Origin of the sequence: Breoghania sp. L-A4 (assembly GCF_003432385.1) — a bacterium.
Taxonomy (GTDB): Bacteria; Pseudomonadota; Alphaproteobacteria; order Rhizobiales; family Stappiaceae; genus Breoghania.
Genome location: NZ_CP031841.1, coordinates 1,541,448 through 1,652,387, shown reverse-complemented (window position 1 = coordinate 1,652,387; position 110,940 = coordinate 1,541,448). Strand labels below are relative to the sequence as shown.

The 110,940-nt window shown below is 65.1% G+C and carries 116 protein-coding genes and 5 pseudogenes (2 of these 121 running past the window's edge); 45 read left to right on the top strand and 76 right to left on the bottom strand.

Annotated features, from left to right (window positions below; genetic code table 11):
• Nucleotides 1-472, bottom strand: the 5' portion of a protein-coding gene (locus D1F64_RS07720) for a DUF2163 domain-containing protein (protein ID WP_117411964.1). Its footprint begins 425 nt before the window's first position; 472 of the gene's 897 nt are visible here — the first part of the coding sequence; the start codon lies at nt 470-472; its stop codon lies off the left edge, out of view.
• A 284-nt stretch (nt 473-756) separates the two neighbouring features.
• On the bottom strand, nt 757-1,398 hold the full coding sequence (locus D1F64_RS07715) for a DUF2460 domain-containing protein (protein WP_117411963.1): 642 nt from the start codon (nt 1,396-1,398) through the stop codon (nt 757-759).
• Nucleotides 1,399-1,591: 193 nt separating this feature from the next.
• On the opposite strand from D1F64_RS07715, the gene D1F64_RS07710 reads away from it, so the two are divergent.
• Nucleotides 1,592-1,846 (top strand): DUF465 domain-containing protein, encoded by a 255-nt coding sequence (locus D1F64_RS07710; protein ID WP_117411962.1) that lies wholly within the window; start codon nt 1,592-1,594, stop codon nt 1,844-1,846.
• A gap of 22 nt (nt 1,847-1,868) precedes the next feature.
• Here D1F64_RS07710 and D1F64_RS23745 read toward each other — a convergent pair whose 3' ends face one another.
• The 12 genes from D1F64_RS23745 to D1F64_RS07655 form a co-directional block, all read right to left on the bottom strand.
• Nucleotides 1,869-2,162, bottom strand: a complete 294-nt coding sequence (locus D1F64_RS23745; RefSeq protein WP_205470695.1) for a phage tail tape measure protein — start codon at nt 2,160-2,162, stop codon at nt 1,869-1,871.
• Nucleotides 2,159-2,446, bottom strand: a complete 288-nt coding sequence (locus tag D1F64_RS23740; protein WP_205470694.1) for a hypothetical protein — start codon at nt 2,444-2,446, stop codon at nt 2,159-2,161. Before D1F64_RS23740 ends, D1F64_RS23745 begins: the two co-directional genes overlap by 4 nt.
• Nucleotides 2,439-2,636: a phage tail assembly chaperone gene (locus tag D1F64_RS07700; RefSeq protein ID WP_248304657.1), complete on the bottom strand. Its 198-nt coding sequence runs from the start codon at nt 2,634-2,636 to the stop codon at nt 2,439-2,441. The genes D1F64_RS23740 and D1F64_RS07700 overlap by 8 nt, the downstream gene beginning before the upstream one ends.
• Before the next feature lie 13 nt (nt 2,637-2,649).
• On the bottom strand, nt 2,650-2,997 hold the full coding sequence (locus D1F64_RS07695) for a gene transfer agent family protein (RefSeq protein WP_117414492.1): 348 nt from the start codon (nt 2,995-2,997) through the stop codon (nt 2,650-2,652).
• Nucleotides 2,998-3,152: 155 nt separating this feature from the next.
• Nucleotides 3,153-3,566, bottom strand: coding sequence for a phage major tail protein, TP901-1 family (locus D1F64_RS07690; protein WP_117411960.1), 414 nt, complete (start codon nt 3,564-3,566; stop codon nt 3,153-3,155).
• 25 nt (nt 3,567-3,591) lie between these two features.
• Nucleotides 3,592-4,002: a DUF3168 domain-containing protein gene (locus tag D1F64_RS07685; protein WP_117411959.1), complete on the bottom strand. Its 411-nt coding sequence runs from the start codon at nt 4,000-4,002 to the stop codon at nt 3,592-3,594.
• A complete protein-coding gene (locus D1F64_RS07680; protein ID WP_117411958.1) occupies nt 3,999-4,337 on the bottom strand; it encodes a phage head closure protein in 339 nt (112 codons plus the stop codon). The genes D1F64_RS07685 and D1F64_RS07680 overlap by 4 nt, the downstream gene beginning before the upstream one ends.
• Nucleotides 4,334-4,888 carry a head-tail connector protein gene (locus D1F64_RS07675; protein WP_117411957.1) on the bottom strand — a complete coding sequence of 185 codons (555 nt, stop codon included), beginning with the start codon at nt 4,886-4,888 and terminating at the stop codon, nt 4,334-4,336. Before D1F64_RS07675 ends, D1F64_RS07680 begins: the two co-directional genes overlap by 4 nt.
• Before the next feature lie 373 nt (nt 4,889-5,261).
• Nucleotides 5,262-6,566 (bottom strand): phage major capsid protein, encoded by a 1,305-nt coding sequence (locus D1F64_RS07670; RefSeq protein ID WP_117411956.1) that lies wholly within the window; start codon nt 6,564-6,566, stop codon nt 5,262-5,264.
• A 90-nt stretch (nt 6,567-6,656) separates the two neighbouring features.
• Nucleotides 6,657-7,139, bottom strand: a complete 483-nt coding sequence (locus D1F64_RS07665) for an HK97 family phage prohead protease (protein WP_248304656.1) — start codon at nt 7,137-7,139, stop codon at nt 6,657-6,659.
• Between the two features lie 574 nt (nt 7,140-7,713).
• Entirely contained in the window at nt 7,714-7,899 is a 186-nt protein-coding gene (locus D1F64_RS07660) for a hypothetical protein (protein WP_117411954.1), read from the bottom strand.
• Between the two features lie 16 nt (nt 7,900-7,915).
• Nucleotides 7,916-9,100 carry a phage portal protein gene (locus tag D1F64_RS07655; RefSeq protein WP_117411953.1) on the bottom strand — a complete coding sequence of 395 codons (1,185 nt, stop codon included), beginning with the start codon at nt 9,098-9,100 and terminating at the stop codon, nt 7,916-7,918.
• Nucleotides 9,101-9,368: 268 nt separating this feature from the next.
• Here D1F64_RS07655 and D1F64_RS07650 point away from each other — a divergent pair, with 268 nt between their 5' ends.
• Both D1F64_RS07650 and D1F64_RS07645 read left to right on the top strand, forming a co-directional pair.
• The gene (locus D1F64_RS07650; protein WP_117411952.1) at nt 9,369-9,683 is read left to right on the top strand and encodes a tyrosyl-tRNA synthetase; all 315 of its coding nucleotides are present in this window, start codon (nt 9,369-9,371) and stop codon (nt 9,681-9,683) included.
• 632 nt (nt 9,684-10,315) lie between these two features.
• Nucleotides 10,316-10,537: a hypothetical protein gene (locus tag D1F64_RS07645; RefSeq protein WP_117411951.1), complete on the top strand. Its 222-nt coding sequence runs from the start codon at nt 10,316-10,318 to the stop codon at nt 10,535-10,537.
• A gap of 309 nt (nt 10,538-10,846) precedes the next feature.
• Here the strand turns inward: D1F64_RS07645 and D1F64_RS07640 are convergent, their stop codons facing one another.
• The 5 genes from D1F64_RS07640 to D1F64_RS07625 all read right to left on the bottom strand — a co-directional run bounded on the left by D1F64_RS07640 (nt 10,847) and on the right by D1F64_RS07625 (nt 14,694).
• Nucleotides 10,847-12,193, bottom strand: coding sequence for a terminase family protein (locus tag D1F64_RS07640; protein WP_117411950.1), 1,347 nt, complete (start codon nt 12,191-12,193; stop codon nt 10,847-10,849).
• The gene (locus D1F64_RS07635; protein ID WP_117411949.1) at nt 12,081-12,581 is read right to left on the bottom strand and encodes a hypothetical protein; all 501 of its coding nucleotides are present in this window, start codon (nt 12,579-12,581) and stop codon (nt 12,081-12,083) included. Before D1F64_RS07635 ends, D1F64_RS07640 begins: the two co-directional genes overlap by 113 nt.
• Nucleotides 12,582-13,392: 811 nt before the next feature.
• Nucleotides 13,393-13,701, bottom strand: coding sequence for a GIY-YIG nuclease family protein (locus D1F64_RS07630; RefSeq protein WP_117411948.1), 309 nt, complete (start codon nt 13,699-13,701; stop codon nt 13,393-13,395).
• An 87-nt stretch (nt 13,702-13,788) separates the two neighbouring features.
• Nucleotides 13,789-13,953 carry a hypothetical protein gene (locus D1F64_RS23205; RefSeq protein ID WP_162901400.1) on the bottom strand — a complete coding sequence of 55 codons (165 nt, stop codon included), beginning with the start codon at nt 13,951-13,953 and terminating at the stop codon, nt 13,789-13,791.
• A 276-nt stretch (nt 13,954-14,229) separates the two neighbouring features.
• Nucleotides 14,230-14,694, bottom strand: coding sequence for a YcgN family cysteine cluster protein (locus tag D1F64_RS07625; RefSeq protein WP_117414491.1), 465 nt, complete (start codon nt 14,692-14,694; stop codon nt 14,230-14,232).
• Between the two features lie 408 nt (nt 14,695-15,102).
• On the opposite strand from D1F64_RS07625, the gene D1F64_RS07620 reads away from it, so the two are divergent.
• The 4 genes from D1F64_RS07620 to D1F64_RS07605 all read left to right on the top strand — a co-directional run bounded on the left by D1F64_RS07620 (nt 15,103) and on the right by D1F64_RS07605 (nt 19,483).
• Nucleotides 15,103-17,283 (top strand): PBP1A family penicillin-binding protein, encoded by a 2,181-nt coding sequence (locus D1F64_RS07620; protein ID WP_117411947.1) that lies wholly within the window; start codon nt 15,103-15,105, stop codon nt 17,281-17,283.
• A gap of 2 nt (nt 17,284-17,285) precedes the next feature.
• Nucleotides 17,286-18,014 (top strand): DUF1214 domain-containing protein, encoded by a 729-nt coding sequence (locus D1F64_RS07615; protein ID WP_117411946.1) that lies wholly within the window; start codon nt 17,286-17,288, stop codon nt 18,012-18,014.
• Complete coding sequence (locus D1F64_RS07610) at nt 18,011-18,592, top strand: DUF1254 domain-containing protein (RefSeq protein WP_117411945.1); 582 nt, start codon at nt 18,011-18,013, stop codon at nt 18,590-18,592. Before D1F64_RS07615 ends, D1F64_RS07610 begins: the two co-directional genes overlap by 4 nt.
• A gap of 147 nt (nt 18,593-18,739) precedes the next feature.
• Nucleotides 18,740-19,483 carry a DUF1194 domain-containing protein gene (locus tag D1F64_RS07605; protein ID WP_117414490.1) on the top strand — a complete coding sequence of 248 codons (744 nt, stop codon included), beginning with the start codon at nt 18,740-18,742 and terminating at the stop codon, nt 19,481-19,483.
• 327 nt (nt 19,484-19,810) lie between these two features.
• Here the strand turns inward: D1F64_RS07605 and D1F64_RS07600 are convergent, their stop codons facing one another.
• The gene (locus D1F64_RS07600) at nt 19,811-20,401 is read right to left on the bottom strand and encodes a DUF1194 domain-containing protein (protein WP_205470693.1); all 591 of its coding nucleotides are present in this window, start codon (nt 20,399-20,401) and stop codon (nt 19,811-19,813) included.
• Between D1F64_RS07600 and D1F64_RS23735 the strand changes: the two genes are divergently transcribed.
• Nucleotides 20,400-20,582, top strand: a complete 183-nt coding sequence (locus D1F64_RS23735; protein WP_205470692.1) for a hypothetical protein — start codon at nt 20,400-20,402, stop codon at nt 20,580-20,582. The genes D1F64_RS07600 and D1F64_RS23735 overlap by 2 nt on opposite strands.
• A gap of 503 nt (nt 20,583-21,085) precedes the next feature.
• On the opposite strand, the gene D1F64_RS07595 is transcribed toward D1F64_RS23735, so the two are convergent.
• From D1F64_RS07595 to D1F64_RS07580, 4 genes are read right to left on the bottom strand one after another with little or no spacing between them, the layout of a single operon-like run.
• Nucleotides 21,086-21,490, bottom strand: coding sequence for an ectoine synthase (locus D1F64_RS07595; protein WP_162901399.1), 405 nt, complete (start codon nt 21,488-21,490; stop codon nt 21,086-21,088).
• Nucleotides 21,491-21,500: 10 nt separating this feature from the next.
• On the bottom strand, nt 21,501-22,718 hold the full coding sequence (locus D1F64_RS07590) for an argininosuccinate synthase (RefSeq protein WP_117411942.1): 1,218 nt from the start codon (nt 22,716-22,718) through the stop codon (nt 21,501-21,503).
• A 29-nt stretch (nt 22,719-22,747) separates the two neighbouring features.
• Nucleotides 22,748-23,335 carry a formyltransferase family protein gene (locus D1F64_RS07585; RefSeq protein WP_117411941.1) on the bottom strand — a complete coding sequence of 196 codons (588 nt, stop codon included), beginning with the start codon at nt 23,333-23,335 and terminating at the stop codon, nt 22,748-22,750.
• 52 nt (nt 23,336-23,387) lie between these two features.
• Nucleotides 23,388-25,025: a 2OG-Fe dioxygenase family protein gene (locus D1F64_RS07580; protein WP_117411940.1), complete on the bottom strand. Its 1,638-nt coding sequence runs from the start codon at nt 25,023-25,025 to the stop codon at nt 23,388-23,390.
• Nucleotides 25,026-25,221: 196 nt separating this feature from the next.
• Between D1F64_RS07580 and D1F64_RS07575 the strand changes: the two genes are divergently transcribed.
• Nucleotides 25,222-25,671: an Lrp/AsnC ligand binding domain-containing protein gene (locus D1F64_RS07575; protein ID WP_162901398.1), complete on the top strand. Its 450-nt coding sequence runs from the start codon at nt 25,222-25,224 to the stop codon at nt 25,669-25,671.
• A 317-nt stretch (nt 25,672-25,988) separates the two neighbouring features.
• Here the strand turns inward: D1F64_RS07575 and D1F64_RS07570 are convergent, their stop codons facing one another.
• Together D1F64_RS07570 and D1F64_RS07565 are read right to left on the bottom strand one after the other, a co-directional pair.
• Complete coding sequence (locus tag D1F64_RS07570) at nt 25,989-26,813, bottom strand: hypothetical protein (RefSeq protein ID WP_117411938.1); 825 nt, start codon at nt 26,811-26,813, stop codon at nt 25,989-25,991.
• Between the two features lie 209 nt (nt 26,814-27,022).
• Nucleotides 27,023-27,211, bottom strand: a complete 189-nt coding sequence (locus D1F64_RS07565; RefSeq protein WP_117411937.1) for a hypothetical protein — start codon at nt 27,209-27,211, stop codon at nt 27,023-27,025.
• Between the two features lie 185 nt (nt 27,212-27,396).
• Here D1F64_RS07565 and D1F64_RS07560 point away from each other — a divergent pair, with 185 nt between their 5' ends.
• Nucleotides 27,397-28,890, top strand: a complete 1,494-nt coding sequence (locus D1F64_RS07560) for a hypothetical protein (RefSeq protein WP_117411936.1) — start codon at nt 27,397-27,399, stop codon at nt 28,888-28,890.
• 228 nt (nt 28,891-29,118) lie between these two features.
• Here the strand turns inward: D1F64_RS07560 and D1F64_RS07555 are convergent, their stop codons facing one another.
• The 6 genes from D1F64_RS07555 to D1F64_RS07525 all read right to left on the bottom strand — a co-directional run bounded on the left by D1F64_RS07555 (nt 29,119) and on the right by D1F64_RS07525 (nt 37,229).
• Nucleotides 29,119-32,481 (bottom strand): carboxypeptidase-like regulatory domain-containing protein, encoded by a 3,363-nt coding sequence (locus D1F64_RS07555; protein WP_162901397.1) that lies wholly within the window; start codon nt 32,479-32,481, stop codon nt 29,119-29,121.
• Between the two features lie 343 nt (nt 32,482-32,824).
• Nucleotides 32,825-33,166: a DUF1491 family protein gene (locus tag D1F64_RS07550; RefSeq protein WP_117411934.1), complete on the bottom strand. Its 342-nt coding sequence runs from the start codon at nt 33,164-33,166 to the stop codon at nt 32,825-32,827.
• 73 nt (nt 33,167-33,239) lie between these two features.
• Nucleotides 33,240-33,509 (bottom strand): hypothetical protein, encoded by a 270-nt coding sequence (locus D1F64_RS07545; protein ID WP_117411933.1) that lies wholly within the window; start codon nt 33,507-33,509, stop codon nt 33,240-33,242.
• A 53-nt stretch (nt 33,510-33,562) separates the two neighbouring features.
• Nucleotides 33,563-34,285: a hypothetical protein gene (locus D1F64_RS07540; RefSeq protein WP_162901396.1), complete on the bottom strand. Its 723-nt coding sequence runs from the start codon at nt 34,283-34,285 to the stop codon at nt 33,563-33,565.
• A 192-nt stretch (nt 34,286-34,477) separates the two neighbouring features.
• Nucleotides 34,478-35,299 (bottom strand): peptidoglycan-binding domain-containing protein, encoded by an 822-nt coding sequence (locus D1F64_RS07535; RefSeq protein ID WP_117411931.1) that lies wholly within the window; start codon nt 35,297-35,299, stop codon nt 34,478-34,480.
• Nucleotides 35,300-35,507: 208 nt separating this feature from the next.
• Nucleotides 35,508-37,229 carry an ATP-binding protein gene (locus D1F64_RS07525; protein WP_162901395.1) on the bottom strand — a complete coding sequence of 574 codons (1,722 nt, stop codon included), beginning with the start codon at nt 37,227-37,229 and terminating at the stop codon, nt 35,508-35,510.
• Between D1F64_RS07525 and D1F64_RS23200 the strand changes: the two genes are divergently transcribed.
• From D1F64_RS23200 to D1F64_RS07515, 3 genes are all read left to right on the top strand, one after another.
• Nucleotides 37,200-37,703, top strand: a complete 504-nt coding sequence (locus D1F64_RS23200; RefSeq protein WP_162901394.1) for a hypothetical protein — start codon at nt 37,200-37,202, stop codon at nt 37,701-37,703. The genes D1F64_RS07525 and D1F64_RS23200 overlap by 30 nt on opposite strands.
• Before the next feature lie 53 nt (nt 37,704-37,756).
• Entirely contained in the window at nt 37,757-38,272 is a 516-nt protein-coding gene (locus D1F64_RS07520; protein ID WP_162901393.1) for a DUF5330 domain-containing protein, read from the top strand.
• 402 nt (nt 38,273-38,674) lie between these two features.
• Nucleotides 38,675-39,103, top strand: a complete 429-nt coding sequence (locus D1F64_RS07515) for a SufE family protein (RefSeq protein WP_117411927.1) — start codon at nt 38,675-38,677, stop codon at nt 39,101-39,103.
• Here D1F64_RS07515 and D1F64_RS07510 read toward each other — a convergent pair.
• Nucleotides 39,058-39,981 carry a DUF6456 domain-containing protein gene (locus D1F64_RS07510; RefSeq protein ID WP_162901392.1) on the bottom strand — a complete coding sequence of 308 codons (924 nt, stop codon included), beginning with the start codon at nt 39,979-39,981 and terminating at the stop codon, nt 39,058-39,060. The two genes, D1F64_RS07515 and D1F64_RS07510, sit on opposite strands and share 46 nt — an antisense overlap.
• Nucleotides 39,978-40,379: a helix-turn-helix domain-containing protein gene (locus tag D1F64_RS07505; RefSeq protein ID WP_117411925.1), complete on the bottom strand. Its 402-nt coding sequence runs from the start codon at nt 40,377-40,379 to the stop codon at nt 39,978-39,980. Before D1F64_RS07505 ends, D1F64_RS07510 begins: the two co-directional genes overlap by 4 nt.
• 305 nt (nt 40,380-40,684) lie before the next feature.
• Here D1F64_RS07505 and D1F64_RS07500 point away from each other — a divergent pair, with 305 nt between their 5' ends.
• Entirely contained in the window at nt 40,685-40,957 is a 273-nt protein-coding gene (locus D1F64_RS07500) for a hypothetical protein (protein ID WP_117411924.1), read from the top strand.
• An 88-nt stretch (nt 40,958-41,045) separates the two neighbouring features.
• Here the strand turns inward: D1F64_RS07500 and D1F64_RS07495 are convergent, their stop codons facing one another.
• The 8 genes and pseudogenes from D1F64_RS07495 to D1F64_RS07460 form a co-directional block, all read right to left on the bottom strand.
• Nucleotides 41,046-41,462 (bottom strand): MucR family transcriptional regulator, encoded by a 417-nt coding sequence (locus D1F64_RS07495; RefSeq protein ID WP_117411923.1) that lies wholly within the window; start codon nt 41,460-41,462, stop codon nt 41,046-41,048.
• 474 nt (nt 41,463-41,936) lie between these two features.
• Nucleotides 41,937-42,287, bottom strand: coding sequence for a monovalent cation/H(+) antiporter subunit G (gene mnhG / locus D1F64_RS07490; RefSeq protein WP_117411922.1), 351 nt, complete (start codon nt 42,285-42,287; stop codon nt 41,937-41,939).
• Nucleotides 42,284-42,682, bottom strand: coding sequence for a cation:proton antiporter (locus tag D1F64_RS07485; RefSeq protein WP_117411921.1), 399 nt, complete (start codon nt 42,680-42,682; stop codon nt 42,284-42,286). The genes mnhG and D1F64_RS07485 overlap by 4 nt, the downstream gene beginning before the upstream one ends.
• Nucleotides 42,679-43,158 carry a Na+/H+ antiporter subunit E gene (locus D1F64_RS07480; protein WP_117411920.1) on the bottom strand — a complete coding sequence of 160 codons (480 nt, stop codon included), beginning with the start codon at nt 43,156-43,158 and terminating at the stop codon, nt 42,679-42,681. The genes D1F64_RS07485 and D1F64_RS07480 overlap by 4 nt, the downstream gene beginning before the upstream one ends.
• Nucleotides 43,158-44,738, bottom strand: coding sequence for a Na+/H+ antiporter subunit D (locus D1F64_RS07475; protein WP_117411919.1), 1,581 nt, complete (start codon nt 44,736-44,738; stop codon nt 43,158-43,160). Before D1F64_RS07475 ends, D1F64_RS07480 begins: the two co-directional genes overlap by 1 nt.
• Before the next feature lie 2 nt (nt 44,739-44,740).
• Nucleotides 44,741-45,118 carry a Na+/H+ antiporter subunit C gene (locus D1F64_RS07470; RefSeq protein ID WP_117411918.1) on the bottom strand — a complete coding sequence of 126 codons (378 nt, stop codon included), beginning with the start codon at nt 45,116-45,118 and terminating at the stop codon, nt 44,741-44,743.
• Nucleotides 45,118-45,537 (bottom strand): Na+/H+ antiporter subunit B, encoded by a 420-nt coding sequence (locus D1F64_RS07465; RefSeq protein WP_117411917.1) that lies wholly within the window; start codon nt 45,535-45,537, stop codon nt 45,118-45,120. Before D1F64_RS07465 ends, D1F64_RS07470 begins: the two co-directional genes overlap by 1 nt.
• Nucleotides 45,534-47,931 (bottom strand): annotated as a pseudogene (locus tag D1F64_RS07460) (putative monovalent cation/H+ antiporter subunit A). Before D1F64_RS07460 ends, D1F64_RS07465 begins: the two are co-directional and overlap by 4 nt.
• Before the next feature lie 427 nt (nt 47,932-48,358).
• Here D1F64_RS07460 and msrB point away from each other — a divergent pair.
• Nucleotides 48,359-48,789, top strand: a pseudogene (gene msrB / locus D1F64_RS07455) (peptide-methionine (R)-S-oxide reductase MsrB).
• A 543-nt stretch (nt 48,790-49,332) separates the two neighbouring features.
• Here the strand turns inward: msrB and D1F64_RS07450 are convergent.
• The 3 genes from D1F64_RS07450 to D1F64_RS07440 all read right to left on the bottom strand — a co-directional run bounded on the left by D1F64_RS07450 (nt 49,333) and on the right by D1F64_RS07440 (nt 54,352).
• Nucleotides 49,333-51,051, bottom strand: coding sequence for a hypothetical protein (locus tag D1F64_RS07450; RefSeq protein WP_117411916.1), 1,719 nt, complete (start codon nt 51,049-51,051; stop codon nt 49,333-49,335).
• Between the two features lie 1,114 nt (nt 51,052-52,165).
• Nucleotides 52,166-52,378 (bottom strand): hypothetical protein, encoded by a 213-nt coding sequence (locus D1F64_RS07445; protein ID WP_117411915.1) that lies wholly within the window; start codon nt 52,376-52,378, stop codon nt 52,166-52,168.
• Nucleotides 52,379-52,609: 231 nt separating this feature from the next.
• Entirely contained in the window at nt 52,610-54,352 is a 1,743-nt protein-coding gene (locus D1F64_RS07440; RefSeq protein WP_162901391.1) for a GGDEF domain-containing protein, read from the bottom strand.
• 246 nt (nt 54,353-54,598) lie between these two features.
• Here D1F64_RS07440 and D1F64_RS07435 point away from each other — a divergent pair.
• Nucleotides 54,599-56,664 (top strand): annotated as a pseudogene (locus D1F64_RS07435) (S9 family peptidase).
• A gap of 44 nt (nt 56,665-56,708) precedes the next feature.
• On the opposite strand, the gene parA reads toward D1F64_RS07435, so the two are convergent.
• Nucleotides 56,709-57,350 carry a ParA family partition ATPase gene (gene parA / locus D1F64_RS07430; RefSeq protein WP_117411913.1) on the bottom strand — a complete coding sequence of 214 codons (642 nt, stop codon included), beginning with the start codon at nt 57,348-57,350 and terminating at the stop codon, nt 56,709-56,711.
• Nucleotides 57,351-57,687: 337 nt separating this feature from the next.
• On the opposite strand from parA, the gene D1F64_RS07425 reads away from it, so the two are divergent.
• Nucleotides 57,688-58,125 (top strand): hypothetical protein, encoded by a 438-nt coding sequence (locus D1F64_RS07425; RefSeq protein ID WP_117411912.1) that lies wholly within the window; start codon nt 57,688-57,690, stop codon nt 58,123-58,125.
• 31 nt (nt 58,126-58,156) lie between these two features.
• On the opposite strand, the gene D1F64_RS07420 is transcribed toward D1F64_RS07425, so the two are convergent.
• Nucleotides 58,157-58,882, bottom strand: coding sequence for a winged helix-turn-helix domain-containing protein (locus D1F64_RS07420; RefSeq protein ID WP_117411911.1), 726 nt, complete (start codon nt 58,880-58,882; stop codon nt 58,157-58,159).
• Nucleotides 58,883-59,003: 121 nt separating this feature from the next.
• On the opposite strand from D1F64_RS07420, the gene D1F64_RS07415 reads away from it, so the two are divergent.
• Both D1F64_RS07415 and D1F64_RS07410 read left to right on the top strand, forming a co-directional pair.
• Nucleotides 59,004-59,333, top strand: a complete 330-nt coding sequence (locus D1F64_RS07415) for an NIPSNAP family protein (protein WP_117411910.1) — start codon at nt 59,004-59,006, stop codon at nt 59,331-59,333.
• Nucleotides 59,330-59,674: an antibiotic biosynthesis monooxygenase gene (locus D1F64_RS07410; protein WP_117411909.1), complete on the top strand. Its 345-nt coding sequence runs from the start codon at nt 59,330-59,332 to the stop codon at nt 59,672-59,674. The genes D1F64_RS07415 and D1F64_RS07410 overlap by 4 nt, the downstream gene beginning before the upstream one ends.
• Nucleotides 59,675-59,681: 7 nt before the next feature.
• Here D1F64_RS07410 and D1F64_RS07405 read toward each other — a convergent pair whose 3' ends face one another.
• Together D1F64_RS07405 and D1F64_RS07400 are read right to left on the bottom strand one after the other, a co-directional pair.
• Nucleotides 59,682-60,323: a response regulator gene (locus D1F64_RS07405; protein WP_162901390.1), complete on the bottom strand. Its 642-nt coding sequence runs from the start codon at nt 60,321-60,323 to the stop codon at nt 59,682-59,684.
• A gap of 125 nt (nt 60,324-60,448) precedes the next feature.
• Nucleotides 60,449-60,646: a DUF2892 domain-containing protein gene (locus D1F64_RS07400; protein ID WP_346432307.1), complete on the bottom strand. Its 198-nt coding sequence runs from the start codon at nt 60,644-60,646 to the stop codon at nt 60,449-60,451.
• Between the two features lie 218 nt (nt 60,647-60,864).
• Between D1F64_RS07400 and D1F64_RS07395 the strand changes: the two genes are divergently transcribed.
• Nucleotides 60,865-61,218, top strand: a complete 354-nt coding sequence (locus D1F64_RS07395) for a hypothetical protein (RefSeq protein WP_162901389.1) — start codon at nt 60,865-60,867, stop codon at nt 61,216-61,218.
• 448 nt (nt 61,219-61,666) lie between these two features.
• On the opposite strand, the gene D1F64_RS07390 is transcribed toward D1F64_RS07395, so the two are convergent.
• The gene (locus tag D1F64_RS07390; RefSeq protein WP_117411906.1) at nt 61,667-62,269 is read right to left on the bottom strand and encodes a superoxide dismutase; all 603 of its coding nucleotides are present in this window, start codon (nt 62,267-62,269) and stop codon (nt 61,667-61,669) included.
• Nucleotides 62,270-62,578: 309 nt separating this feature from the next.
• Complete coding sequence (locus tag D1F64_RS07385; RefSeq protein WP_205470691.1) at nt 62,579-63,436, bottom strand: DUF6159 family protein; 858 nt, start codon at nt 63,434-63,436, stop codon at nt 62,579-62,581.
• A 216-nt stretch (nt 63,437-63,652) separates the two neighbouring features.
• Here D1F64_RS07385 and D1F64_RS07380 point away from each other — a divergent pair, with 216 nt between their 5' ends.
• The gene (locus D1F64_RS07380; RefSeq protein WP_117411904.1) at nt 63,653-64,843 is read left to right on the top strand and encodes a YbfB/YjiJ family MFS transporter; all 1,191 of its coding nucleotides are present in this window, start codon (nt 63,653-63,655) and stop codon (nt 64,841-64,843) included.
• A gap of 56 nt (nt 64,844-64,899) precedes the next feature.
• Here the strand turns inward: D1F64_RS07380 and D1F64_RS07375 are convergent, their stop codons facing one another.
• The 4 genes from D1F64_RS07375 to D1F64_RS07360 all read right to left on the bottom strand — a co-directional run bounded on the left by D1F64_RS07375 (nt 64,900) and on the right by D1F64_RS07360 (nt 68,168).
• Complete coding sequence (locus tag D1F64_RS07375; protein WP_117411903.1) at nt 64,900-65,247, bottom strand: response regulator; 348 nt, start codon at nt 65,245-65,247, stop codon at nt 64,900-64,902.
• Between the two features lie 373 nt (nt 65,248-65,620).
• Nucleotides 65,621-66,355, bottom strand: coding sequence for a Crp/Fnr family transcriptional regulator (locus tag D1F64_RS07370; RefSeq protein ID WP_162901388.1), 735 nt, complete (start codon nt 66,353-66,355; stop codon nt 65,621-65,623).
• 234 nt (nt 66,356-66,589) lie between these two features.
• Entirely contained in the window at nt 66,590-67,120 is a 531-nt protein-coding gene (locus D1F64_RS07365) for a GNAT family N-acetyltransferase (protein WP_117411901.1), read from the bottom strand.
• A 190-nt stretch (nt 67,121-67,310) separates the two neighbouring features.
• Entirely contained in the window at nt 67,311-68,168 is an 858-nt protein-coding gene (locus D1F64_RS07360; protein ID WP_117411900.1) for a branched-chain amino acid aminotransferase, read from the bottom strand.
• A 185-nt stretch (nt 68,169-68,353) separates the two neighbouring features.
• Here D1F64_RS07360 and D1F64_RS07355 point away from each other — a divergent pair, with 185 nt between their 5' ends.
• The 4 genes from D1F64_RS07355 (at nt 68,354) to D1F64_RS07340 (ending at nt 70,456) form a co-directional block, all read left to right on the top strand.
• A complete protein-coding gene (locus tag D1F64_RS07355; protein WP_117411899.1) occupies nt 68,354-68,791 on the top strand; it encodes a VOC family protein in 438 nt (145 codons plus the stop codon).
• Between the two features lie 95 nt (nt 68,792-68,886).
• Nucleotides 68,887-69,351: an SRPBCC family protein gene (locus tag D1F64_RS07350; protein WP_117414488.1), complete on the top strand. Its 465-nt coding sequence runs from the start codon at nt 68,887-68,889 to the stop codon at nt 69,349-69,351.
• The gene (locus D1F64_RS07345) at nt 69,344-69,697 is read left to right on the top strand and encodes a helix-turn-helix domain-containing protein (RefSeq protein WP_248304654.1); all 354 of its coding nucleotides are present in this window, start codon (nt 69,344-69,346) and stop codon (nt 69,695-69,697) included. Before D1F64_RS07350 ends, D1F64_RS07345 begins: the two co-directional genes overlap by 8 nt.
• Before the next feature lie 96 nt (nt 69,698-69,793).
• On the top strand, nt 69,794-70,456 hold the full coding sequence (locus tag D1F64_RS07340) for a haloacid dehalogenase type II (protein WP_117411897.1): 663 nt from the start codon (nt 69,794-69,796) through the stop codon (nt 70,454-70,456).
• Between the two features lie 18 nt (nt 70,457-70,474).
• Here D1F64_RS07340 and D1F64_RS07335 read toward each other — a convergent pair whose 3' ends face one another.
• Nucleotides 70,475-71,056, bottom strand: coding sequence for a TIGR00730 family Rossman fold protein (locus D1F64_RS07335; protein ID WP_117411896.1), 582 nt, complete (start codon nt 71,054-71,056; stop codon nt 70,475-70,477).
• 32 nt (nt 71,057-71,088) lie between these two features.
• Nucleotides 71,089-72,470 (bottom strand): annotated as a pseudogene (locus D1F64_RS07330) (M20/M25/M40 family metallo-hydrolase).
• Between the two features lie 392 nt (nt 72,471-72,862).
• On the opposite strand from D1F64_RS07330, the gene D1F64_RS07325 reads away from it, so the two are divergent.
• The 3 genes from D1F64_RS07325 to D1F64_RS07315 all read left to right on the top strand — a co-directional run bounded on the left by D1F64_RS07325 (nt 72,863) and on the right by D1F64_RS07315 (nt 76,260).
• Complete coding sequence (locus D1F64_RS07325) at nt 72,863-73,699, top strand: hypothetical protein (RefSeq protein WP_117411895.1); 837 nt, start codon at nt 72,863-72,865, stop codon at nt 73,697-73,699.
• 64 nt (nt 73,700-73,763) lie between these two features.
• Nucleotides 73,764-75,149 carry a hypothetical protein gene (locus tag D1F64_RS07320; protein WP_162901387.1) on the top strand — a complete coding sequence of 462 codons (1,386 nt, stop codon included), beginning with the start codon at nt 73,764-73,766 and terminating at the stop codon, nt 75,147-75,149.
• 79 nt (nt 75,150-75,228) lie between these two features.
• Complete coding sequence (locus D1F64_RS07315) at nt 75,229-76,260, top strand: phytanoyl-CoA dioxygenase family protein (RefSeq protein ID WP_117411893.1); 1,032 nt, start codon at nt 75,229-75,231, stop codon at nt 76,258-76,260.
• A gap of 44 nt (nt 76,261-76,304) precedes the next feature.
• On the opposite strand, the gene D1F64_RS07310 is transcribed toward D1F64_RS07315, so the two are convergent.
• The 7 genes from D1F64_RS07310 to D1F64_RS23730 all read right to left on the bottom strand — a co-directional run bounded on the left by D1F64_RS07310 (nt 76,305) and on the right by D1F64_RS23730 (nt 82,931).
• The gene (locus D1F64_RS07310; protein WP_205470690.1) at nt 76,305-76,598 is read right to left on the bottom strand and encodes a helix-turn-helix transcriptional regulator; all 294 of its coding nucleotides are present in this window, start codon (nt 76,596-76,598) and stop codon (nt 76,305-76,307) included.
• The gene (locus tag D1F64_RS07305; protein ID WP_346432321.1) at nt 76,595-76,972 is read right to left on the bottom strand and encodes a type II toxin-antitoxin system RelE/ParE family toxin; all 378 of its coding nucleotides are present in this window, start codon (nt 76,970-76,972) and stop codon (nt 76,595-76,597) included. The genes D1F64_RS07310 and D1F64_RS07305 overlap by 4 nt, the downstream gene beginning before the upstream one ends.
• 157 nt (nt 76,973-77,129) lie before the next feature.
• Entirely contained in the window at nt 77,130-78,539 is a 1,410-nt protein-coding gene (locus D1F64_RS07300; protein WP_117411891.1) for an outer membrane beta-barrel protein, read from the bottom strand.
• 209 nt (nt 78,540-78,748) lie between these two features.
• Nucleotides 78,749-80,911, bottom strand: coding sequence for a methylmalonyl-CoA mutase (scpA, locus tag D1F64_RS07295; RefSeq protein ID WP_117411890.1), 2,163 nt, complete (start codon nt 80,909-80,911; stop codon nt 78,749-78,751).
• A gap of 48 nt (nt 80,912-80,959) precedes the next feature.
• Entirely contained in the window at nt 80,960-81,091 is a 132-nt protein-coding gene (locus tag D1F64_RS25040; RefSeq protein WP_256372890.1) for a hypothetical protein, read from the bottom strand.
• Between the two features lie 20 nt (nt 81,092-81,111).
• Entirely contained in the window at nt 81,112-82,638 is a 1,527-nt protein-coding gene (locus D1F64_RS07290; RefSeq protein WP_205470689.1) for a methylmalonyl-CoA mutase family protein, read from the bottom strand.
• A gap of 2 nt (nt 82,639-82,640) precedes the next feature.
• Nucleotides 82,641-82,931 (bottom strand): hypothetical protein, encoded by a 291-nt coding sequence (locus D1F64_RS23730; RefSeq protein WP_205470688.1) that lies wholly within the window; start codon nt 82,929-82,931, stop codon nt 82,641-82,643.
• A gap of 699 nt (nt 82,932-83,630) precedes the next feature.
• Here D1F64_RS23730 and D1F64_RS07285 point away from each other — a divergent pair.
• A complete protein-coding gene (locus D1F64_RS07285) occupies nt 83,631-84,350 on the top strand; it encodes a helix-turn-helix domain-containing protein (RefSeq protein WP_117414486.1) in 720 nt (239 codons plus the stop codon).
• A 147-nt stretch (nt 84,351-84,497) separates the two neighbouring features.
• Here the strand turns inward: D1F64_RS07285 and D1F64_RS07280 are convergent, their stop codons facing one another.
• Both D1F64_RS07280 and D1F64_RS07275 read right to left on the bottom strand, forming a co-directional pair.
• Nucleotides 84,498-84,908, bottom strand: coding sequence for a DUF4332 domain-containing protein (locus D1F64_RS07280; protein ID WP_117411889.1), 411 nt, complete (start codon nt 84,906-84,908; stop codon nt 84,498-84,500).
• Between the two features lie 77 nt (nt 84,909-84,985).
• A complete protein-coding gene (locus tag D1F64_RS07275; protein WP_117411888.1) occupies nt 84,986-85,372 on the bottom strand; it encodes a DUF2267 domain-containing protein in 387 nt (128 codons plus the stop codon).
• Nucleotides 85,373-85,656: 284 nt separating this feature from the next.
• Here D1F64_RS07275 and D1F64_RS07270 point away from each other — a divergent pair, with 284 nt between their 5' ends.
• Nucleotides 85,657-87,216: a helicase HerA-like C-terminal domain-containing protein gene (locus tag D1F64_RS07270; protein ID WP_117411887.1), complete on the top strand. Its 1,560-nt coding sequence runs from the start codon at nt 85,657-85,659 to the stop codon at nt 87,214-87,216.
• A gap of 59 nt (nt 87,217-87,275) precedes the next feature.
• Here the strand turns inward: D1F64_RS07270 and D1F64_RS07265 are convergent, their stop codons facing one another.
• Nucleotides 87,276-87,653, bottom strand: a complete 378-nt coding sequence (locus tag D1F64_RS07265; protein ID WP_117411886.1) for a hypothetical protein — start codon at nt 87,651-87,653, stop codon at nt 87,276-87,278.
• A gap of 276 nt (nt 87,654-87,929) precedes the next feature.
• Between D1F64_RS07265 and D1F64_RS07260 the strand changes: the two genes are divergently transcribed.
• Nucleotides 87,930-88,520 carry a DUF1131 family protein gene (locus tag D1F64_RS07260; RefSeq protein WP_205470687.1) on the top strand — a complete coding sequence of 197 codons (591 nt, stop codon included), beginning with the start codon at nt 87,930-87,932 and terminating at the stop codon, nt 88,518-88,520.
• Between the two features lie 272 nt (nt 88,521-88,792).
• Here the strand turns inward: D1F64_RS07260 and D1F64_RS07255 are convergent.
• A protein-coding gene (locus D1F64_RS07255) for an IS5 family transposase (protein WP_117411885.1) occupies nt 88,793-89,555 on the bottom strand; the annotation gives its coding sequence in 2 pieces (ribosomal slippage) (nt 88,793-89,225 and nt 89,224-89,555; 765 coding nt in all).
• 169 nt (nt 89,556-89,724) lie between these two features.
• Between D1F64_RS07255 and D1F64_RS07250 the strand changes: the two genes are divergently transcribed.
• Together D1F64_RS07250 and D1F64_RS23195 are read left to right on the top strand one after the other, a co-directional pair.
• Nucleotides 89,725-90,681, top strand: coding sequence for an IS481 family transposase (locus D1F64_RS07250; RefSeq protein ID WP_117411175.1), 957 nt, complete (start codon nt 89,725-89,727; stop codon nt 90,679-90,681).
• Nucleotides 90,682-90,785: 104 nt separating this feature from the next.
• A complete protein-coding gene (locus tag D1F64_RS23195; protein WP_162901386.1) occupies nt 90,786-90,950 on the top strand; it encodes a hypothetical protein in 165 nt (54 codons plus the stop codon).
• Between the two features lie 47 nt (nt 90,951-90,997).
• Here the strand turns inward: D1F64_RS23195 and D1F64_RS07245 are convergent, their stop codons facing one another.
• Nucleotides 90,998-91,690 carry an EF-hand domain-containing protein gene (locus D1F64_RS07245; RefSeq protein WP_205470686.1) on the bottom strand — a complete coding sequence of 231 codons (693 nt, stop codon included), beginning with the start codon at nt 91,688-91,690 and terminating at the stop codon, nt 90,998-91,000.
• A 216-nt stretch (nt 91,691-91,906) separates the two neighbouring features.
• On the opposite strand from D1F64_RS07245, the gene meaB reads away from it, so the two are divergent.
• Together meaB and D1F64_RS07235 are read left to right on the top strand one after the other, a co-directional pair.
• The gene (gene meaB / locus D1F64_RS07240) at nt 91,907-92,899 is read left to right on the top strand and encodes a methylmalonyl Co-A mutase-associated GTPase MeaB (protein WP_117411883.1); all 993 of its coding nucleotides are present in this window, start codon (nt 91,907-91,909) and stop codon (nt 92,897-92,899) included.
• 1 nt (nt 92,900) lies between these two features.
• Nucleotides 92,901-93,512 carry a peptidase C15 gene (locus D1F64_RS07235; RefSeq protein ID WP_117411882.1) on the top strand — a complete coding sequence of 204 codons (612 nt, stop codon included), beginning with the start codon at nt 92,901-92,903 and terminating at the stop codon, nt 93,510-93,512.
• A 4-nt stretch (nt 93,513-93,516) separates the two neighbouring features.
• Here the strand turns inward: D1F64_RS07235 and D1F64_RS07230 are convergent, their stop codons facing one another.
• Complete coding sequence (locus D1F64_RS07230) at nt 93,517-93,786, bottom strand: hypothetical protein (RefSeq protein ID WP_117411881.1); 270 nt, start codon at nt 93,784-93,786, stop codon at nt 93,517-93,519.
• A gap of 157 nt (nt 93,787-93,943) precedes the next feature.
• Here D1F64_RS07230 and D1F64_RS07225 point away from each other — a divergent pair, with 157 nt between their 5' ends.
• Nucleotides 93,944-95,281, top strand: coding sequence for a TIGR03808 family TAT-translocated repetitive protein (locus tag D1F64_RS07225; protein WP_117411880.1), 1,338 nt, complete (start codon nt 93,944-93,946; stop codon nt 95,279-95,281).
• Between the two features lie 18 nt (nt 95,282-95,299).
• Here D1F64_RS07225 and D1F64_RS07220 read toward each other — a convergent pair.
• Nucleotides 95,300-96,480: pseudogene (locus D1F64_RS07220) on the bottom strand (aminotransferase).
• A gap of 509 nt (nt 96,481-96,989) precedes the next feature.
• Between D1F64_RS07220 and D1F64_RS07215 the strand changes: the two are divergent.
• The 6 genes from D1F64_RS07215 (at nt 96,990) to D1F64_RS07190 (ending at nt 102,926) form a co-directional block, all read left to right on the top strand.
• Nucleotides 96,990-97,871: a glycosyltransferase family 2 protein gene (locus D1F64_RS07215; RefSeq protein WP_162901385.1), complete on the top strand. Its 882-nt coding sequence runs from the start codon at nt 96,990-96,992 to the stop codon at nt 97,869-97,871.
• Nucleotides 97,872-97,974: 103 nt separating this feature from the next.
• The gene (locus tag D1F64_RS07210; protein ID WP_117411878.1) at nt 97,975-98,838 is read left to right on the top strand and encodes an FkbM family methyltransferase; all 864 of its coding nucleotides are present in this window, start codon (nt 97,975-97,977) and stop codon (nt 98,836-98,838) included.
• A 67-nt stretch (nt 98,839-98,905) separates the two neighbouring features.
• Nucleotides 98,906-99,712, top strand: coding sequence for a sulfotransferase (locus D1F64_RS07205; RefSeq protein WP_117411877.1), 807 nt, complete (start codon nt 98,906-98,908; stop codon nt 99,710-99,712).
• Nucleotides 99,713-99,791: 79 nt separating this feature from the next.
• Complete coding sequence (locus D1F64_RS07200) at nt 99,792-100,748, top strand: glycosyltransferase family 2 protein (protein WP_117411876.1); 957 nt, start codon at nt 99,792-99,794, stop codon at nt 100,746-100,748.
• A 57-nt stretch (nt 100,749-100,805) separates the two neighbouring features.
• Nucleotides 100,806-101,432 (top strand): class I SAM-dependent methyltransferase, encoded by a 627-nt coding sequence (locus D1F64_RS07195; RefSeq protein ID WP_117411875.1) that lies wholly within the window; start codon nt 100,806-100,808, stop codon nt 101,430-101,432.
• 468 nt (nt 101,433-101,900) lie between these two features.
• A complete protein-coding gene (locus D1F64_RS07190; RefSeq protein ID WP_117411874.1) occupies nt 101,901-102,926 on the top strand; it encodes a hypothetical protein in 1,026 nt (341 codons plus the stop codon).
• 21 nt (nt 102,927-102,947) lie between these two features.
• Here the strand turns inward: D1F64_RS07190 and rfbD are convergent, their stop codons facing one another.
• From rfbD to rfbA, 4 genes are all read right to left on the bottom strand, one after another.
• A complete protein-coding gene (gene rfbD / locus D1F64_RS07185; RefSeq protein WP_346432306.1) occupies nt 102,948-103,871 on the bottom strand; it encodes a dTDP-4-dehydrorhamnose reductase in 924 nt (307 codons plus the stop codon).
• 15 nt (nt 103,872-103,886) lie between these two features.
• Nucleotides 103,887-104,939 (bottom strand): dTDP-glucose 4,6-dehydratase, encoded by a 1,053-nt coding sequence (rfbB, locus tag D1F64_RS07180; protein WP_117411873.1) that lies wholly within the window; start codon nt 104,937-104,939, stop codon nt 103,887-103,889.
• 43 nt (nt 104,940-104,982) lie between these two features.
• Entirely contained in the window at nt 104,983-105,552 is a 570-nt protein-coding gene (gene rfbC, locus D1F64_RS07175; protein WP_248304652.1) for a dTDP-4-dehydrorhamnose 3,5-epimerase, read from the bottom strand.
• A 79-nt stretch (nt 105,553-105,631) separates the two neighbouring features.
• The gene (rfbA, locus tag D1F64_RS07170; RefSeq protein WP_117411872.1) at nt 105,632-106,522 is read right to left on the bottom strand and encodes a glucose-1-phosphate thymidylyltransferase RfbA; all 891 of its coding nucleotides are present in this window, start codon (nt 106,520-106,522) and stop codon (nt 105,632-105,634) included.
• A 316-nt stretch (nt 106,523-106,838) separates the two neighbouring features.
• Here rfbA and D1F64_RS07165 point away from each other — a divergent pair, with 316 nt between their 5' ends.
• From D1F64_RS07165 to D1F64_RS07155, 3 genes are read left to right on the top strand one after another with little or no spacing between them, the layout of a single operon-like run.
• Nucleotides 106,839-107,768, top strand: a complete 930-nt coding sequence (locus D1F64_RS07165) for a histidine kinase (RefSeq protein ID WP_162901384.1) — start codon at nt 106,839-106,841, stop codon at nt 107,766-107,768.
• 48 nt (nt 107,769-107,816) lie between these two features.
• On the top strand, nt 107,817-108,782 hold the full coding sequence (locus tag D1F64_RS07160; protein WP_117411870.1) for a UDP-glucuronic acid decarboxylase family protein: 966 nt from the start codon (nt 107,817-107,819) through the stop codon (nt 108,780-108,782).
• 1 nt (nt 108,783) lies between these two features.
• Complete coding sequence (locus D1F64_RS07155; RefSeq protein WP_162901383.1) at nt 108,784-110,241, top strand: glycosyltransferase family 61 protein; 1,458 nt, start codon at nt 108,784-108,786, stop codon at nt 110,239-110,241.
• A gap of 132 nt (nt 110,242-110,373) precedes the next feature.
• On the opposite strand, the gene D1F64_RS07150 is transcribed toward D1F64_RS07155, so the two are convergent.
• Nucleotides 110,374-110,940, bottom strand: partial view of a glycosyltransferase gene (locus tag D1F64_RS07150; protein ID WP_162901382.1) — the 3' end only. Its footprint extends 1,932 nt past the window's final position; only the last 567 of its 2,499 coding nucleotides appear in the window; the start codon falls outside the window, past its right edge; the stop codon is at nt 110,374-110,376.

Here is a 110,940-nt window from a genome sequence, read left to right as displayed (position 1 = left end):
CATCCCCGAGATCCGCGTCGCAGAGATGGCTGAACACCCGCCCGCGCACCTCCTCCAGCGCCTGGGCGAGCGAGCGCACCTCGGCGCGGAACGCGCGATCGGCACGCGTCACCTCGCCGATCTCGCCCACCCGCAGCAGCACGCGCTCGGAGGGCGCGCGCCAGTTCACCCGCCACACCTCGATGCGCGCCCGGTCCCACAGTCCCGCCTCCAGATCCGCCGCGCTCAGCGCCTCGGAGGAGAACGCGCCGAAGATCTCCTCGCCGCCCACCGCCAGTCCCGGCCCGGCCGTCGCCTCGCTCGCCTGCGGCCCGCTGTCGGCGGCAAACAGCGTGCCGTCAAACGCGATGTCGCGGTCGTGGTCGGTGAAGCCCAGCGTCACGCCGTCGCCGCGCGTCGCCTTCCAGCAGGTGCACAGGCTGGTTGCGCCGCCCGAGACATGCTCGGCCAGACCGGGATCGAGAGTTTTCATGAGATGCTCCGGTTGCGCCCGTTCGGACTATCGGGGAGGTCGGGTCCACCACCCTGGCCGCCGTCATGCCCCGGCGAAGTCCGGGGCATCCACTCTGCGCGCCGCAGCGACAAGGCGATCGCGGAAGCGCACCGGTCACGTCCCCTCCTGCCGAACGCTGGATTGGATTGCCCGGACTGGCGCCGTGCAATGACGTCTTCGTGGGAATGCCCGCGCCGGTTTCACAAAGAGCTAGGCGGCGGGATCGTCCCCGAAATGTCATTCCAGCCTGCGCGCGCTCCCCCTCACACGCGGATCTCGATGATCGGCACGGAGGGGATGTCGCCGGCCTGGAAATGGCTCAGGCTGATGTCCAGACGATCGGTGTCGAAGCGCACCGGCACGTCGAATGCGAACCCGGCCGTGACGACGGCGCCGGGCGCGGGGATGGCCGAGGGCGAAAAGCTCACCAGCCCGGTGGTCTCATCCACCGTCACATCGCCGGCCGGCGCGCCGTCCACCGCAACCACCACGGAGCCCGCCACCGGCTTGACGATGGGACGGCTGTGCGCCGTCGCGCCGGCGCCGTAAGGCTTTGTGAGCGCGAAATCGGCGGTGACGCCATCGCCGGTGCCGATCTCCACATCCGTGGCGGCGGGTTCTTCGGAAGGCAGGCAGGATTTCCAGTCCAGCGGATCGCGAAACCGGAAGCCGAACAGCCGGCCCTGGCGTTCCTCGAAGAAGGCGGCCACCTGATGCAGATCGTCCAGCGTGCGGATGCCGGTGCCCGCGTCATAGCGGCGGCGCGAGCGCGCCCAGCGGCTGTTGCGCGCCTCCGCGCCCGAGCCCAGCGCGACAATGTCGGTGCGCCATTGCGGCCCTCCGCTCGCGCCGAAGCCGACGCCTGCGGGAAAGCGAATCTCATGAAAGGCGGCCAGAAGTGTCATGGCTGTCGATTCTCCCGCAGGCGGCCCGGAAAAGCGGATCCCGGTTTTCCATCGAGATTTGTTCCAGGAAAATGAGGCTGGAGGGCCGTTTGGTGGCAATTGGACCGGACATTCTCGAGCCGGATTGATCTGCCTCAAGGAGGCCGGCGGGCGAACAGCAGAAGGTCATCCCAATAAGATAAGGAAAGCGCCCATGACCCACGTTCCTCACGAGTTGCACGAAGAGTTCCCCAACGCCGCGGAAGCGCTGCATGCGCTGAAGATGGCCAACGCCCATTTCAAGACGCTGGCCGAGCGCTACGAGGCGATCAATCACCAGGTGTTTCGAATCGAATCGGAACTCGACGCCGCTTCCGACGATGTGCTTGAGAAGCTGAAGAAGGAACGTCTTCAGTTGAAGGACGACATCGCGGGCATGATCCGCGAGCACGGGCACACCGACGCCTGAGCCCCTCCTCGAGGTATCGGTGTCAGAGCCCGCGTCGCCCCCGTCCGGCGGCGCGGGCGACCATTCTTGTCAGTTGCACCTCGGACCGTCGAAATCCGTCCACGTCGGGCGTCGTCACGTTGATCGTGACCTGTGTTGACTGCCGCCCTGCGGCCGAACGCACGCCGAGCCGTCCGTCCGTCCCGCGCGCCAGCGGCAGGATAGCCTCCGCGCCCGCCTCCCCCATCAGCCCGAGGCCGCCGCGCGGCATCGCGAAATAGCTCGGCTGGGCGATGACCCCGCCGGACGCGAAGGGCGTGACCGGCTGCGCGATCACACCGCCCTTGGCAAACCCCGTGGCGCCCCGAACAACCCCGTCAGCGAGCGCGTCAGCACGCCTTCCAGACCGTTCAGCGAGCGCGTCAGAATCCGGCTCGACAGGCTCAACGCCAGACGGCGGAAGATTGCGTCGAGATCGCGCCCGCCAGCCACCGCCAGCTTCAGTCCGGTGCTCAGCGCGCGCGAGAAATCATCCGCCGTGTCCTTGATCGCACGCATCTCGCGGCCGAAGCGTTCCAGGTCAATCAGCGCCACATCGAGATCGGGCACGTCGTCAGGCATCGTCGTCTCCTGTGCGTCTTGCGCGCGCATCGGGATAGCGCGCCAGCAGCGTCTCCAGCGTCGCGCGCGCCAGGGCAGGCGCATCGCCGCGGCCCAGCGCCATCGCCACCTCGCGCGGCGTCGCGCGCCAGAAGGCCTCCGGCGTCCAGCCAAGGCCGCCCGCGGCCGGGCTCGACAAGCACACGCGCATCACCGCGTCCCAGTCAAACGCGGGTCTCGCCGGTGTCGTCCGCATCCGCCTCGTCCCCGCCGAAGGTCACGCGCAGCAGCTCCGCGACGATTCCCGCATAACCCGCCGCCCCACCGCGCGCGGTCATCGCCGCCACCTCGTGATCGGAGACCGGTTCGCCCGCGCCGCGCAGACCCGCGCCCAGCACCTTCAGCGCGTCGCGTGCCGCCAGCCGGCCCTCGCCGAAGCGCCGCGCCAGCGCGCCCAGGTCCTCCGCGCCGAACGCGTCCTCCAGCTCCGCCAGCGCCCCGAGCGTCAGGCACAGCGTGCGGCGTTCGCCGCCCAGTTCCGCCTCGATCTCACCGCGCCTGCGATTGGCCATGATCTGCTCCTGCGGTTGGGGGCCGACACCGGCCACACCCAGCGCCGTCATCACCCGGGGGCGGCTCACTCCCCATTGTCATCCCGGCTGCAGCGAAGCGGAAAGCCGGGATGACATTGCGAGGGGGCGGCACCAGCGCCGATGCCACGCAGCCCCTACTCCGCCATGAAACTCAGTTCACCGGCGGATTCCAGCGCCAGCTCGAAGGTCACCTCGCCGGCGTGCTCGCCGGCGTATTCGAGACCCGTGAGCTGGAAGGCGCCCTGGATGGTTCCGAAGTCGGGGATCACCACCTGCCAGTCGCGGATCGTGCCGTCGAAGAACACTTGCCGCACGGCGGCATCCGACGCGGCGTCGCGGAAGATGCCCGAGCCCGACAGGCTGGCCGAGCGCACGCCCGCGCCCGCCAGCAGTTCCCGCCATCGTCCGGCGGACTCGCTGTCGGTCACGTCGACCGCGGTCGCGTTGAAACTCAGCCTGCGGGCGCGCAGTCCGGCGACGCTCCCAAAAGCCCCCAGCCCGTCGGTGTCCAGCTTCAGCAAAAGATCCCTGCCGGCTTGCGCGCCCATCGGCTCACTCCTTGAGTCTTTTGAATCAGTTATGCGGCTCGGTTAGAGCGCGGAATACAACAACGCCGCGCCACGAGCGGCCATCGCGCCAGCGGCTCACGCGGTCGGCCAGGCGCACCAGATTGACCAGCCGGAAGGCCCCGATATCGGCGGAAATACCCTCCGCGATAACACCGACGCGTTCCATAATCCGGAGCGCTTCAGACCGCCCGCCCGCCCGCGACCACACGAGGATCTCAAAGCGGTGATCGCGCCCAGCCCAGCCTTGCGCGCCCACGTCCCGGTCATCCCACGTCCCGATCTCGACATAGGGAAAGCGCGCGCCGCGCGCCGCGCCGTCGCGCACGCCGTCGGGCGACAGCATGGCGATGAGCGTGTCGTCCGCCCGCAGCGCGGCCACCAGCACGCCCTGCAGTTCCAGCGCCGGATGGCTCATCGCCTCTCCTCCTCGCAGCGGCAGAGCAGACGCCGCGCGCGGCCGTCCAGGTCATGGGTCGCCAGCACCCGGAAGATCTGCTCGCCCGAGACGATCCGCCAGCCGCCGCGCACGTCGTCGCGATAGCGCAGGATCACCGCGTGGGTCACGACGCCATCGAGATGGCCGGAGACGGCCTGCTCGCGGGCGGACTGCGGTTCGACGAATGCCCAGACCGTGGCGACGTCCGCCCAGGCCACCGTCACGCCGCCCGACCCGTCGTCGCTTTCCTGCGGCGCCTGCAGCGCCACCCGCGCGCGCAGATCGGCGATGCCCGCCTTGTGTCCGGCGCTCACAGCGACACGATCCTGTAGGGCGCCAGAAGCGCCGCGACGTTCGGCGGAATGCTGCCCTCGGTCTCGCGCCGCTCATACCAGTGCGCCACCAGCCGCCGCACCGCCAGGCGCAGCGGCTGCGGCACGTCCGCCGCGCTCGCGCCATACCCGGCCGTGATGTCGATCGCGACGCCATTCACCGAGAGCCCCGGTTCGGGCGCCTCGTCGGAGACCACCAGACGCGCCGGCGCCGTGGCCCCGTCGGCGGAATACAGCGCCGCATCCAGCAGTTCCGCCGCACCGTCGGCGTCATACACCGTGACCGCATCGACGCTCGCCAGCGGCGCCCTCGGCAGCCGCACGATGCGGCGCGACGGCCAGCCATCACGAAACACCCGCCAGCCCTGATGGATCAGCGCCCGGCCGGTCGCCGCCTCCACATGCCCGCGCGCGGCGGCGATCAGCGCGCTCACCAGCGCATCCTCGTCGCTGCTGTCGAGCCGCAGAAACAGCTTCGCCTCCTCCAGCGTCAGCGGTTCCGCCGCCGGCGGAGAGATCAGGATCGATGCCATGGAAAATCCTGTGGTTGGGGGGCGGCAGGCGGTGTGACGCGCTGGCGGGTCGCCGTTGTCGGCCTTCCAGACCGCGCCCCATAATCGATGTCATCCCGGCCCCGAGCCCGGACCCACTCTGTCATCCGCTTGTTGAGGCGGTGCCTGCGGCCGTTGACTGTGCCGCGCGTCAAAAACCCTTCCGAGCAAGCGGACGGGCGCAGTGGGCCCCCAATCACGTCGGGAGTGACATTGCTGGGGGCCGGCGTGCTGCGCCCTCCCGATGGTCAAGCCCCCCAAAACCGGCGGCCCGCCCTCGCGTGAAGGCGGGACCGCCAGGTGCCGGCGGCGTGGGGGGAGCCGCCGCCGGTACGGGAGGCGATGGTTTGGAGGCTTAGCTGGCGGCGAATTTCAGCAGCTTGATGGCGTCGAAATCCTGCACCCCGCCGCCGACGCGCTTGGTGGTGTAGAACAGCACATACGGCTTGGCGGAATAGGGATCGCGCAGCACCCGCACGCCGAGACGATCGACCACCAGATAGCCGCGCCTGAAGTCGCCAAAGGCGACCGGCGTGGCGTCGGCGGAAATGTCCGGCATGTCCTCCGCTTCGGTGATCGCGAAATTCATCAGGCTCGCCTGCCCGCCCGCAGCGGCCGGCGGCTGCCAGAGGTAGTTGCCGTCGGCATCCTTGAGCTTGCGGATCTCGGCCTGCGTGCGCCGGTTCATCACCCAATGGGCGTTCTGGCGGTGACCGCTCTTGAGCGCATAGATCAGATCGACAAGCACGTCGGAGGCGTCCGACGCGGGGAAGGCCCCGGCGACGCCGGTGGGCACCGTGCCGAGCTTGCCCCACACCCAGGCGCTCTCGTCCACCGTGTCGTAGTCGAGGAACCCGCGCGGCTTGTTCACCCCGTCGCCGGAGACGAAGGCCGCGCCTTCCTGCTCGGCAAAGGCGGTCTCGACTTCCGCCGCGATCCATTCATCCACATTGACCGCGGCATCCTCCAGCAGCGTCGCGGTGGCCGCCGGCATGGCGTAGAGCTCCATCGCGGGGAACGTGAGTTCAGCCAGCGTCGGCGAGGCGGTCTGCGGCCGCGCGTCCGTCTCGCCCACCCAGCCGACGGCGGGGCCGGAGATCGCGTAGGGCTTCTTGAACACCGAGCCCGAGACCTGGCGGTTGCCGGCGATCGCCCGGATCGGCGAGATCTCGGCCAGCCGCGAGAGCACCATGCGCTCGGTCTCGTCGGGCACCAGATAGCCGCCGTCGGGATCCGAGCCGACCGACAGCGCCTTTGCCTCCAGCCTGCGCAGATTGTCCTCGCGGCCCGAGCGCATGTAGCCCTCGAACGCCGCGCGGTGCTCGATCGCCTGGGTCGGCGTGAACCGCCCGCCGCCCGGATGGGTCCCCTCCGACAGACCCGGACGCCGCGCCTTGAGCATCAGTTCATCCAGCGTCGCGCCGATGCGCGTCAGCTTGTCCTCGGTCACAACGTCACGCGTCCGGGTCTCCAGTTGCGTCAGCCGCGTATTGTTGGTCTGCTTGAACTCCTCGAACGCCTGCATCAGATCGTCCAGCGCCGCGCCGACGCCCTCGCCGTCACCGGGTGTCCGTCCGGTCTCCGGGCCTGTCACCTTGGTCTCCGGCGCGCGCAGCGGGTCCGCCGCCGTCTTGATCTCCAGTGCCATTGCCTTGCTCATTGCGTCACCTTTGTCGTGGTTGCGTGTTTCCAAATCCGCCGCGCAGGACGCGCGCCGCGCGGCCCAGACGGAACGTGAGCGCGCGGGTGCTCATGCCCCCATCGTCCCGGCGGGCGCGATAGGCGCGACCCGCGCCGCCTCCTGCATGGGAAAGGTCACCAGCGAGATTTCCCAAAGATCGAGCTCGAACAGCCGCCGCAGGCCCGTGACCGCGTCGCGCCGGCCGCGCAGGGTGCGAAAGCCGATGGACAATCCGTCCAGGACGCCTGCGCGCATCAGGGCGTGCACCTCGCGGGCACGGGCCAGATCCAGCATCAACCGGCCGGTGACGCGCAGTCCGCGCGAATCCTCGGCGATTGTCAGCCACTGGCCGATGGGCTCGGCCGGATCGTGCTGATAGAGCATCTTGACGCCGTGCGGCCCGCGCCGCCCAAGCGACTGCGCAAACGCCCCGGGCTGGATCACGTCGCCGCCCATGTCGGCCACATTGAACAGGCTGGCGTAGCCGGAAAACACGCCTTGCGCGTCCACCGCCTCCGCAAGCGGCGCGTCCTCGAGCTGCCGCGCGCTCACCGCCCGGCTCCGGCGCCAGTCCGGCGCACGCGGGGGCGCTGCGCCGCGCATCCCGCTCCAGCATCCTTTGCAGCGTGTCGGCGAACGCCGCGAACACGCCGCGATGGTCCGGCCGCCGCCGCAGGTTTTGAAAAAACCGCTGCATGAGTGTCGCCCCAAGTTTTGTGCGGTGAGGAAGCGCCCCGTAAGCGTGCCGCCGGAGCGGGTGGCTGGTTCGGCGCGAACGGCCCATCCTTCGAGACGCGCGCTATGCGCGCTCCTCAGGACGAGGTCCGTGGGGGTGGCCGAGCTGAAACCGAAGAACAAGACCATCAACACGATGACCTCATCCTGAGGAGCCGTCGAAGACGGCGTCTCGAAGGATCGGCGGCTTGCCTCCTCGGAACCCCGTGGAGCGGGCCGGGTGCCTGCACGCAGCCTGCCTTCCGTGGCATCCCGGCCTCCGAGCCGGGATCCAATAACCACAGGCCTCAAAGGCTGTGCGCCACGGCCGGCAACACGGGATACCGGATTCCCGGAAAGGCCTGCGGCCCTGCCGAGGATGACGCCGCCGAGGGCCCAGCGCCGCCCGCCCTCATTCCCCGCCGAACCGCCGGTTCAGCCGGGCGATCTCGCGCACGAAGTCGTTGAAGCGGCGGTTGGAGGCCGCCAGTTCGCGCAGGGCCCACACCAGCAGGCCGCTGGCGCCCGAGGCCCAGAGGAACAGCGCCAGATGCGCCAGGTCGCCGCGCGCGATGACCGATTGCGTCACCGAGTCCATGGCGGCCACGCGTCGCCTACGCGGCGGGATCAGCCGCCGGACCGCCCTCGGCCGCGTAGCCCACCGCCTCGCGCTTTTCGCCCTGCGTGAGAAAATCGGCGCGGCCGAGCCGCCGCCACAGCGCCTCGCGCTCCACCGACAGCGCCTCGATGGCGTCCACGTCGTAGCCCAGCCGCAGGCCCGGACCGAACGCCGGGACCAGCCAGTTGCCCAGCGCGCTGGCGGTGCGCGCCACCAGCGGCAACACGGTCTGGCGCCAGAAGGCGCGGTTGGCCTCGAGATAGTTGGAATAGGTGTTGTCGCCGGGAATGCCGATCAGCATCGGCGGCACGCCGAAGGCCAGCGCGATCTCCCGCGCCGCCTGGTTCTTGGCATTGATGAAATCCATGTCCCGGGGCGTCAGCCCCATGGGCTTCCAGTCGAGCCCGCCCTCCAGCAGCAGCGGCCGGCCGGCGTTGCGCGCGCCCTGGTAGCCGTCCTCCAGCTCGCCCTTGAGCCGCTCGAACTGCTCGTCGGTGAGATTGCCGCCGTCGCCCGCGGCATAGATCAGCGCGCCGGAGGGCCGCGCCGCATTGTCCAGAAGCGCCTTGTTCCAGCCGCCGGCGGCGTTGTGAATGTCGAGCGACACCTGCGCCGCCTCGATGGGCGCGAAGCCGTAGTGGTCGTTGAGCGGATGGAACAGGGTCAGATGCAGCACCGGCGGCGCGCCGTGCTCCGCCTTCAGCCGCAGGGTGCGCCCGCCCACGGTGTAGTCGTATCCCTTCGGCCAGCCGTCCTCGCCCGGCACCACCTTCATGCGGTCGGGACGCAGCGCATGCAGCTCGCGAATAATCCCGTCCAGCCCGACGGCCTCCAGATAGGCGTTGCCGGACACCAGCAGATGGCCATAGAGGCATTCGAAAATCTCGCTGCCCGCCTGGCGCGGATTGGGCTTTTCCAGAAGATCCAGCAGCGGATGCGCGTCCAGCTCGCGCGCTCCCTCATACAGCAGCCAGGGCACCGACGCCGCGCCTTCGGAAATCATCCGCACGCAGCGGTAGACCACCGGGTTGCGCGCGAACCCCTCGCGCGCCAGCGCCGCGTAGTCGCGCGGCGTCCAGATAGGGCGCCCGGCGCTCTGCAGCGTCACCATGGAAGCGGTGCGCGAGGCCTTGGCCTCGGTGGGCTTGGCCGCACGGCGAAACAGATCGGCGAATGTCATGACACTGATCCCATTGCTGCGCGCACGGTCCGAAGACTTGCGCGCCAAAGACCCTCCGGCGGACGCATAAACGGCTGAAACTGTGGGTTTTCTCACCCGAAACCCGGCGCATTCGGCCTGAAAACCCGCAAAGCGTGACGCCGGTCACATCGCGCTTGCGGGCAATCCCCTAGGGTCAACTCATCGGCGGAGAGACAAGCCGCCTCCCAAGACCGAACCAGACACAGCAACAGGGGCCGCGAGGCCGTCAAGCAGAGGGAAGACCGAGATGTTTCGCAAGACCGCAATCACCATTCTGACCGTCGCCGTCGTCGCCGCCTCGGCGGTCTCCGTGACCACCACCACCGCATCGGCCAAGAACGGCCGCAACGGCGCCGCCGCCGCCGGCGCGATCTTCGGCCTGGCCGCCGGCGCCATGCTGGGCGCCGCCGCCAGCGACCGCTACTACTACGACGACCGCTACGAAGACCGCCGCTACTACCGTCAGCGTCCGCGCCGCACCTGCTGGGAAAAGCCGGTTCGCCGCTGGGACCCCTACTACGGCGAACGCGTGATCGTCGGCTACCGCACCGTCTGCCGCTGACCCAGAACCTGCCTCCAAATGCAAAAGCCCCCGGACTCCCCGCCCGGGGGTTTTTGCCGTCTGGGGAGAGGTGTGTTGGGCCGGCTCCGGCCCCCAACCGCGATTGTCATCCCGGGCGCGATGCGATGCGAAGTATCGCCTCGCAGACCCGGAACCCACTCTGGTCTCCGCTTGTTGAGGCTCTCGCGACTGTGCGGCGCGGTTTGGCGACGCGCCCCAGGTGTCAGCTTTTGCCGATCGGCATAGTGGGCCCCGGCTCTGCGGCCGGGGTGACAATCGAAGCTGTGGCGCGCTCGAAATGCTAAGATCCCCCGGACCTCATGCCTCAAGGCGCCCGCGCACGCGGGCCTCGAAGGATGGGCGGCACGCTCCGGCTGGCCACACCCTCCGACCTCATCCTGAGGAGGCGCGACAGCGCCGTCTCGAAGGACAGGCCACACCCCTGCAGCGCCCCACAGCCAACCGGCCCGGATCGCCTCACAGCCGGCCAGCACCCCCCTCGTCAAAACCGCCGATCCGTGATCCCCGTCACAACTCTCTCCCGCAAAACCCGTATTGTTGGATTGTCAAAGGAGGAGGCCACCTCCGTGCACCGCAGACGGCCGGCAAGCGGCCGAAATGGGAGTAGCAACATGTCTCGCAATTCTGCCATCGCCACTGCCGTCTGCGCTGCTGTCCTCGCGCTCGCGACCGCCACGGCCGCCGTGTCAACCGTTGCCCTGGCGGGCGCGGGCGTTGAGAAAGTCGCGGCCCGCGTTCCGGCCGCATCGCGCGATTGCACCGTCACCTCCGTGCCGGCCACCGATCCGGTCACCGGCACCGCCGCGTCCGCCCTCGTCCTGCGCTGTTCCTGAGCCTCATCGACCCGGCGGTTCCCCGGCCGCCGGCATGTCCTGCCCCAATGACCTGCCCCAATGACCTGCCCTGACGCAAAGCCCCCGGATCCCCGCCGGGGGTTTTGCTGTTTTGGGGCTGTGTTCAGCGCAATCCGCCCATCCTTCGAGACGCCTGCTCGCGCAGGCTCCTCAGGATGAGGTCATCGTGTTGATAATCTGAATATTTCCAGTTGCGAGGCCCGCCACAAACTCCGACCTCATCCTGATGAGGCGCGACAGCGCCGTCTCGAAGGATGGGCCACAATCACGAACCGCGCCGCAGCCCCCTCACATCCGCCGCACCTTCGGCTCGCCGCTCCTGCCCAGGCACAGCGCCGTGAGCGCCCAGACCAGCGCATCCAGCCGGTCCGGCGAGCGGCCGGAGGACAAGCCGTCGAGGCCGAAGTCGCACAGCTCATCTTCCAATGCGGGGAACGCGCCCACATGGTGCACCTGGCCCTGCTCGTAGAGTGCGGCGACCGGTTCGGCGCGCAGCCATTTGCCACGGGTGGCGCGCACGGATCTGACCGGCACCGAGGAATCCGCCTCCGCCAGAACGCTGGCCACCATCTCGCCGCCCTGGTTGACCTCGGCGACCAGACAGTCGGCCTGGTGCCGGTGATACAGCGCGATCGCCGCGCGCGCCCAGCGCAGCGGCTGCACCTCATTGAGCGTCGCATCCTCCAGCACATAGGCGTGCCCGTCGGCGGCGATCCCGGCGGCGACCAGCCCGCAGGCGTCCGCCCCGCGTCTTGAGGAAGCAGGCGGATCGACGGCGACGACGATGCGCACCAGTTCCGGCGCCGCCTCCACCCGGGCCCGCTCGATCAGATCGCGCCGCCACAGGGCGTCGACCCGGTCCTCGATCAGCTCGCCCTCGAGTTCCTGCCGCCCCAGCCGCGTGCCGGCGTAGCGGCCGACGATGGTTTCCAGAAACCCCGGCGCCAGGTTGCCGACGTTGGCCCGTGTGGCGGCGCGCGAGACCCTCGTGCGCGCGTCCTTCAGAAGCCGTTTCATCAGCGGGATCGGCCGCGGCGTGGTGGTCACCACCTGGCGCGGCGCGTCGCCCAGCCTCAATCCGAATTGCAGCATGTCCCATGTCTCCTCGGCGTTGCGCCACTTGGCCAGTTCGTCGGCCCAGGCGGCGGCGAATTGCGGCCCGCGCAGCCCTTCCGGGTCCTCGGCGGAAAACGCCTGGGCGATCGCGCCGTTGGGCCATTCCAGTCTTCGGCGCGAGGGCAGCCAGACGGGCCGTTCGCGGGCGCGGTGCACGGCCAGCAGCCCCGAGACGCCCTCGATCATCACCTCGCGCACCTCGCCTTGCGTCTCGCCGAGCAGCGCGATGCGCCCGATCGGCTTTCGGGCATAGGGCGGCTCGCCCAGCGCCATGCCGCGCACCCACTCCGCGCCGGTGCGCGTCTTGCCCGCGCCGCGTCCGCCCATCACCAGCCAGGTAGACCAGGCGCCTTCGGGCGGCAGCTGGTCGGGCCGGGCGAAGATGGAGAAATCGCGCGAGAACCGTTCAGTCTCCGCCCGGCTCAGGCTCGCCAGCAGGGCCTCGATGGCTCGCGCTTCGGATTGCTTCAAGGCGTCGCGCAAGATCGCGGCGGAACGCGTCGATGTCGGGCTCGTCATCCGGGGCCTCGCCGTCGTCGGGCGCGTTGATGCTTGCATCCAGGCCGACCAGCCGGTCCAGCGTCTGCGCCAGCGTCGCCAGCGTGCGCGCGTCGCGGTCGTCCGCCTCGCGCCCGTCGAGTCCCGCCAGCCGCGCCTCCATGTCACGCACCTGCCGCTCAAACGCCGCGAACAGCCGCGCCGTCATCCGCCGCCGCCGCGCGGTGCCAACACCGGTGAGAGGCCTCTTCCCCCGGTAGTTCAGCGGCCGTGACCACTGCTCCTGCCGGGCGCGGCCGTAGACGGTCGTGGGATGCACATCCAGCATTTCCGCGATCACCGCCACGTCCTGCCCCTCCACCTCGAAAAGCCTGCGCGCTTCCGCCCAGAGTTCGGATGGATATTCCATGTCGCCCCTTTCGCAAGGAACCGGATGGACGGAAGGGAACAGCCGCGCGGGCCATCGGCAAAGCCGGACGCGAGACGTCGCCCGCGCGCCACATGCGGCGACAGGACGGCACCTCGCAACAGCGCCTGCTGGACAGGCACAGTCATCGCCGGAGGAAACCTTCCCGCCCGGCGCGCTTCGTTGCGCAACTGTCTGATGATGGCAAAACCATGCCAGAACAACGTCGCGCTGTCAATGGTTTATTTTTCATTTTGCGAGTATTTTAAAGTAATTCACGCAGGTATGAGCGATAAATACTGAGTTTCCGCGATTTTCTCGAAGAGCCCCGCGAGGATATCCCCGCCATCCGCGCGAATGCGCCCCACAGTGTATTGCCCGCCGCCGCGCTTCAACCCTTCTGTGTCATTCCGGACCGTGTGCACCGAAGGTGCATCGCGAGATCCGGAACCCAGGAGGGACTCGCCGAAGGCGCCTTGCGCGCGCGTCAGCGCGCCACGTGCCCGTCGCGGACAAGAGCCCCGGACGGCGCAAGCGCCGCCTGATGTGCTGGATCCCGGATCTGGCCATGCGGCTTCGCCGCAGGCCGTCCGGGATGACGTCGTGAGAGGAAGCCTGACAGAGGCATCGATACCGAAGAGACGTCGCTGCACGCGCCACCGCCCACCGCCGTGCTTCAACCCTCCACGTCCTTCCGGACCGAGCGCGCCGCAGGCGCGTCGAGAGAGCCGGAAGCCAGGAGGGACTCGCCGAAGGCGCCTTTCGCACGCGCCAGCCTCCCACGCGAACAAGCGCGTTGGACGGCGCGCGCCCCTCACTGCGCCAGCAGCACATCGGCGGCGAGGTCCGTCCAGTCGGGGTTGCGATCCTCAATCAGCTTGTCCGTCCAGCTGCGGTCCCACGATTTGAGCAGCGCGACGCGCTGGGCGGCGGCGTCCCTGGTGTCGTGAAACTCGTAGTAGACGAGGCGGCGCGCCGGGAGACGCCGGCCGAAGCCGGTGCGCGCCCGGTGCCGGTACTGGGTGATGCGGTCGGAAAGATTACCGGTGAGCGCGATGGTGAGGTTGCCGCCCGTCCGGTCGGCCAGAATATAAACGCAATGCTCGTCCCGGGACGCACTCACCGCAGACCGTCAAACCACCTTTTGCAAAACCCGACCACTCACGGGAATATCTGACGCAACGTCATTTAATTCTGTAAAGAAAATTATTCAACCGCTTCCGCCCCGCCCGGGCGCTTTTGAATGTTCATTCAACCCGAATGCCGCCGCATCAACAAGATCCGCAACATTCGCCGCGCAATGGCGATCGCGCGACAACCCTAGGCTTTCAAGAACGTTGCCGTAAAGAAAAATACGGGAAAATTCTTCACGCACCGGATTTATTTTCTGATTTTACTTGAAAATTGTTCGGACAATTGCCGCCGGCGCACGCGGCCCGAAACAAATCGTTTCGCGGGCGGAAAGGCACGGGCGGCGGTCGGGCCGGACCTGCCCGCGCGCCGAGGGCTGTCCGGTGTCCTGCCCCGCGCGTCTTGCGCGCCGCACCGCGTCCCGGGCTTGGCGCATATCCCACCGCCGGGACGGGAACGCGCAAGGGGACGGACCCGACTCCGCGGACCACCGCAGGTGGTCCCACCGGTTGGATCGCCCCTATCCCGGCGTCTCATCGACCCAGTCGACGATGAAATTCTCGTAGTCTTCCACGTCCATGCCGGCCTCGGAGACCGTGCGGTGCCGCACAGAAATGCCGGCGTCGTGCACGGTCTCGGCGGAGCCTGAGATCAGCGGATGCCACCAGTATAGGTCGCGGCCCTCGGAGACCAGCCGGTAGCCGCAGGTGGGCGGCAGCCAGCTCAGCGTGCGCACCTCTTTCGGCGTGAGCTGCACGCAGTCGGGGATGATGGCGGCGCGGTTGTCGTAGTCGCGGCAGCGGCAGCTTGAATCGTCGAGCAGCTCGCAGGCGACGCTGGTCCACAGGATCTCGCCGGTGTCCCAGTCCTCCAGCTTGTTCAGGCAGCAGCGCGCGCAGCCGTCGCACAGCGACTCCCACTCCGCCGTGCTCATCTCGTCGAGCGTCTTTTGCTGCCAGAACGGCGCATCGGGAGCGGTGCCCATGGGGGTCTCGGTCGCCATTGTCATCGGGATCGCCTGTCTGTCGCCGCATGGCGCCGCGGCGGTGAAAGCCGGCCGCCGGCGCGGAATGTCCCTGTGTCGGGCAAATCCGGTTTGTTTTCCAGTGCGACTATACTAAAAAACGTCCGCGGCACCGGCGTGGAGCCGCGCGGTTTACGCCATAATCCCGCCAGTGTCCCCCTCGGTGCACCGGAATGTGATGAAAATCATGGCTCGATAAACCGTTTGGCAATCTGTTAACGATAGTGCGGAGTGGTCCGCAAGCCCGTGTGGACGCCACGCGGCTTCGACTGAAAATCGCCAGAAACAGGCCCGACAGTGTCCCCCGAACGGGCATCGCGCGGGCCGAAAGGGGCCGGCCGGCCCGATGACACGCCCAGGTGAGCCCAGGTGAGCAACGAAACGCCCCATTCGCCCCGTGACGACGCGCAGCCCAGACCCAAACGGCGCCGGCAGCGGATTTCCAACCGCCTGCTCGCCGCCGACGCCTGGATCGACAGCTCCGTCTTCCGCTTCGGCTTCGTCCTGCGCCGGGCCATCGAGGCGTTTTCCACCTGGATGCGGCGCTTCCGGGTGCGCGGCTTCAAACGGCTGATGGCCGAACTCGCGTCGGACGCCTTCACCTTCGGGCTGGGCGGCATCATCATCATGCTGGCCTTCGCCCTGCCGGCGTTCCAGGAGACCCGCAAGGACGACTGGCGCACCACCGACGATTTCTCCGTCACCTTCCTCGACCGCTACGGCAACGAGATCGGCAAGCGCGGCATCCTGCTCAACGACACGGTGCCGCTGGAGGAACTGCCCGACTACCTGGTCAAGGCGGCGCTGGCCACCGAGGACCGGCGCTTCTTCGAGCATTTCGGCATCGACGTCATCGGCACGGCGCGCGCCATGATGGAAAACCTGCGCGCCCGCTCGGTGGTGCAGGGCGGCTCGTCGATCACCCAGCAGCTGGCCAAGAACCTGTTTCTGTCCAACGAGCGCACGCTGGAGCGCAAGATCAAGGAGGCCTTCCTGTCGCTGTGGCTGGAGGCCAATCTCACCAAGCGCGAGATCCTGAAGCTGTACCTCGACCGCGCCTATATGGGCGGCGGCGCCTTCGGCGTGGGCGCGGCGTCGGAATTCTACTTCGGCAAGTCGGTGCGCAACCTGACGCTGGCGGAATCCGCCATGCTGGCCGGACTGTTCAAGGCGCCGACCAAATTCGCGCCGCATGTGAACCTGCCCGCCGCCCGCCTGCGCGCCAACGAGGTGCTCACCAACATGGTGCAGGCCGACTTCATGACCGAGGGCCAGGTGATCGGCGCGCGGCGCAATCCCGCCACCGCCATCGACCGCTCCAAGGGCCAGGTGCCGGACCATTTCCTCGACTGGGCGTTCGAGGAGGTGAAGAAGATCGCGCCGGGCAACGACCGCATCCTCACCGTGCGCACCTCGCTCGACCCCGGCCTGCAGCGCCAGGCGGAGGACGCGGTGCAATCCACCCTGCGTCAGCATGGCGAGGCCTACCGCGTGAAGCAGGCGGCCATGGTCTCCGTGCTGCCCGACGGCGCCGTGCGCGCCATGGTCGGCGGCATGGACTATGGCGCCAGCCAGTTCAACCGCGCCACCAACGCGCTTCGCCAGCCCGGTTCGTCGTTCAAACCGTTCGTCTACATCACCGCCTTCATGAACGGCTTCAGTCCCGACAGCATCGTGCCGGACAGGCCGCTGTGTATCGGCAACTGGTGCCCGCGCAACTACGGCCGGTCCTATCGCGGCCCCGTCTCGCTGAAGCTGGCGCTGACCAAATCCATCAACACGATCCCGGTGCGCCTGGCCCAGGCGATCGGGCGCAAGAAGATCATCGCCACCGCCTCCGCCATGGGCCTGACCCATCAACTGGAGGACGTGGTCACCCTGCCGATCGGCACCTCCGAGGTCACCGTTCTCGACATGGCCGGGGCCTATTCCGTCTTTTCCAACGGCGGCATGAAGGCGACGCCCTACGCGGTGCTGGAAATCAAGAACTCGGCCGGCACCACCATCTGGAGCCACGCCCGCGACGTGCCGCCGCCCGAGCGCGTCCTGCCGCTGGACAAGGTGGAGCAGATGAACGACGTGCTGCACAACGTGGTGGTGGCCGGCACCGGCCGGCGCGCCATCATCGACGGCCTCACCTCGGCGGGCAAGACGGGCACCACCCAGGCCTACCGCGACGCCTGGTTCATCGGCTACACCGGCAACTACACCACCGCCGTCTGGTTCGGAAACGACGACTACACGCCGACGGGACGCGTGACCGGCGGCTCGCTGCCGGCGATGACCTGGAAAACCTACATGGAATACGCCCACACCGGCATCGATCTTCTGCCGCTGCCCGGCGTGGGCCTTGAAGGCGACGCAAAGCGCATTGCCAGCACCACGAAGCCGGACGCGGACGGCCAGTCCTATGGCGACCGGCCGCGGCTCTTGTCCCAGCAGTCGGCCGAGGTGATCCGGGGCATCGGCGCGCTGCTGCGCAACGCCACGCCCCTGCCGCCCGCGCCGTCGGGTCAGGCAGCGCTCGCCGCCCCGGCCAAGGATTCCTGACAATGGCTCTTGCCGACGCCGCGCCGCGCCGCTTTTCTCCGCTCGCCTGGCTGCCCGCGAAGCGCAAGCGTCCGCCCGCGCGTCCCCGCCCGCGCGAGGACGTCGCGCAGGAGGCGCTCGCCCGTCTCTCCGGACAGGGTCCGGCGGAAGGCCCCTTCGCGCTGGTGGCGAAACTCTTCATCACCGTCACCATCGCGCTCGTCGCCGGCATCGGCTCGGCCTATCTGGCGGTGGACCGCGGGCGGCTGTTCAACGCCGTCCAGCTCGGCCAATGGACCGCCTATCCTTCTGCCGGAACGCCCGACGCCGACCCCTATTCGGCCGCCACACTGGCGCGCACGGGCCAGGTGCCGCTGGGCGCGGGCGAGGGTCTTGCGTTTTTCGCCGAGCACGACAGCGAGGGCAACGCGCTGACCGGCGCCTGCGACTACCGGATTGCCGGCGACACGCCGCCCGCGCGCCTCTGGACGCTGACCGCCACCGACACCGCCGGGCGGCTGATCGAAAACTCCGCCGGACGCCAGTCGCTCGACAGCAAGGCGCTGCTGCGCAACACCGACGGCAGCTTCTCGGTCTCCGTCTCGCGCTACGCGCGGCCGGGCAACTGGCTGCCGCTGGGCGAGGCCCGCCGCGTCGTCTTCGTGCTGCGGCTGTACGACACGCCGCTGACCACCGGCACCGGACTGGCCGATCTGGAGATGCCGGAGATCAATCGCGGGGACTGCCGATGATCCGCCAGTGGTTCTCCTCCCTTTGGATCTGGGTGCTCGGCGGCATCATGCTGGCGGCGGTGATCCACCTGCTGGCGGTGATGAACGTCCCCGACTTCACCACCGACGACGCCTTCACGCGCGCCGCCCGCTTCGGCCCCGACGCCCGCTTCAACGTGCTGCCGGCCGTCAAGCCGGGCGCCGAGCCGCTGCCGATGCTGGACCCGCACATGGCGCACGCCGCCTGCCGCTTCTCGCTGGAGCGCGGCCCGGTGCGCATGGACGCCGACGTGCCCGACACCTTCTGGTCGTTCTCGCTGTTCGACCAGCGCGGCGAGACCACCTATTCCTTCAACAACCGCACCTCGGGCGACGGCAAGCTGGCCATGCTGGTGCTCACCCCCGCCCAATTGTCGATCCTGCGCGAGAATCCGCCCGATGATCTGGAGCGGCTGATCGTCATCGAGACCCCGCACGAGCGCACCGTCGCCCTGCTGCGCGCCTTCGTCCCCGACGCTAAGCACGCCAAGCCCATCCGCGACGCGCTTGCCAACGCCAAGTGCATGCAGAACCCGCTCGGCGCGGACGCCGGGATCTAGCTGGCCTCAACAGACGCATGTACGCACCATTCTAGCCCGAGCGTTGCTTGCGCTGCGCGTCATTGCCGGCCGCTGATCACGCCCGGAAATGTGTAACAGCGCGCGCCGCAGTTGCTGGTACGCTTGTTCATGTTGAAGGAGTCCATCATGCCTTTTTCTTACCCACGCGCCACTCTCGTTGCCGCGCTTTTTCTGCTTTTTGCCACCGCCGCCCGGGCAGAAGAACTCGACCTTGAGCTCGTGCTGCTGGCCGACGCAACCGGATCGATCGACGATGCCGAAATCCACTTTCAACGGCGCGGCTACGCGGATGCCATCACTGACCCGGCGGTGCTCTCGGCGATCCGGCGCAACGCCTACGGCAAGATCGCGGTCACCTATGTGGAATGGGCCGACGCGGCATCTCAGGACGTCGTCGTCGGCTGGACGATCATCGACGGCGCGGCGTCAGCCGAGGCCTTCGCGACGGCCCTCATGGCGCCGCCGCGACGGGCCTATGGCCGCAACGCCATCGGCGCCGCCTTGCTCAAGGGCAAGGCGCTCATCGAGGAAAACGGCATAACGGGCTTGCGGCGGGTGATCGACCTGTCCGCGGACAGCGCCAACAACTGGAACGGTCCGACCATCGCGGACGCGCGTGCGGAGGTTCTCGATGCGGGGATCGTCATCAACGGGCTCGCCGTCCTGTGCCGCTTCTGCTCGGGCCGGCCGGTCTCCTACGACCTGGAAGAGCGCTTCGCGCGCGACATTATCGGCGGCCCCGGCGCGTTCGTCGTGACGGCGGACGATTCCGCCTCCTTCGCGCAGGCCGTACGGCAGAAGCTGATCCTGGAAATTGCCGGGATGCAACCCTCGCCTGCGGCCCGGCTCCAGGCGTCCGCGGCGCGTTAGAGCGCTTCCGGCCTTCGTGGAATCGACCATTTAGACATGCCAAGGCGCGCCGCGCGCGGGCCGGAAGAACAAGAGCTGGAAGCCCAGCCGAACAAGCGGCCCATCCTTCGAGACGGCGCTGGCGCGCCTCCTCAGGATGAGGTTGGGAATGTAGTTATTTCATAAAATATATCAACATGATGACCTCATCCTGAGGAGCCGTCGAAGACGGCGTCTCGAAGGATGGGCCACATGCCCGCACGCCACCCCGATATTCGTCAGGGCCCCTCGATTGACGGACACTGACCTCTGTTTCCATGAACAATGGATCCGGCCACATGTGAGCCCTCATCTGAGGGCGGCATAGTTCGTTGTGCCGATTTCTCTCAGCAGCTTGCGTTTCATCGCCACCGTATAATCGGCGAAGTCGTTTGCAACTTCGACAAACGCGCCCGGACCTCGGATAACCTTGTCCCGGTAGTATGCGACCGGGTCCGGCACGGCGCCGGCGATCGCCAGTCCATTGACCGTGATGCCGTCGAACGCGAAGGCGCGATAGGCCGTGGCGGCATCGAAACCTTCGTTGTTGATGCCGTCTCCGGCCACATCGATCACCTTGCGCTCACAGGGAGCCGGGACCTTGGCCAGATGGTTGGAGGCATAACCGAGAGCATAGCCGAGCGCGGTTGGAAACTCGGTGTAGCCGCGTTTGGACGCGGCCAGTTCCGACGCGGCGGCAGAGATGCTGTCGTCAGCGTCCAGGAAACGCCAGTCGACCTGCATGACTTGCTGATACCGCCCGCTCCACTCGAAGCTGGAAAACCAGATCCCGCCGACGGCCTGAATGGCCGATCTGACGTCGCTGTCATTCAATGCGTCCGCCATGCCCTGGAGCTGAAGCGTATGTTCGTCGGCGCTGACGCTGGAGGAGCCATCCATGGCAATGACCAGAGCCAGCGAGCAGGCTGTGGATGACTGGCTGGAAACGATGGTCGCGCAGGAGAAGGCCACACTCGCGGCGAACACCCGTGACACAAGGGGGCCGGCCCGCGGTCCGAATAAGGTCATGCTGCCTCTCGCTCTCCCCATGCCGCCACACCCGATCATGGACCCGATTTGACCGCAAGAACAGCTTTCCGGGAAGCTGCGCCTCCCTCCATGTCGTCTTCAGCTCGGACACGCTGAACCGGTTCCAAGAAAATGAACAGCGGGCGAGCCGCCCCAATCCGGCGGCGGGCCTCATGTTGACCGTGCCTCATGTTGACAATGGGGCCGGCTTTCCGGACCTGTTACCGCCCCTTCGAGACAGCCGTTCGCGCGCCGCGACGCGGCCCCGAATGGGGCCGTGCCGCCTTGTCACCTACTGCCGCATCCGGCGGACGAACAGGTTTTCGTGATCCGCCCGGCCCGGACGCGGCTACGGGCGCCACACAAGCCGCAAATCCTGGATGCGACGCCTCGCATGACCGGTCGCCCGTACCGGGGCGGGCGTGCGGGCACGTGATGCTACGCCTCCGGCGGGCCCGGGCAAGCCCGCCGGAGGTCGCGTCCACGCGCCTTATCAAAGACGCGCTTCTGGGATCCTGTCCGGGCACCGTCGCGCACGGCGACCGGCGTATGAACTCACTCTTCGAACGCGGGCGTGAACACGCACAGCAGCGTCATCGGCTCCGACACGTGCATGCGGTACCGGTCATGCTGGTCCAGGACGAACATCACACCCGGTTCGATCGGCCGGGAATGCTCGTCGTCGGCGCCATATGTGATCGTTCCCCGGCCGTCCATGCAGTAGGCGGCTTCAACGTGCTCCGGATACTGTGCCGCACCGATATCCCCGGCATGCAGCCTGGTGACATGCAAGGAGTACCCGAGGCGATCCTCGGCGAGCGCCATGCGGACCGAATCCCATGACGGCCGCTCGATGAGATAGCCGTCCTGTCTGCGCTCGGCGTAGGATCGTATCTTCACGGCGCCCTCCTTCACGCTGCGAGGGAGCCCGAAGCCGGCGTCATCGGCCTGATCTCGCATGAATCCGGCATCAGACCGCCATCTGCCGCGACGGTTCGGCCACCGGTTCCGGCGCCTTGGCCGCCTTTTGCAGCGCCGCGACCCGTCCCTGCATCGACCAGATATAGGAGAAGCCCACACCCGCGGTCTGATCGAACCCGACATCCGACTCGTAGGAAGAGATTTCCAGGTTGTAGAGCGCCTCGGGCGCGCTTCGCGACACGATGGTGACACGTCCGCGATTCAGGCGAAGCTTGATCGTCCCCGTCACCTTGTGCGCATAGCTCTCAAAGAACGCATCCAGCGCCTCGCGCCGGCCGCTGAACCATTTCCCGTCGTAGATCAGCTCGGCATAGTGCTGGGACAAACCCGTCTTCATGTGCAGGAGGTCCCGGTCCAGCACCAGGTTTTCCAGCTCGCGCATCGCCTGGGAGAGGATTTCGGCGGCGGGGCTTTCGTAAACGCCGCGCACCTTGAACCCGACGAGCCGGTTTTCAATGATGTCCAGCCTGCCGATCCCGTGCGCGCCGCCGATCCGGTTCAAAGCCGCCACCAGTTCGGCCGCGGACAGGGCGGCGCCATCGAGCCGGACCGGAACTCCGCCGGCAAAGTCGATGGCGATGTCCACCGCCTCGTGCGGCGCCTCGTCCGGATCGGCCGTCAGCGTGTAGGCGTCGCGGGGCGGCAGCTTGCCGATGTCGTCCAGTTCGCCGCACTCCACGCTGGTTCCCCACAGGTTGGAATCGCGGCTGTAGGGGCTGCTCTTGAACGCCGGAATCTCGATACCGTATTGCGCGGCATAGCCGATCTGCTTCGACCGCGTGGTCAGGTCCCACTCCATCACCGGCGCGATGACCCGCAGCGTGGGGTCCAGGGCCATGACGGAGGAAAAGAACCGGACCTGGTCGTTGCCCTTGCCGGTCGCGCCATGCGCGATCGCATCGGCCCCTTCCATGTGGGCGATCTCGACCAGCCGCTTCGCGATCAGCGGGCGGCCAAGCGATGCCGCCATGTGATACCGTCCCTCATACAGGGCGCCCGCGCGCAGCGAACGGAAGGCATACTCGCGAATGAACTCCTCGCGCAGATCGTCCATATACACGGCCGAGGCGCCGTTTTTCCGCGCCCGCGCCTCCACATGCGACAGATCGTCGACCTGGCCGAGGTTGGCGCAGAACGCCACCACATCCGCGTTGTAGGCCCGCTGCAGCCAGGCAAGCGCGATCGAGGTGTCGAGCCCCCTGAATATGCCAAAACCAGTTTCATGGACGTCCTCCCTTATGCGGAAATCTTCAGCGGTGGCGTTGCCAGCAGATCCGACGCTTCAAGCTCGGCCAGCATCTTCCGGGTGAACAGGCGCTGCCCCCACCGCTCCGACGCGGCCAGCGGCAGGGTCCTGCGCTCGGCGATCGTGTGCAGGATTTCGTAAAACAGCGTCAGGCAATAGGAAGCCGTGCGCTCTCGGAGCGCGTCGACGGATTCGGCCGGCAGGATGGGAAAGCGCTGGACCTTGATGATCGGCCCGGAGTCGATTTCGTCGACGATGTGATGGCACATCGCCCCAAAAATCCTCCGCCCGTCCAGAAGAGCGAAATTATAGCCGCCGACGCCGCGATAGTCTGGAATGCTGGGATGGAAATTGATCGCCGTCTTGCGCACCCGCCCCAGAACGGCCGGCGTGAGAACCCAGTCGGCCTTGAAGGTGAAGATCCGGTCGCATGCAAAATCGTCGCGAAAATCCAGCGGGGTGTCTCCGTAGTCCCAGAACCGCGCGTCGACCTCGGCGAATGTGCATTTCAAGCTCTCGGCCGCCAGTTTGCTCCATCGCGACGAGTCGCCGATAAACAGTATCTCTTCGTCAATCATTGCTTCCTCCCCGATGCGGTTGGTGTCACAACTGCTTGCCGCCGAAACGTTTCTAGGCCTTGTTCTTGTCTTCCCGGCCGCGGAAAATGCACCACACGCCGAGCAGGACACTGACGACTGCGAGAATCGTGAACCGGGATACGGATTCCTCGAGAAAATGGACGCCGAGCAGGATGGCGACGACCGGCGTCACGAAGGCGTAGCTCGTCGCCACCGACGTGCGCACCTGCTGCAGCAGGTACATGTAGGCGGTGTAGGCGAAGAAGGACCCGCCGATCACCAGATACAGCCAGCCGGCGAAGGCCTCGGTCGTCGGCCACACGGTCATCCTCTCGCCGAGCGCGAAGGCGGCGATGCTCAGGGCGATGCCGCCCGTCAGCATCTCATAGGCATAGGCCGTGGGGCCCGTCGGCAGGGGAACCACGCGGCTGAGCACCGAGCCGAGCCCCCAGAACAGGGCCGCGCCGACGATGATCAGGGCGCCGGATGCCGCCCCGTTGAGCGAGCCCTCGACGTTGAGAAACACGACGCCGACGAACCCCAGCGCGATGCCGGCCATTTCCCACCGGTTGGGCCACTCGCGCAGGAGCAGCCCGGCCAGCAGCACGGCCCAGATCGGGACCGTCGCGATGCCGATCGACGCCATGCCGCTCGAGATCGTCTGCTCCGCGATGCCGATGCTGCCGACGCCGAGACCGAGCATGCTGGTGCCGACGACCGCCGCGCCGCCAAGCTCCTTCAGCGACGGCAAAGGGTGTCCGCGCAGCGCCAGGAACAGGACCATCGTCAGCCCGGCTGTGAGAAACCGCGTGGCCGCCATCAGCAGTGGTGGAAAGCTCTCCAGCGCATAGGCGATCGCCAGATAGGTCGACCCCAGACGATGTAAACGATCACCAGGCAGGCGATGACGAGCGGCGCGAATGTGGTCTTGGCGTTCTGTTCCAGAATTGTCATGGTCGAACTCCCTCTCGTTCCAGGAGATCTGGCGTGTGCGTGAAGCCGAGAATGAGGATGTCGCGCACCGCCGGCCTGTCGCCGTCGGTGGGCGAGATCGGCGTAACGGAATGCAGGATCTGCCGGTCGGCCCAATACAGCGTATCGAACGGGCCGACAGACAGAGCTCCGCCTTGATGCTCCTGTCTTCGTTGTGGATGCGGGACAGCCCGCCGAGCGCGTTTTCGCGCTTCATCAGATGCATCGCGCCGAAGTCGATATCGTCGCGATGAACCCCTTCGGGCGTGGGCTCTCCAAGTTCGTTGGATCGCCCGATGATGCGGAACATGTGGCACGCGACCAGCCACCAGTCGTCCGGTGGAAACGCGTGCGCCGGAAAGCATTTGAAGTCGTGCTTGATGAGCAGGCTCAGGACGGGATTGGAGTTGATCGACGCCGTGACCGGCGCGACCACGCGCTCGATGCCGCCGGCGTAGGAATTCGTCGCCTTCGACTGAAGGTACGGCTTGTGGGCAAGCAGGACGATCCGTTCCGTGCTCGGCTGGAAGGCGTATCTCCCGTACCGCCGCTCGCGGAATGTCGCGCCGTCCCTGAGATAGTTGTCGGGCTCGAGATTGTCCCATTCAAGAGCCAGCGCGTCCGATCGGGACGCAAGCTCGCCCGGGATCGGCAGTTCGTCGCCCGCGTGAAAGGCGAAGCCCGCGGAGCGCAGGTTTTCTTGTGCGGCTTCCTGCATGAATGCCCTCCGTCATCGTCTGAAACCGGCTGCAAAGCGCCGTCCCGGGCGAGGTGTTAGGCTTGCCAAGCACCGGGCCATATGCGATTGTCTTGTTTACATTCGTTTTGTTAAACTTATCATATGCAAAATATTATTCTGCATATTGAGGTTTATACCAAACGATGTCAAGCGCGATCCGGGAAGAAAACAACCGATGACTGGAATTGACGAAGTCGACCTCGCCATCTTGCGCGTTCTGTCAGATGACGCGACAGCGACCAATGTCGCGATCGGAAAGCAAGTCAATCTTTCCGGACCGGCAACGTTCGAACGCATAAAGCGCCTCAAGAACGATGGAATTATTACGGGGTCGCGCACGGAAATAGATCCGCACGCCATCGGAAGACCGTTTCTGGCCTTCATTTTTCTTAAAGCGAAGGGAGGACTCAAAAAGAAGCAGGTGAAGGAGCTTGAAAAAATCCCGGAAATCGAGGAAATCCACTCGACTGCCGGGCAGTTCTCCATCCTGCTGAAAGTCCGCACGCGGGCTGCGGCCGACATGGAGGACATCTTTGAGAGGATCTACGCGATCGAGGGCGTGGAATCGTCGGAGACGATCATCACGTTTCACACCTTCCTCTCCCGCGCGCCCCATATCCCGTGACAGCCCGGCGCACAGCAAGAGCGGCGCCAGGGCGATAACCCCAATTCGCGCAAGGCCCGCGCCGGCCCGGGCACGCGTCAGCGTGTCGAGAGAGCCGGAATGCGGGAAAAGCTCGCGCGAAACGCCCGGCTTGCGCGGCCGGTGCCCGCTTCACGCAGCCAGCACGGAAAACAGATGAAGGCCACTGACGGCGCAATCGTGCTGGATGCCGGATCCGGCTGCGCCGCGAACCGTCCGGCGCAAGGGCTGGACCGTCCGCACACATGACCCGCCAACGCCGCGGCGTCGAACGCGCCTGCGGTGCCACAAGGCCGCCCCTACTTGATCGGCGCGGGCCGTTCATTGCCCCAGCCGGTGAAAATCCGCGACCTGCGGACCTTCCCGTCCGCCTCGAACGGACGGCTGGGGCGACACCCCTTCTCGGCGAAGAGGATGGCGGCGGCGAGCTTGCGCAGCGCCGTATTGACGTCCCACACCTTCTCGCGCGAGGGCGTCTCGATCTCCAGCTTGTCGACGGCGATCTTGTAGGCCTGGTAGCGGAAGCGCATGGCGCGCTTGGCCCAGGCGATGAGATTGTGGTTCTCCTCCACCCGGGCGACGCCGCCGGCATAGTCCTGGCGGGTCAGATTGGCGCGCCGGCCGATGGTGCCCATGCGCTCGCGGTCGAGATCCTCCACCCGCGTCGCCACCTCGCAGAACGGCGGGATCAGCGCGGCGTCGCTATTGGCGTCGGCGACGATCCGGTCGTAGCGCGCCTCGCTGGAGCGGTAGCGCTCGGAGCTCAGCAGCACGTAGTAGCTGTCGGGGGAGAGAAACTTGTCGATCGGATCCACCAGCCGGGTGCGCTGCGCCTCGACCATGACGGCGCTGATCCAGTCGGCGGCGTGCGGCGGGCGGATCAGCGCCCAGGCCCGGTCGCGCAGCAGCCGCTCGTCGTCGGTCATGTTGAATTCGGACACGCCCTTGCCGCGAACCTTGGCGATCAGCTTGCCGGTCTCGGGCATCACGGTGTCGTGGATGACGCTGGGCTGGGCGCGGCCGAAATCGCCTTCGGGCCGCGCGCAGGCGGACAGGAGGCCTGCGGCAAGCCCCACAGCCAGCACCGCGGCGGTGCGCGCCTTGTGCCGGCGGCTCGCGTTCATTGCGTCTCCAGTTTCGCGTTTCGGCCCGGGGGGCCCTCGCCCCGGCCGCGCCGGATTCATCCGTGATGGAATCACCGCGCGTCGGGGCGATTTTACGGCCTTGCGCGCCAATGTGGATACGGTTTTCCGCGACCTCCCGGTTTTACCGTACGGCGGAAACGCTCTAAGTCCCTGCCGGGCGGTCATCCCGTCAACGCGCGCCGTCCGCCTCAGGCGTCGGGGCGCAGCTTTCCCTGGGTATCGGCGGGCGTCCGCCGGACCCGCGCGCCGAGATCGAGCGCGGCCGGTTCGACGCGTACGCCGGGAAAGATCACGATGTCGGCGCCGGCGTCGGGAACGGCGCCATGCGTCGTCTCGCGGCGTTTCGGCGTGAGGGAAAAATCAAGCAGTAGGCCCATGTCATCCTCCGTCGTCGTCCGCGCTGGAAGATGTACGCCCTGAACAAGAAACGCCGGACGACTGTGCTGTCTCTGGACCTCATTAAAGATTCCTCAGGGTTAATGGATTGCTAACGGTTTTGACGCAATTTGATGCAGTTCGGCTTAGACATCCCAGTGGCCCTTTGTATTGCGTGTGCGGCTTCATGACAGACCAGCAAACCCCGAAAGGCGTCGTAGCCCTCGTGCAGTCCAATGTCGGGACCCGCAAGACCCGTATTCTTCTTGCCGCCACAGAGCTCTTCGTCGGCTGCGACGCGCCCGACAACGTGGAAAGCCACGTTTTCGCCGAGCTGTTTCGCCAGTACATCACCGAGACGCCGATCGAGGAACGCCGCCGCATCGCCAGCCTTCTGGCGCGCTGCGCGCACGCGCCGCACGAAACGGTGCTGACCCTGATGCGCGATGAGGACGCCTCGGTTGCGCACCGCGTGGTGGCCTATTCGCCGCTGCTCACCCATTGCGATCTCGTCGCCGCCGTGGGCCGCGGTCCGGAGGCGGTGCGCCGCGCCGTCACCCTGCGCCCGGACCTCGCCCCCGACGTCATCGCCGCGCTGCAGCGCCACGCCGCCCCGGAAACGCTGGCCGGCCTGTCGATCCCCGGCCGCCATACGACCGGCCCGCACGCGCCCGAAACCCCGGCCGATGGCCCGACCAACATCGTGCCGGCGGCTGATGCTCCGCGCAAGGACGCCCCGCGCGCGGACACCGAACGCGACGCCGAGCTCGCCGGCCTGCTGGCCGAGATCCGCTCCGACATCCGCGACTATTCCGGAACGCGGAACGACACCGTCGCCGAAGAACCCGGCGCGCGTGAAACGATGGCGCCGGAACAGGCCACGGACGACTCCTGGGCGGAACCTCTGGTCCCGGCGCCCGCCGAGTCCACTTCCCTCGCGCCCGTCGCGCCAGCACCCGAAATCGCGGCCACGGCCGGCACGCCCTCCCACACCGATGAAAGCACGCGCATCGAGGCGCCCGTCCTGCAAGCCGCCGCCGACGCGCCGGCGGCCGCCCCGCGCCCCGCCCCAAGCGCCGGCGATCTGAGTTTTCTCCACGCCGACAGCACCCAGCGCACCCGCGCCATCACCGCCGCGCAAAGCCGCATCATGGCCGAGATGGCCGCGCGCAGCGGCGCGCGCGTCGGCACCCGCGCCAGCCTGCGCGCCGGCACGCCCACCTCTGACATCGATCAGGACATGCTGCGCTGCCTGGAGCAATCCGCCATGGCGCGCGACAAGGAGAGCTTTCTCGGCCTGCTCGCGCCGCTGCTCGACGTGGACACTGCGACGGCCGAACACATCATGCTGGATGCGGGCGGCGAGCCGCTGACCGTGGCGCTGGCGGCATTGGGGCTGAAGACCTCGCGCTCCATCGCCGTGATGATCCAGATGAGCCCCGCCGTGCACGGCATCCAGCGTCTGCGCGAGATCTCCGCCCTGCGCGCCAATCTCGACATGCGCACCGCGCAGGCCATCGCCGGCGCCTGGCGGCGCACGCCGCAGCCCGCGCCCGAGGCCGCGCACCAGCCGCATCTCGACGCCAGCCAAAGGCCGCAGCGCGGCGCCGGCATCGCGGAGACCGCAAAGCCCCGCTTCGACAAATCCGACGTGCTGGTTTTGCGCGACGTCGTCAACTGAGGCGACGCTCCCCGACATGACGGTGGGCCCGCGAGCTTGATGACAAAGCTCATGCCCCTCGATCGTCATCCTCGGCCCTGTGCCGAGGATCCATGTTTTCAAGGACTTATGGATGGTCGGGACAAGCCCGACCATGACGAAGGCGGGATTTATGGGCTTTGTCAGCAGTCTGACGGGCCCGCCCCGAAGGGCGGACCCGCCTTGGTCATTGGTCGGGACCCAATCCGCTTACGGATCGTTGCAGGTGCCCGCCGCCACGCCGACGATCGTCTCGTATTGCGCCACCCGCAGCGCATCCACCCAGAAGTTCTTGTAGGTGACATAGGCGTTGGGCATGAAGCGCAGCTTCGGATTGCCGGAGCCGCAGACCGCGTAGCTGGTGAACGAGAAGTCGTTGAAGTCGTCGAAGACCAGCGCGAAGCCGCCGTCACGCGCCACGTGACAGGTGCGGCAGCTCTGGCCGTAGACCTCGTGATAGTCGTTCTCGTGGCCGACCCAGCCCGCCGGCACCGCCGGCTGCACCGGCGCGGGGCCGCCCGCGAAGCCCAACGGATACCACGCGTCGATCAGATCGGCGATCGGCGTGTTGTTGTCCACCGAGTTGCGCACCAGCTCGTTGAGGTTGGCGAAATTCGCCAGTTCCCCCGCGTTCAGCGTCGCCTGGCCGAAGTCCCACCCCCGGTCGCCGGAGTAGCGGAACGACGGCAGGTCAAACTCGCGGAAGCGCGCGTGGTTGACCGTGTTCGAGGCGTTGAGCTGGGAGTCGCCGCCGTGGCACACCGCGCAGAGGAACGGCACCGGTTTCGGCCCGAGCCCGTCCAGATCCGCGAAGTTGATGCGCGGTGACCCGGCCACGCCGCCGCCAAAGACGTAGAACTGCACGCGTTCGGCCGCCGGCGCGCTGGCGTCGTACTCCATGGCCACCGTCGCACCGCGCTGCGCCGGATCCTTGTTCTCCGCCGCGTCCGCGTTGTTGGGGTTCTGGTCGGGCAGCCCGTAGTTGGTGACGTAACAGGCCACGTCGGCGCCCGACTGCAGACAGTGCATGTCGCGGCCGAAGCCCAGGTCGTTGTTGTTCAGATAGGCCTGATTGACGTAGCTGGGGTTGCCCGCGCCGAGCCCGTCGGCGCCGAACCCGTTGACCTGCCACCACTCGCCGAGCGTGTCCTTCAGCCCGCCCGGATCGAGCGCGATGTAGTAGTCCACCACCTGCTGCGCGCCGTCGGAGGGATTGAACTGTCCGAAGGGACCGGAGAGGAACGCCGGCCGGCCGGTGGCGTCGAGATCGCCGTAGGCGGGCACAACGCCGGGTTCCGGCGTCAGCAGGATCGGGTCGCCGCACTCGGTGTAGGGATAGGGCGGCCACAGGTCGTTGCCGGTCATCTTCGGCCGGGCGTCGGTGTTGATGATGTCGTCCAGCAGCACCAGTTCCTCGCCGTTCGACGTGCCGCGCAGCTCCAGCCGCAGGGTGTTGGGCGGGAAGCCGTTGCCATAGGGGATGCGGTAGATGGCGTGATACTGCGCGTTGTCGAGCGCGGTCTCCTTGGTCTGCACGGAATCGCCGTTGTAGGAGACATAGGCGCGCAGAACCAGATTGCTCCAGCCGTTGAAGGCCGCGTCGATCTCCAGCCGCACGCAGGTGGCCAGCGCCGGATCATTGCCCGCCACGTCCATGTTGATGGTGGAGAAATGCTCCACCTCGGCGCGGTAGGCCGGGCCCGTTGGCGTCATCACCTTCTCGGCCTTGCCCTCCTCCATCCAGAAGCCGGTGTCCTCGTCGTAGGACCACAGCGCGATGGTGTCCTTGGCGGTGGGGTTCTGGAAGCCGGAGATCGGCGTCAGCACCTCGGCCGTCTTGCCCGGCCGCAGGTTGAGCTTGTTGCCCATCAGGTCGGTGAACTCGGCGTAGACGGCGCCGAAGCTCAGCATCTCGGCCTGATCGCCGCCCGCCGTGATCGCGCGGTAGTCGCCCGGCAGGGCGCGCCGCGCGGGGTTCAGGGTGGCCACGGAGGCGCGCACGGCGCCCGTCCAGGTCTCGCCGTTGGAATCCACCAAGGTGCCCGCGCGCACGACGATCTGCGCACCGCGCCGCTCGCACTCCTGCTGCTCCTTGAGCGTCACGCGCAACGCCGCCTCGACCTCGCGCGGATCCTGTTGCGCGCCGCTGTCGTCACGGGGTCTCTCGTCCGTGGGCTTCTCCTCCCGGGAGGTGTCCTGCTTGCCGGGCACGCCTTCCAGGTCATGGCGGAACCGCCGCTGGGCGAGCCGCTTGACGCGCGACCGCTCGCCCTTGGGCGAGGCGCCGCAGGGGCCCGAGCTGCGCGTGTCCTCGATGATCAGGTCGCTCTTGCCGCTGCCCGTGGTCACCTGCGCGCGCACCATCTGATAGGTGTTGCCGTAGGCCGAGCGGTCGTAGACGCGCGACATCAGCGCGTAGTTGGGATGGCTGATGTTGAGCACGTAGCGGTCGTCGGGTCTCGGCGCGGTCGTCAGCCGGAACCAGCCGTTGGCGTCCGTCACCGTACTGGCGCCGCCCGAGGAGACGATCGCCATGGGCACCGGATTGCCGGTGGTCTCATCCACCGCCACCCCGCTCAGGTCGATCTGGTTGTCGCCGACCTGCATCTCGAAGCGCTTGTAGTTGAAGCCGCCGTTGCCGTCGCGCGCCATCACGTAGACGCTTTCGCGGCCGTTGGTGGACGGCAGCTTCCATTCCTCGGTGGCCGCATTTCCGCCCGACAGCACGCTGACGCTCGGCGCCGCCGTGCGCCAGATGTATTCCACCGTGTCGCCGTCGGGATCGCGGTTGCTGGAAATGATCTTCAGATTGCTGCCCATGGTCGAGCGGGTGACGAACTTGGCGCCGTCCGTCGCCGCCACGCTGGTGATCTGCGGCGCGCGGTTGGCGAACCCCAGGTCCCGGCGCATGGGGCCGTTGCCCAGGGTCACGACCTGGCTCACGTCCGACTTCTCGCACATCGCCGCCAGCCGGAAGGTCGCCTGGGCGGCCGGGCCGATCAGCGCGTATTCGCCTTGCGTGTTGGCGCGGGTGCGGTGACCGCCGCCGCGCACCTCGGTGGAGACGTCCAGGCCAAAGAAACTGTCGTTGACCCAGCACGGCCGGTCGTCGCCGGTCAGCACGGTGCCGTAGACGAAGGCGCCCTTGTAGCGCGTGCCGATGCGCCCCAGTGCCTCGGCCTTGTCCCTGAGCGCGAACGGCCGGTTGCAGCTGCGCTGGCCGCCCAGATTCCAGCAGATCTGGTAGGTGCCCGGCGCCGGCGCCGTGGTGCGGAAATAGCCGTTGAGCTGCGTGACGGCCGAGTTCGCCACGACCTTGCCGCCGAGCAGCAGGTCCACCTTGACGTCCGGCAGCTCGATCTCCATGACCTCGCCGGCGGACGTCTCCGTCCCGCCCGGCTCAAGATAGAGAATGCCCGAGACGCCGATGTCCTTGGGCGCCTGCTGGGCCGCCGCGGGCACGGCGCTCAGACCCGCCAGCGCCGCGGCAAGGGCGGCGGTGCGCCAGGTCCGGATAACGGGATGGGAGAAAATGCGAAGAATGTCAGGCGCGAAAAACCGGTCACGTTTCATGGTCTTGGCCTCCATGGTCAATCAACTTTAACGGTAATCTTGTTGTTGTCGGGCCGGTGCGGATCGTCAAAATACGCCGCACGGCGCATCGTTTAAGATATCAATAAATTAATCGTCGGCACGAATAGAAAAACCGGACCGTCCGCTGCCTGAATCCGCCGATTAACAAGACAACATACGCCGGATCGCGCCAATAGACTCTCGATACATCCTTAAAGGAACCGAGTATTTGAATATTACAGCGTAACGGGATGCGAGTAAAGATTACTTGCATCAAGTGCCATGGCAACCAGGTGAGAAATCCGGGAATTCACAAGTCCCCGGCGCAATGGCGGACGGGCGCCTACTCCACCACGTCGAGAAAGCACCGGCCGGCGCGGTCTTCCACCTCGACCACCCAGAAATCCGGATCCATCGCCTTCTCGCGCTCGAGCTTTGCCGTGGCCTCGGCTTCCGGCGCGGCCGCCAGCCGCTTTTCGAACTTGCGCTCGCCCGGCCCGTCGTCGGAATCGAAATAGCTCTGCGGAGCGGGCGCGTAGTAATCCACCGTGCCGTCGAGCCGGTTGACGATCACGAAGATCGCCCCGGCCTCCTTGGCCCCCCGCCGCGCCACGGCCGCCATCGCGCCCTCGCCAAAACACCGGCGCACATAGGCGCCAACCCAGAATTCCGATGTCAGGCGCATGGTTGATCGATCCTCCGCGCGGTCGCATTCTTACCCAGCTGCCGTGCGGTTGGATCTGGAATAGGCGCTCTTGTCAATTGCAGGTCGACTTACACGCGTTGTGGCTCTCTTGGCACTCCCTCCGGGCCTCCGGGCTGTTCGCGGTGTTGTTGCACGCGGTATAATTGTCGTAACAGTCCTTGAAGCACTGAACGCGCCCTTCATTGCTGTTGTCATATGCCAATTGAACGCCGTTCCAGGTCGCATCGGCGCGCAGACAAGCCTGCGGCGTCGGCGTATTTGCCCAAGCCCCCGCCGTCAGCATCGACATGGCCGCGATAGACCAGAAAAGGTGTTTCATCATATCACTACCCCCGCTTGGTGAATGTTTCGCTCTTCCACTTTTTTTTCGTCATTTCACAGCTTGTCGAAGCTGATTTCCGCCTTATCCCTTTCGTTCGAAACTCGGCCGGTCAGCACCTTGCGGTCGCTCTCCGCGCGTAATAAAAACGTAATCTTGTCGCTGCCGTTCGCCATGCTGAAACTGACGCTCGAGCCACTGACGTTGATCACGTTCAGCGGACGGCGAATATCCTCACCATCAAGCGTGACGACAAAATACCCGGTATAACCGTTGCCGTTTGCCTCGAACTGTAACGTCGGAACCAGCCCGCGATGCTGCGGCGTGATCCGTTTTCGCCACCGCCCGGAAAGGTCGACGGCCGTCTTCTTGGGGTGAAATGTCTTGGACAGGTTGCGCCAGAACCGGAAATCATCCTTGCTCTTATGCTGCTTCAGCGCTTCCAGTTCGCAAAAGGTGCGGAGCTGCTGACGGTAGTGGGATGAAAGCCCTTGTACGGCTGTGCCGAAGACGTCCCACGGTTCGGCCGTGATTTCAAACGGATCGGTTATGCCGGCTCCGTCGAGCAGGCTCCGAAACGGGGCGATCGCCACCAGGACATTGGCCAATGCCTGCATATCGGCCATGTCACCCTGAATTTCCTTGAACACCCTGAATTCGCTGGCTGTCCGCTCCGACAGCGTATACGGCTCCGCACGCGCCGGAACCATCGTGACGATAAATGCCGAGAGGAGCAGTGCGAACCAGAAAACCTGTTTAAGTCCAAAATATCGTGCCATGATAATAACTCATAACAATGATAAATATACTATTTCATTCTCTGTGCATCCAGGCAAGCTGAAAACAACATACCATTACCAACGAGTTGCGTTCAATACCCCGAATGAGTGCTGATGGCTTTACGTCATGGCGCCCGGGCCGCGGCTGAACTTCCTCAAATTTGGAAAGTTCAGGCAAAACATCCCGCGTCGTCAGCGCGGGATCGAAACCCCTGCGGTCTTTTCCAGCGCGGCGTAGATTTCCGGGCGCACCTTGCCGGTGATCGCCATGCCGCGGTCGAGCTCGAAGCGGCGGATGGCGCTGGCGGTCTCGCCGCCCATCAGCCCGTCGATGGTGATCGGGCCGTAGCCGAGATCGGCGAGCGTCTGCTGCACGGCGCGCAGGGTCTCGCGATCGGCGTCGGTGCCCGCGGGGATCGACGCGGGCGGCACCGGGGCGCTCCGGCCGTGGCCGGTGGAAATCGACTGAGTCTGCACGGACTGGGTCCCTGCGGGCATCGGGCGGGCGGGCGGCACCAGGGCCGGCGCACCTGAGGACCGCGCGGCCGGCTCCAGCCTCGAGGGGCCCGGATTCATCAGCAGGTGCGCCAGCAGCGCGTGGCTGACCTCGCCGGTCTCCGAGAGCCCCACGCGGCGCTGGTAGGCGCGGATGGCGTCGTCGGTCATCGGGCCGCTCATGCCGTCGAGCGGGCCGATGTAGTAGCCGCCGCGCTGCAGCGACACCTGGATCTCATGCACCAGATCGGAATAGGCGGGGGCCGCGTGCGGCGCGGGCTGCGGCACGAGGCCGGCGGGGCGTGCGGCGGAAGCCGCGCGGCCTGCCTGATCCCAGGCGCCGAACAGCGGCGCGGGATGGCGGCCGGGCTGGAACGACAGCGCGTTCGCGGCGATCAGCGTCGCCGTCAGCACCATCACCAGCACGCCGCCGGTGGCGACCGGATTGTCGAGCGCCAGGCCGCCGAAGCGCCGGGTCTCTTCCGGGTCGTCATAGGGAGTCGGCCGCTGCGCTCTCATCGCGTGCTCACCTTCTGAAATGCCGCAATCGCACCGGGCCCGCGCGGGCCGGACGATTGCATCTGCTCGAACTGGCGCCGCTCGATGCGCCCGCGATCCATCCGCCAGCGCGCCTGGTGTCCGCGCCAGAGCTGCCTCGTCACAACCGCCTCAGGCGGCTCCCCGCGGGCCCAGCCCAGAGCGCCGCGCATGTCCTGCCCGCGCATGCTCACGCCCTCACGCGCTTGGGCGCCTCGCCCGCCAGCGGCACGACGACCGCATCCTCTGCCCCCGCGGCGGCGCCTTGCGCCGCGATCGGCGTGACGGCCTGCGCCACATGGGCCGCCACATGAGCCGGCAGACGCACGGTCACGCAGGTGCCCACGTTCAACTCGCTCTCGATGAAGAAATCGCCGCCATGCAGGGCGACCAGGCCCTTGACCACGGAAAGCCCCAGCCCGGTGCCCTCGTGGTTGCGGTCGTAGCCGTTGTCGACCTGCAGGAACGGGGTTCCGATGCGCGGCAGATCCTCCTGGGAAATGCCGACGCCGGTGTCGCGCACATACAGGTCCACCATCTTGCCGTTGCGCGCCGCGCCCATGGTCAGCGAGCCGCCGGCGTTGGTGAATTTCACCGCGTTCGACAGCAGGTTGATCAGGATCTGCTTGCAGGCGCGGCGGTCGCCGGCCACTTCCGGCAGGTTGTCCGGCACGGACAGCGTCAGTTTCACGCCGCGCTTCTTGGCCTGCTCGCCCATCATGTCGGCGCATTCGCGCATGCAGCGCTCCAGCACGAAGGGCTCGCAGACCAGCTCGAAGTTGCCGGTCTCGATCTTCGACATGTCGAGGATATCGTTGACCACCTGCAGCAGATGCTGGCCGCTGTCGTGAATCAGGTCGACATACTCCGCGCGGCGCTCGTCGGGCAGCATTTCGGGCGTGAACTGGCGCAGGATGTCGGAGAATCCGATGATCGCGTTGAGCGGCGTGCGCAGCTCATGGCTGACATTGGCGAGAAACCGCGTCTTGGCGGCGCTGGCGCTTTCCGCTTCCTCGCGGGCGCGCTCCACCTCTTCGGCCTGCGCCTTGCGCCGCGAGATGTCGCGGATGACCGTGACCACGGCGGCGTCGCCAATGCCCACGGGCTGATAGCCCAGCGGCCGGCAGCGCATTTCAAGCCACACATACTGCGGCTGGCCGCTTTCGCCGGGCTTGGAGGCCCCGCGGCGGGCGCGGAATTCCAGAGATGTCGTGGTCTTCTGGGTCACCACGTCGTTGAGCGCGGTGAGAAACGCGGGGCGGTCGATCACGTGAACGCGCTGGAACAGCCCGTCGTCCAGCGCCTCGTGCACGCCCATGTCGAGCAGCCGGCGAATCGACGGCGTGATGAACACCGTGTCGCCGCGCAGCGTGTGCAGGGAGATGGCGTCGGAGACGTTCTCGGCCACCAGCCGGTAGCGTTCCTCGCGCACGGAGGCCAGTTGCGCCGCCGTGCTGCCGGTCCATTCCACCCGCAGCGCCACCTGCACCGCGTAGACCAGCCCCGCCAGCAGCGCGACGGTGCGCACCTGCTCGGCCGGCCAGCGGAAGGTGAAGCTCTCGGCGGCGATGTGCAGGCTTTCCAGCCCCAGCAGCACCGCGATCACCGCGGCCGCGCAGAGCGTCGCGGCGACGATCACCCGGCGCGAGCCCGAAAGCGCCGCCTCCACCGGCACGATCGCCAGCCACAGCAGCGCGAACGACGTCATGCCGCCGGTGATGAAGGCCATCCAGCCGAGGAATCCGGAAAACAGGGCGGCGGAGAGGATATGCGCGGTTTCGAATCGCCCCGTGCAGGAGAGATACATCGCCACCGGCAGATGGCAGGCCAGCCAGGCAAAGCCCAGCGCCTGCGGCAGCGTCATGCCGCCGGTCAGCGCCAGATGCAGCGGCAGGGCGAACAACGCCAGCATTCCCGCGGCCAGATGGGCCGCGATGAAGGTGCGCTGCCGGGGCCCGCAGAACGCATCGGACGCCACGCTCGGATGAACGAGGCTGTCCAGAAATCGCCGGCCGGACGCTATGAACTCAAGGATACGCAAACGCCACAATGCGATGTGCTCGAACGCGACACACCGTCCCTTACTACTTTTCGCGATGATCGTCTCACCAACGGCTTAAAGAACGCTAAAGCGCCGCGTTCAAATTTGCCCGACCATGCCAAATTGCATTTCGGGGCGGGCGGTGGGTCCATGTTGTGCCGCCTCGCGCGCGTCGCGTGCGCGGTGACGAAAGCCGGCTGCGGGCGTAAAGATCCCGCCTGCCGGCCCGATTTCTTTTTGCGGATAAGCGCCGTGCGGATGCGCGCAGGGGCGGGTTTCGAATTTGATTCAAATTTGAATCGAATTTCACTCAAATTCGTCTCAAAGAAGCGGCAAATATGCTGAAAATTGACAGCCGCAGTTGAACGGGATGTTTGAACGCCCTTGCTAGTGTTGCCATGAAGTCGAGCACCGCCATCAGCGAAAACGCGTGGTGCCATGCTTTGAAAAACGCAAAGGGTAGTGTCATGTTTTTTATTCTGCGAACGGCATTCTGGTTGTCACTCGTGGTCTTGCTGATCCCGGCGGACCCGGAGACGAAAGCCCAATCAAAAGAAGCGGATATCAGCTCCCTGCAGGCCATCGGCGCGGCCCAGCAGGCCTACGTCGACATGACGAGGTTCTGCGAACGCAACCCGATGACCTGTGAGACCGGCGGCGCCGCCGTGGAGATCTTCTCCGCCAAGGCCCGCACCGGAGCGCGCATGGTCTACGAGTATCTCGGGCCGGGCGACAATACCGATCGGACGCCGGTTTCCGCGAGCCGCGACATGGCTTCGGGGCCGTCCGACCGCGAGCTTTTCACCGGATCGACGGCCGCGCGGCCGTCAAACGGCCCGGCAAACGGCACGCTGACGCCGGCGGACCTGCAGCCTGAATGGACGGTGCCGGCGCCGCTGCGCAAGCCGGTCTGAACCACCGCGCCTGACCGGCTTCGGCTCCACCAAACCCTTGGCATTCCGGGTTTCTTCCCGGCCGCGCCTGCCCGATCACGAATTCAGCTTCGCGTCCCGCCCACGTGTTGACGCCGTCCGCTGCCCCTCGGGGCACTGGCGGCTTGGCAAAGGAGCGAGAACTTGGCGGCTCATGCCGCCGCAGCGCCGCAAGCGTTTCACTGCCCTTTATGCTTGCGGCGCCTTTTCTTCCTCCCCGGCGATGAAATCCCGTTTCCCCCGATTTGCCTAAGCCGTCCGGACCCTATATGTGGAACCTGGAACGCGCGGATCTCCGCTGGCCGCGACGAGGCCGTGCTCCGCACCCGCGGTCCGTGACAGACACCGGCACGACAACCATCCGCAAGGCAGACATCGGCGCGCATGACGAAAATTGACGAGATCATCGACAATTTCGAGTTCCTGGACGACTGGGAAGACCGCTACCGCTATGTGATCGAGCTGGGCAAGGACCTGCCCGAGCTGCCGGAGAACCTGCGCACCGACGCCAACAAGGTGCGCGGCTGCGTTTCCCAGGTGTGGCTCGCCACCCGTGTCGAGCCGCAAGCCGGCGCGCCGGCGCGGCTGACGTTCGAAGGCGACAGCGACGCCCACATCGTGCGCGGTCTGGTGGCGATCCTGCTGGCGCTGTATGACGGCTGCGACGCCCGGGAAATTCTTCAGGCCGACGCCGAGGCCCTGTTCCAGCGGCTGGGTCTGCGCGACCATCTGACGCCGCAGCGCTCCAACGGACTGAGCGCGATGATTCAGCGCGTGCGCGCCGATGCCGAGGCCGCGCTCGCCGCGGCCTGACGCCGATGACGCGCCGGTCCCGTCGCCTCGTCGCTGAAGCCGTAGTGCGCCGCAAGCCCCTCGAGCGCGATGGACAGAATCACCTTGGCTGACCGCGCCGGCCAGCCGCGCTGCCGCTCCACGCTCTCCAGTCCCTTCAGATGACAGCACACGTCGACGAGGACCGCGGACAGCCCCGGCCCGGTGCGATCGAGCGCCGCGCGGACCCGGGCGCGCGCGGCCAGCACCGCCTCCGTCAGATCGGCGCCGCCGCCCGCGCCGCCCGACCGCCGCCGTCCGCCCTGCCCGATCGCGCTCCAATCCGTGGTCACCCGGGCCATCATGCCGCCGCGGGTAAAATCCGCCCTCAACCGTTCGCCCGCGGCGACCTGCGCCGATGACAGCCACGGGCGGCCATCGGGCCGCTTGCGCCGCGCAAGCCACGACAGCGGGCTTTCCGCCAGGTTTATCGTCACCGGCCGATGCGCCGCCGGCGCGCCCTGCGTTTCGCCATCGAGCGCGCAGCGCGCGCGCTCCTGATGCTGGGCGCGGAACGGATCCTCCCCCTCACTCAGGGCCCGCCGCAGCCACGCCCGCCCCGGCCCGGTAACCGCCAGGGTCGCGCGCCCTTCAATCATGCCCTTCCGGGCCGCCTCCGCGTTATCCCACCGCTCAACAATGCCTTCGGACACCAGGATCCGGATGACATCCGCGGGGACGGAAACCCGTGAGCCGGCGCACATCACCGATTGCACACCGTCGTCCCCCGCCTCCCCGCAGCAGGCATTCTCCCGGCCGCGCAGCATCGCCTTCAGCAGCCGGACCGCATGCCGCCGCGTGGCCCGCCCAAGCCGGAGATCCGGCGCGGCCCGATTAGGACTTCGTCGCCGCGCGCTCAATGCGACCACTCCCAGCGCACCCGCGCGGCCGTGCGACAGGCGGCGGCCGCCCGCTCGATCGCCGTCAGCATGGCATCGAATGCCGGGTCGTCGCGCTGGTCCTCGACCCTCCGGCACGCGTGTCCGGCGGTGGTGCGGTCGCGGCCGAAGTGCCGTCCGACGCTGGTCAGCGACCAGCCGAAGACCACGTGCATGACATACATAGCCACCTGACGGGCAAGGGCGACCTCGGCGCAGGAGCGGGTCGGCGCGCGCAACGCCTCCGGCGTCACATTGAAAACGGTCGTGATGGCTGCCTCGACGAAGCCGCAATTGGCGGCATCGTGGTCATAGACCGCCGCGCCCAGGCGCCCGGCATAGCCATGATTGTCTGGATGGCTCACGCAATCGACTGTCATCCCTCACCTCCGTTGACACCCTGGCAAGCGCACGAATTGCCGAGACGATGCAGGCAGTTCGCGTGCCAGCAGCAGGAATTGGGACAACTGTGATAAAACGAAAGCGAGTGACTGGGGATAACTTTACCGACTTGGTAAATATTGCGATGAGACCAGACATGCCAACAAAGTATTTGGCTATTTATTTGATCTATTATTTATCCCCGCGCCGGAATTACGCTCCATGATGGTCGCACAAGGCAGTGGCGGCATGGCAATCGTCTGTCCCGAACGCCGCCACGGGAACGCTCGCGCGGAGCATTACGGTGGTGCCGCCAGAGACACGAATCGCGCGCCTGCGGCTGGGCAGGCTGGCCGTCCGGCGCGTCGCGGAAGTCCCGGCCGCGCCATCGGGTCCATCGGCGCTCGCCCGCCAGAAGGTGCTGGTCGACTCGCTTCGCCGCGCGCTCGAGGGAGAACGCTCACGCGGCCGCGCAGGCCATTGGAGTTTTGATGCGAACCGCTGCCTGGGGCTCGAGCGGGCCTACCGCGAGGCCTCCGACGCGCTGGACCGGCTCAACAAATCCGAGCCGCGCTGACGCTGTCCCATGTCATGGCGACGAGCCGGGAAACAAAAAAGGCCGCAGCGCTGACGCGCCGCGGCCTTTTGAACAATACGCGCTGAGCCTATTTGCTGCGGCGACGCTGCTGGCCGAGGCCCATCTTCTTGGCGAGCTCCGAACGGGCCGCCGCATAGTTCGGCGCAACCATCGGGTAATCGGTCGCAAGACCCCACTTCTCGCGATACTCTTCCGGGGTCATGTCGTAGTGCGTGCGCAAGTGGCGCTTGAGCGACTTGAACTTCTTGCCGTCCTCGAGACAGATGATGAAGTCCGGGGTGACAGAACGCTTGATCGGCACCGCCGGCTTCAGGGGCTCCGGCTCCGGCTCGACAACGGCACCGCTGGTCTTCTGAAGCGCGGTGTACACTTCATTGATCAGCGAGGAAAGATCGGTGGCAGCAACCGAATTGTTGCTCACATAGGCCGACACGATGTCCGCTGCGAGATCGATAAGGTTTGCTTCATTTGTGATTTCTGTCATAGGTCACCCGTCATGTTATCTGAATAGGCAATGATGTTTGCCTTTGCGCCTTCCATCCGTGAAGACCGAAACAACGTCAACCCGCAGGCGACGAAATATGGTTACTGGACGCCAAGACGATTCTCGATGCGATAATCTCGGATATTCCTATATACAGTGATTTGTTTAATAACAACAGAAAATATTGCTTTATTTGTGTCAAACGCTGCCACGTTGCGGCCAACTTCGTCTGACGCGCAAGAAACGGCCCCGAAATCAATCTTTTCAGGCATTATTTCTGATCATGTGAGACATGGCGTGCGCGGAGTATCCACGTTTGCCTACAGAATATCGCGCCTGTCGAAATATCGCGCAATAATTGGAACAATTCCGATACCTTGTCGGCAAAATATAGCCGGGCCCTGAAAACGGCTGCGAAAAGTGTGCATGCTCATCGTTGGAGCCCGTTTTCGCGGCACAGTTCACCGTGCGAAGTCAATCAGCCGATTGGCTCGCTTTTTTGTCGGCCATTGCATCGATTTTTGTGTCAGCGCAGGGCCTGTAACCTACCCTGTAGGCAGCGGTGGCAAGTAGATGCGAGGAGACCGGGGCCGTCAGCAAAAAGAACACAACGCCGGCGATGGCGCGCGTTACCACGTCGAGCTGACCGGAGTGGATGGCGAGCGCCAGCAGCAGCAGCCCCGAACCGAGCGTGCCGGATTTGCTGGCCGCATGCATGCGCATGTAAACGTCCTTCAGGCGCAGAATGCCGACCGAGGCCGTCAGCGCGAAGAGCGATCCGATGATCAGCAGGATGCCGACCAGCACTGCGAGAATTTCGCTCATTGACCTTCCTTCCGCAGAACATGGGCTTCGCCGGCCTCGCGGATCGGCTTCGCCTGGCCCGCCTTGCGCATTTTCGCCGTGTCTGCGGTTTCCTCGACGATCGAGGGATCGTCGGCGAGGCCGCGGTTGAGCACGAAACGGGCGAAGGCCACGGTCGCCAGAAAACCGACCAGCCCAAGGGCGATGGCGATGTCCACGTAGAGATAGAAATCCGTCTTCACGCCGATGACCGCGATGAACCCGATGCCGACAGCCACAAGCATGTCGAGACCGACGATCCGGTCCGGCAGCGTCGGACCGCGGACGATGCGAATGACGATGATGAAGAACGACAGCGACAGGATCGCCAGCGCGATCTGAACGCAGACATCGAGAAAAACCTCAGCGCCGCTCATCGGAACGCCTCCAGAATCTTGCGTTCGAACGCCTCGCGGATATCCGTGATGGTCGCTTCGGGATCCGGCACATCGATGCAATGCACATAAAGCACCTTGCGGTCCTCGGAGACATCGACGGTCAGAGTGCCCGGCGTCAGCGTGATGAGATTGGCAAGCAGCGTGATCTCGAAGTCCCGGTCCACCGTCAGCGGATAGGCAATTATGCCCGGCTGCAACGTGCTCAGATCGGGCGTGCAGACGATCTTCGCGACGCGAACGGCGGAAAGAACAAGCTCGTAGATGAAGGTCCAGACGAGAATAAAAACACGCCAGGACCGGACAAAGTAGCCGCCGGTGCCGATCTGCTCACGGATCATGTAGAGAACCGCGGCCCCGAGCACGAAGCCGAAGACCAGGCTGAGCGGCGAGAACGATCCCGTCACCGCGCCCCAGGCGGCGGCCAGCAGGATGTTGATCAGGAACAGACCCATCATCAGTGCGTCCCTCCGAATACGGACCCGATATAGGCCGTCGGGTCGATCATGCCGGCCGCGCCCGCGCCGGTGATCCGCATCAAGGGTTCAGGCGCCACGCCGATGATCACCACCAGGGCGACCAGAATGCCCAGACCCAGCCAGGCGGAGCCTGCGACAGGCACGGTCGCGGCCATCTCGGCGCTCTCGCCGTCCTCCGTGCCGCGTGGTCCGCCGCGCCAGAAGGCAAACAGCCACACCCGGCCGACGGCGATCGACGTCAGAAGCCCGGTTGCCAGAATAACACCCGCCAGCACGGTGTGGTCGGTATCCAGCGCCGCGTTGACCAGGATAACCTTCGGCCAGAAACCGGAGAACGGCGGCAATCCGGCCACCGCCAGCGACAGGATCAGGAACACTGCGGCGAAGGCCGGCGCCTTGCGGTAGAGCCCGCCGAGCAGGTCGAGATCGAACGATCCGCCCAGCCGCGCCGCCATGCCCGAGGCCAGATACAACGCCGTCATGACGATCATCGAGTGCACTGCGTAAAACAGCGCGCCGCTGATCGCCGCGCCCGTACCGATGGCGATGCCCGCCATCATCGAGCCGATGCCCGAGATGACCAGATAGCCCAGCGCCCGGCGAAGGTCGCGTTGGGCCAGCGCGCCGAGAACACCCAGCAGCATGGTGGCCACGGCCACGACGGCGATCAGGGAGCTCATCTCGGCCCTGTGCGCCGGCAGCAGCATCACCATGACGCGGATCAGCGCGTAGACGCCGACCTTGGTCAGGAGTCCGGCGAATACCGCCGACACCGCGACGCGCGGCGTGTGATAGGAGGCGGGCAGCCAGAAATTCAGCGGAAAGGCGGCCGCCTTCATGGCGAACGCCGTGAAGTACAGCGCGGCGAGCGTGGCCACCGGCGCGCTTTCGGGTAGCGCCGCCATCGATCCTGGAATATCGGCCATGTTGAGTGTGCCGACCAGCCCGTAGAGATAGCCTGTGGCGATCAGAAACAGCGTCGTGGCGATCAGATTGAGCACCGCGTATTTGACCGCGCCGTCGAGCTGCGCCTTCTCGTTGCCCAGCACCAGCATGCCGAAGGACGAGATCAACAGCACTTCGAACCAGACATAGAGATTGAAGATGTCGCCGGTCAGGAAAGCGCCGGAGACGCCGGTCATCAGGAGCATCAGAAAGGGATAGAAGCCGTAGCGCCGGGAGCGGGTATCGGAGTCGGCGATGCCGTAGATGGCGGCGGCGAGCGCGACGATGGAGGAGATCAGCGTCAGGATCGCGCCGGTGGCGTCCACCGTGAAGGCGATGCCGAACGGCGGCAGCCAGCGGCCCATCACCATGGTGATGGCGCCGTGATCCAGAACCCGGGCGAGAAGCCCGATGTTCGACAGGACCAGCAGCCCCAGCGCCAGAATGGCGAGCCGCGGCTGCGCGTCCGTGTTCCGGCGCATCATCAGGCACAGCGCGCCGCCCAGCAGCGTGATGATGATCGGCGCGATCACCAGCCAGTCGCCGTAGGCGACCGGATTGGTGATCATGGCGTGGGCGATGTCGGGCGCGTGGGCTGAGGAAGAAGCGGCCATTGTCAGTACCCCATCGGCGGCTTCACGTCGCCGGCAGGCTCCGCAACGCGCATGTCATTGGCGTCATCCGTGCCCAGTTCCTGGTAGGCGCGAAAGGCCAGCACGAGCAGAAAGGCAAAGAACGAAAACGAAATCACGATGGCCGTCAGGATCAGCGCCTGCGGCAGGGGATTGGCGGTCACCTCCACGGGCACCATGGCGCCCTCGGGAATGACGGGCGGCACCTCCCGGGTCAGCCGGCCCGCGGTGAAGATCAGCAGGTTGACCGCGTTGCCCAACAGCGCAACCCCGATCAGGATGCGGATGAGCTGGCGCGAGAGCATCAGATAGATGCTGGCGGCGAAGAAGATGCCGATGAGAACGGAGAAGCCGGCTTCCATCAGTCGTTCTCCCGCTCTTCCAGGCCCAGCGCGATCGAGGTGATCACGCCGACGACGACAAAATACACACCGATGTCGAAGAACATCGGCGTCGACAGCGCCACCTCGACGCCAAAGACGTTCGGCGTCACCCACAGTCCCGTGAGGAACGGAACCTTGAGCAGAAACGACGGCAGCCCGGCCAGCGTCGCAAGCACAAGCCCGAATCCCGAGAGAGACATCGGGTGGAACCGGATCGCCCGGCGCACCGGCGCGACGCCGCAGGCGATACCGTAGATCGCGAAGGCGGACGCCGCGATCAGCCCGCCGATGAAGCCGCCGCCGGGCTCATTGTGGCCGCGCAGCAGCACGAAGAGGGAAAACAGCACCATCAGGGCCACCAGATAGGGCGCGATGGTTCGGAAAATCAGCGTTCTCATGCGCGCGTTCCCTCCGCACCCGTACTGCCTGCGATCCGCGCATCCGCGCCGTCGCTGGCGCCGGCAGGCGCCTTGGAGCCGCGCGCGCGCACCCGGATCAGCGCCACCACGGCGAGGCCGGTTACCATCACCACGGAGATCTCGCCCAGCGTATCAAGGCCGCGGAAGTCGACGATGATCACGTTGACGATGTTGCGCCCATGCGCGATCACCCGGCTGTTGGCGGCGAAGAACTCCGACAGCCGGCCGTCGAAGGGCACCTGGGTCACCGCCAGCAGCAGCAGCGCGAAGCCGACGCCGCACGCGATCGCGATGACGCCATGGAACAGCGACTCGCCGAACGGCCGCTGATCCTGCACCGAAAGCTTCAGCCGGGTCATAACGAGCGCGAGAATGACCACCGACAGGGTCTCGACCATGAACTGGGTGAACGACAGGTCCGGCGCGCCGAACAGCAGGAAGATGACCGCGACCGCGAACCCCTGGATGCCGAGCGAGACGATGGCGATCAGCCGCGTGCGGGCCGCGAGCACGGCGATGATGCCGACGACCGCGACCGCGAGGATCGACCATTCGTAGAACAGGAAGTCCGGCACCTTGGGCATCGCCGGCCATTCGCCGTAGACGTACATCGGAACCAGCAGAACCGCGGCAACCACCAGGAAGGTGACGTTCATGTAGGTCTGCATCGTGCCGGGCTGGGCGATCCGGGTCACCGCGCCGGCGATGCGCACGATCAGGCCGATCACCTGGTCAAACCCCGGTCCGGGCCCCAGCCGATGGCGGTGAGGATGCGGGCGATGATGAAGCGCAGCCCGTCGATCTGCCAGAAGGCCACGAGCCCGAGTCCCACGGTGATCAGCGACAGGATCAGCGGCTCGGCGATGTGATCGGGGAACAGATGCAGGGTCGAGGTCACGCCGTCGCCGACGATGGCCGAGGTCATGGGACCGATCAGCGTCTCGCCGGTCCAATGGGCGACGAGCGCGGAGGCCAGGCCCAGCAGCGCCAGCGTCAGCGGTCCCAGCCACAGAAGCACGGGGCCTTCGTGCGCGTGCTTGGGGGTTTCGACCTTGGGCCCGAGGAACGGCTTGAAGGCGACGGCGAAGGCAACCGCCAGCATCAATGCGTTGCCGCCGACTGCGGTCAGCGTCACCAGCGTCTGCGCCGTCTCGGGCCCCAGGTGCCCTCATAGAGCACTTCCTTGGCGATGAACCCGATGAAGGGCGGCAGACCGGACATCGACAGCGCGGCCAGCACGGCGGCGGCGAAGGTGATCGGCATCGCCTTGCGCAATCCGCCCAGCCTGGTGATGTCGCGGGTGCCGCTCCCATGATCGATCAGGCCGGCGACCATGAACAGCGCGCCCTTGAACAGCGAATGGGCGAAGAGATAGAGCACCGCGCCCTCGATCGCCTTCTCCGCGCTGGTGCCTGTGAGCATGACCAAAAGGCCCAGCGAGGCGACGGTGGTGTAGGCGAGCATCAGCTTCAGATCGGTCTGGCGCACCGCAAGGATGGTGCCCACCAGCAGCGTCACGCCGCCGAAGACCGGCAGGATCGTCATCCAGGCGGTCGTGTCGCCGAGCACCGGATGCACGCGCATCAGCAGATAGACGCCGGCCTTCACCATGGTCGCGGAATGCAGATAGGCGGAGACCGGGGTCGGCGCCTCCATGGCGTTGGGCAGCCAGAAGTGGAACGGGAACTGTGCCGATTTGGTGAAGGCGCCGCCGAGCACCAGCAGCAGGATAGGCATGTAGAGCGCGTTGTCGCGCAGCACGTCGCCCGAGGCGAGCACCGCCGACATTTCCATCTCGCCGGTGACCGAGGCCATCAGCAGCAGACCCGCCAGCAGCGCCAGTCCGCCGCCGCCGGTGACCACCAGCGCCTGAAGCGCCGCGCGGCGCGAGGCCGTGCGCAGATGGTCGAACCCGATCAGCAGGAACGAGGTGATCGAGGTCAATTCCCAAAATATGAAAAGCGTGATCAGATTGTCCGACAGCACCACGCCGAGCATCGATCCCATGAACAGCAGGATGAACGAGAAGAATCGCCCCAGATGCTCGTGGGTCTGCAGATAGCCGCCGGAATAGAGCACGATCAGCGTGCCGATGCCGGAGATCAGCAGCGCGAACAGCATCGACAGACCGTCGACGAAGAAGCTGAAATTCACCCCGAAGGCCGGCACCCAGGAATAGCCGGCGCGCACCGTCTCGCCGTGCGAAACAGGGTCGATGAATCCCAGAAAATGTAAGAAAATCAGGGCCGGAACGGTCGCCAGGACCCAGGCGGCGTTGTGTTTGAGGTAGCGCGTCAGCACCGGGGCGACAACGGCTGCCGCAAAGGGCGCCAGCACGGCGACAACTGTTTCATCCATCCCGAAAAGCGCCATCCGCGGTCCCTGAAAGATCTTCTCGCCGGCTCGTTCGGGGAATCACGCGGGCCCCGCCCGGCCAACTTGTTATCCGATAGAAGTCATGGTGCAATATACGCCAGCGCCGCAATGTGCAAGATTGCTTGGCGCCAACCTATTGCCGGTTTTGTTAAAAAATGCTGTTGAGGACCTCCGGGACCGTATTTTCCCCGATGTGTGGCCTTTTGCGATCCCCCGCGCCGGGCGAGAGGTGCCGCAAGGCGGCGGCAATACGCCGCGGCGCCCTGGCGAGACCCGGCTCCCGCGCCGGGCCCTCAACAAATCGTGCGCCACCGCCGCTTGCGCGGGAGCCGGCATGCACGATGTATGCGGGTGCGCCGGTGCGCGCGGCCGATCCGCTCCGAACATCACGCGCGATCCGGCGCCGAGGAACGAAAGGGACGACATGAGCGACCAGAACCACGCCGCGGACACAAGATCCGGGCGGCTTGAGCTGAGCGACGCCGAGTGGGCCAAGCGCCTGACGCCCGCGCAGTATCACGTGATGCGCCAGGCCGGCACCGAGCGCCCTTCACCGGGCCGCACTGGGACCGCTTCCAGGGCGGCTCCTATTCCTGCGTGGGCTGCGGCGCGCCGCTGTTTCGCTCGGACACGAAATTCGACGCCGGCTGCGGCTGGCCCAGCTTCTTCGAGGCCGTCTCGCCGGACGCGCTCACGGAAATCACCGACAGCTCGCACGGCATGACCCGCACCGAGATCCGCTGCGCGTCCTGCGACGCCCACTTGGGCCACGTCTTCCCCGACGGCCCCCAGCCGACGGGCCTGCGCTACTGCATGAACGGAACCGCGCTGAAATTCGAGCCCGAGGATCTGTAGGGGGGAGTCGCCTTTGGGCGCCCGTTGCTGTCACCCCGGACGCAATGCGGCGCGCAGTGCCGCTTTGCAGATCCGAGGCGGGGGAGCATCCACACCCTCCGTTGTCACCCCGGGCTTGACCCGGGGCCCACTATGCCACCCGGCGACCGCTGTCGCCCGGAACGTGCCGCCAGACCGCGCCGCGCGCGCCCAAGCGCCTCGACAAGCGGAGATCAGAGCGGGTCACGGCTCTCCGCTGCGCTGCGGCCGGGATGACAATCGGGGGAGTGGCCACAGGCAACCGCCCGCCGCCGCGCTTCAACCCTCCGCGTCACCCCGGACGCAACGCGGCGCGCAGTGCCGCTTTGCAGATCCGGGGCGGGGGAGCATCCGCACCCTCCCTTGTCACCCCGGGCTTGACCCACTATGCCGCCCGGCGAACGCTGTCGCCCGGAACGTGCCGCCAGACCGCGCCGCGCGCCCGCAAGCGCCTCGACAAGCGGAGATCAGAGTGGGTCCCGGCTCTCCGCTACGCTGCGGCCGGGATGACAATCGGGGGAGTGGCTACACCCACGGAAAAAACTTCAGCCACGGCTCGATCCAGCCATAAATCTCGGGAAAGCGTGCCGCAAAATACGCCAGCAAACCTGATGCCTCGCCAATGACGCTACCAGCATAACCGGCTACTCCGATGACGACACCACGACCAGCTGCCCTCGCAATCATCTTCAACTGATGAAATGCACCTTCGACAAATTCGGCGTATACGACTTTCCCGGCCCTGCGAAGAACTGGTGCGGCTGCCTCAAACAGACGCTTCAGCGTGTTGTTGACGCTTTCCAGCAGATCGCGGGCCAACAGGCTGCGGCCCGAGGCAGTCTCTTCGGATGGCGTCTCCTGAGGCGCTGACAGTTCTCCGGCGAACTTCTCGATGACATCGGGAATGATGGCGTCCACCGGGTTGTTCGGGGTCTCGTCGCGCAGGCCGTCGGCAAAGGCTGTTCCGATTTCGGCGGCGGCCTCAATGTCGGCCTCACTGAGCGGATCGCCGCGCGCGTTCTCAAGGAACTCACGCCATTCGGGGAACTGCCGCATGATCCGGCCGAAGTGCAGCGCAAGGCCGTGGTATTGGGCGGCGAGAAAGTCCGGCCATTCGCTGGAGACGGCCTTGCCGTAGCCAATGAGGATTTCCTCATTGTGAGCGAGGGAAAACAGCACTTCCTGTGAAGGTGCAGCGGTCGGGATACTCTCGGTGACCTGCTCAAAATAATCGACAAATCGGCTATCGACATTGCCCGTATCTGTCTTCAAGACATCCAAGAAACGCTCAAAATCGCGCTTGAGCGCCGTCAGTGCGGCATCGATGCTGTCGTGGCCGGACGGCAATGTTCCAGCGGCCAACGTCAGCCGCCCGTCACGCCAGACCGGCTCAAGCGCAGCGCGTTTCTGTTCAGGGATGACCAGTTCGCTTCTTTCGCGGTCCTGCCTGCTTGCCGATTGGACCTCAGGTTCCGGAGCACCCTCGATCAACTCTCGAATCCGTGCGTTGACTGCCTTCGGTCCCTCCTCCCAGAGGTCTTCGGGCAACGTCACGCGCTCAACTTCCAGCGCCTCGACCGGTGTCTCGCCTCTCAACCGATCCTCATACCAGTCGGTCCAGACCTGCCAGTCTTCATCGAGAGGCCGCAGCTCGGATTTGAGACGCTCCCACAACCGGCGCAGCTCATCGGGCATGCCGCGCGCCGGCCAGAAGGGCGCGACGCCCAGATCGGCCGCGGACCCACCGGCTTCAATCCATTTCCGATCGGCGGCGGCGGCTCTGGCAGCGGCGGCGGCGGCGGCGGCTCTGGCGGTGCCGTAGGCGTCGGCGGCGGCGCTGACGGCATTGGCGGCGTAGGCGTCGTTTTCGGCGGCGACGGCAGAATAGGCGGCGGCCGCGGCGGCATTGGCGGCGGCGAAGGCGGCGTTGGCGGCTCTGGCGGCGGTGTAGGCGGCGTTGGAAGCGGCGGAGGCAGAGACGGTATTGGCGGTGGCGCTGGCGGCGAACTCTCTGCCATGGGCTGGATATATGGCCGCAGCCCATGGCAGAGCCATGCCACGCAACAGCGGCAAAAGGACGACTGAGCCGAACCACCCGGCGTCGTCCAACTCCTCAACTTCGAGTATGATACCCAGCAGCGGCATCACGCGTAGCGCTGCGCGGCTGGCGATGGCGAGCGAGACCTCACGCGGCTGGGTCTTCAGCCAGCGCTCAAATTCGTCGCGATCAAATTGCTCCGCCATGCCCTCCCCTGTCGGCGCAGCATAAGTGGGGGATGCGGGCAAGGGAAGCGCGGAGCAGCACCGGGTGGAGCAGCGGTTTCTCGTGGTCCGCGAGAGACTTTTCTGAATGACCGGCGGGTGCTTTGAGAACCCGGTGTCCGGGATGCTTTCACGGGTCTTGCCATCCCTCTCGCTATCACCCTTGCTGTCATCCCTGCGAAAGCAGGGACCCAGTAGCCGACGGCGCGCGTGGCTGCGCCGGGCCAGCACCACAGCGCGGTTGAACCCCTTCGGCAAGCGCCGAAAATCCGGCGATTACTGGGTCCCGGCTCTCCGCTGCGCTGCGGCCGGGATGACAATCGTGGGGGGCCAAAGGCAACCGCCCGCCGCCGCGCTTCAACCCTCCGCGTCACCCCGGACGCGATGCGGCGCGCAGTGCCGCCTTGCAGATCCGGGGCGGGGGAGCATCCGCACCCTCCCTTGTCACCCCGGGCTCGACCCGGGGCCCACTATGCCGCTCGGCGAACACGGACGCTCGATCCATGCAGCCACCGCGCCGCGCAATCTCAAACTCCTCAACAAGCGGGGGTCAGAGTGGGTCCCGGGTCTCGCGGTGCTCGCCCGGGATGACAATCGTGGGAAAGTGCCCCAAAGTGCAGATCCCCGCTGCCGGGCTTCAACCCTCCGCGTCATTCCGGACCGCGTGCACCGCAGGTGCATCGCGAGATCCGGAACCCAGGAGGGACTCGCCGAAGGCGCCGTTCGCTCACGCCAGAACAACACTCCCGACACGGACAAGGGGGTTTGACGGCGCAAGCGCCGGCTGATGTGCTGGATCCCGGATCTCGTGATGCAGCGTTGCTGCACACGGTCCGGGATGACGTGGAGAGATGAAGCCTTCCAATAGCGGTCATGGCAGGTGAGTCTGCCCACCCTCCGTTGTCACCCGGGCTTGACCCGGGCCCACACTGCCGCTCGGCGACGGCTGTCGCCCGGAACGTGCCGCCAGACCGCGCCGCGCGCGCCCAAGCGCCTCAACAAGCGGAGATCAGAGTGGGTCCCGGCTCTCCGCTGCGCTGCGGCCGGGATGACAATCGTGGAAGTGGCCTGGACGGGCAAAGGATGCGGCAACGGCTCACTCGCGCTTGGTCGCATCTCGCGTCAGGCCGTGGTGCTTGGTGGGGCCGGTGTTTTCCGGATTGACGCCGCCGAGGCGGTCGAGCGCCTGCAGGATGCGCGCGGTCAGGTCGTCGTCGCCGCCCGGCATGCCTTCTTCCGTGGCGACGGAATCCTCCGAGGCGTCGTATTCCCAGCGGCGCAGGATCTCGATGCGCTGCGCGGCGCTCAAGCCGGCATGGGTCTCGACCTCTTCGGGGTGGCGAAGACGGATGCGGGATCGCGCAGCGCCTTTTCCAAGGTGACGGGGTCCATCGTTTTCATCGCTGCGTCTCCCTGAAACACGCGCGGCGTCCGCGCGGCTGGAATCCGCGATGCACGACGGCCGGGCGCCCATGGGGAGAGTATACCCCACATCCCGGCGCGCGTTGATCCGCGTCATGTCAGATTTTCAAAGAGAGCCTCAGGCGGTCCACTGCAGGCGGGGCACGTTGGTCGAGATTTCCAGCGGCGTGTCGTCGTCCGAAGCGGCATCGTCCGCGGGTTCCGCGGCGAAGACATCCGCTGCGGGCTCCGCGTCCAGGCGCGGTCCATCGCGTTCGAAGGCCTCGCGGGCGGCGGCCTGCTGGGCGAAGACGTCCGGGCCATGATCCGGCGCGGCGGCCGCCTGGTGCGAAGGTCCAACATCCTGTGTCACCGGCGCCTGGTTGGCCCGGGTGACGAACATCACCCTTCCGTCGTCCACATCCGGCGTTCCGGCCGGCCTGGCGACGGCCTCCTCGAAGCCGATGTCGTTGGCCGCCGCCAGTTCCACGCGGTTGCGGCCGTTGCTCTTCGCCGCATAAAGCGCCGCGTCGCCGGCTTCCACAAGCGCGTTGCGCGTGCGCCCGGCGATGGGAAAGATCGCCACGCCGGCGCTGGCTGTGACGTGGACCGGCGCGCCGTCGGTGGTGGTCAGCGGCAGACGGTCGATCGCCTCGCGCATGCGCTCGGCAACCGCAAGACCGGTCTCGGAGCTCTTTTCCGGCAGGCAGATGATGAATTCCTCGCCGCCGAAGCGGGCGGAGAAATCGCCGCCGCGCAGGCAATTGCGGATGGTGTCGGCAACCGCGACCAGCACGAGATCGCCGGCGGCATGGCCGTAGGTGTCGTTGATCGACTTGAAGCGGTCGATGTCGACCATGATCACGGTTAGGTCGTGGCCCTGGGCCTCCGCCTGCTTCAGATGGCGTTCAAAGCGGGTATCGAAGCCACGCCGGTTGAGCATGCCGGTGAGCGGATCGCGTTCCGACAGGCTGGCGAGATGCAGGTGCGACTGCTCGATGTCCTGCGCCATGTCGTTGAAGGCGTCGGCCAGGTTGCCGATCTCGTCCGTGCGCTTGACGTCCGTGCGCACGGAGTAGTCGCCCTCGCGAAACCGGGTGATGGAACCCACCAGCCCATTGAGCGGATCGACCACGTAGCTCGCAAGACGCAGGTTCACATACATGATGAAGACGATCACCAAGGAGCCGATGGCCATCGACAGGCCGAGCACCCGCTGGCTGTGCGCGCTCTCGACGCCCAGCCGTTCGTTGACGGAGGTGGAAATCCGGTGGTTGAACGCCTCGATGCCGGAGACCAGATTCTGGTTCAGCCGATCGTATTCGGCGAAGGCGCGGGCGTGCTGCGGCGCGCTTGCCTGCAGGTCAGACAGCGCCGCCAGTTGACGGCCCTGCTGGCGCAGCACCAGCCACTCGCCGTAGAGCCCGTAGGTGCCCTGAAGAATCTCCGGCCAATCGGCCATCGCCCTGCGCGCGGCGATAAATCGCGCGCGCACCCGCTCCGCCGCCGCCTCGTAGGCCTGAAGCTGGCTGCGTGTGCCGGACGTCGCGAATGCGGGCGCATCGGACGCCTGACCGGGCGTCTCGTTGCTGGCCATGGCGGGAAGGCTGGTGCGATAGCCGACGAACACACGGCTGCCGTGCACAATCGCTGCGCTCTGCAGCACGGCGATTTCCAGATCGCGCATGGTATTGGTGGCGTTCACGAAACCCGGCACGGCGACCACATCGCGGCGCAGCGGCAGATAGCCCCACAGCGTGTTGAACGCGAAGACGGCGAGCAATGGCATCACGACGGCGGCGCCCGCCACGGCGAAGCTGCGGCGCAGCTTGCCATTCGCCTGATCCGCCATGGTTGCATCCGCCTTCTGAGTGTCGCGCACGTTGTGACATCCGTGAGAGTTCTTATCGGTTCACCACATAGCCGACGGGCGCCTTCAATTCCCTGAATCGCGCCTGTCAAATTTTAACGATCCCCGGAATGGGCCGCTTTCAGCGAGGCGGATGGCATCAACGGAGACGAGAGACGCCGGCGGACCGGTTCGCCGGAAGAGCCCAAAGCGCGGATTGGGATTGAACGCGATCGCGTCCCGGCCTATTTCGGGAGGCATGATACAGATCCTCCCCCGATCGCTGCAAAGCGCACCCGCACCGCCGTTCATCACGGCATTTCCAAAACCGACGACTACGCGTGGATCCGCGCCGACAACTGGCGCGAGGTGATGCGCGACGGGCGCCCCGCGCTGGCCGACGACATCGAAGCCTATCTCGACGCCGAGAACGCCTTCACGCAGGCCGAGATGGAGGATACGGCGGCGCTGCAGGAGGTGTTGTTTGCGGAGCTCAAGGGCCGCATCAAGCAGGACGACAGTTCCGTGCCCGCGCCCGACGGCGCCTTTGCCTACGCGATCCGCTATGAGGAAGGCGCGGAGCACCCGCGCATCGTGCGCACGGCGCGCGACGGCGGCGGCGAGGAGCGGGTGCTCATCGACGCCAACCAGCTCGCCGAAGGCAAGACCTATTTCCGTCTGGCCGGCGCCGACCATTCACCCGACCACAAGCTGATGGCCTGGGCGGCGGACGAGAAGGGCTCGGAGTATTTCACGCTGCGGCTGCGCGACACGGAGACAGGGCAGGATCTCGCCGACGAGATCGCGGAGACGGCCGGCGGCTGCGTCTGGGCCAACGACGGCAAGACGCTGTTCTACGTGTGGCTGGACGACAACCATCGTCCGTCGAAGGTTTTCCGCCATGTTGTCGGCACCAGCCCGGCGGACGACGTCTGCGTCTACGAGGAGGCGGACGCGGGGTTCTTCGTCGGCGTCGGCAAGACGCAGTCGGGCAAGTTCATCACCATCGACTGCCACGATCACCAGACGTCCGAGGTCCATCTGATCGACGCCGACGCGCCCGAGAGCGCTCCGCGGCTGGTCGCGCCGCGGCTGGTCGCGCAGGAGTATTCCGTCGAGCACCACAACGGCCTGCTGTACATCCTCACCAATGCCGACGGCGCGGAGGATTTCAAGATCGTCACGGCTTCGCTGGGCGATCCGGCGCGCGCGAACTGGAAGGACCTGGTGCCCCACCGCGAGGGCCGGCTGATCCTGTCGCTGACGCTGTTCGCCGACCACATGGTGCGGCTGGAGCGCGAGGACGGTCTGCCGCGTGGCGTCATCCGGCGGCTTTCCGACGGCGATGAGCACAGCATCAGCTTCGACGAGGAAGCCTATTCGCTCGGCATCTCGGACGGTTATGAGTTCGACACGGCCTTGATCCGCTTTACCTATTCCTCCATGACAACGCCCGCGCGCGTCTATGATTACGACATGGAGACGCGCGAGCGGGTATTGCGCAAGGAGCAGGAAGTGCCCAGCGGGCATGATCCGGAGGCCTATGTCACCCGCCGGGTGATGGCGCCCTCACACGACGGCGAGCTGGTGCCGGTGTCGCTGCTCTATGCAAAGGACACGCCGCTGGACGGCTCCGCGCCGTGTCTGCTCTACGGCTACGGCTCCTACGGAATGGCGATGCCGGCGAGTTTCTCCACCAATGCGCTGTCGCTGGTCAACCGCGGCTTCGTCTATGCCATCGCCCACATCCGCGGCGGCAAGGAGAAGGGCTTTCGCTGGTACGCCGAAGGCCGCCGCGAAAAGAAGGCCAACACGTTCCGGGATTTCCTCTCGGCGGGCCAGTATCTGTGCGACGAGACGTTCACCGCGCGCGGCAAGATCGTCGGCCACGGCGGCTCGGCCGGCGGCATGCTGATGGGCGCGGTCGCCAACATGGATCCCGAGCTGTTCGCCGGCATCGTCGCCGAGGTGCCCTTCGTCGACGTGCTCAACACGATGCTCGACGACACCCTGCCGCTGACCCCGCCCGAGTGGCCGGAATGGGCAATCCGATCGACGACGAGGAGGCCTACCGCTTTATTGCCTCCTATTCGCCCTACGACAACGTCGGCGCGCAGACCTATCCGCCGATCCTGGCGGTGGGCGGGCTGACCGATCCGCGCGTCACCTACTGGGAGCCGGCCAAATGGGTGGCGAAACTGCGCGCAACCCGCACCAATGACGCGCCGCTGCTTTTGAAGACCAACATGGACGCCGGCCACGGCGGCGCCTCGGGCCGCTTCGACCGGCTCAAGGAGGTCGCCTTCAACTGGGCGTTTGCGCTGAAGGTGGCGGGAAAGGCGTAGTCGGCGCACTGGACCGGTCAGGGCCTGAGCGGAGCGCTCAGGCCCTATTTCATCAGCTTCTTCAGTTCCTTGACAAGGGCATCGACTTCTTCTGCCGCCTTGCCGTTGGGTTCGGTCTCGCTCGCCGTGCGGCCCTCGCCCATTGAGGCGGCGAAGGCGATACGGTTGCCCAGCCGCGCCTTGGCGGTTTTCGAGCCCAGCGCATCCAACGCCGCGGCCATTTCGCCGGTCAGCAGGGCGCGCGGCGGCACGCGGTTCATCACCAGGATGGCGGGCACGTCCTCATGGGCGGCCATGTCCAGCGTCATCTGACTGGCCCAGACATCGACGGGCGATGGCTGCACCGGGATGGCGACGAGATCCGCCGCCTCGATCGCCGGGCGCACGTCGCGGTCGGATTTCGGCGGCGTGTCCAGCAGCACGAAGTCATAATCGCGCGCCAGGCTGCGCGCCTCGCGTCGCGCGCCCCAGCCCGACGCGGTGCGGAACTCCAGTCCCGTGGCGTCTTCGCCCAGAAGCTGCTCGCGCGCCTCCAGCCATTCTCCGAGGCTGCCCTGCGGGTCGATATCGAGCATCGCCACGGAAATTCCACGTCCCTTCCCCAGCGCAATGGCGAGATGAGCGGCAAGGGTTGTCTTTCCGGACCCGCCCTTTTGTTGAGCAATGGTGATGATTTTGCCTGTCATTTACGCGCGCCTCTAAAAGTAGCACTGCAAGATCGCACCCGAATACGCATGGGGTTGGCCGCAGCCTCACAGCTTCGGGTGCCGGCCAGCGCATCCGCCCTATCCGATGTAAGGCCTATGCCCAGCAAACGCCATGCCACGAGGGTCGAACGCGGTGTGATCGGATGACGCAGCGGCGACGGCACCCGGCCGGCGGGCGCTCACGCCGCCTCACATGTGCGTGAACCCGAGGCTTTCCGCCAATCGCGGAAGTATCCATTAAGGTTGCGGCCGCATAGTTTCCCGCAGTGCGCCCCGCTCTCGCATGACGCCGTCATGCTCAACCGGAACAGGAACAATGGTCGTGGCCCTTTCGGCATCGCTGTTTTCTCCCTCAGCCTCCGGCAAGTCCGGCGGATCGGAGGAGGCGTCGAAAGAGGTCCAGCAGCTCAAGGCCGAGATCCTGTCGGCGCGCAGCGAAAAGCAGTGCGCCACCTGCGAAGGCGACAAGAAGAAGCTCGACGAGCAGATCCAGCAGCTCGAGACGAAGATGCGCCAGGTGCAGTCGGGGTCCAAGGTCGAACCGGAACGTGACAAGGACCGCTTGAGGTCCGGCGACGCCCCCGGAGCGGCCCCAGCCGGCGGACCGGGGGCTGCGGACGGCGCACGCCCGCCGGGTTTGGAAACGAACCGAGCGACCGCGCTGGAGTCCCGCGGCGATGGATCAGGCGTCACGCCACAACGCTTCCAGCCGCCACCCGGCCAGCCCGGGCATGTCCTCGATATCTCCGTGTGAGATATCGAGGACATGCCCGTCAATACAGACGTTACGCGGGCAGCCCGTCTCGTGCGTGGGTAACGGCGAGCGGCACGTCCAGCGGGAAATGCGCCTGGAAAGCTGCCTCACCCATAGCGGTGAAGATGACGGCCCTGCCGCCCTCGACGCGTGACGCCCATCCCAAATCAAAGACCTTCCGGGCAAGCGCCGCCCCGAGTCCTCCCGCCAGATGATGCCGGCGGACGCTCCAGTCCAGGCACGCGCGGCACATCGGACGGCGTTCAACCGCAAGCCCGTCGGTCCCGATCCCGAGTTCTTCGCAGAACCGGGCTCCCGGCGCCGTCAGGACCAGATCACTCTCGCCGCCGCCGACAAAGCCGCGCTGAAGAAGACTTTCCAGAATGCGCACGCCCATGTCCCCCGCCAGATGGTCGTAGCACATGCGCGCCTTGCGCATCGCGGGTTCGCGCGGACCGGTGCGCACCCGTGCGTGGCCTGCGCGCGCCGCCAGCCCCATGATGGTTTCCAGCACATGGGCGACATCTGGATTCGCCAATCTGAAGTACCGATGGCGCCCCTGCTTCGTCACCCTGACGAGATCGCCGTCGAGCAATTTTGAAAGGTGCGAGCTCGCCGTGGGCAGGGACACGCCAGCCTCAAGCGCCAGCTCGCTGGCGGTCAACGCCTGGCCGCCCATCAGGGCGGTGAGGATGTTGGCGCGGGCGGGGTCGCCGATCAGCGACGCGATCCGCGCAATATCGGGGCCTGTTTTCATGGTTCGATGATAGTCGAAGCATTGTCGTGCGGCAAGACGCTAGGGTGTCCCGACGGCATGAAGCGGGGCGTCACTCTCCCGCCCGTGCACGCGTGAAAACACTGCCCACCGGAGACATATCGTGACCATCACCTGCTTCATCCGTTACCAGATCGACCCGTTCCAGCGCGCCGCGTTCGAGACCTATGCGGAGAACTGGGGCACCATCATTCCCGCTTGCGGCGGCGACCTGATCGGTTACTTCCTGCCCGAAGAAGGCAGCAACGACATCGCCCACGGCTTGATCTCCTTTGCCTCCCTGGCCGAATATGAGCGTTATCGCACGCGACTGAAGCAGGACCCGCAGGGCCGCGCGAATTTCGAATTCGCGCGGGACAAACGGTTTATCCTGCGCGAGGAGCGCACATTTCTTACCCCCGTCGAGGGCACCACACAGGACATGCGCCGATGATCGCCATCATCTTCGAAGTCGAACCCGCCTCGGGCCGCAAGCAGAGCTATCTCGATCTCGCGATGGAGCTGAAGCCGCTGCTGGAATCCATGGACGGGTTCATTTCAGTGGAGCGGTTCGAAAGCCTGACGACGCCGGGTAAGATGCTGTCGCTGTCGTTCTGGCGCGACGAGGAGGCCGTGCGCGCCTGGCGGGAGACGGCGGAGCACCGTTCCGCGCAAGCCGCCGGCCGCGGTGGTGTTTTCAGCGGCTACCGGCTGCGCGTGGCCTCGGTGCTGCGCGACTATGGCATGAATGAACGCGCCGAGGCGCCCAAGGACAGCGTGGCGGCTCTGGGGTGAACCGGAATCAGGCGGCCAGTGCCGCGTTGAGCTTGTAGCCGGAAAGAATCGTCACGCCGCGCACCAGCAGGACCTCCAGGTCGGGATGATCGGCGCTCTTGGCCTGCAGCTTCTCCAGCCGATCGAGCGAGACGGGGCCGCTCTTGGTGTGGACCTGAAACGTCTCGCCGTCGCGCCGGTTGGCTCCGGAGAAGTCCGATGCGGCGGGGCGCCGCCGATCAGGACCGCAGTAGCCGATGCGCGCGTGTATGTAGACCCGGGGGCGCCGCATCAGGCTGAGCATCTGTTCGTAGAGCCGCACCGCACGGATGGGTTTGGGCAGCAGTGCGTCAAACCCCGACTCCACGGCTTTGCGCGCCACCTGGGTGCCGCCCGAACCGCTCAGCAGGATCATCGGCACCGTGCGCCGAAACTGTTGCTTGTCCTGACGCAGGGCCATGGCAAACTTGAAGGCGGTGGCGTTCGCAAGCGCCCCGTCAACGAGAATGACATCGACCGGGTTGGCGCGCAGAAACGTAATCGCAGCTTCGGAATCGTCGAAAACCGCCAGCGAGCGCACGCCCATCCCACGCAGCATCGTGCTGATCAGCGCACTGAAGCTTCGACTGCCGTCGAGCATGAGAACCTTAAGAGTGTCGGTGCCTTGCATTTTCATCACCCCGGCCCGTCGCGGCGACGCCCCTATTGCGCAGACTGCGCTCAGGATATTGGGCGGGGGTTAAAAAGCGGTTTGCCGGACGCCAGAGCATGCGGTTCCCGGCGGACAGGAGGACCTCAGGTCTTGATGCCAAGGATCGAATAGAGCGGACACCAGTTGATCACGGCGGTGGCGATCGGCACGACGCCGATCCAGCCGATCCACTTCCACGCGATATCGGCGGGGCCGTAGAGCGCGAAGACAATCAGTGCGATGCCGACGACGATGCGCAATATGCGGTCGAGGCTTCCAATGTTCCTGGTAATCGCTGCCATGGTCTTCTCCTGTGCTGGGTTCCGCGCGCCCGGCACGCCAAGCCGGGCGCGGCGGAGAGTGACCATACGATAGCGGCGCGGCGGGCGGCGTCTTTAAGATGGATCAAATCGGCCGCCTTGCTTTGGCCTCCGAATGATCGCAATCATTGGCGGATATCAGGAGCATGGCGGAGCCGCGGCATGCTCCGGCCATGCACGAGCGAACAGGCGGATACAGAATGCGAAACACCACGACCACAATGATGCGCGCCGCCGCGGTGGCGCTTCTGGCCGGAGCCGTCTTGAGCGGCTGCAACGGCCGGGACACCTTTTACGACGCACGCAGCGGTCAGGTCTTCGAAGCCTACGGCACAGCCTACGATTGCCGCATCGCGTCACGGAAATACGGCCCCGAAAACGTCTGGCGCGGGCTCGCGGGCGGACGCCTGTTCATCGCTCCGGGCGAGAGCCGCAACATTTCCCGTGAAGCCTGTTTCCCGAGCCGCGCGGAATGCGAGTACTGGAGCGCCCAGATGGACGGCGCCATCACCCGCATCGTCACCAACAGCTGCACCCGGGGCCTGCGCGGCTGAGGCGCATCGGCGGCACTGTTGGCGCTGACCGGTGTGTTGGCGCCGCAATGGACCGCCCATCCTTCGAGACAGTCGCTTGCGCGGCTTCCTCAGGATGACGTTGAATTGGTGGGGATTTCCCAAAAAATCAACACAATGACGCCATCCAGAGGAGGCTGCACGAGCAGGCGTCTCGAAGAATCGGCGCCAGGTGCCTGGAAACCCCACATCAACGAAAAAGGCGGAGCCCGGGGCCCCGCCTTCAAACCGCTAACAACACTCATACCCCTCGATCGTCATCCTCGGCCTTGTGCCGAAGATCCATGTTTTCAATGGCTTATGGATGGTCGGGACAAGCCCGACCATGACGAAGGAGGGATTTCTCGGCTTTGTCATCAGGCTCAAGGCGGACCAGATGGCCCGCCTTTTTCCATTTCGCCATCACGGATGACGGAATCGATCGCCCGGATTACGACGCCTTTTCGAACAGCTCGGCGACATAGTCCCAGTTGATCAGGTTGTCGACGAAAGCCTCGAGGTATTTCGGACGCGCGTTGCGGTAATCGATGTAATAGGAGTGCTCCCACACATCGCAGCCCAGCAGCGGCGTTCCGCCGTGCACCAGCGGGTTCTCGCCGTTCGGCGTCTTGGTGATCTCCAGCTTGCCGTCCTTGTTCAGAACCAGCCATGCCCAGCCGGAGCCGAACTGGCCGGCGCCGGCGGCGCAGAAATCGGCCTTGAACTTGTCGTAGCCGCCCAGGTCGCTGTCGACCTTGGAGGCCAGCGCGCCGGGAAGCGAGCTGCCGCCGCCGTTCGGCTTCATCCATTTCCAGAAGTGAATGTGGTTGTAGTGCTGGGCGGCGTTGTTGAACAGGCCGGCGTTCTTGCCGAAGCTCTCGCGGCAGACGTCCTCGAGGCTCTTGCCTTCAAGGCCCGAGCCTTCCAGCAGCTTGTTGCCGTTGGTGACATAGGCCTGGTGGTGTTTGTCGTGGTGATACTCGAGCGTTTCTTGCGACATGTAGGGGCCGAGCGCGTCATAGGCGTAGGGAAGATCGGGAAGTTCAAAAGCCATGGGTTTTCTCCTCGGCCGCTTGTGATGCGGAAGTTCGGTCACGGAAACGCGCGACCTCGTGAATGCTACGAAGCGCAAAATAGGCATCCCGCCGCCCGACGGCAACGCCTGAGACGGCGGGTTGAAAAGATATTCCCCTCCGTAGCACGGAAGCGGATACCGTATCGCGATCATCGACATGCGCCGGCGCCGCCCGACCGCGGCCGCATGGACGGCGAAAGCCGCGCATGACAGACCAACGCCCGACCCCCCGCCCGCGTTCCATCGCGCGCCATCGCGTTCGGCGGACCGAACGGTGCTTCGCTCGCGTCAGTCGTTTCGGAAGGCGTCGCGGATCATGGCGCTGTCGAACTGGTCCGGCACGGTGCCTTCGATCGCGTAGATGTACAGCGCCGCCTTGAGAATGGCGCCCAGCGTCGAGAGCACCAGCGCCGTGATGATGAGCCAGGCAATGGCGCATCCCCAAAGCGCGCCGGCCAGCAGCGGATCCCGGTCGAAGACGAACAGCCCGCCGAAGAAGATCAGAGCCGCGCCGATGGCGCCGATGAACTGCAGCGCCGAGAGACCCGCATGGGCGATCAGCGACTCGCCCCATGTCTGGCGGACGGTGGCCACCGAGCGCCGCACGGCGCCGATCGGGCCGACATCCTCAAGCACCAGCACGGGCACGACGAAATAGGTGGCGATCGCCCAGGCCGCGCCCATCAGGCCGGCGATGAACCTGCCGACGCCCTTGAGCCGCTGCTCCACCATATTGAGCAGGAACCCGATGCTCGCCGCAAACAGCGCCCAGGCGAAGATCTTGTGCAGGTTGCGCATCGAGGAGCGCAAGCCGTCCATGACCGTCGGATCGCCACCGGCGAACCGGATCATGGCGCAGGTCACCAGCGCGGTGTTGAAGAAGATCATGATAAAATAGCAGACGAAATAGAAGCCGAAAGCCACGGCCATCACCCAGGGGTCCTGGGCGCTGTCCGGATTGGCCCGAAACCCTTCCATGATCGTCTCCAGCGTGCCGCTGGCCCAGAGCGGGCCGACACTGCCGCCGATCGCCAGCAGGAGAGCCGCGGTGGACATGATCGGAAACAGCAGCATTTCCTTGTCCAGCAGCAGCGCCTTCCAACAGGCATTGCCGAGGGTCCATGCCCGGTCGAACTTCTCAATCATTCGCATCCCGCCCCTGTCCGGATCCCCGCAGGCCCCGCCTTTCCGGCGCCCGGGCCATCGCCGTTGCGCCGCGCGTAACGCGAGCAAACGACAGTCTCCTGCCGGTATTTGAACCAAGGAACCCTAAGGCGAGGTGAAAACGGTTGCCGATCGGCGCACATCGGCGGTGCGCCGATTGCGCTTGGCGACGCCGCGCGGCGTGCTACTTGTCTTTCCATGACACAATACGCGCCGCCACAAGCCTCGCCCCTATCGGCCACCCTGCCCGTCGCGCTCGGCGGGCTGCTCGCCATGGCCGCGTGCATGGGCATCGGACGCTTCGTCTACACGCCGATCCTGCCCTTCATGGTGGCCGAGGCCGGACTGACGCCGGCTCAGGGCGGAATCATCGCGTCCGCCAATTTCCTCGCCTACCTGATCGGCGCGCTGGCCGCCGCCTCGACCCGGCTGACCGACGCGCTGCCGATGAGCCGGCGCACGCTGTTTCTGTCGGCGCTGGCGCTGTCGGCCGCCACCACCGCGGGCATGGGCCTGACGGACGATGTGTCCGTCTTCATCATCCTGCGATTCCTGAGCGGTCTGGCCAGTGCCTACGCGATGGTGTTCTCCACCGCGCTGGTGCTCGATCGTCTGGCGGCGGCCGGACGGCCAGGCCTCGTCTCGCTGCATTTCGCCGGCGTTGGCGCGGGCATTGCCGGCTCCGCGATGCTGGTCGCCGCCCTGGACGCCGCGGGCGCCGACTGGCGGCAGCTGTGGTTTGCGAGCGGCGTGGCCTCCGCGGTTCTGCTTGCCCTGGTCGCGCGGCTGATCGGCGGCGGCGCCGACCCGGGCGCGGCCCCCGCCCAGCCCGGCGCGCCGGCGGGACGGCGTCTGGTGGCGCTGTATGTGTCCTACGGGCTGTTCGGCTTCGGCTATTCCATCACCGCCACCTTCATCAACACGCTGGCGCGGTTGTCGCCCACCCTGAGCGATGTCGAGCCGGTGATCTGGACCGCGGTGGGACTGGCAGGCATTCCGTCGATCGCGGCCTGGGTGGCGCTGGGCAAACGGATCGGCAACCAGCGCGCCTACGCCGCGGCCTGCGTGGTGGAGACCCTTGGCGTCACCCTGTCGGTGACATCGGACAGCGGCTGGGTGGTGGTACTGGCGGCGATGATGCTGGGCGGCACGTTTATCGCCATCACCGCGGTGGGGCTGATGCACGCGCGCAGCCTCTCGCGCGGCGATCCACGGACGGCGCTAGCGCTGATGACCGCCGCCTTCGGACTGGGCCAGATGGCCGGTCCGACCGTCGCGGGGCTGGGTTTCGAGGCGACGGGCAGTTTCCTGCTGCCCTCTCTGAGCGCCGCGGCAGCCCTTGTCGTCGCGGCCGCGCTGGCGCTGACGCCGGCACGCCGGACGGTCTGAGCGTCGAGTTCATCCGCTTGTTGCGCCAGCACGGCTTCATCACCGCATAGCCGCCGCTACAAAGAGAAGATCCGCCCCAGACCTTCCATCGTGTAGGGTTTTGCCAGCACCGGAACGTCGCCGAATTCGGGCGGCACCACGGCCGGATCGTCAAAATCACTCACGAAAACGAAGGGAATGCGCGCCGCCCGCAGATGCTCCGCCACCGGCAGGGACGTCTCCGTGCCCAGGTTGATGTCGAGGACGGCGAAGTCGATCGCCTGACTGTCGATCACATCGATCGCGGCCTTGGCCTGATCGCATGTCACAACGGCCGCGACGCCGAGGCGCCGCAACATATCCTCGGCGTCGAGCGAGAAAATGATGTTGTCCTCGACCAGCAGCACGACGGCGTCAGCGCGCACAAGCCCGCCGTCGCCGCCCCCGAAACGAGATCCGCATTACCCGCACCGGCTGCGCACGGACGCGGGTCATTTGCAACGAACTCGGCGTCCATCGGCTTGGGAATCAAAACAGGCGCATCCCGGAATACGACGCAATCATCGCGGAATGGATCCGCCCCGTCGACATCAACAAAAAACGTCTCGGCCATTGTGTACTTGAAGCTCCATGTGGCCGGCGGCGCGGCGCAGCACATCGTTGGGAATAAATTTTCAACACTGCCCGAGCATAGCCACACCCCTCCCGGCGCGCCTTAACATTGGTTAAGCGCGGAAGACGGAACTTGCACTTTTCGACAATCGGGGCCGCGGGGCCCGAAGCACGCTCGGGCGCGGTTCAGATCATTGGCCGCCGCATCGTGGGATCGCTTTCGAAGGAGGCCAGCGCCTGCAGCCGGTCGCGGTCCCTGATCAGGATCGTATCGTCCGTCCAGCGGATGAGTCCGCGCTCGTGCAGCTTCTTGATCGTGCGGCTGGCGTGCACCGGCGTGATGCCCATGGCCTCCGCCAGGTGCCCCTTGCCAAAAGGCGCGCACAGCGCATTGTTGCCCGCAAGCCCCAGCGCCTCGGCGCGGTCGTACAGATGCAGGATGTAGTAAGCCGTGCGCTCCAGGGCGGTGCGCTGGCCAAGACTCAGCAGGTGACCGTCCAGCATCTGCTCCTCGCGCGCCGCGAGCCAGGTCATGGAGAAGCTGAGTTCGGGAAACTCCTGGAACAGGGTCCAGATCTTGTCGCGCTGGAACACGCACAGGGTGGCACGCGTCAGGGCCGTCACGGAATGCTGCATCTCGCTGAGGATGGCCGCCTGCAGGCCGATAAGATCGCCCGGCAGCGCGAAATTGAGAATCTGGCGGCGGCCGTCCTCAAGCTGCTTGTGACGAAACGCCCACCCCTCGAGGATCGTGTAGAGATGCGGGCTGTTGTTTTCCTCGAGCAGGATCGTCGATCCCGGCTCGACGATCAGCTCGCCGGTCTTGAAGCGCGCGATGAACCCGAGTTGCTTGTCATCAAGCTTGCGGAATACCTCAAGCGTGCGCAGGGGGCACTGTTCGCATTTGGTCTGGTCCGCCATGGTCGCGACAACGCCCGTTTGAAATGGACGAGTGGCCCCGTTCTCCCCGAAGGCACTCTTTCCATTCATCTAACATGCAATCCATCTCGTCCGGCATGCTATTCGTCTGTCAGTCAACCGACCACCGCACCGTTCGGTTCCGCGCGCGGTCTTGCGCTGCAGGACGCTCTGCCACGTTCCGAAACGTGGCACTGCCCGCCCCGGTCTGCTCCGAATGGACGACCCGTCAAGAGCTCACGGAGAGAGCGCCGAGCGCTCGAAAACGATAACCTGCGTGCCTTTGTAAATCGTGCGCGAAAACTCCTTGAAGCCGAGTTTCTGCGCAACCCGCAGGGACGGTGCGTTCCCGGTGTCGACGATGCACGTCGTGCGCAACGGCGGGAGGCTCTTTTCCGCCCACATGAAGACGCCGCGCATCGCCTCCTCGGAAAGCCCCCTGCCATGCGCAGCCGGCACCAGGCCCCAGCCGGCCTCAAGCGTTCCTTCGACCGACGGTTCGATGTCCCGGCGAAGTTCGTGCACGCCGGCCTCGCCAACGAACGCGCCTGTCGCCTTGTCTTCAAGCGCGAAGAAGCCGAAACCGAGATGATGCCAGAGGCCGGCGTGACGCACGAAGCGAAGCCAGGCCTGCTCGCGGGTCAGCGGCGCGCCTCCGAAATAGCGCACGACGGCGGGATCCCGCCACATGGCGGCGTAGACATCGAAATCGTCAAGCCGGTGCGCGCGCAGGAGCAGCCGGTCCGTTTCGAGGGTTGGCGTCTCCATAAACTCGCTGTCCCGATGAAGCGACGGCTCTCTCCGACAGGAAAGGCCAATGACACTACGTCATTTGTTGCTGCAATGTCCGCCACGATCTGCTCGTGACGGCACAAACGCGCGGCCATGATGCGGCCACGCGCTCGGAGACGGTGATAGCTGCTGAACCCATCCAGAGACTGTGAGAAAACTCACCTGCTCAGGCGTGCGCGAAATCCCAGTAGAGCGCGCGCGCCTTCGCAGCGACGGGTCCCGGCTGCTTTTCGCTCTCCTCGATGCGGCCGACGGAGACGACCTTGTGATAATTTCCAGTGGAAAAGATCTCATCGGCCTCGAGAAAATCGTCGTAGCCCAGCACGCATTCGACAACCTCATCGCCGACGGCGCCCAGAAGCCGGATTATGCGCTGACGTGTAATCCCGTTGAGAAACGATCCGTTGGGAAACGGCGTCTTGATCACCCCGTCCTTGACCATGAAGATATTGGCGGTGGCCAGTTCCGCCACGTTGCCCATCATGTCGAGGAACACGGCATTGTCGAAACCGCGTCCCCTGGCCTCGACGAGCGCGCGGGCGTTGTTGGGGTAGAGGCTGCCCGTCTTGGCGTTGACTGGCGCATATTCGAGCGACGGGCGGCGGAAGGGCGACAGCGTGACGGAGATCGAGGCGCCACTGGCGGCGATCGGCGATTCGTACAGGCACAGGCAGAAGCGGGTCGTCTCCGGGTCGCCGGCAACCGTGCCTATGCCCTCCCCCTCGGCCCAGTACATCGGCTTGATGTACAGCGCCGTGCCGGGCGCGAAGCGGCCAATGCCGTCCCGGGTCAGCGTCATCATGTCCGCGACACTCATGGTCGGCTTCAGGCCCATTGCCACGGCGGAGACATTCACCCGCTCGCAATGCAGATCAAGATCAGGGGTGACACCTTCGAAGGTGCGCGCGCCGTCGAAAACACTGGATCCCAGCCACGCCGCATGCGTGCGTGGCCCCATCATCGGCGGATTGCCCTCATGCCATGCGCCGTCGATCCAGGTCCAGGTTTGCGACCAGTCCGTCATAAGTCGTTCCTCGTCTCGTATTGTGTGTCCGACGATCGAACGCCGTTCGGGTGGTCAGGTCAAGGTACCGCCCAAAATTCCAGCATTTGCGCAATTTTTGACTAGACGCCATTTGATGTTCATATAATGTTCCTACTTCATCATCCCCAACGCGCAATAAAGTTGTTTTGTGAGGTTTTCGGATAGTGGAACAGCGGCTCTCTCTCATCACCCTGGGCGTTGACGACCTCGGCGCCGCCCGGCGGTTCTTCGAACACGGTCTCGGCTGGACGCGCGCCAACGTCGACAGCGACGCGGTCGCCTTCTACCAGTGCGGCTCGACCGCCTTCGGACTGTTCGGCCGCGCGGATCTGGCCAAAGATGCCGGTTTGCCCGACGATGCCGCCGCACCGGGCCATTTCGTGCCGTGCTCGATCGCCTGGAACGCGCGCAGCGAGGCGGAGGTCGACGCGGCCTTCGCCGAGACAATCGCGGCTGGCGCCACGCCGGTCAAGCGACCGGAAAAGGTCTTCTGGGGCGGCTATTCAGGCTACGTGCGCATCCCCGGCTGCGATCATCTGCTGGAGATCGCCTACAATCCGGGCTTTCCGATGGGCGAGGACGGCTCCGTGGTGCTGCCATGATCGCTCAGTCAAAACGCAATAAAAAGGTTGCATATTAAGTCGACCTTCGGCAAGATCACTCGCAACTGATTGGTTGCATATAGAGGAGAGTGAACATGACCGAGGTTCTTGATACCGATCGCATCGAACGCAGCATCGACATCGCCGCCCCCGTCTCGCGGGTGTGGCGGGCGCTGACCGACCACACGGAGTTCGGCGCCTGGTTCGGCGTCGCGCTCGACGGTCCCTTTGTGCCAGGCGAGAAATCCACCGGGCACATGACGATCTCAGGCTACGAGCATATTGCCTGGGATGCAGTGGTCGTGGCGGTGGAGCCGGAGCGGCTGTTTTCCTTCACCTGGCACCCTTACGCGGTCGACCCGGAGATCGACTATTCAGCCGAGCCTTCGACACTGGTCGAGTTCCATCTCGAGCCCGCCGACTCCGGCACCCGGCTGCTGGTGCGCGAAACCGGCTTCGATAAAATCCCCAAGGGGCGCCGGTTGGAAGCCTTGCGAATGAACGGCCAGGGATGGACATTCCAGATGAAAAACATCCAGGAGCATGTGGCCGGTGCTTGAGGCGCGGGAGCCAGAGGCTGGCGGTTTCGCGCCGCCGGCCGCGCTGTTCGCCGCACTGGGAGACGAGACCCGCCTGGCATTGCTCAACCGCCTGGCCGAAGGCCCCGCGCAGTCGATCACAGCGCTTGCATCCGAGCCCGGACACGCGCGCCTGACGCGCCAGGCGGTCACCAAGCATCTCAAGATCCTGGAACGCGCGGGGGTTGTGCACAGCAGCCGCAGCGGACGCGAAACGCTGTTCGAATACCAGCCCGGGCGGCTTGAGGAAGCCCGCCGCTATCTCGCCCGCATTTCCGCCCAATGGGATGATGCACTGACGCGCCTGCAGCGCTTCGTCGAAGACTGAGCGCGGCCTCCTGATACCCAATGCCGCCTTGACGCAGGCACCGCTTCGCGGTCTTCTGCCCGCACCTTGGGATACGCGCAACTCCGGAGCCAGCTCATGTCCGCGTCCGCTTATGTGTTTGATGCCTATGGCACCCTGTTCGACGTCCATGCGGCGGTGCGCAGACACGCGGAAGCGGTGGGACCGGACGCGGACCGGCTTTCGGAAATCTGGCGCGCCAAGCAGCTGGAATATTCCTGGATCCGCAGCATGATGGGCCGCTACCAGGATTTCTGGACCCTGACCGAGCAGGCGCTGGACTATGCGTTTCAGCGGGTGCCTTCCGCCGACACCTCGACCAAGGCGCAACTGCTGGAGGCCTATCACCGGCTGGACTGCTACGGCGAGGTGCCGCAGGTTCTGAAAAGCCTCAAGGACACCGGCGCGAAGCTTGCGATCCTGTCCAACGGCTCCCCCGCCATGCTCGAAGGCGCCGTGTCCGCCGCCGGTCTCGACGGCGTGCTCGACGAGGTGTTCTCCGTCGACAGCCTGCGGGTCTACAAGACCGACGAACGCGTCTACGACATGGTGACGACGCACTTCCGCATCTATCCCGAGGCCGTGTCGTTCCAGTCGTCCAACCGCTGGGACGTGGCGGGCGCGACGGCCTTCGGATTCCGCACCGTGTGGATCAACCGTTCTGGCCTGCCCGACGAATATACCGACCTGCCGCCCGCCGCCGTGCTCTCGGATCTGAACGGGCTCAAGGCGCTGGGATAGGGGTTTTCTGCGCGCGCCTCACACGTCGTCGCGCTCGATCCATTTGGCGACGCGCGGCGCCTTGTAGGCTTCGAAAGCGTCGAGCAGGGCGTCGGCGTCGGAATTGATTTTAAGGATCTCGCGGTGCTCGGCGCGGACGAAGCCCTCGATCACCTGGTGGTCGAGGAAGGTTTCCAGCGGCTCGTAGAAGCCCGAGACGTCCAGCAGCCCGCAGGGCTTGTCGTGGTGACCGAGCTGCGCCCAGGTCCAGACCTCGAAGAGCTCCTCCATGGTGCCGACGCCGCCGGGCAGCGCGATGAATCCGTCGGACATGTCCGCCATCATCCGCTTGCGCTCATGCATGGAGGCGACGACATGCATCTCGCTGAGCCCGTTGTGCGCGATCTCCTTCTCCACCAGCGCCTGCGGCATGATGCCGATGACATGGCCGCCCGAGGCCAGCGCGGCATCCGCCACCGCGCCCATGAGCCCGATCGACGCCCCGCCATAGACGAGCCGCAGGCCGCGCCGGGCGATCGTCGCGCCAAGCGCGGTCGCGGCGGCGCTGTAGGCGCCGCGCCTGCCCGGGTTGGAGCCGCAATAGACACAGATGCTCTTCATGCGTTTTCCAGTTCTGGCCCGATCGCTGAAATCTAGCTTGCGAGCTCATTGAGAATGCGGGCCCAGGAGCGGATGCCCTTGTGGTAGCTGGTGACGTTGTACTTCTCGTTCGGCGAATGAATCCGGTCGTCCTCCAGACCGAAGCCGATCAGCAGGCTGTCCATGTCGAGCTTGCGCTTGAAATCGCCGACGATGGGAATCGAGGCGCCGCAGCCGACCACGGCGGCGGGCTTGCCCCACTCGGCGGTCAGCGCGGTCTTCGCCTTGTTCAGCGCCGGGCTCTCGAAATCCAGCATCAGCGCCGGATTGGCGCCATGGTCGATGAACTCCACCGAGCAATCGGCCGGGATCTTCGAGCGCACATAGGTGCGAAAGCGATCGCGGATCTTCGCCGGGTCCTGCTCTCCCACCAGGCGGCAGGAGATCTTGGCGGATGCCTTGGAGGGGATCACCGTCTTGAAGCCGGCGCCGCCGTAGCCGCCGGTCACACCATTGATCTCGAGCGTCGGCCGGGTCCAGACCTGCTCCAGCGGCGTGCGGCCCTGCTCGCCGGCCGGGATCTTCAGATTGACCTTGCCGAGATAGGTGTCGGCGGAAAAGCCGAGCGTGTCCCAGATGGCGGCCACGTCGGCGGGCGGATCGATCACGCCCTCATAGAAGTCGGGCAGCGTCACCCGGCCTTCCGCGTCGTGCAGGCCGGCGAGAACATCGGCCATCACGTGCAGCGGGTTGCGGGCGATGCCGCCGTACATGCCCGAATGCAGGTCCTTGTCGGCCGCCGTGATGATGATCTCCTCCGCCATCAGCCCGCGCAGCGTGGTGGTGATCGCCGGGGTCTCGGCGTCCCACATGCAGGTGTCGCAGACCAGCGCCAGATCGACCGACAGCTCATCCTTGTTGGCGTCCAGGAAAGGCTCCAGCGACGGCGAGGCGCATTCCTCCTCCCCTCGAACAGCACGGAGACCGACAGCGGCAAGCCGCCCGTCTCGGCAATCCAGGCGCGCGCGGCTTCGACAAAGGTCATCAGCTGGCCCTTGTCGTCACCCGAGCCGCGCGCCACGATGATTTTCGTCCCGTCAGGCTGCGTCGCGATCCGCGGCGCAAACGGATCGGTCTCCCACAGTTCCAAAGGATCCACCGGCTGCACGTCATAGTGGCCGTAAAACAGCACGTGCGGACCAGGCTTGCCGTCGTCCGCAAGATGACCCACCACCATCGGATGACCGATCGTGTCGCGCACGCTGGCCGGGATGCCGATTCTGGTGAGTTCCGCGGCCAGCCATGCGGCCGCCTCGCGGCAGTCGCCGGCAAAAGCGGGATCGGTCGAGATGCTATTTATCTTCAGCAGCTCGAACAGGCGATCGAGACTCTGGTCGAAGTCGGCGTCGATACGCTCAAGGACGGCATTCAGCATGGCTTTTCAGATCTTCCCCGGCGCAAGGCGCCGAATTTGGGGTTGTGGCGCAAGGCGCCGAAACTCATGGTGGCGGCACATCGCTCGCTGCCGACGTTTGCATGACGATAGCGGCATCAGCCCGTGCCGGGCAATCCGTCATGCGCGCCGCTCACCCGCCTTCCACTGCTTGCGAGTGTGGCGGTTCCCACGTATCGTTACGTCAGTTTCATCTATTGCTTCGCGATGACCGCTTCACGCGCCACGCACTTTATTGCGGCGCCGGCGGCCAGCCGGCCGTGCCGGCACCGCACAAGAGACCACCGCGACGCAACTGGCAGCAGGGAGACCCCTCATGCCCGATCCGATACCCCGAACGCGCCTGTCCCCCCGCCGCGCGGCCCGACCCCGCGTTGAGAAAGCTTCAGATCCGTTTCGCGCTGGGATTCTTTCTCGCCGGCACCGTCTTTCTCGCCGGCTTTTTCATCGCCGATCAGCCACCCGGCGGCGAGGCGCTGCTCGGTCTGTCGGAAACCCGCACCGCCGTGTCGCTGTTTCTCGGCATGATGGCGATCCTGATCGGCGTCGCCATGGTGTTCTATGCGATCTTCGACAGCAACACGAATTTCAAGGACAGCAAGTGGAACCTGACCGGCGCGGTGGGGATCTTCGCCGTGCTGGTGTTCGGTCTCAACCTGGCGGCGCCGCGCTTCTACGACCCGGCCGAGACCATAGAGGCCCAGCGGGCGCAGATCGCCGGGCTCAAGGCGCAGGTGACCGGTAAGGACAACGAGATCGGCAAGCTGCAGGGTCAGATCGAATTCGCCACCGCCTATCGCGACATCTACAAGAAGGCGCTCGAGGAAGGCCCGCGCAACATCCACTTCAAGGTCGATTGCCATCTGGCCGGCGCCGCCCCCAGGCGCGCCGCCGGCGGTCCCTTCGACGATCCGCTGATGCCGCGCGGCGCCGGGCTGCATTCCGACGAGATCTATTTCGGCACCAGCCTGAACGGCAACATCCGCCCGACGGAAACCCGCAACCGCCGCGCCACGCGTCCGGGCGAGCCCGCGGTGCCGATCCGCTTCCGCCGGCTGCTGGAGGATTTCGAGGACATGGAAGACCTCAACATCTTCGTGTTCTGGCACGACCAGTCCAACGCTCCGCCAGTGGTGGACGGGGTGCATATCGAAGTGGTGCCGGACGGGCATCTGATCACGCTGCTGCTGGCCAATGGAAATTGCCGATGACGGGTTTGAACCGCGGACGCCGCGCGCCCGATGCCGCCTTGATGAACAACGCCACGGGAAGACGATGATGGGGAACCGGCTGGCCTCCGCCGCAATCGCTGTGACCATGCTGGGCGCGCATCTTGCCGCCCCGGGCTGGTGGCCCGCGGACACAGTGGCCCCGTTCGCCGGCGTCTCTGCGGCGCGGGCTGCCAGCGTCGACATCCAGGAATTGCTCGAGCGCGCGGCCCGCGATCCCGCGCGCGTGCTGAAGCTTCTGGAAGACGACCGGAGCTTTCCCGGCGGCCGCAGCCACTACGAAGCTAAGATCGAAGGGTTGGTCGATGTGATCCTCGAAGCGCCGCCCAACTCAAGCGAGGTGGCGGTCGCGGCGCGGATTCTCGGCTCGCTCGAACACCCCTGGGAGACAAACCGCCCGGACCTCGCCGCCAGACGGCTGAACGTGCTGGTGGAGACCGGCAACGTGGAGGCGCGCAACGATTTCGCGCGTGCTCTGGCCAACCGAAGCGGACTGTATCTCGACGCCAGCGGTCAGGACTTCACTGATCCGCAAGGTTACATCAAGGCCATCGCCGGCTACGCGGAGATGGCGCGCTTCAGCCAGACGCCCCATGCGTTGGTCTCGGCCTTGCGGCTGGGCTTGTTGCTGGCGGGCTGCCAATACACCGCCGCCTGCGATCCGGAGATCGCCAGCCAGACCGCCGGCCTGCCCGGAACGGCGGGACAGACGCCGGGGGAGCAGGCGCTCGCGCTGCTGCGCGACCTTGCGCCGCTGGATCCGAAATCCCCCGCCTTCCGCCTCTCGCCGGGACACTGGCGCTGGCGCAATGACGCCGCCTTCACGCTGGGGCTGGCCCAGGTCTACGCCGGCGATACCGGCGGCGCCCGCGAGACCTTCAACACCTTGCGCGACTGGCCGGTCCAGCTTGACGCCTATGCGCACGACATGATGGACGATGCGGCAATGGAGCTTCGCCGCAGCGAACCGGATTACCGCGATCAGGTGTTCGTCTGGTCCGTGCTCCCGGGGCGCGCCTTGGTGCACAACCGGCATTTCGCGGCTGAAACGGTGGGACAGCACGCGCTGGGAGCGCTCGACCGGACGGAGAGCGAGGATCCCAAGCGCATCGACATTTTCATCGAGACCTTCGACCGTATCGAGAACACAGACAATACGATCATCTTCGGCTCGTTCCGCTCGCGCACCCAGGCGCAGAATTTCATGGACGCCTATCAGCCGCTGCTCGACAGCTCGCGCCGCAGCTTCAACGGATCGCTGCCGGATCTGATGCTGGAGGTGGGAGCGCCACAGAGCGGCAGCGCATGGTATTCGGTCCGCACACACACGTCCCTGAGCGACAGCGATGTGCAGACCGTGCTGGAGGCATTGCGCGATACGCCAGCCTTTCAGAAGATACAACCCTATACGGACAGGCCGCGGGTGCAGTAAGACTGTGTTCCAAAATGCGTGCAAGGGGCGGCCGCTCAGGCAGCCCGGCCAATCACCGTTTCGAATTGAGTGACCGCAGATGACGCCGCTGGATGTTCTCAAGGCCCCCTTGTGGATCGCGGAGATCGGAGGCGCCGCGAAGTCCTTCGCCGCCAATCCGATTCTCGGCAATCCGACGCTCAACCGCTACGGGTTGCATCTGGCCAGGGTGAAGACCGCCGGCTGGATGGCTGACCGCCGCCGCGCATGGCTCGCCCGCGCCCTGGATGAGGCCGACCGCGCCGCCTACGCGCGTGACGGATTTCTCGAAAAGCGGGATTTCCTGGCGCCGGACGCCTTCGCGCAACTGCGCTCGGAGATCTATGGCAGGGCGTTTCCGGCGCGTGAGATGCGCCAGGGCCCGACGGTGACCCGCATGGTGCCCCTGCCCAATGCCTTGCTGAAATCCATGCCCGCAACGGCCTCCGTGGTGCGCTCGCGCGAGATCCGCGCCGCCATGCACTACATGTCGTCGCGCGGCGGGGAGCCGACCTTCTTCATCCAGACGGTGCTGGCCGACCCCAGCCGCAAGGCGGCCGATCCGCAGACCGATCTGCACGCCGACACGTTTCATTCCACGGTCAAGTGCTGGCTGTTCCTGCATGACGTGGGCGAGGACGACGGGCCGTTCGCCTATGTGCCCGGCTCGCACCGGCTGACGCGCGAGCGGCTCGATTGGGAATACCGCCAGAGCCTCGGCGCGCGCGACGCGCGCGGGCACCATTCGTTCGGCTCCTTCCGCATGCCCGAAAGCGACCTCCAAGCCCTCGGCCTGCCAGCGCCCCGGCGCATGGCGGTGAAAGCCAACACGCTGATCATCGCCGACACCTTCGGCTTCCACGCCCGCTCGCCCTCGTCGCGAAAGACGCTGCGCGTGGAGATCAACGGCAACATCCGCCGCAACCCGTTCCTGCCGTGGACGGGGCTGGACCCGGTTTCACTTCCGGGCCTGAAAGGCAATGAGCTGACGCTCTATCTGAAATACCTCGACTGGCGCCAGAAGCACTTCAAGAAGGGCAATGTCTGGCGTGACGTCGGAGAAGTGATGGTGGATGCGGACGCGGTGGTGTGACGGGACGCACGAGAGGAAACGGCTTTTCGCAACCGAACGCTGTTTCAGGCCAATTCCAAACGCAATGTACGACCGACTTCACGCGCAGCGCGCGACAGCGCGGCCAGGGTGACGCCAACATTGTCAGGATCGAGCAGTCGATCCAATTGCGAACGACTGGTATCCAATCGGCGCGCCATTTCCGCCTTGCTGATATTTTTCGTTTTCATCTCTTCAGCAAGTTGGAAGGCGACAACACGCTTGATCGCACGCGCGGTAGTTTCCTCAAAGGTCCCCTGTTCCTTGAGAAAATCCTCAAAGAATTCGCCTGCGGTTCCAATTTCGCGTTCCTGGATCATTTCAAACCTCGCATTCGCTTCGACGCCAGTTCGAGATCCGCATTCGACGTCTTCCGCGACTTCTTGACAAAACCATGCAAGAGCACCATCGCTCCATCTTGGATGCAGAACAAAATTCGCGCGATCCTGCCATTCGAAAGATCCGACCGGATTTCCCACAATCCCTTGCGCTTCATGATCGGCCGACAAAGCGGCATGCCAACCGGCCAGCCAAACTCCGCCACACGAATGTCGTCTCCGACACTTTTCCTATCTTGCGGCGAGAGATCCAGCAGCCAGTCCCTCACCGGCATGCGGCCGCTTTCGAGCATAAAGAAACGCGCCGAAAGACGCTTTGGATCCCCCATGGCTTGCATGTACCATAAATAGTACACATTCGCCAAGCGTCATGTCGCGACCGCGCACCGGGTCGCGGTCTATTCGGCCGCCCGCGCGAGCTTTGGCTCAGCCGCTGGTTGAGCTTGTGGATCAGACCCTGGGCAGCTTCGGTGATCACAGAGGCCGGCGGGAAGATCGGCACGCCCGGAGGCATCACTCTGCGGAAAACAAGGTGCCGTCGAACAGCCAGTTCGCCCGCAATGTCACCGCGTGAACATCGGCGCCGACCGTATAGTCTTCCGGCACACCGAAGGTGTTGGTGGTCGTTCCACTGTGCGTCGCGTCGCCCAGGCTGACGTAGCTGTAGTTGAGACCCAGCACCAGATTCTCGGTCACGCGATAGTCGAGACCGCCGCCGAGCGTGAAGCCGTGGTGCCACTTGGTCGTGTCAAAAAGACATGCCGCCGGAAAACAGTTCAGACGATCGGTATTTGTCACGCTGACATTGCCGCCGGCATAACCACCTTCGACATAGGGCAGCAGACTGCCGAATGCGTATCCGATCCGGGCCGTGACGGTCGCAAGCAGATCCACCTTCGTTTCCAGGGTATCGCTTGGGGGAAAGAACGGGCTTGTCTCGCGGGTTTCCAGACTCATCGCACTCAAGCTGACGCCGATGCCGCCGACGACATGGTCCCATTGGGTCAGCATTCCGAGCTGCACACCGCCCGTCACGCCGTCGCCCGAGGACATGTATGAATTCCCGGCGAAATTCGTGAACCAACCGCCCAGATTGTCGGTCCAATCGATGTCGCCGTGACCCAATCCGCCATGCACGCCGAGATAGATCGCGTTCCAATCCCATGCAGGCGCCGCGGCCGGGGCATCACGAGACGCAATCGAGGACCCCTGATCCCCGAACAGCCAATTCGCACGCGCCGTGACGGCGTGAACGTCCGCGCCGACCTTGAAGTTCTCCAGCGTTCCGGCGTTCCCGGTGACGCCGATGTATGCGTGATTACCAAGGTTTGCGTATCTGTAGTTCACGCCGAGCGCGATGTTGTCGCTGATCCTGTAGTCCACGCCGCCACCCAGCGTGAAACCGTGCTGCCACTGCGAGGAATCATACACACAGGGAACGGCACATCCGAAAAAGCCCGCGCCGCTCGTGTTTCTCATCGACACCATGCCGCCTGCGTAGCCACCCTGGACATAGGGAAGCCAGTCGCCGAACGCGTATCCCAGCCGTCCGGTGACGCTGACCAGCGTGTCGATCTCGGTCTTGTATGTATCGATTGCGGGAAAAAACGGGCTGGCCGCGCGTGTTCCGCCGCTTGCGCCGCTCACCGAGAGTTCGAGACCGCCAACGATGTTGCCCTGTTGCCGCAGGATGCCGACCTGCCCGCCGCCGATGAACCCGTTGTCGGACGCGGAATGGGTAAATCCTGGCGGCGCCCACCAGTTCCCGGTGTTGTCCGTCCAGCGCACATCGCTGCCGACCCATCCGGCGTGAGCGCCCATGTAGACGCCATTCCAGTCCCAGACGGGCCGTTCATCAGAGGCGTGCGCGGACGCGGCAAACGACACGGCGAGGACCGCTGCGTGGAGAAGGATCTTGTTCATTGCCCCGCCTTCGCGAATCCGGCGTCGCGGGCTCTGCCGCCGTCCGAAATCGCCATATTTTTTGGCAACTTATTCTACCGCAGCGGCATTTTGGTGGCGCGCTTGCCACATGTACATACAATTACGCATGGCAAACGGTTGCGCATGCGACGGCACAAGGTCTCTCCGAGAGTGGCAGACGCAAGAGCGCGCGCCGGAAAGCCTCCCGCCTACTCCGCGGCTTGCGCGGGCTCGTAGCCCAGCCGCTGGTTGAGTTTGTGGATCAGGTCCTGGGCGGCCTCGGCGATGACGGTGCCCGGCGGGAAGATGGCCGCCGCGCCAGCCTCATGGAGCGCGTCGTAATCCTGCGGCGGAACCACGCCGCCGACGACGATCATGATGTCCTCGCGGCCCTCGTCCGCCAGCGCCTTTTTCAGCGCCGGCACCAGCGTCAGATGACCGGCGGCCAGCGATGAGACGCCGACCATGTGCACGTCATTCTCCACCGCCTGACGCGCCGCTTCCTCGGGTGTCTGGAACAGCGGACCGATATCGACGTCGAAGCCGAGATCGGCAAACGACGAAGCGATCACCTTCTGGCCGCGGTCGTGCCCGTCCTGGCCCATCTTGGCGACCAGAATACGCGGGCGGCGGCCGTCGTTTTCCTCGAACGCGGCGGCCAGCTTCAAGACCTTGTCCACCGCATCCGACATGGCTCCGACCTCCCGTTTGTAGACGCCCGAAATCGACTTGATCTCGGCCTTGTGGCGGCCAAAGACCTTTTCCATCGCCAGGCTGATCTCGCCCACCGTCGCCATGGCGCGGGCCGCCTTGACCGACAGATCCAGCAGGTTGCCGGAGCCCCGCGCGCCTTCCGTCAGCGCATCCAGCGCCGCCTGGCAGGCCGCCTCGTCGCGCATGCCGCGCAGGCGCTCGAGCTTGGCGATCTGCTGCGCCCGCACCCCGGCGTTGTCGACCTTCAGCACGTCGATGGTCTCTTCGGTGTCGGGCTTGAACTTGTTGACGCCGACCACCGTCTGCCGGCCCGCGTCGATCCGCGCCTGGGTCTTGGCGGCCGCCTCCTCGATGCGCAGCTTCGGGATGCCCTTCTCGATGGCCTTGGCCATGCCGCCGAGTCTTTCGACTTCCTCGATGTGCTCCAGCGCGGATGCCGCCAGCTCGTAGGTCAGCCGCTCCACGTAGAAGGAACCGCCCCAGGGATCGATGGTCCGGGTGGTGCCCGTCTCCTGCTGCAGGAAAAGCTGGGTGTTGCGGGCGATGCGGGCGGAGAAATCGGTGGGCAGCGCCAGCGCCTCGTCGAGCGAATTGGTGTGCAGCGACTGGGTGTGGCCCTGGGTCGCCGCCATGGCCTCCACGCAGGTGCGCGCCACGTTGTTGAACACGTCCTGGGCGGTGAGCGACCAGCCGGACGTCTGCGAGTGGGCGCGCAGGCTGAGCGACTTGGGGTTCTTGGGATCGAACTCGCGCTTGATCAGCTTGGCCCAGACAAGGCGGGCGGCGCGCAGCTTGGCGACTTCCATGAAGAAGTTCATGCCGATGGCCCAGAAGAAGGACAGCCGGGGCGCGAAGGCATCGATGTCCATGCCGGCGGCGACGCCCGCGCGCGCGTACTCAATCCCGTCGGCGATGGTGTAGGCCAGTTCCAGGTCCGCCGTCGCGCCCGCTTCCTGCATGTGATAGCCGGAAATCGAGATCGAATTGTATTTCGGCATATGAGCGGCGGTGAAGGCGAAGATGTCGGAGATGATCCGCATCGAGGGCAATGGGGGATAGATATAGGTGTTGCGGACCATGAACTCCTTGAGGATGTCGTTCTGGATGGTCCCGGCCAGCTTCTCGTGCGGCACGCCCTGCTCTTCCGCCGCCACGATGTAGAGCGCCAGCACCGGCAGCACCGCGCCGTTCATGGTCATCGACACGGTCATCTTGTCGAGCGGGATGCCGTCGAACAGGGTGCGCATGTCGAGAATGGAATCGATGGCCACGCCCGCCATGCCCACGTCGCCCGACACCCGCGGATGGTCACTGTCGTAGCCGCGGTGGGTGGCGAGATCGAAGGCGATCGACAGTCCCTTCTGGCCGGCCGCCAGGTTGCGCCGGTAAAACGCATTGGAATCCTCGGCCGTCGAGAAGCCCGCGTACTGGCGCACCGTCCAGGGCTGCTGGACATACATCGTCGGATAGGGGCCGCGCAGATAGGGCGCCATGCCCGGCCAGGTTTCGAGAAAATCCAGCCCGTCGAGATCCGACGACGTATAGACCGGCTTCACAAGAATATCCTCGGGCGTCTGCCACGGCTGCGCGGCGCCCGCGTCCGCCTCGGGCAGCACGTCGGCATAGTCGATCTGGGAAAAGTCCGGGATCCGGCTCATCGCGTTCGCTCCCCCGGGCAAGCCGCCCGCGTCCTCTCGGCCATCATGTTAGCCCAAATCCAGCACGTCGTGCACGTGACGCAAGGCGGCGAGCACATCGCACCCCTCGTACAGGAAATCCGTCACGCCGGCATCCGTCAGCGCGTCCCGCAATTCGCCAGGCCTTCCCGCCAGATACACGGCCCGGGCGCCCGCCTCCCTCAACGCCCGCGCCAGCGCTTCGGCATGGTCGGCATACAGCGCGTCGGTGGAGCAGATACACGCGATGCGGGCGCCGCTGTCCGCGAATGCCGCCGCCATCTCCGAGACTGCATCCGCGGGCGCAGGCTCGCCCGTGACCGCCTCGATGCCCCGGCGGCAAAGAGCGTGCGCGCCCAGCCGGACCGGGCCGCATGGTCGGCGGCACCGCCGATCGTCGCCAGAAACACCGCCGGCCGCGCACCCGTGGCGGCGAAAGAGCAATCCGCCGCGTCGCGCAACGCCTCATACGGCTCGGCCAGACGCATCGGCGGCAGCGCCTCCACCTGGGTCCGGGACGGCGCGCCGCGCGCCAGCGTCATCTCCGATACGCTCGCACCGTCGCGCACCGCATCAACAAGCGCGCGCATCAGATCACCCTTGCCCGGAGGCGGCAGTTCGAGCGAACGCGAGGACGCGGAAAGATCCACAGGCTCGGCCACGACAACGCTCACCGGGCGCTCGTCGAGATTGGCGAACGCGCTGGTCCCGGTCAGCGGATCGCGGCGCGTGGCAACCCGCTGCAGCCGTTCGTCACGCACCTTGACGATGCCGGGCGTAATCCTGCCGTCGACATAGGCCCGCTCGATTCCACCGGCCGCCTCGGCATCCTGAAACAGCGCCCATGCCTCCTGCACAAGCTGCTGGGTGCGCGCTTCGACCGCGCCAGACCCCGCCGCCGGATCGGCCACCCGGTGCACATTGGATTCCTCAAGCAGGATGGTCTGAATATTGCGCGCAATCCGCCGCGCAAAGGAATCCGGCACGCCGAGCGCCTCCGTGAACGGCAGGACCGTTACGCTGTCCGCGCCCCCGACACCCGCGGCGAAGCACGCCACCGTGCCGCGCAACATGTTCACCCAGGGATCCCGGCGGGTCATCATGCGCCACGCGGTCTCCGCATGGATATGCAGCGGACGCTGCTCGAGACCGGATGCGTCCAGCACCCGGGCCCACAGGCGCCGCATGGCGCGAATCTTGGCGATCGTGCCGAACTGGTCGGTGTCGGCGGCAAGCGCAACGTCGACCCGGTCCTGCGGAACGAAGCCGGCGATACCGGCATCGTCGAGCAGGCGCAGATAGGTCACGGCGCTGGCGAGCGTGTAGCCAAGCTCCTGCGCGTCGCTGGCGCCGGCCGCGTGCCAGACCCGCCCGTCCGCCTTGGTCACCGAGCCCTTGAGGCCGCGATCCTCCAGATAGTGCGCGAGGTCCTGCAGACGCGGCGCGAGCCGCTCGAGCGGCGCCGACTGACGGCCCGACTGAACCATGGCCGCGATCGGATCGACGGCAGCGCGGATATCAAGCGCCGCAATGTCATGGCCGCGCCGGCCGGCAAGTTCCAGGAGCATGGCGATGAGCGGGCGGCACTCGTGGCCGGCATTGAGCCTCAGGGAGATAAGGTCCAGATGCACGCCGCCCAGGAGCGTTTCCAGGTCGGCGAACGTGTCGACAACGATGCCCGAGCCGCGGGCGTGATTGGACGACGACATGATCAGGTCGAGACCGTTGGCGCCCCGTCAAGGTCTTCCAGAATCATGCTGTTCGAGACGGCTGGACTGGGATGCGCGATGCGCGTCACGACGGTCCAGGGCTGCGCGGCGGGCCTGCCGGAGACCGCCGCCACGTCACGCCTGCCGGAATACAGCGGCTCGATCGGCAATCCACCGTCGGTCACCGAGCGCAACCTATCGAAGGACGCGCCCTTCAGCGCCTTTTCCACCAGTTGCTGCCAGTCGGCTTGTGTGCCGGGCGCAAAGCCGGCCGCAAAATCAAGTGCCTGCACGTCGGTTCCGGGTCCTGTTGTTCAATCGGCCGTTACGCTTGACCGAAACAGCAATACTCTCGCATCGCACCACAGGTAACCGGAAAACGCGATCGCATGCCAGTGCGCATTCCGTCAAATAGTCGCACGAGGATGACGCATCGACGCCGGATTCGCTCCCTGCACCTGTCCCGCGGCGGTCCCGCCCGAACGCCCGCCCCTGACGACGATGCGGATACGGGCCCCTTTCACCCGATCCAACCGACATTTCAGCATCAGCGTGAATGAATATTGAACTCAACGCCCAATCAGGACAAATCATATTGTTCAAATTGCCAGTCCCAGGAAGGATGGCTCGAAAGCCGGAATCGGGGTTCGTCTCGGAATACGGCCATTCAGGAACAACGGGCGGCCCCGGATGAACCGCCGTCCGCACGCGGACGGAGCAAGACAGAACAGGAGCAATACCTGCCGTTTCTGTGCCGTAACGGCACTTGGCTTATTCGCGCAAATACGAACATAAGCAAATTTGATAGACCTCACGGCAAATTCACCGTAGAGTTATTTTGCAACGTCGATCATGCACATAGTAATAGTTACTGCTGTGAACGTTGTCATGCGACAGATGATTAACGAGGCTAAAATAGCCCAAAAACAATGGTTTCCGACGAAATGCGCGCGGAACCAGAACATAATAATACGAAGACCGAAGGCCCCATCATGACAGAAATGCTAGAACTCTTCGACATAGCCAAGAAACTGAACCGTGCAAGCGATCCGAAGCACGTCTTGGACGTTCTGGAAACCCAGTTGCGCCGGCATGGCGCATCCCACATCCTGATCACCGGGCTGCCGATGCCCAACCGGCCGATCGACAACCTGATCCTGCGCTTCCGCTGGCCCGACCTGCGGCGCGACGGGGTCGAGTTGAGCACCGTCACGGCAAGCGATTCGATCCTCACGGTCTGCCTGACGGCGGTGCGCCCGTTCCTGTGGCAATCCGACACCGCCGATGGCGAGCATTCCGATCTGCTGGAAGCCGCGGGCGCGGCGGACGGCGACGTCAATGTGCTCGTGGTGCCGGTGGACGACGTGGATCCCTTCCAGGCGGTCATCGTCTGCGCCGGCCGCGACATGGCCATTTCGTCGGAAGCCCTTTCGGGCATCGACATCCTGTGCAGCGTCGCGATCCGCCGCCTCATCCAGCTCGGTTTCGTGAACTCCGACCGCCCGGGCGACTTGTCCGCACGCGAGCGTTGCGTGCTGGAGCTCACGGCATTGGGCAAGACCGCGTCCGACATTGCCGAGCTGCTGAAGATCTCTCAGCGTACCGTGCACGCCCATCTGCAGAACGCGGGATCCAAGCTCAACGCGTCCAACAAGACGCACACCGTCGTGGAAGCCCTGCGCTACGCCCAGATTCGCATCGGCCAGCGCTAGGCCGGTTCATCGCCCCGCAGCCGATTTGGGCGAGACCGGGGCGCGCCAGAGACCGCCGGCGCCGGATTTCAGTGCCGGTCCAAAATGAAACGGGGAGCTTCTCAGCTCCCCGTTTTGCATTCCGGCGCCACCGCGCGGCCGTTGGTATCAGTAGGTCATCATCGGCTCGAGCGTCTTGGCCTGCTCGACCCAGTCGGTGACGGACTTCGCGCTCGGAACCAGACGCACAAGCTTCTTGGTCTCGTTGACCTCGGCCATCTTGGCGGCAAGGTTCTCCGCGTTGCGGTTGCGCAATTCCTTGACCGTATCGACGCCCGCGGCTTCCAGCAGTTCCGAATATTCCTCGGCGACGCCCTTGATCCGCATCAGATCGGCCATGTTCGCCCACTTCAGGATCCGCGACGCCTCGATGCCGGTCTCCTCGGCCAGCGCCTTGCGTCCCTTCGGATCCTTGGCGCGGTCCAGATAGGCCCCTGTGTTGGTTATGCCCGCAGCGGACAGCTTCGCGGCGTAGGCCGGGCCGATCCCTTCAATATCTGCAATCGGGTAAGAAGACATGATCAGTGTGCTCCCAAATAAAACATCTCACGAAATTGAGTTGAAGTGCCGGGCAGCCGGAACGGCCACCCGTTTCATCACACGACCTGGCTGAGGCCGGGAATCGCATTGATGATCTCGTCGACGGTGTCCTCGTCAGCCTTTTCCTTGGCGAAGGTGACGACTTCCTTTGTGACCGACTGGACCTGGCTCATGTCGAGCCCCGCGCTGGTGAGTTCATTGAGCGCACCCATGGCGCCCATGCCGCCCATCATGCCGGCCAGTCCGCCCAGCATGCCGCCGCCGCCGGCCGTGTCCTTCTCCTCGATCAGGTCACGCGCGCCGGGAATGGCGTCGATCACCTGCCTCACGAGATCGGACGGTCCGTCCTTGTTCAGAAATCTGAGGATAATGGCGACCGCCTGCCGGGCAAGCTCCGGGCTGATGCCTGTTTTCGCTACGATACGTTCGATCAGTTCGTTCATTGCCGCCTCCGTGACTGGCGTATTTCATGGCAATGTGACAACAGTCGCGCCGGCTTCGCAAGCCGATAAGGTCTTGGAAGCGAAGAAAATACACGGCATCCTGTGTTTGGCCCCGATCGCGGGGAACGAGCCCGCCAACCGGGCTCTCCCGGTGCCGCGGACACCCAGGCGGGAACATCCCGGCCCCCTGCATCAGGCAGCGGGCGTCGCGACGTTTCAGCCGACGGACAATCAACGCCAGGGCGCTCCGGTCAACGCGCGTCCCGCAACTCTGGGAGAAACGCGTGCTCGTCGACGGAAAACTCTTCATTGGCGCGGGCTCGAAGCCGCAATACCTCGACCTGAAATACGCCAACCGGCATGGGTTGATCACAGGCGCCACCGGCACCGGCAAGACGGTGTCGCTGCAGATCCTCGCGGAGGGCTTTTCCGACGCGGGCGTTCCTGTGTTCTGCTCGGACATCAAGGGGGATCTGTCCGGCCTTGCCACGCCAGGCGAGACAAAGGATTTCCTCACCAAGCGCGCGCAGACCATCGGCTTTGCCGACGACTACGCGTTCGCCGGCTTCCCCACGGTGTTCTGGGACCTGTTCGGCGAAAGCGGCCATTCGGTGCGCACCACGATCTCGGAAATGGGACCGCTGCTGCTGGCGCGGCTGATGGACCTCAATGCGACACAGGAAGGCGTGCTCAACATCGCCTTTCAGATTGCCGACGACGAGGGCCTGCTGCTGCTGGACCTCAAGGACTTGCGCGCGATGCTGGTGAACCTGGGCGATCGCGCCAAGGAGGTCTCGACGATCTACGGCAACGTCTCCAAGGCCTCCATCGGCGCCATCCAGCGCCAGTTGCTGGTGCTCGAGCGCCAGGGCGGCGAGGCCTTCTTCGGCGAACCCGCGCTCGATATTCGTGACCTGATGCGCACCACGCGTGACGGCCGCGGGATAGTCAACATTCTGGCCGCCGGCAAGCTGATGGAGTCGCCACGGCTCTATGCGACATTCCTGCTGTGGCTGCTGTCCGAGCTCTTCGAGGAACTGCCCGAGGTCGGCGATCCCGACAAGCCGCGGCTGGTGTTCTTCTTCGACGAGGCGCATCTGCTGTTCGATGAGGCGCCCAAAGTGCTTCTGGAAAAGGTCGAGCAGATCGTGCGGCTCATCCGGTCGAAGGGCGTCGGCATCTATTTCGTGACCCAGAACCCGCTCGACGTGCCCGACAGCGTGCTGTCCCAGCTCGGCAACCGGGTGCAGCACGCCCTGCGCGCCTTCACCCCGCGCGACCAGAAGGCGGTCCGCGCGGCTGCGGAAACCTTCCGTCCCAACCCGGATCTGGACACCGTGCAGGTGATCACCGAGCTCGGTGTTGGCGAGGCGCTGGTCTCCACTCTCGGCGCCAAGGGCGTGCCATCGATCGTGGAGCGCACGCTGGTGCGGCCGCCATCGTCTCGACTGGGCCCGCTCACGGAGTCAGAGGTGCGCAAGGTGATCCAGGCCAGCCCGCTGTTCGGGGTCTACGACGAATCCCAGGACCGGGAATCGGCCTACGAGATCCTGAAGGAGCGCGCGGCCAAGGCGATTGCTCTGGAAGAAGAGCAGCGCGCCCGCGAAGACCGGGACCGCGAAAGCGGAAACCGGACCCGTCGCACGCGTTCGGGTTTCAGCGTGCCGGACTTCGGACGCGACGACCGGCCCACGAAGACGGCGCGGCAACGCACGACCCAACGCCGCTCGCAGCGCCAAAGCGTGACCGAGGCGGCGGTCAAATCCGTGGTCCGGTCCATGGGCTCGTCCATTGGCCGGGCGCTCGTGCGCGGCTTGCTCGGATCACTCAAACGCGGGTTTTGAGCGCAGCGCAGTCTCACAGGCAAGATGCCGCCCCGGATCATGTCCGGGGCGGCCGATTGCTAACTCGCCGGGCGCGTGCGGAAGACAATGACCGCGAAGAGGACCGTTGAGGCCAGCAGGATCAGCGAGCCGATGGCGGCCACCGGCTCGGCTTCCGTGGTGCCGGCATAGATCAGCGCGATGCCGGTGATGATCATCACGAACCCCGTCTGCGCGGACCAGAAATGCAGACGCGGCAGCCACCCTTCCGCCGCCTCGCGGAAGCGGTCGTAGTAGAGCCCGAACAAGGCGAAGCTCACCCAGCCGATCAGATTGATATGGGCATGCGTGACATGCTGGTCGTGATTGTGCGAGGACGCCATATGCACGCCCAGCGACATGCCGATGATCGCGTAGACAACGGCGCTTTTGAAAAACCAGCCGGAAATTCCCGACATTTTGCCCCCCTTTTTCCCTGCCCACACGCACCACGCTGAAATCGACTGGCGCAGGTGCGGCCTCAAGATTCTCCGTCCGAACGCATACGGGCAGGCGCCGAAACGCTACCGCAGCGCCGCGTTACACACAACGGCGAAGGATCCGTGGCCACACGGAGGCGGCAACCGGCCCGCTTTGCCGAAATCAGTGGTTGATGGATACCCGGCACGGGTTTCACAATGCCGCCCAAACTGGTATTTGAAACTCCGCTCATGCCATCCGAGACACAACACTCCATGCAGATGAACCTTGTTTGCGCCGCGTTCATGGCGCTCCTCACCGCAGGCTGCGTCACCTCGTCGGACACTGGCTCGTCGTCTTCCGCCATGCCTGATCAGAGCCTGCTGCGCATCACCGCGCAATCCGCGGGCACGCTGACCGCCGAGACCCCCTATTCGACCAAGGCCATCGAAGCGGTGCATGAGGGTTTCACCACCCAACCGATCCAGATCGCGGTGGAGGACCACACCCTGTGGACCATCGGCGCCTTTTACGAAGGCTTCCAGATGCTGCAGGTGATCAAGGGCAAGGATGGCAAGATCGGCCAGGTGCACGGCGTTTCGCCGCATCTGACGGGTCCGAACGGCGAACGCATCGGCATGAGCTTCGCACAGGTAGGCATGGCGCGAGGCGACTGCCGCGTCGGCACCAACCTGTGGCGTGGAATGGCGGTCTGCCCCGCGCGCGGCGCGGACAACATCACGCTGGTCTTCGCCATTCCGGGATACGCCGGCCCCTTCGACCAGATGCCGCCCCCGAGCAGCTTGCCGACGCGGCGCTGCAGCGGATCATCTGGACGCCGGCGAGCTAGAGCGTTTCCTTGTTAAATGGAACCATTCTGCGGAGATGAATTTTGTCGAGGATCAAGAGGATTGGCGAAGGGCATATCGCGGATATGGCCGAGACGGGCCTCGCCGATAATCGGGAAAATTCATCCCGCCCAAAGGGTTGGTCGAAACCGGCCGTCCGCCGCGTCAACGGCCTCCGCCGTAGCATGGGCTACGCCGTTCGCCCGTTTCCTCGCGGATCGAACCGGTTTGGACCAACAGAATTGATTCCATTTAACAAGGAAACGCTCTAGGCTGTAGTGACAATTTAATCATTTGAGCCAGAGCATTATGCTGGCGAGTTTGACGAAGCCTAGGAAGTTGGCGGCAAGCTTGTCGTAGCGGGTTGCGATGCGGCGCCACTGCTTGAGCTTAGCGAAGAAGCCCTCAATGCCCCACCGGTTCTTGTAGGCAATCTTGTCGTAGTCGTGCTGGTATCTGCGATGCCGGCGCGGCGGGATGACCGGCTCGCCGCCCTGTTCGAGAATGAGGTCGTATAGCCGGTCGGCATCATAGGCGCGGTCGGCGATCACCTGTGTCACCGCCAAGCCCTCGATCAGCTCGCAAGCGGGCGCCATGTCGTTCTGCTGACCCGGTCCCAGCTCGAAGCGCACCGGCAGACCGAGCGCGTCTACGACGGCGTGCAGCTTGGTGCCGAAGCCGCCGCGGGAGCGGCCGAGAGCCTGGGTTTCAGGCCCCCCTTTTACGCCGCGCTCCGGCGGCCTGCGCCTGGGCGCGGATGACGGTGGCATCGATCGACAGCCATTCCATGTCCGGATCGCTCGCGATCGCCTCGAACAAACGGTCGAACACACCCGCCTCGATCCAGCGGTAGTAGCGCCGCTTGGCGGTCTGGTAGGGGCCGAAGCGATCCTCCGGCAGATCCCGCCAGCGCGCTCCGGAACGCGCCAGCCACAAAATCGCATCGAAGAAGCGTCGGCCGTCGCTGCGCGGGCCGCGCTTGCCCTTCAGGCCGCCCGGAACAAACGGCCTGATCTGCTCCCATTGATCGTCGCGTAGAACTTCGCCTTCCAAAGCCGACCTCCAAAAGTCAGCCTTGAATCTGATTTGCGCCTCAAAGGGAATCCCCCAGTGACGTTAAATTGTCACTACAGCCTAGATGTGAGCTTTCAACAGGTTGTCCATTCGGACCTGACCGAGGAGACTGGAGTTACCACGCTTCAGCACGCATCGGAGGGTCCGAATGAACATCCACAAGAATGCCCGCCTGACACCGTTGCGTCGAGGGGAGATGGCCCAAGCGGTCATTGAAGGTCGTCTTTCCCGGGCCCAGGCGGCGCGGGTCTATGGCGTGTCGGCCAAGATCGTTGCCCGGTGGGCCGAACGCTACAGGGCGGAAGGCCCGGCCGGCATGGTCGACCGCTCCTCTCGGCCAGGCCGGATGCCCAGCGCAACCGATCCGCTCCTCTGTGAACGCATCATCGCCCTGCGCCGTCAGCGCTGGACAGGTAAGCACATCGCTCGGGAGGTCGGCGTGTCACCGGCCACCGTCAGCCGGGCGCTGCGGCGGGCAGGCCTCTCCCGGCTCAAGGACCTCGATCCGGCCGAACCGGTGCGCCGCTATGAACGCCAGCATCCGGGCGAGTTGATCCACATCGACATCAAGAAACTCGGTCGGTTCGACCGCGTCGGCCACCGCATCACCGGCGATCGCACCGGCCAGTCCAACAGCCGCGGTGTCGGCTGGGAGTTTGTCCATGTCTGCATCGACGATGCCTCGCGCATCGCCTTCAGCCAGATCTTGCCCGACGAGAAGAAACACAGTGCGGTCGCTTTCCTGCGCGCCGCGCTCGCCTATTACGAGAGCCTGGGCGTCACCGTCACCCGCGTCATGACCGACAATGGCGCCTGCTACAAATCGAAAGCCTTCGCAAAAGCCTGCCGCGATCTCGGCCTCAAGCACATCCGCACCCGACCCTACACGCCCAAGACAAACGGCAAGGCCGAACGCTTCATACAGACCGCGTTGCGGGAATGGGCCTATGCCATCGCCTACCCAACGTCACGCCATCGCGCAGCCGAACTGCCGATCTGGCTACACCGCTACAATTGGCACCGGCCACATGGCAGCCTAAAATCCAAAACACCGATCAGTCGACTCGATCTAACCGAGGACAACCTCTTGAGGCTCCACATCTAGCTGCCCTCAGGTGTCGCCGGCCGGCATATTGCCGGGACAGCAAAGCCCGGACGCATTATCCTTGCCGCAACGGTCGATCCGAGCCGTCCGGTGGAGAGTGGGCAATGTCCCCGAGACGCGATCCTACGTGGAGCGACCCGCCACAGATCAGCGCCCTGCGGCTGGCGCTGATCTTCGCCTTGGTGCTCGCCGCAATCCTGGTCCAGGCTTTTTCGCCCATCCTCGTGCTGCTGAGCGCGCTGGCCCTCGCATTTGCCGCCGGCGGCTGACGCGGCGCACGACGCCGTGCGTGACCGCCGCCGGCGGGCCCGGCGAACTACCAGCCGCGACGATGATGCCGACGGAAATCCCAAGGACTCACCTTGCCATCGCTGTCGCCATCGGCCTGTTCAAACCGCGCTTTGGCCGCATCCATGAACTCCTGCTTGGTGACCTTGCCGTCGTCGTCCGCGTCCATGGCGCCGAAGCGATCCTGCTTGGCCTCCTGCCGGCTTGCCTGACGAGCCTGGTTCCAGCCGTATTGCGGCCCCATACGCACGGCCATGAATTCCTCAAGCGTCAGCGCCCCGTCATCATCCGCGTCCATGGCGGTAAAAACATCCTCGGCGGCGGAGGCCGCCTCATCGGCGCTGATGATTCCGTCCCCATCGGCGTCGACCACAGCGAAGCGATGCATGCCGCGCTGGCCGTAACCCGGGCCCATCATGCCGTAGCCCGGGCCCATCATGCCGTAGCCCGGGCCCATCATGCCGTAGCCCGGGCCCATCATGCCGTAGCCCGGGCCCATCATGCCGTAGCCCGGGCCCATCATGCCGTAGCCCTGGCCCATCATTCCGTAGCCCTGGCCCATGCCGTAGCCCGGCATCATCGGCTGTTGTCCGGGCATCACCGGCTGTTGTCCCATCCCATATCCCTGGCCGTAGCCGGGACCGCTCATTTGCGCGCTCACCATGCCCGAGGCTGCCACGAGCAGCACCGCGGCGCCGATCAGAGGTTTAACAAACGTCATTTCCTTGCTCCTCATATTGTCCCCCGTGGCCTCCGTTCCGAAGCCTGCTGAAGTCTAGGAGGTTCGGAAATCCGGCGGAATGACGCAGATCAACACCCTCGTTTGTGATCCGTCCGTCCGGCGGCGCGCGGCCGGGAGCGGCCCGGTGGCAGCCGTTCAGCTTCGAACACGCATCCTCAAGGTGACCTGGCGGCCGCTTTGCGCTATGCGGGATGTATGGTCAAGACAACCGATTCCGCCCGCATCGCTGACCTCGCCGCCGGCATCCGCGCGGGCGCACGCGCCAAACTGGCGCGGGCCATCACACTGGTTGAATCCAGAAAGCCCGCCCACCGCGAGATGGCCGAAGCCCTGCTGCAGGAATTGCTGCCCGATACCGGCGGCGCCCGGCGCATCGGCATCACCGGCGTACCCGGCGTCGGCAAGTCGACCACCATCGACACGCTGGGCTCCAATCTGACCGCGAAAGGCCACAAGGTGGCCGTGCTGGCTGTCGATCCCTCCTCCAGCCGCACCGGAGGCTCGATCCTCGGCGACAAGACGCGCATGGCGCAACTGGCTATCGACCCCAACGCCTTCATCCGGCCCTCGCCCTCCTCCGGCACATTGGGGGGCGTGGCGGCCAAGACGCGCGAAACCATGCTTCTGTGCGAGGCGGCAGGCTTCGACGTGGTGCTGGTGGAAACCGTCGGCATCGGCCAGTCCGAGATCACCGTCGCCGAAATGGTGGATTTCTTTCTCGTTCTCATGCTGCCGGGCGCGGGCGACGAATTGCAGGGCATCAAGAAGGGCGTGCTGGAAATCGCCGACATGATCGCCGTCAACAAGGCCGATGGCGAGGGCGCCACGCGTGCGCGCGCCGCCGCGGCCGAATACCGCGCCGCCTTGCACATCCTCGCGCCGCGCAGCGCCGTGTGGACGCCGCCCGTCGTCACCATCTCCGGTCTCGCCAACGAGGGGCTGGATACGATGTGGACGCAGATCGAGATGCATCGCGAGAAGACGACGGCAAGCGGCGATTTCCAGAAGGTCCGCGCCACCCAGAAGGTCGCCTGGATGTGGTCGATGCTTGAAGACCGCATGATGCAGGCGCTGCGCAACAACCCTGCTGTCGGCGCCCGCCTGCCCGAACTCGAGGCGTCGGTGCGCGACGGCCGGCTCTCCGCCTCGCGCGCCGTCGGCCAGATCGCCAAGCTGATGGGATTGTAGGATGGGCACGCAGCCGAAGACCCTGCTGGTCACCGGCTTCGGCGCCTTTCCCGGCGTGCCGGCGAACCCCACCGAGGCGCTGATCGCAAATCTCGCCGCCGGGGATCCCCTGGCCGGCGCCGGCATCGAGATGCGCTGCCATCTGCTCCCCGTCACCTGGGCAATGCTCGAGGCCGAACTGCCGGCGCTCTATGGAGCCCACCGCCCCGATGCCGTGGTGCATTTTGGCGTCGCCGCGCGGCGCGCCATGGTGTGCATCGAGAGCCGGGCCCGCAACGCGGCCAGTGGCCTCGACGCCGCCGGGTGCTGCCGCCCCGGCCACAGCCTTCTGGCTCCCGGCGGCCCCCTGGCCCGATCCTCGACCCTGCCGACAGGCAGGCTCGTCTCCGCTGTCGAGGCATGCGGCGTGCGTGCCCGCGTTTCACGCGACGCGGGCGCCTATCTGTGCAACGCCACGTTATGGACCAGCCTTGCGCAGGGCATTCCGTCGGTCTTCATGCACATGCCGCTGCCGGGCGCCGGCGATCCTGCCGACACGCGGCCCGACGCGGAAGGCCAGGCCCGCGCCGCACGCGCGGTCCTGGCGACCGTGAGCGCGCATCTAAACCGCTGAGCCGTCAGGCTTCCAGCTCCGCGCGATGTTCATGCAGGAAATGACGCAGGGCGGCGAACAACACCTTGGCATGGGCCCAGTCACCGCGCGCGCGGGCGTCGCGAATATCGTCCTCGATCATCCGGCGGATGTGATCGGCGCCATGATGCCTGTGCAGCAGATAGTTGCCCAGGGCGGCCGCGGCCATTTCGGGCAAATGTTCATGCTCGGCCAGCGCCAGGATTTCCTCCTCATCCAGCCCACTCAGCGCAATGCAGTCCTCCAGCGAAATCATGCGCTCCTCCCACCTCCCGTTGGTGCATGTTCCAAGCATGGCCGATCTGACCAGCGCCCACCTTGAGCGGTGTCAAATCAGTGCCAATCCGCTACACAGGAAACGGCATCCCGATTGCACCCCGTGTCGCGGGTGAGACCTGTTTCTGGAGGACACCATGAACCGCCGCGCCTTTCTGTTCGCCGGCGCCGCGATGTTCGCAGCCCCTGCCCGCGCGTTCGCCACCGGCGCCGGAGCCATCTCCGCCACCGATCTCGGCATCCTTGCGGACAGCAGCGACGATCAAAGCGCCGCCCTTCAGCGCGCCATCGACCATGCGGCATCCGAGCGGGTGCCGCTGTATCTGCCGCCAGGGCGCTACGCGGCCGCCAATTTGCGGCTTCCGTCGCACGCACGGCTCACCGGCGTTCCGGGCGCCAGCACGATCGCCTACAGCGGCGCGCCGGGACAATTGCTTCGTTGCGACGGCGGTGCGTTCATCGCGCTCGACGGCCTGACGCTTGACGGCGGCGGACTGCCCGTGACCGGGTCCAACACCGGCCTCGGGTATCTCGCCCATGTCGAGAGGCTGGCGATCGACGATTGCACGATCACCGCGAGTGGCGCCTCCGGCCTGTCGCTGCTCGGCTGCGCGGGCCATATCGAGCGCTGCACGATCTCGGGCGCGGCCGAAGCCGGCATCTTCAGTCTCGATGGCGCCGGCATGAGCCTGGCTCAAAACACCATCACGGACTGCGCCAACGGCGGCATTCTGGTGTTTCGCAGCGAGGACGGCGAGGATGGCACGCTCATCATGCGCAACCGTATCGAGCGCATCGGCGCGGCCGGCGGCGGTTCGGGCCAGAACGGCAACGGCATCAACGTCTATCGCGGCAACGGCGTGCTGATCGCCGACAACCGCATGGCCGACTGCGCGTTCACCGCCGTGCGCGTCAATTCGGGATCCAACGTCCAGGTGAGCGCCAATTCCTGCCTGCGTTCGGGCGAGACCGCAATCTTCGTCGAGTTCGGCTTCCAGGGCGCGGTGGTCTCCGGCAATCTCGTCGACGGGGCGGCTACCGGCATCTCGATTTCCAATTTCGACCAGGACGGCCGGCTGGCCACCTGTCACGGCAACGTGGTGCGCAACCTGAAAACGACGATCCCCTATGACGATCCCTCGCAAGGCGCCGGCATCGGCATCGCGGTGGAAGCCGACACGGCGGTGACCGGCAACGTCATCGAGAACGCCCCCACCTTCGGCATCAACCTCGGCTGGGGACCGTTCTTGCGCAACGTGTCGGCCACGGGCAACGTCATCCGCCAGGCCGGCACCGGCATCGGCGTGTCGGTCGCCGAGGGCGCCGGCTCGGCGGTGATCGCCAACAACGTCATCTCGCAGGCCGAACGCGGCGCCATCATCGGCTACCGCTGGCGCGACGCGGCGACTGGAGACCTCGCGGTCACCCCGGAAGACTGGCCGCATCTGACCGTCACCGGCAACCGGGTCGACTGACCGCCGCTCCGTGGCGCACTATCCGGCAGCGGCCGCCCGGCGCCCCTCGAGCCACACACTCAGGCGCTCGAGCGCGCCGTCGATGACGTCGTCACGCTTGCAGAAGCAGAAGCGCACGAACTGGGTCGGTGCATCGCTCACGTAGAAGGCGGAGACCGGCACCGCCGCCACGCCCGCCTCGACCGTCAGCCGCCGGCAGATCTCCACGTCATTGTCGCCGATACCGAGGCCAGAGACGTCGCAGGTGACAAAATAGGTGCCCTCGCACGGCATCACGTCAAAGCCGAGAGCCGACAGTCCGTCCGCGATCCGGTCGCGCTTGGCCTGAAGCTCCCCGAAAGACCTATGAAATAGCTGTCTTCCTTGGCGAGCCCGAAGGCGACCGCCTTCTGCAGATTGGGCGGCGTGGTGAAGGTGACGAACTGGTGCGCCTTGGCGATCGGCTCCAGCAGCGCGGGCGCGGCGGTGATGTAGCCCACCTTCCAGCCGGTCAGCGAAAACGTCTTGCCGGCCGAGCCGATGCGCACGCAGCGCTCGCGCATGCCGTCAAACCCCATCAGCGGCTGGTGCTTGCGGCCGTCGAACAAAAGGTGCTCGTAAACCTCGTCGCAGATGGCGTAGGCATCGTGCTGGACGCAAAGCCGCGCGATGCCGGCGAGCTCAGTCTCGGTGAAAACCTTGGCGGCGGGATTCATCGGATTGTTGAGCAGAATCGCCTTGGTCTTCGGCGAAAACGCGGCCGCCAGCGCCTCAAGATCCAGCCGCCATTCCGGCGGGGTCACGCGCACCCGAACCGGCGTTGCGCCCGCGCGCTTGACCAGCGGCAGGTAGCAATCATAGAGCGGCTCGATGAGGATCACCTCGTCGCCGGGCTCGACCAGCGCCATCAGGCTATCGGCCAGCGCCTCGGTGGCGCCCGAGGTCACCATCACCTCGCGCTGCCAGTCGACATCGAGATCGTAGAAACGCTTGTTGGCCTCGGCGACCTGCCGGCGAAGTTCCGGAACGCCCAGCATCGGCGGATACTGGTTCGGCCCCTCGATCAGCGAGTCGGCCGCCACGCGGCGCACATCCTCGGGTCCGTCCACGTCGGGAAAGCCCTGGCCGAGGTTGATCGCGCCGTGCTCGATCGCCAGCCGCGACATGGTCTCGAACACGGTGGTGGCCAAGCCGGTGAAAATGGAATTGGTGGGTTTCATGTTGCCGCCTCCGCCCAAGAGGAGCGGACTATAGGCACGACCCCGGCCGCCGGCAAAGCGAAAATCGACGGTTCACCTGTCGCCGCGTCCGTCCGCGATTGCTCGTCGAGATTTCCGGCGTCGGCCGACACGGGCCTTCCCGGACAACTCCAGGAAGCGCACCGGACGGAAGCAGATCTGATCACGCCGGGCCGCATCGCCGACCATCCGATTTGACGTATCGGATGCCGGATCGACGGTGACGCTTCAATCCCATGCAGGCAACGGGGTGACCGCCCTGCCGGCAACCCGGCTCCGGATTCGGTTGCGGCGCCATTGTGTAACGCGCGCGTCTGAGCTTGGAACGCAGTTGGTGCTGTGGAACGCTGCCGACGATGTGGCGGCGCATATGGACTTATCAATATCGGATATCTATCGTCGTCACTCCTCACGGGAGCCTGGGGCAGACGCTCCTTACCCGGACCATCTTTGCATGTGGGTGCATCGCCAACCTATCGGGAGATCGCTCGTTGAAATTGCTGATGACGCTGCTGGTTCGCGACGAAAGCGATATCATCCGCGAAAACATCGAGTATCATTTGGCGCACGGTGTTGATTATATAATCGCCACCGACAATGGGTCGATGGACGGCACCCGCGACGTCCTGGCGGAATACGAGCGCCGGGGCGTAGTGCGCGTCATCGACGAGCCGGAGCATACGTTCGCGCAAGCACAGTGGGTTACGCGGATGGCCCATATGGCGCGCGACGATTTCGGCGCGGATTGGATCCTGAACAACGATGCCGACGAATTCTGGATGCCTCCGAGTGGCAACCTGAAGGACTGTCTGGTCTCGACGGCGGCGAATGTCCTCGTCTGCCGTCGTCGCAACATGGTCTATGCCTATGACGATGAGGCATCAGGCCCCTGGCACCAGCGCATCGTTCACCGGATCGCGACGCCCCATCCGATGGAATTCCGCGCCGACCCTCTGCACGACGTGCTGCCCTGCCCGCTCTACTATCAAAATATCGCGCCCAAAGTCATGACTCGCGCCACGGGGCTGGTTGCCGTGACGCAGGGCAATCATTCCGCAAGGTATGAGGGACGAGCGGCGCGCGAAGAATCCGAAATCGCCATCTATCACTTCCCCGTTCGATCGGTCGATCTGTTCCACGAAAAGATTCTCAAGGGCGGCGCGGCCTATGCGGCGAACCCGCCCGTTCACGAAGGCGTGGGATGGCATTGGCGGCGCTGGCACCGGATGATCCTTGAGGACAAGTTCGATCAGGTGCTGGAGGAAGTGCTCCCCAGCGCTGCACGGCTCAGGGCGGACGAGGCGTCCGCAACCGTGATTCGGGACTTCACGATACAAACGTATTTTCGCGCCAACAGCCTTGTCGCAGGCTAGTGCCAGCGAGGATATCCGCGCGCACCCACCCCCCCCATCCTGACTACCCTCAGGCCGAACAAGCGTTCCGATCAAGAAACACACGAGGACGAGACAAGCAGCCATGATCGATGACCTGATAATCGACGCAGGCATGCACAAGGGGGAGGACGCTGAATACTACCTCAAAAAAGGTTTTCGCGTCGTTGGCATCGAGGCCAATCCGGAGCTTTGCGCGTTCGCGCAAGATCGCCTGAAAGGCTTTCTCGATTCCGGGCAGTTGACGATCCTCAATGTGGCGATTGTCAAAGATCCCGGACCGACCACCTTTTATGTGAGCAGCAAATCCACCGTCTGGGGAACAACCAAGAAAAACTGGGTCGAACGGAATGAGCGGATGGGCTCCAAGGCCCACGAAATCATCGTCGACGGCGTTCCGTTTTCGCAAATATTGGAAACCTATGGCGTCCCCTACTATCTCAAGATCGACATCGAGGGCAGCGATATCCTGTGCCTCGAAGGGCTTCTGGGCAGCCCGACAACACCCAAGTATATTTCAATAGAATCGACCAAGACATCCTGGAAGGAGCTCAAATACGAGTTCGACCTGTTCGAGCGGCTTGGATACTCGCACTTCAAAGTGGTCCGGCAATCGGATATCAGCGATCAACGCTGCCCAAATCCTCCGCGCGAAGGCAAATATGTCGATCATGCGTTCGAGAGCGAGTCTTCCGGTTTGTTTGGCGAGGAGGCGCCCGGAATCTGGTTGTCCAGGAGAATAGCGCTCCTCGTATACTTCAAGATTTACATAAAATACTTTCTTTTTGGCAATTATGGCGTTATTCCCAATCTGCATAAACGTATACACAATTGGCCGCGATTGCGCAGGCTCGTACACCCATCTTGGTACGACACCCACGCCAAGCAATCGGCCCACCGCGCGGCGATATCAGGGTACGATCGCACACAGGGCGAAGGCGCATCGTGACAATCGATTGCCTCCATCGGCGGCAGGCTGCCGGCGTCAGATCAGTTTCGTGGAATGAGGGATAAGCATGCGCTTTTGTATTGTCGGGTCCGGGCGTTGTGGCACGTCCCTGCTGCGACGGACGCTTGACAGCCACCCCGATGTATTCGTCCATCGCGAGACACATTGGTTTCCCAGGATGTATGAATACGCCGGCATGGGCAAATGCTCACCCGCTGAATTGGCTCACATATTTCTGAAAACAACGCACACCACTGGCGCCCCGGTGGTCCCGTTGAGCCAAGATGAGCTCGACGACATTTTCAGGGACAAGGACGACATCACGGTACGCGAATTTTGCGATGGCGTCGGCTACCACATGGCCCGCCTCGAGAACAAATCGATATGGGCCGACAAGACGCCAGACTACGGCTTCTTCATGCAACAGATACAGACCGTCTGGCCGCAATGCAAGTTTCTGCATATCATAAGAAACGGACTGAATGTCGCTCTTTCAATGTCGAAGCATCCCGGATTTCAATGGATTGTGACGTCTGGTGAGGCGACGTGGTGCTCAGCCGCATTCAACAACTACTACTCGGTCATTGAAGCGACGCCGCAGCCCCTCTCGGGATATCTCAACAGGTGGCAACATGCCATCCGCCGGACCCGCGATGAGGCGACACGGATTCCTGCCAGCAACTACACGGAAATCTTTTACGAAGATCTCATTGCCGATCCGGGCACAGCACTGGAAGGCATTTCCGATTTTGTCGGAATATCCAGGGATGCGGACTGGCTTTCCACCTTGGAGGCAATGATCAATCCAACGAAGCGGTCAACAGCTCTCGACCACTCGTTGCTGGAAGGAGCCCCCCAAAGGCCATCGCACTGATGCATGAATTGGGCTATCTGTAGCGGCAAGAAGACAACGCGCAATGTTGGACGACTGGAATACCGGACTATAACACCCTATGACGCCATCCGCTTCCAACAAACTCGCGTTGATCATGTGTGTCTGCAATGAAGCCGAAGTCATTGCCGATCATCTGAGATATCACCATCATCAGGGCGTCTCGAAGGCCTATGTATTCCTGGATCATTGCACCGACGGCACCAGGGATGTGCTGGCGTCTTTTCCCTGGGTGGACGCTATCGAACACTCCCGGCCGGCAGAGTGCCCGGGATTGCCGGAGCATCAGAAAGACTGCGCGGCGCAGGCATTGGAGCTGGCGCGGGCGGATGGCTTCGAGTGGCTCATCCATATCGACCCTGATGAATATGCATGGGCCGACAATGCCGGCGCGACCCTGCGTGAGAGAGGCAATCTGTTGACCTTGCTCGAGCGCGCGAGGCCAGATACGGAACTGATCCATCTTCGGCCCAAAGAGGTCATTCCGACGCGGGAAGCCGGAGACCGCCCGTTCTGGCACCAGGTATATTTCCAGGAACGCAACCAGACCTTCGAGCGAGACATTCTGGACCCGACGACGGGGCAGATTCGGCGGCTGGAGAAATGGGCGGGCCACAGGATTGGCAAGTCCATCGTCCGCACGGCATGCGACATCGAGCCGCGCGATGCTCACAGCTGGATCCGCCGTCGCCAGGAGCACGACACCGCTCCGGCACAACTGGTGACCGAATCTCTCGGATTTCACTATCATTTTGTGTTCATGGGCCCCATCCGCTGGCTGGAAAAATACCGGAAACTAGCTTGGGAACCGGATACCTGGATTACCGGCAACAAGGTTCCCTTCCCCAAACAGGCGTGGAAGGATGCGTCGCAGGTTTTTTCTCAGCGCGACGCGGAAGAATATTACGAGCGCTGGATCGTGGTCGACAACGACATCGTGGAACAGCGCGTCAGCGCTGGCTGTGCTGTGCGGGAAACCACCGTCAGAGATACGATGCTGTCCTTGAATTCCATATGACTGTCTCGACCAGCCACCGTGTCACAGCACAACACCGAACGTGGATCTCCTTGGTAAATGAAAACGTATTGCATTAAAGAGAATTATTCGTGCAACCTTGAGCCGACGAATCCAATGTATTCCGAGGAATCGTCTCTTATCTACCAAAAATCGGTATATGAATACGTTAAATCATTTATAGAACTTGAAGAACCGTCTTCAATTCTTGATGTCGGGTGCGGGCTTGGTTACAAGTTGGAGAAATATATTCTTCCAACAGGCATCGGTATTACGGGTGTCGACCAGGCGGAAACGATCGAGCTTTGCCGAAAGCGCAATCAGACCATTCACTGGGTCGAGGACGATATCGAACAGCCTCACGCTGACCTGGGATCTCGATTTAACTTGGTCATCAGCGCCGATGTGATCGAACATCTGTTCGATCCTGATTGCCTGATAGATTATATCAGGAAATGGGCGGCCCCTGGCGCGCATATTGTTCTATCCACGCCGGAACGCGACTTGCGCCGCGGGCCAGCGGACATGGGCCCGCCAGCCAACCGCTCGCATGTCAGGGAGTGGAATGAGGCAGAGTTCAAAGAATACCTGACTGAGCAGCGTCTCGACATAGTCGATTATCGTATCGTGGAGTTGCGCGAGGGAATAAGCACCTGCCAGCTCGCCAGATGCACCGTGAAACGATAGCCCTCCCAAAGCCTCCGAAGCTTACAATACGAAAACCGCACCGGAGGCCTGACGGGTCATTTCTGAAATACTTGGAAAACTCACAAGAAAACCGATGGCCGTTCGGTGATGGTCGTTGGCGTCGACTTTTGTCTCCGATCTCGCGATCCGGGCATGGAGGTGCACAATATGACTATACGCCCTTTCCAGCTCATCCAGATGCCGGCTGCCGCGCCATCCGGACGACGCGCCCGCCGAAACGGTCAACGGACCTTTCTGGGCCGGATTCGGGGAGCCTCACCGCGCCATGCCGGACGCGCCATTCATGGCCGCACGACCCAATTCAGGCGCCCTCCGGAAAACCCGGTGCGGCTCAAGCGACTTTGTTCTACGGCCGCAAGATGCGGTTTCCTCGCAAATTGAGCCCTTGCCGCTCAGACCGGCCTTCTTTACAGACACACGTGGGCTCGTTTTCAAGGAGGCGTTCGCGTGGGGATTCTTGGCCTGATTGCGCCGGCGCTCCAGGCCATTCCGACAACGGACCTCTATTTTCTCAATGCCTGCCGTCCCTATGTCCGCAAGCTGCCATTTGGCTTCGGTCACGCCCCGATTGAGCGTGCTGGCGCCAACAGTTTCATTTGCGGCCGGAATGCCGTTGTCTGTCGGCGCGACGCGCCCGCGGTGGTCGACGCGATCCTGCGCGATCCGGATTTGCGGCTGAGCTATGTGATCGACGACGATCTGGCCGTCGCCGAGCGCGATTCCTCATTGCCGCCGGACTATCGCGACAGGCTGAAGGCCCTGCGCGATGGCCAGCACAAGGCACTGGTCGAGCGCGCCGAGACGATTGTCGTCTGCTCGGAGCATCTGGCGCGGACGTATGACGCAATGGGCAAGGCGACGCAGGTTCTCGATCCCTTTTGGGCCGAGCCTCTCGCGGGCGCGGAGCATTTCGCGCGCATTGAGGCGGGCGGTCCCATCGATGTCGCCTACCTGGGATCGGTGACGCACGGCGCGGACCGGGCCTTCATCTTCGACGTCATGGCGCGCCTGCTCGCGCGTGATCCCCGGGTTCGGATGACGCTGATATCCTCCAAGCCCGTGGGCAACGCGCTCGACACGCACCCCCGCGTACGGCGGCTGAGGCCGCAGCCATGGTGGCTGTACCGGCAGAGCCTGAAGCGCCGGCGCTACCACCTGGCGCTCTATCCGATGCTGGACGTGCCGTTCAATCAGGGCCGCTCGCTCAACAAGCTGATCGAACACGCGGTCCTCGGCGCTCCAGGCATCTTCAGCGCGGACTGGGACTATGCCCATCATGTGGCGGACGGCATAACCGGCATGCTGGCGGAGAACACAGTCGATGCCTGGGTCGCGGCCACAGAGAAGGCGCTGGGAGATGTCCACTCGCTGCACCGGATGCAGCTTGCCGCGCGCGCGTACGCGCAGACGCTCAACGATCCGCGGGCGCAGCGGCGATTCTGGAGCGATCGTCTGGAGTTCGAGGCCGGATAGGTTTGTCGTTTCAGACCCTGCTCAGGCGACTGTCTCGGCAATCAGCCGCCTGATCACCTGATCCACGCTGTCGCGCCACGGCGGCAGGCGGATTCCGAAATCCACTTCCAGCTTGGCGCAATCGAGCCGTGAATTGGCGGGCCGGCCCGCCTTGGTGGGAAACTCCCGTGTCGGAATCGGCTCAACGCGGACCGGCGGTTCGCCGAGGCTGTTCGCAACCTCGAAGATGGCTTGAGCGAATGTGTACCAGCTGGTTGCACCGGTCGCGTTCAAGGCACCCTGCGGATCGGAGCCCGCGAGATGGTAGATGCCGCCGCGATCATCCGCCCGGTCACGGTCGAGCCGTTGCGCCACATCCAGCAGCGCGTCCGCGATGTCGAGCGCCGAGGTCGGCGAGCCGTACTGGTCGTCGACGACGCTCACGCAATCGCGATCGCGCCCCAGGCGCAGCATGGTCTTGACGAAGTTGCGCCCAAACGGGCTGTAGACCCATGCGGTGCGGAAGATCAGAGCGCCCGGGTGTGCCGTCCGCACGGCCTCTTCGCCGGCGAGCTTGCTCTTGCCATAGACCCCGATCGGGTTGACCGGATCGCTCTCCACATAAGGAGCCGGCTTGGTGCCGTCATAGACGTAATCTGTGGAAAGATGCAGCAGGGGAAGGCCGCGGCGGGCGGCGGCCTCGGCCAGCCTGCCCGCGCCCCGTGCGTTCACCGCAAACGCAGCCTCTGCATTGTCTTCCGCGTCGTCCACCGCCGTATAGGCGGCGGCGTTGATCACGATTGTCGGCCGGAACACGTCGGCTTGCGCGGGCAGGTCGTGGAACGACGCCAGATCGCAGTCCGCCCGCCCAAGCGCCAGCAGCGGCAATCCGCGCGCTTGCGCCCGTTCCGCCAGCGACCGTGCGACCTGACCGTTCCTCCCGATCACGAGAAGCCTCACGCTCATATTGGGCCTTTCCCGTCAGCTCTTGAGCAGTCCCAGGCGCTCACCCGCGTAGCGCCCGTCGCGCAGCGGTCGCCACCATGATTCCTGCTCAAGATACCACAGGACGGTCTTCTCCAGCCCCGTCTCGAAGGTCTCCTGCGCCCGCCAGCCAACCTCGCGTTCGGTCTTGGTCGCGTCGATGGCGTAGCGCGCATCATGTCCGGGCCGGTCATCGACAAAAGTGATCAGATCGGCATACGGGTGGTTCTTTGGCGCATGCGCGTCGAGCAGCCCACAAATCCGCTCCACCACTTGAAGATTGCTGCGCTCGTTGCGCCCGCCGACGTTGTATTTCTCACCCACCCGTCCCTTGCTGAGGAGCAGGTACAACGCGCGCGCATGATCCTCGACATAGAGCCAGTCGCGCACGTTGGAGCCGTCGCCATAGATCGGCAACGGCCGGCCTTCGAGTGCGTTGAGCACCACCAGCGGGATCAGTTTCTCGGGAAAGTGATAGGGGCCGTAGTTGTTGGAGCAGTTGGAGACGATCACGGGTAGGCCGTAGGTCCGCCCCCAGGCGATTGCCAGATGATCGGAGGCGGCCTTTGAGGCTGAATAGGGCGAGGACGGATCGTAGGGCGTGTCTTCGTGAAAAAGTCCCTCGCTCCCCAGGGACCCGTAGACCTCGTCCGTGGAAACGTGCAGGAAGCGGAAAGCGTCGCGCCGCGCGCCGTCAAGGCTCTCCCAGTAACCCCGCGCCGCTTCCAGGAGCTGGTAGGTACCAACGATGTTCGTATCGATGAAGTCCGCCGCGCCGGTGATCGAGCGGTCCACATGGCTTTCCGCCGCCAGATGCATCACGGCGTCGGGCGCATGGCGGGCGAAGATCGCGTCCATGGCCGCGCGATCCGTTATGTCGGCGCGTTCGAACCGGTAGTTCGCGTCCGTCTCGATCGATGACAGCGAGGCGAGATTGGCGGCATAGGTCAGCTTGTCGACATTGACCACGCTGAGCCCGCGTTCGCTCACCAGATAGCGGCAGACCGCCGAGCCGATGAACCCGGCGCCGCCGGTGACGAGGATCTTCATCGCCGCTCCCGTTGTTGTGCTGCCCGCAGCCGCTGACCGGCGTTCAGGAATTTTTCCCGAATGTGAAATAGGCGGGCAGGTCGTGCAAGCGCGGATGCGCCCGGTCCTTTTCCGAGAGAATCGCATCGCCTGGAGCGACCGGCCACTCGATGCCCAGGGCCGGATCATCGAAAGCCAGGCCGAAGTCACACTCAGGCGCGTAGTAGTCCGTGACCTTGTAGAGAAACTCCACGTTGTCGCTCAGAGTGCAGAAGGCGTGCGCCAGTCCCGGCGGTACCCAGAGCTGCTTCCAGTTCTCCGCCGACAGTTCCACCGCCACATGTTGGCCGAATGTGGGCGAGCCGTGGCGGATATCGACGACGACATCCAGGGCCGCGCCGCGCGTGACTCGCACCAGCTTGCCTTGCGCGTGCGGCGGGCTCTGGAAATGCAGGCCACGGATGACGCCGCGCCGGGTGGAGAGCGAGTGGTTGTCCTGAACGAACTCCGCCTCGATACCGGCCTCGCGGAAGCGCTCGCGGTTGTAGACCTCGGAGAAGAATCCGCGCGCGTCGGCGTGCTTGGCGGGAGTCACGGCGACCACGCCGGGGATCATGAACTCTTCGACGATCACTGAGTTTTCAGCCTTCCTGGGTACAGTCCGCTATGTGTTTTCGTTGCGGCGCGCGCACCATGCACGATTGCCGTGGAGGTCACAAATCGATCTGTGGACCGTCCGGCTCCTGATCGACGACCGTCTGCAGATAGTCACCATAGCTGTTGCGGAATGCGGCGGCGAGGGCAAGCACCTCGGCGCGGCTGATCAGCCCCAGACGCCAGGCGATCTCCTCGGGACAGGCAATCTTGTAGCCCTGCCGGGATTCCACCGTCTGCACGAAATTGGCCGCCGCCAGCAAGCTGTCCACGGTTCCCGTGTCGAGCCAGGCGGTGCCGCGCTGCAGCTTGATGACGTTGAGATCTCCGCGGCGCATGTAGACCTCGTTGATCGAGGTGATTTCCAGCTCGCCGCGTTCGGACGGCTTGATCGAGCGGGCGATATCGACCACGTCACCGTCATAGAAATACAGCCCCGTGACCGCGAGGTTGCTCTTCGGCTTGTCCGGCTTTTCCTGCAGCGAAATCGCCTTGCCCGCGGCGTTCATTTCGACGACGCCGAAGGCGCGCGGATCGGCGACCGGATAAGCGAAAACGCTGGCGCCGCGTTTCAGCCCCGCCGCGTCGATCAGCGTTTTGGTGAAGCCCGCGCCATAAAAGATATTGTCGCCCAGCGCCAGCGCGCACGGATCACCCCCGATGAAATCCGCGCCGATCACAAAGGCCTGGGCGAGGCCGTCGGGGCTTGGCTGCTCGGCATAGGAGAGCGTGAGCCCCCAATGCGCGCCGTCGCCCAGCAGCCCTTCGTAAAGCGGCAGCGCCTGCGGCGTGGAGATGATCAGGATCTCGCGGATTCCCGCCAGCATCAATGTCGACAGGGGATAATAGATCATCGGTTTGTCGTAGACCGGGAGCAATTGCTTGGAGATGATCTGGGTCACCGGATTGAGCCGCGTGCCCATGCCGCCGGCGAGAATGATGCCTTTCATGAGGGAGGTCCCAGTCTGTTATAAAATGTCTATATATATATATATGTGGGGGTGTGTACCGTACCGCGAACCGCAGTTTTTCAGAGAAAAATATTCGAGAAAATGTTTGTTGCAAGCATCGCAACCCGCATCCTTGTTTGCTGTTTCGGCCGCTTGATTTGATAGCCTTGCGCAGCTACACATTTCATCGATCCCGGCCTTGGCTTGATGTTTGAGGCAGGGTCTGTGACCGTCATTTCTTTCAGGTGCGGCTCGGCCGAGCGGACCATCCTCACTGTGATTACGCGGTTCGACAAGGAACGAGATGTCGGCGACGATGAAAGTCATCATTCACATCGGTGCGACGAAGACCGGATCCTCGGCCCTTCAGCATTACCTTCATAAGAACTCCTCACGCCTGGCTCAAGATGGCGTCTGCTATCCGAACGTCGGGATCGCGTCGGGCGCGCAGCATCTCATCGCCGCCGCACTGCATCCGTCCGCGTTTCGCATGCATTCCAACGACCTGCCCGATCCCCTGCCCGAGCGCTTGGTCAGGTTTCGGGGCATGATGACGCAGGCATTGGCGGCAGCGCGATCCACCAATGCGCATACGCTGCTGCTCAGCTCGGAATATCTGTGGGGTGAATTTCCCGACTCGTTCTTTGCAAGCTGGATGGAAAGCCTCGCCGGCTGCGACGTCTCCATCTACGCTGTCTTGCGCCGGCCGGATCAATGGCTTCAGTCATCCTACCTGCAGGCCTTAAAATCCGGCCAGGATCGCGATTTCGGACCCTGGCTGGATGCGATCCTGGAGTCGTCTCGCGGCGCGAACTACGCCAGCGTGCTGAAAGGCTGGAAGACCGGGATTGGCGACGGTGAGATCCACCTGTGCAGCTACGAGGATCAACTCGCGCGCAACGCAGTGTTTTCCGACATTCTGAAATTCGTCGGAGTATCGAAAAAGAGAGTGCCCGCACCGCCCGCCGGACGGATCAATCCCTCGCCTTCCGAAGACGCCATGAAGCTGATGCTGGAAGTGAACAAGAGCAATCTCCCCGACAGCACGAAGGGCAAGGTGCGGCAAATGATCATGGCTATGATGCCGCAGCGCGAAGTCGGCACGCCGCTGAATTTTCTCGATGCGGCGATGCGAGCCCGGATTGATGCCTATTACAATCCGATCGTGACCGAGGTCATCGACACGTTTTGCGTGGAAAAGACCGGTTTTATGAGCAAGTATCGGTCGGGTGCGTTCGAATCCTGAACGCCTCGACGTCTCCGGCCAGCACCTCAGATCGAAGGGTTTCCCGTTTTGACCACAAACCGTTTTCGCCGCACGCGCGTCCTCGTAACGGGCGGCGCCGGCTTCGTTGGGTCACACCTGTGCGAACGCCTTCTGGCGGATGGCGCCGAGGTGTTGTGTCTCGACAATTTCTACACGGGCCGGCGGGAAACGGTAGCGCATCTGCTCGACAATCCGCGTTTCGAGCTGATGCGGCACGACGTCACTTTCCCGGTCTACGTCGAGGTCGACCGGATCTTCAATCTGGCCTGCCCGGCGAGCCCAATTCACTACCAGAAAGACCCGGTCCAAACTCTCAAGACGTCGGTGCACGGCTCGATCAATATGCTGGGCCTGGCCAAGCGCCTGCGCGCGCGTATTCTTCAGGCCTCGACGTCGGAGGTCTACGGGGACCCGATCGAGCATCCTCAGAAGGAGAGCTACTGGGGCAATGTGAACCCGATCGGGACCCGCGCCTGCTACGACGAAGGCAAGCGCGCTGCCGAAACGCTGTTCATGGACTACCATCGCCAGCACAAGCTGTCGGTGCGGGTCGCGCGCATCTTCAACACCTACGGCCCGCGCATGCATCCCAACGATGGCCGTGTGGTGTCGAACTTCATCGTTCAGGCGCTGGAGGGTGAACCGATCACCCTGTACGGCGATGGCAGTCAGACCCGCTCGTTCTGCTACGTCGACGACCTGGTCGAGGGTTTGGTGCGGCTGATGGACCATCCGGACGATGACATCGGCCCGGTCAATCTCGGCAATCCAGGCGAGTTCTCAATGCGCGAACTGGCGGAGAAGGTCATCACGCTGACCGGCAGTTCCTCAAGACTTGTACATCGTCCGTTGCCCGAGGATGATCCGAAGAGACGATCACCGGACATTGACAGGGCGAAGGCGCTCCTCGGCTGGTCACCAAAGGTCGATCTGGAGGCCGGTCTGGAAAAGGCAATCGCGTGGTTCAAGAGGCTTCGAGAAGGTGAAGCGTAGCTTGGTCGACAGACTTGCCACGACCGTTATGGCGAAATTCGGCAATGGTCCGAGAGGTGCCTATGCGGTGCAGGGGGATCGCCTCACAGGCTGGGCCGTCGGTTCCGATCGTGACATGCCTGCGCGGGTCGCGGTCTATATGGACGATCTCGAACTTTGCGTCCTGAACGCGGTGCTGCCGCGACCCGACGTCGCCCGGAAACTTGGCTTCGCGTCGGACCGCTGCGGCTTCGACTACACGATTCCCGACCATTTCATCGGCCCCCTGCAGCATTCGCTCCGCCTGGAGATCCTGCCCGAACGAGTGGTGCTGGCGGGCCCACCGTCCAAGGTAAGCTTCGACGTCTCGACCCTGCTCACAACCGAAAAGATGGTGCCGCTCGCAGCTCTGGCGCGTCCGGCGGAGCCGTCGGGCAACGGCGCACCGGCTCGCCCTGCCAGCCGCTGGCTGGCACCGGCGATCGAGAACCTTGCGCAGATCGCGACGGGCGCGCACGCGCCGTTCTTGCAGGCGGTAACGGCGCCGACGGAGATCCCGATCGAGGATCGCGCCGAGGTCAGTCGGGTGGCGTCGGTCATGGTGGTGCGCAACGGGCCGGTCGTCGCGCTCGGCCGCGGGTCCGTTGAGGAATATTGCGAGAACTCGCTGCGCGTCCATCAGCGCTGGATCACCCGCGCGATGCGGGGCGGCCGCCAGGCCTATGTGGAGCGGCCGACGCTGGTGGTGCAGCGCAAGGGCATCGACAACTACTATCACTGGATGACGGAGTTCCTGCCGAAGATCCTGGCGAGCCGCTGGGACGGGCCCGCCCGACCCGTCGACATCACGACGTTCGGAAACGCCTTCATCCCTTCCTCGATTGATTATCTCGGCTTGTCATCGCAGGTCGGCACGATTCACGAGGCCGACGCCCTGGTGCTCGCCGACGCCTATCTGCCGCAGTTCAACCGCAAGCTCACACCGCGTGACACGCGCATCGACGGATATTTCTTCGAGCTGCGCGACCTCATCGAGGCGCGTGCCGCGTCCGCGCCGCGCGCGCCGGGCCGCGGCCGGGCGATCTTCGTCGATCGCGGCGACGCAGGCACCCGGCGGCTGCTCAACCGCGAGGCGCTGCTTGCCGAGCTCAAGCGGCACGACATCGAGCCGGTGCTCATGTCCGGCCGCACGATCGCCGAGCAGGCCGAGATCTTCGCCGGCGCGGACGCCATCGTCGGCATTCACGGCGCCGCGCTGACCAATCTCATGTTCGCCCGGAAAGGGACGAAGGTGCTGGAAATCATTCCGGCCGCGCTGGTGCCGCGCATCCGTTGCTACATGGATCTCAGCGCTGTCGGCGGGCTGGGCTATTCGGCTTATATCGAGGAGAATGAAATGCTCGAGCGAGAGAATTTCAATCTCGACGTGGAGCGCTTCACGCGCTGTCTGGAGGAATTCCTCGAACCGGCGCGCTGCTGAACGCCATCCGCTACAGCCAGGCATGACCCTGAAATTGAGCCCCCTGCCCGGCGCGGCCAACGGCTATCCCAACGGAATAACGGTCGCAGATCGCGGGACCGGCGACGCAATTCGGCCGCAACGGCCGATGTCCTATTGGTCCGGAGCCGGGTCGGCCATGGCCGTCATCGTGTCCCTCAGCGCCGCGGCGATCGCGGCCGGGTCATCGCTGCTCGCAATCGGGATGATGCGGGCGCGCTCGTAGTCGGCCAGCCGCTCGGCAGGCGCGCCGATGTCAAAGGCGACGATCGGCATGCTCAGCGCCATCAGTTCCGCCGTGACGTAGGAAAAGGTCTCTGGCCAGATCGAGGGGAGCAGGCAGACGTTTATGTTGTGCGCCTCCAGCAGGTTCGGCAGCTTTGAGGGGTCATAACGACCGGTAACCGTGAGATTGCCGAGGGCGCATGCCTCGTTCAGAACACCAATGACGGTGATATGAGCGCGCGGATCAGAGCTGCGCAGATGCCGGGCCAGGTTGACGACGACCGTCGCCCCCTTTTGGTAGCTGATCCCGCCGATGACGCCGATGCGCAGCACGTCAGGACTGCCGATGCGCGGCGGCCGGTCGAACGTCAGCGACAGGACATGAGGCTGCACGGTGACCTTCGGTGCGACGTGCGGATAGGCTTCGAGCAGATGCGTTCGACTGTCCCGCGAAAA

Bases quoted from the DNA above. Each gene is read 5' to 3' on its own strand.
- D1F64_RS07715 (WP_117411963.1), bottom strand. From the start codon at position 1,398: ATGACACTTCTGGCCGCCTTTCATGAGATTCGCTTTCCCGCAGGCGTC.
- D1F64_RS07710 (WP_117411962.1), top strand. From the start codon at position 1,592: ATGACCCACGTTCCTCACGAGTTGCACGAAGAGTTCCCCAACGCCGCG.
- D1F64_RS23740 (WP_205470694.1), bottom strand. From the start codon at position 2,446: ATGCCTGACGACGTGCCCGATCTCGATGTGGCGCTGATTGACCTGGAA.
- D1F64_RS07700 (WP_248304657.1), bottom strand. From the start codon at position 2,636: ATGCGCGTGTGCTTGTCGAGCCCGGCCGCGGGCGGCCTTGGCTGGACG.
- D1F64_RS07695 (WP_117414492.1), bottom strand. From the start codon at position 2,997: ATGGCCAATCGCAGGCGCGGTGAGATCGAGGCGGAACTGGGCGGCGAA.
- D1F64_RS07690 (WP_117411960.1), bottom strand. From the start codon at position 3,566: ATGGGCGCGCAAGCCGGCAGGGATCTTTTGCTGAAGCTGGACACCGAC.
- D1F64_RS07685 (WP_117411959.1), bottom strand. From the start codon at position 4,002: ATGAGCCATCCGGCGCTGGAACTGCAGGGCGTGCTGGTGGCCGCGCTG.
- D1F64_RS07675 (WP_117411957.1), bottom strand. From the start codon at position 4,888: ATGGCATCGATCCTGATCTCTCCGCCGGCGGCGGAACCGCTGACGCTG.
- D1F64_RS07670 (WP_117411956.1), bottom strand. From the start codon at position 6,566: ATGAGCAAGGCAATGGCACTGGAGATCAAGACGGCGGCGGACCCGCTG.
- D1F64_RS07660 (WP_117411954.1), bottom strand. From the start codon at position 7,899: ATGGACTCGGTGACGCAATCGGTCATCGCGCGCGGCGACCTGGCGCAT.
- D1F64_RS07655 (WP_117411953.1), bottom strand. From the start codon at position 9,100: ATGACATTCGCCGATCTGTTTCGCCGTGCGGCCAAGCCCACCGAGGCC.
- D1F64_RS07650 (WP_117411952.1), top strand. From the start codon at position 9,369: ATGTTTCGCAAGACCGCAATCACCATTCTGACCGTCGCCGTCGTCGCC.
- D1F64_RS07645 (WP_117411951.1), top strand. From the start codon at position 10,316: ATGTCTCGCAATTCTGCCATCGCCACTGCCGTCTGCGCTGCTGTCCTC.
- D1F64_RS07640 (WP_117411950.1), bottom strand. From the start codon at position 12,193: ATGACGAGCCCGACATCGACGCGTTCCGCCGCGATCTTGCGCGACGCC.
- D1F64_RS07635 (WP_117411949.1), bottom strand. From the start codon at position 12,581: ATGGAATATCCATCCGAACTCTGGGCGGAAGCGCGCAGGCTTTTCGAG.
- D1F64_RS07625 (WP_117414491.1), bottom strand. From the start codon at position 14,694: ATGGGCACCGCTCCCGATGCGCCGTTCTGGCAGCAAAAGACGCTCGAC.
- D1F64_RS07615 (WP_117411946.1), top strand. From the start codon at position 17,286: ATGGCTCTTGCCGACGCCGCGCCGCGCCGCTTTTCTCCGCTCGCCTGG.
- D1F64_RS07610 (WP_117411945.1), top strand. From the start codon at position 18,011: ATGATCCGCCAGTGGTTCTCCTCCCTTTGGATCTGGGTGCTCGGCGGC.
- D1F64_RS07605 (WP_117414490.1), top strand. From the start codon at position 18,740: ATGCCTTTTTCTTACCCACGCGCCACTCTCGTTGCCGCGCTTTTTCTG.
- D1F64_RS23735 (WP_205470692.1), top strand. From the start codon at position 20,400: ATGGCAATGACCAGAGCCAGCGAGCAGGCTGTGGATGACTGGCTGGAA.
- D1F64_RS07600 (WP_205470693.1), bottom strand. From the start codon at position 20,401: ATGGATGGCTCCTCCAGCGTCAGCGCCGACGAACATACGCTTCAGCTC.
- D1F64_RS07595 (WP_162901399.1), bottom strand. From the start codon at position 21,490: ATGCGAGATCAGGCCGATGACGCCGGCTTCGGGCTCCCTCGCAGCGTG.
- D1F64_RS07585 (WP_117411941.1), bottom strand. From the start codon at position 23,335: ATGATTGACGAAGAGATACTGTTTATCGGCGACTCGTCGCGATGGAGC.
- D1F64_RS07580 (WP_117411940.1), bottom strand. From the start codon at position 25,025: ATGCAGGAAGCCGCACAAGAAAACCTGCGCTCCGCGGGCTTCGCCTTT.
- D1F64_RS07575 (WP_162901398.1), top strand. From the start codon at position 25,222: ATGACTGGAATTGACGAAGTCGACCTCGCCATCTTGCGCGTTCTGTCA.
- D1F64_RS07570 (WP_117411938.1), bottom strand. From the start codon at position 26,813: ATGAACGCGAGCCGCCGGCACAAGGCGCGCACCGCCGCGGTGCTGGCT.
- D1F64_RS07565 (WP_117411937.1), bottom strand. From the start codon at position 27,211: ATGGGCCTACTGCTTGATTTTTCCCTCACGCCGAAACGCCGCGAGACG.
- D1F64_RS07560 (WP_117411936.1), top strand. From the start codon at position 27,397: ATGACAGACCAGCAAACCCCGAAAGGCGTCGTAGCCCTCGTGCAGTCC.
- D1F64_RS07555 (WP_162901397.1), bottom strand. From the start codon at position 32,481: ATGAAACGTGACCGGTTTTTCGCGCCTGACATTCTTCGCATTTTCTCC.
- D1F64_RS07550 (WP_117411934.1), bottom strand. From the start codon at position 33,166: ATGCGCCTGACATCGGAATTCTGGGTTGGCGCCTATGTGCGCCGGTGT.
- D1F64_RS07545 (WP_117411933.1), bottom strand. From the start codon at position 33,509: ATGATGAAACACCTTTTCTGGTCTATCGCGGCCATGTCGATGCTGACG.
- D1F64_RS07540 (WP_162901396.1), bottom strand. From the start codon at position 34,285: ATGGCACGATATTTTGGACTTAAACAGGTTTTCTGGTTCGCACTGCTC.
- D1F64_RS07535 (WP_117411931.1), bottom strand. From the start codon at position 35,299: ATGAGAGCGCAGCGGCCGACTCCCTATGACGACCCGGAAGAGACCCGG.
- D1F64_RS23200 (WP_162901394.1), top strand. From the start codon at position 37,200: ATGCAGCGGCAGGGCGAACAACGCCAGCATTCCCGCGGCCAGATGGGC.
- D1F64_RS07525 (WP_162901395.1), bottom strand. From the start codon at position 37,229: ATGCTGGCGTTGTTCGCCCTGCCGCTGCATCTGGCGCTGACCGGCGGC.
- D1F64_RS07520 (WP_162901393.1), top strand. From the start codon at position 37,757: ATGAAGTCGAGCACCGCCATCAGCGAAAACGCGTGGTGCCATGCTTTG.
- D1F64_RS07515 (WP_117411927.1), top strand. From the start codon at position 38,675: ATGACGAAAATTGACGAGATCATCGACAATTTCGAGTTCCTGGACGAC.
- D1F64_RS07505 (WP_117411925.1), bottom strand. From the start codon at position 40,379: ATGACAGTCGATTGCGTGAGCCATCCAGACAATCATGGCTATGCCGGG.
- D1F64_RS07495 (WP_117411923.1), bottom strand. From the start codon at position 41,462: ATGACAGAAATCACAAATGAAGCAAACCTTATCGATCTCGCAGCGGAC.
- mnhG (WP_117411922.1), bottom strand. From the start codon at position 42,287: ATGAGCGAAATTCTCGCAGTGCTGGTCGGCATCCTGCTGATCATCGGA.
- D1F64_RS07485 (WP_117411921.1), bottom strand. From the start codon at position 42,682: ATGAGCGGCGCTGAGGTTTTTCTCGATGTCTGCGTTCAGATCGCGCTG.
- D1F64_RS07480 (WP_117411920.1), bottom strand. From the start codon at position 43,158: ATGATGGGTCTGTTCCTGATCAACATCCTGCTGGCCGCCGCCTGGGGC.
- D1F64_RS07475 (WP_117411919.1), bottom strand. From the start codon at position 44,738: ATGGCCGCTTCTTCCTCAGCCCACGCGCCCGACATCGCCCACGCCATG.
- D1F64_RS07470 (WP_117411918.1), bottom strand. From the start codon at position 45,118: ATGGAAGCCGGCTTCTCCGTTCTCATCGGCATCTTCTTCGCCGCCAGC.
- D1F64_RS07465 (WP_117411917.1), bottom strand. From the start codon at position 45,537: ATGAGAACGCTGATTTTCCGAACCATCGCGCCCTATCTGGTGGCCCTG.
- D1F64_RS07450 (WP_117411916.1), bottom strand. From the start codon at position 51,051: ATGGCGGAGCAATTTGATCGCGACGAATTTGAGCGCTGGCTGAAGACC.
- parA (WP_117411913.1), bottom strand. From the start codon at position 57,350: ATGACAGGCAAAATCATCACCATTGCTCAACAAAAGGGCGGGTCCGGA.
- D1F64_RS07425 (WP_117411912.1), top strand. From the start codon at position 57,688: ATGGTCGTGGCCCTTTCGGCATCGCTGTTTTCTCCCTCAGCCTCCGGC.
- D1F64_RS07420 (WP_117411911.1), bottom strand. From the start codon at position 58,882: ATGAAAACAGGCCCCGATATTGCGCGGATCGCGTCGCTGATCGGCGAC.
- D1F64_RS07410 (WP_117411909.1), top strand. From the start codon at position 59,330: ATGATCGCCATCATCTTCGAAGTCGAACCCGCCTCGGGCCGCAAGCAG.
- D1F64_RS07405 (WP_162901390.1), bottom strand. From the start codon at position 60,323: ATGCAAGGCACCGACACTCTTAAGGTTCTCATGCTCGACGGCAGTCGA.
- D1F64_RS07400 (WP_346432307.1), bottom strand. From the start codon at position 60,646: ATGGCAGCGATTACCAGGAACATTGGAAGCCTCGACCGCATATTGCGC.
- D1F64_RS07395 (WP_162901389.1), top strand. From the start codon at position 60,865: ATGCGAAACACCACGACCACAATGATGCGCGCCGCCGCGGTGGCGCTT.
- D1F64_RS07390 (WP_117411906.1), bottom strand. From the start codon at position 62,269: ATGGCTTTTGAACTTCCCGATCTTCCCTACGCCTATGACGCGCTCGGC.
- D1F64_RS07385 (WP_205470691.1), bottom strand. From the start codon at position 63,436: ATGATTGAGAAGTTCGACCGGGCATGGACCCTCGGCAATGCCTGTTGG.
- D1F64_RS07380 (WP_117411904.1), top strand. From the start codon at position 63,653: ATGACACAATACGCGCCGCCACAAGCCTCGCCCCTATCGGCCACCCTG.
- D1F64_RS07370 (WP_162901388.1), bottom strand. From the start codon at position 66,355: ATGGCGGACCAGACCAAATGCGAACAGTGCCCCCTGCGCACGCTTGAG.
- D1F64_RS07365 (WP_117411901.1), bottom strand. From the start codon at position 67,120: ATGGAGACGCCAACCCTCGAAACGGACCGGCTGCTCCTGCGCGCGCAC.
- D1F64_RS07360 (WP_117411900.1), bottom strand. From the start codon at position 68,168: ATGACGGACTGGTCGCAAACCTGGACCTGGATCGACGGCGCATGGCAT.
- D1F64_RS07350 (WP_117414488.1), top strand. From the start codon at position 68,887: ATGACCGAGGTTCTTGATACCGATCGCATCGAACGCAGCATCGACATC.
- D1F64_RS07340 (WP_117411897.1), top strand. From the start codon at position 69,794: ATGTCCGCGTCCGCTTATGTGTTTGATGCCTATGGCACCCTGTTCGAC.
- D1F64_RS07335 (WP_117411896.1), bottom strand. From the start codon at position 71,056: ATGAAGAGCATCTGTGTCTATTGCGGCTCCAACCCGGGCAGGCGCGGC.
- D1F64_RS07320 (WP_162901387.1), top strand. From the start codon at position 73,764: ATGATGGGGAACCGGCTGGCCTCCGCCGCAATCGCTGTGACCATGCTG.
- D1F64_RS07315 (WP_117411893.1), top strand. From the start codon at position 75,229: ATGACGCCGCTGGATGTTCTCAAGGCCCCCTTGTGGATCGCGGAGATC.
- D1F64_RS07310 (WP_205470690.1), bottom strand. From the start codon at position 76,598: ATGATCCAGGAACGCGAAATTGGAACCGCAGGCGAATTCTTTGAGGAT.
- D1F64_RS07300 (WP_117411891.1), bottom strand. From the start codon at position 78,539: ATGAACAAGATCCTTCTCCACGCAGCGGTCCTCGCCGTGTCGTTTGCC.
- scpA (WP_117411890.1), bottom strand. From the start codon at position 80,911: ATGAGCCGGATCCCGGACTTTTCCCAGATCGACTATGCCGACGTGCTG.
- D1F64_RS07290 (WP_205470689.1), bottom strand. From the start codon at position 82,638: ATGTCGTCGTCCAATCACGCCCGCGGCTCGGGCATCGTTGTCGACACG.
- D1F64_RS07285 (WP_117414486.1), top strand. From the start codon at position 83,631: ATGACAGAAATGCTAGAACTCTTCGACATAGCCAAGAAACTGAACCGT.
- D1F64_RS07280 (WP_117411889.1), bottom strand. From the start codon at position 84,908: ATGTCTTCTTACCCGATTGCAGATATTGAAGGGATCGGCCCGGCCTAC.
- D1F64_RS07275 (WP_117411888.1), bottom strand. From the start codon at position 85,372: ATGAACGAACTGATCGAACGTATCGTAGCGAAAACAGGCATCAGCCCG.
- D1F64_RS07265 (WP_117411886.1), bottom strand. From the start codon at position 87,653: ATGTCGGGAATTTCCGGCTGGTTTTTCAAAAGCGCCGTTGTCTACGCG.
- D1F64_RS07260 (WP_205470687.1), top strand. From the start codon at position 87,930: ATGCAGATGAACCTTGTTTGCGCCGCGTTCATGGCGCTCCTCACCGCA.
- D1F64_RS07250 (WP_117411175.1), top strand. From the start codon at position 89,725: ATGAACATCCACAAGAATGCCCGCCTGACACCGTTGCGTCGAGGGGAG.
- D1F64_RS23195 (WP_162901386.1), top strand. From the start codon at position 90,786: ATGTCCCCGAGACGCGATCCTACGTGGAGCGACCCGCCACAGATCAGC.
- D1F64_RS07245 (WP_205470686.1), bottom strand. From the start codon at position 91,690: ATGACGTTTGTTAAACCTCTGATCGGCGCCGCGGTGCTGCTCGTGGCA.
- meaB (WP_117411883.1), top strand. From the start codon at position 91,907: ATGGTCAAGACAACCGATTCCGCCCGCATCGCTGACCTCGCCGCCGGC.
- D1F64_RS07235 (WP_117411882.1), top strand. From the start codon at position 92,901: ATGGGCACGCAGCCGAAGACCCTGCTGGTCACCGGCTTCGGCGCCTTT.
- D1F64_RS07230 (WP_117411881.1), bottom strand. From the start codon at position 93,786: ATGATTTCGCTGGAGGACTGCATTGCGCTGAGTGGGCTGGATGAGGAG.
- D1F64_RS07225 (WP_117411880.1), top strand. From the start codon at position 93,944: ATGAACCGCCGCGCCTTTCTGTTCGCCGGCGCCGCGATGTTCGCAGCC.
- D1F64_RS07210 (WP_117411878.1), top strand. From the start codon at position 97,975: ATGATCGATGACCTGATAATCGACGCAGGCATGCACAAGGGGGAGGAC.
- D1F64_RS07205 (WP_117411877.1), top strand. From the start codon at position 98,906: ATGCGCTTTTGTATTGTCGGGTCCGGGCGTTGTGGCACGTCCCTGCTG.
- D1F64_RS07200 (WP_117411876.1), top strand. From the start codon at position 99,792: ATGACGCCATCCGCTTCCAACAAACTCGCGTTGATCATGTGTGTCTGC.
- D1F64_RS07195 (WP_117411875.1), top strand. From the start codon at position 100,806: ATGAAAACGTATTGCATTAAAGAGAATTATTCGTGCAACCTTGAGCCG.
- rfbD (WP_346432306.1), bottom strand. From the start codon at position 103,871: ATGAGCGTGAGGCTTCTCGTGATCGGGAGGAACGGTCAGGTCGCACGG.
- rfbB (WP_117411873.1), bottom strand. From the start codon at position 104,939: ATGAAGATCCTCGTCACCGGCGGCGCCGGGTTCATCGGCTCGGCGGTC.
- rfbA (WP_117411872.1), bottom strand. From the start codon at position 106,522: ATGAAAGGCATCATTCTCGCCGGCGGCATGGGCACGCGGCTCAATCCG.
- D1F64_RS07165 (WP_162901384.1), top strand. From the start codon at position 106,839: ATGAAAGTCATCATTCACATCGGTGCGACGAAGACCGGATCCTCGGCC.